Genomic DNA, 112855 nt, shown 5'->3' on the forward strand with positions numbered 1-112855 from the left:
GTACTTCGGCAAGCACGTGCTGCCGGTGATCCGCGAGAAGGAGAAGGACCTCGCCCGCGGGGCGGCCACTCCGGAGCCACTGGGAGTTTGACGGCCGGGCCCGGCCCGCGGGGGCGCCCCGCGGGCGGCCCGGAGTCGTCGATTAGCGTGGGTGCGTGAACTTCTGGGCTGGGGCGGGAAGCCTGGCGCTGCTGGCCGGTGTGCTCCTCTTCGCGATCGTGCGGCCGCGTGGCTGGCCGGAAGCCGTCGCCGCCGTTCCCGCTGCCGGAATCGCTCTGCTGCTCGGGCTCGTTTCGCCCGCCGCCGCCGGGCAGCGGGCTGTCGAGATCCTGCCCACTCTGGGCTTTCTGGCCGCCATTCTCCTCTTGTCCTTTTTGGCCAGTGTCGACGGCGTCTTCACCTGGCTCGGCAACCGGCTCGCCGAAGCCTGTCACGGCAGCCCGCGGCGGCTGCTCGTCCTCACCTTCGCCGCGGCCGCCGGGGTCACCGCGATCCTCAGCCTGGACGCCACCGTCGTCCTGCTCACCCCCGTCGTCCTCGCGACCGCGACCGGCCTCGAACTGCCCGCCCGGCCGCACGTCTACGCCTGCGCCCACCTGGCCAACTCCGCGTCGACGCTGCTGCCCGTCTCCAACCTGACCAACCTGCTCGCCTTCGCCGCGTCGGGGCTGACCTTCGCCGGGTTCACCGCCCTGATGGCCCTGCCGTGGCTGGTCACCCTGGCCATCGAGCTGGTCGTCTTCCTGCGCTTCTTCGCCGCCGACCTGAAACCGCGCGAAACCGCCGAGCCGCGGCAGCACCTCAAAACGCCGACGTTCTCGCTGGTCGTCCTCGGCCTGACGCTCGCCGGGTTCGCCGTCGGCCAGCTCGGCCACGTCGAGCCGGGCTGGATCGCCGCGCTGGCCGCGCTGATCCTCGGGGTCCGCGCCCTCGCGCAGGGGAAGATCAAGCCGTGGCAGCTGGTCAGCGAGGCCGCGCCGCAGCTGTGCCTGTTCGTGCTCGGGCTGGCCGTCGTGGTCGAGGCCGTGTCCGAGCACGTTCTCGGCGGCCTGCTGCGTGACATCCTGCCGTCGACGACGGGCCTGGTCGACCTGCTGGTCGCGGCCGGGGTGGCGGCGCTGCTGGCCAACCTGGTCAACAACCTGCCGGCGACGCTGATCCTGCTGTCCGTGCTGGGCCCGCACCCGGCGCCGGGCGTCCTGCTGGCGGTGCTGCTGGGCGTCAACATCGGCCCGAACGCGACCTACCTCGGCTCGCTGGCCACCCTGCTGTGGCGCCGGACGCTCCCGAAGCCGCCTTCGGCCCGGACGTTCCACGCGCTCGGCGCGCTCACGACGCCGCTGTGCCTGGCCGCGGCCACCGTCGCCCTCTGGCTGGGCCTCAGCTGGGCATCCTGAGCGTCTGGCCCGGCTTCATCGTCGGCCCGCAGTCGTCCAGCGGGCCGCCGAAGCGGTCGGCCGCCACCTCCGGGATCGTCTTCGCCGCGTAGTCCTGCGCCGCCTTCAGCTTCGCCGGGTCGGTCACCGCGTCCTTGCGGACCCAGTCGCCGTTGCGGAGGCCCTCGATCGGCGACGAGTAGATCAGCACGTAGTCGCGGTCGAGACGCGGGTCGAGCGCGATGCCGTTGCCCGCCGCCCAGGGACCCCACGAGTGGATGAACGTCGGCTTCACCGTGTCGAACACGTAGTTGCGCAGGCCGGCCAGGTCGTTGTCGTGCACGAGGTCCGCGATCGGCTTGTTGACCAGGCCCGCCATGTCGACCAGCTCGAGCCGGCTGGTCATCGACGAGCCGCCGAGGTCCGGCAGCAGCAGCGACGCCTTCTGGATGCCCAGGATGTCCGCGTACGTGTTGAACCCGCGGCCGAAGCGGTCCGCCACCAGGCACGCCGTGATGTTCGGGTTCTTCGCGAACTTGTCCGCAGCGGCCGCGAAGCCGACCGCCGACGGGACGAACGCCGCCACCAGCACGACCACGATCCCGGCCCGCAGCAGCGCCCGCCGGTGCCGCAGCAGCTCACCCGCCGACAACGTCCCCGCGATGACGGCCAGCGGCCACACCGGGCTGGCGAACCGGTGCTGGTACATCCAGTCGGCGACCATCACGCCGTACGCGGTGATCCCCAGCGCCAGCGGCACCAGCAACGCGACCAGCGACCGCCGCCACGGCGCCTTGACCAGCGCGAACCCGATGACCAAGGCGAGCACGACCACGCCGGCCCAGCCCGCGTAGCCGGCCAGCTCGAACGGCCGCTTCACGGCGTCGAAGCCGGGCAGGCCCTGCTGCTTGGCCACCGACGGGTTGGCCAGCAGCCGGCCGAACTCGGCGTGCCGCCAGACGACGTACGCGCCGAACGGCACGGCGAACGCCGCCACCGACAGCAGCGCCAGCCGGAAGCTCTTCCAGAACAGGCCCTTGCGCAGCAGGAACAGCGCGGCCAGCGGGTACGCGCCCGCGTAGATCAGGCCTTCCGGGCGGGTCAGCGCGGCGAACGCGACCAGCACGCCGGACCACAACGCGACCTTCGGGGTGAGCAGGCGCTCCCGGCGGACCGCCACGAACAGCGTCACGGCCAGCGTGACCACCGCGAACGCGAACAGCGAGTTCTCCAGGCCGGAGACGACCCAGATCACGAACGACGGGATCGTCGCCAGCGTCAGGCCGACGATCAGCGTCGCCAGCCACGCGAAGCGCGTGAAGATCTGCTTCGCCGCGATGTGGCACGCCGTCAGGATGCCCGCGGTGAACAGCAGGCCCAGCGCCTTCGGGAACAGGACGTAGTCCGGGATGCCGAAGAGCGTGCCGTGGTCGAAGAGGCCGACGAGCTTGCCGAGGCCGAGCAGCACCATCCACGTCGGGTCGGAGAAGCCCTCGACCGGCGGGGCGCCCGGCTGCAGCACCGGGCCGAGGCCGTCGGCGAAGCTGCGGGCGTAGGAGAAGGTGATGGCGGCGTCGTCGACGATCCAGTGGCCGTAGCGGGTCGCGTGGCCGGCCACGGCCGCGACGCCGGCGAGCACGGCCAGCACCGGAGCCAGCCGTGCGCCCCAGCCCCGCGCGGTCGTGGCGGGTGCCGGGTCCTCGGGGAGGTCGCTGGGGGAAGTCTCGGTGAGTGCGCTAGCCGTCATGTCCTCGTCACTGTTCCGCCCGCAGGCTTCTGCCGGTGGGATACGCGCGAGCTGGCGCCCCCTTGAGTGGACCCGATGGCGGATCCGCCGCCGCGGCGACGCGGTCGAGACACTGTAGCCAATACCCCATCAGGGGGCGGCCACGCGTCGGCATTGAGCGTGATCCACCCCACATTTCAGCCGGTCAGGACAGGTGCGAGGTGTCGTTGACCAACCGGACCGAAGCGTTCCCGTCCGGGTAGAACTCGACGATCGACAGCGACGCCAGGTCCAGGTGCAGCCGGAACAGCAGCTGCGGGCCGGCGTCGAGGCCCATCCGGAGCAGCGTCTTGATCGGCGTCACGTGGCTGACCAGGAGCAACGTCCGGCCGCCGTGCTCGGCGATCAGCTCGTCGCGGGCCTTGCGGACGCGCCGGTGGACGACGTCGAAGCTCTCCCCGCCGGGTGGCGGCACCGAGCTGTCGCCCAGCCACGCGCGGTGCAGCTCGGGGTCGCGCTCGGCCGCTTCGGCGAACGTCAGGCCCTCCCACTCGCCGAAGTCGGTCTCGATGAGGCCGGGGTGGGTCTCGACGCGGCCGCCGAGCGCGTCGGCGACGGCCTGGGCGGTCTGCATCGTGCGGGTCAGCGGCGAGGAGACGATCGGGACGGCCTCGCCGTCGACGACCAGGCCGTCCATCGCGGCCAGCCGCTTCGCCGCCGCGGCGGCCTGCGCGTGGCCGGTCTCGGTCAGCGGGACGTCGCCGCGGCCGGAGTAGCGGCGCAGCGCCGACATCTCCGTCTGGCCGTGGCGCAGCAGGAGCAGCCGGGTCGGGGTGCCCTGCGCGCCGGTCCACGCGGTCGTCGCGCGGTCCGGGCGCCGGGTCGGCAGCTTCGGCGTGGCGGCGGCACCGGTTTTCGCGGCGGTGCCGGGCCGGCCGGCGGCGGGCTTCCCGGTGGCGGCGTCCATGGCCTCGTTCGCCAGCCGGTCGGCGTGGGCGTTCTGCGCGCGCGGGATCCACTCGTACGCGACGCGCGAGAACCCGGCGGCCAGCTCCTTGGCCCGCTCGGCCAGCGGCTGCATGTCGGCGTGCTTGATCTTCCAGCGCCCGGACATCTGCTCGACCACGAGCTTCGAGTCCATCCGGACGTCCACAATGGACGCTCCGAGTTCGGCCGCGGCGGTCAGCCCGGCGATCAGGCCCTGGTATTCGGCGACGTTGTTGGTGACGACGCCGAGGCTTTCCTTGCGCTCGGCGAGGACGTCACCCGTGCCGGCGTCGCGCACCACGGCGCCGTAGCCGGCTGGGCCCGGGTTACCTCGGGAACCGCCGTCGGCTTCCACGATGACGTGCGAGGTCACAGACCCGACTCCAGGGTCCGGACCAGGATCGCGCCGCAGTTCTCGCACTGGATGACGTCGTCCTCCGGCGCGGCCTTGATCTCGTTGATCGTGTTGCGGTCCAGCTCCAGCTGGCAGGCGCCGCAGCGGCGGGCACGCAGCAGCGCGGCCCCGATGCCCTTGTGCTCGCGGACCCGCTCGTACAGCTTGAGCAGCGGTTCCGGGAAGCGCGGCAGCAGCTTCGCGCGGTCTTCGTCGCGGCGCGCGCGGGTGGTGTCGAGGTCCTTGAACGCCTCGTCGCGGCGGGCGATCGCGGCGGCGACCTCGGCCTCGGCCTTGTCGACCTCGGCGCCGGTGCGCTGGGCGTCCAGGCCGAGGGCCTCACGCTGTTCCATCAGCTCCAGCAGGTCGTCTTCGAGCGCGCTCTGGCGGCGTTCCAGCGACTGCAGCTCGTGCTCGATGTCGGTCATCTGCTTCGAGTTCACCGAGCCGGACGCCAGGAGCTTGCGGTCGCGGTCCTCGCGGGCGCGGACCGACTCGATCTCCTTCTCCTGCCGGGCGATCTCGCGGTCGAGATCGGACGCGGCGGTCTGGACCGACACGAGCGCGTCGCGGCGCTCGCGGACGGTCTTCTCCCCCGCGTCGATCTCGGCCAGCTCGGGCAGGGTGCGGCGGCGGTGCGCGGTGCGCGAGAGCTCGGCGTCCACCTTGGCGAGCTCGAGCAACTGGCGCTGCACGGCGGGTTCGGCCTTCACGGTGCTCCTCTAAATCGATGTGCGCTCGGCGCGGACGGTCCACGGGTCGGTGCACCGCGTGGACACGTGAACGTCGACGTTACCCGCAAACGCGTGCCCGATGACCGCCGAGGCCTGCGCGCACCACGGCCATTCGCTGGCCCAGTGGGTCAGCCCGACCAGCGCGGGCACCCGGCCGGGGTGCGCGAGGTGCTCACCGGCGGGGTGATGCCGCAGGTCGGCGGTGACGAAGGCGTCGACGCCGGCCGCGGTGGCCTGCGTGAGGTAGGAGTCGCCGGCGCCGCCGGACACGGCGACGGTGCGGATCGGGCGGTCCGGGTCGCCGGCCCCGAGCACGCCGGGCACGGTCGCGGGCAGGGCGTCGGCGACGCGCTGGACGAACGTCGCGAACGGCTCGGGCGCGGGCAGTTCACCGAGGCGGCCGATGCCGGTGACGCCGTCGGCGTGGGGTGCCAGCGGGCCGGTGACGCGCAGCCCGATGGCCTGCGCGAGGGCGTCCGAGACGCCGGGGTCGGCGGAGTCGGCGTTGGTGTGCGCGCAGTAGAGGGCGATGCCCGCGCGGATCATGCGGTGCACCAGCGCGCCCTTGGCGGTGTCGGCGGGCACGCCGTGCACGCCGCGCAGCAGCAGCGGGTGGTGCGCGACGATCAGCTGCGCGCCGAGCTGTTCGGCTTCCTCGACGGTCTCGGCGACCGGGTCGACGCAGCAGAGCACGCGCGTGACCGGCTCGGCGGGGTCGCCGCAGACGAGGCCGACGGCGTCCCACGACTCGGCGAGCGCGGGCGGGTAGGCCTGCTCCAGGGCGGTGATGATTTCGGAAAGGGCGGGCACCGGGGGATCTTCGCATGTACGGTGCCGGGCCATGCGGGTACTGGTGGTGCTCCTGGCGGTGGTCTCCGGTCTGGTCCTGGCCTCGGTCCCGGCTTCGGCTTCGGGGTCGTCGCTGTGGCGGCTGACGGACCTGGCGGCCCAGCGCGTCCGCATCGCGGACAAGGTGGCGGCGGCGAAGTACGGCACGCCGTCACCGATCGACGACCCGGCGCGCGAGCAGCAGATCTACGACTCGGTGGCCGCACGTGCCCCGGGTCTCGGCCTCGACCCGGCGGACGCGGTGCGCTTCTTCCGCGCCCAGATCGAGGCGAACAAGCTGGTCCAGCGCGGGCTGTACGCGCGGTGGGACGCGCACCCGTCCTCGGCGCCCAGGACGCGGCCGGACCTGGGCGAGATCCGCCCGGTGATCGACCGCCTCAACACGGACCTGCTGACGGAACTGGCGGCGACGCGGCCGGCCCGCACGGCCCGGTCGTGCCCGGCGCACGAGCTGGTGGCGGCGGGAGTGGCGGACGTGGTGCACCACTTCGACGCCCTGCACGCGCGGGCACTGACCGGAGCCGCCCGGGCGGCCTGCATCACCCGTTAAGGGCGCTCCGGCGGCGGGGGGCACCGCCGCCGCGAGCGCCGGTGGAGCGTCAGTTGCAGTTGCCGCAGCAGCCGCAGCCCTGACCAGTGCACTTCGAGCAGCATCCGTGCATGATCGCTCTCCTTCCGGTTCACGTCCTCGCGCGATCGACGCTAAGTGCCCGGCGCGGCCCCGGGGTACCGCCGAGCGAGCGGGTGACCGGGTGAACCCGGTGGTTACGCTGACGACGTGCCGCACATCGTCTTCGCCGTGGTGGCGACGGCGACCTGCCTGGTGCAGGCGTAGGCCGAGAGCAATTGCTTCGGCGTCACGCACAGGTCCGTTTCGGCCTGGCTGCCGTCGGAGTTCGGGATGCCCGCCTTCTCGCGGACCTTCTTGGCGATGTACGACGGCCGGGGCGAGAACAATGGTGCGCTTGACCATCTTGCCCCTCTTGCCGCGCCTGTGAGGTGGCCAAGCCGGCACAGTTACGCTCCGGAGCGTGAAGGACGAAAAGGTGCCGAAGCTGGTCTTCGTCTGCTCCGGCAACATCTGCCGCTCCCCGATGGCCGAGCTGGTGTTCCGTGCCCGGCTCGAAGACGCCGGGCTGGCCGACGCCGTTCGCGTCGCCAGCGCCGGCACCGGTCCGTGGCACGTCGGGGAGCCCGCCGACAAGCGCGCCCGGGCGACGTTGAAGGCGCACGGCTACCCCACCGCGCACGTCGCCTCCGAGGTGTCGGATGACGACCTCGCCGCCGACCTGCTGCTGGCCGCCGACTCGGGGCACGCCGAATTCCTGCGCTCGCGCGTCGACGACCCCGCGAAGGTGCGGCTGCTGCGGTCGTTCGACCCGTCGGCTCCCGAAGGCGCCGAGGTCCCGGACCCCTACTACGGCGGTGACGACGGCTTCGAGGACGTCCTCGCCATGATCGAACGCTCGGTGCCCGGCCTGCTCGAGTGGGTCCGTTCGCGCGGCTGAAAGTCACACCGGCGGGCGGCCCGGGCGGGGCACGGCCTACCGTGGTGGGGTGCGGTTGCGGTTCCTGCTCCGGCCCGGGTGGCTGGCTCTGACGGCGGTGGTGTTCACCTTCGCCATCTGCTGCTTCACGCTGCTTTCCCCCTGGCAGTTCAGCCGCAACGCCGAGCGCGAGCAGCAGAACGCCGCGCTGGAGGCGTCGTTCACCGCGCCGCCCGTGCCGCTCGCCCAGCTGCTGCCGCCCGGCTCCGCGCCCGATCAGCGGACCGAATGGCACCTCGTCTCGATCACCGGCCGGTACCTGCCGGACAAGGAGGTCGTCGCGCGGCTGCGAACCGTCCAGGGTGAGGGTGCCTTCGAGGTGCTGACGCCGATGCGGACCACCGACGGGACGGTCGTCCTGATCGACCGGGGGTACGTGCGGCTCGACAGCAAGTCCGGCGCGCTGCCGTTCGCGCCGCCGCCGCCGGGGACCGTGCAGGTCACCGCGCGGGTGCGCAGCGACGAGACCGACCCGAAGAACCGCGACGCCTTCGCCGACGCCTCGACCGGCGGGCAGCTGCAGAGCTACGTCGTCGACTCGCGGGTGGTCGCGCGGGCCGGGCACCTCGACATCCGGCCCGGGTACTTCCAGCTCGACACCGGCCAGCCCGGCGTGCTGGGCGCGCTGCCGCTGCCGCAGACCGACTCGGGGCCGTTCCTGTCGTACGCGCTGCAGTGGATCGCCTTCGGGGCGATGGCGCTGCTCGGCTGGCTGTACTTCACCGTGCGGGAGCTGAAGCCGGGCGGGGCGCTGGCGACGTCCGAGCCGACGCGCCGCAAGTCCGTCGCCGAGATCCTGGCCGAGGACGAACTGGCCGAAAGCGGCCGGCAGCAGTAGGCGCCCGGCGTGGCCGCGGCCACGCCGGGACGCCCGTCAGCCGCCGCAGGCCGCGACCGGTTGCACGTCCAAGAAGGCGTCGATGGTCTCCCCGGTGGTGTGGTTGACCGCGTGCGCGGTCATGTGCTGGACGGTGCCCGGCTGGTTGGCCGTCGGGTGCTGCTCCCGGATCCCGGTGGTGGCCGAGACGTCGTCGCCGGTGAAGAAGACCAGCCCGTTGTCGGCGAAGGTGATCGTCCAGACCTGACCGGCGACGTTCGTGTGGATCTCGAACTCCTCGCCGACGACGAACGAGCCGCCCGGGCCGTCGTCGTCGTGCTTGGACTTCAGCGTCCACGACGTGCCGAGGGTGCCGACGTCGTCCTTCTCGTAAGTGGGGCCGCAGCGCCGGCCCTGGGCTTCGGCGTTCCCGGTCACGCCGAGGGTGAGCAGGCTCGCGGCGACCACGCCGGCCGCAATGTGCTTGTACCGCACGGATTCCTCCCGTTTCGTTGTGAAGCGTCGCTACGCCCGTCGATACGGGGAGGAGTTACAGCGCTTCAGCGGAAGCGGCGCCGGAAACCGGTCAGCACGGCCAGCACCACCGAAGTCACCCCGGCCAGCCAGCCCACCACCCGGGACAGCTCGACCGCCCGCGTGACGTGGCCCGCGTCCGGGTTGCGGCCCACGCCCAGCACCGGCAGCTCCGCCACCCCGTGCGGGTACACCGTCCGGCCGCCGACGCGGATCTCCAGCGCGCCCGCGAACGCCGCCTCGACGCGGCCCGCGTTCGGGCTCGGGTGGGCGATCGTGTCGCGGCGCCACGCCCGCCACGCGCCGCCCGCCGAGCCGCCCACCACCGGGGCCGCCAGCACCGTCAGTGCCGCCGCCACGCGGGTCGGGACCAGGTGGACCAGCTCGTCGAGCCGGTCGATCGCCCAGTGGCCCCGGCCGCCCGCGCGGGCGCGGCGCAGCAGGCTCACCGCCCGCGCGCCCAGCAGCCCCGGCACGCCCGCCACCGCGCCCCACACCAGCGGGGCGACGACCGCGTCCGACGTGTTCTCCGCCAGCGTCTCCACCGAGGCGCGGGACAGCGCGATCGCGCCGAGCCCGTCGGCCACCCGGGGGTCCAGTTCGGACAGTGTCGAGCGCGCCGGTTCGAAGCGGCACTCCTCGAGGTCGCGGGCCAGTTCCGTGCCCTGCATCGCCAGCCCGGCCGCGCCGAGGACCGCCCACGTCGACACCGCCGTCGCCGACGCCTGCACCAGCGGGCGGCCGCGGCCGGCCCGTTCGAGCAGCACGCCGCCCGCGACCAGGGCGGCGGCCAGTGCCGCGCCCGAGCCCGGGCGGTGCGCCAGACGGCGGAACGCCGTCACCGGCAGCCGACGGCGCGGGTCGCCGAGAGCGCCGTCGGCCGCCACACCCAACACCAGTCCGATCGCGCGCGCCGCGCTCACCCATGCCCCCCGGCAGCAGAAAGTCCCGTCGCCGACGAGGCTACTCGACCAGTGCCGCGATCTCCTCGCGCGCCTGGACGACGATGTCCCGCATCGCCCGCTCCGCCCGGTCCGCGTCCCCCTCGGCCACCGCCGCGGCCACCTCGGCGTGCAGCGCCACGGCCTCCGGCTGCGGCTCCGGTGGCATCAGCCCGTGCCCGGTCCGCCCGGTCAGCACCTCCGCCACGACCTCGGACAGCTGGGCGAACATCGGGTTCCGCGACGCGGTCAGCAGCAGGTCGTGGAAGGCGATGTCGAAGCCGAGGAACGTGGTGAGGTCGCGGGCCTTCGCCGTCCGGGCCAGCCGCTCGCCCAGTGCGCCGAGCCGGCCACGCTCCTCCGGTGTCGCGCGCAGGGCGGCGTACCGCGCCGCGCACGGCTCGATCGCCGAGCGCAGCTCGTTGAGCGTCGCGAGTGCCGCCGGGCGCGCGGGCCCGTCGAGCTGCCAGCGGATCAGCCGCGGGTCGTAGTGGTTCCACTCGGCCGGTTCCCGGACGATCACGCCGACCCGCCGCTTGCTGCTGGTCAGCTGCATCGTCTCGAGCACGCGGACGACTTCGCGCGCGACCGTCCGCGAAGCGCCGAAGCGCTCCTGAAGCTCTTCGGAGCGCAAGACGGTGCCCGGCGCCAGGGAGCCGTTCGCGATCGCCGCGCCCAGCGCGTCCAGGACCTGCTCGTGCCTCACGAAGCCCAACCTAGCCGTCTGATTCGATTAAGTAGTACTTCATCTTGAATAAGTAGTACTTTTGAGCTTGACTCACCTGGGCACAACGAAGTGGGAGGTGCGGATGACCGTCATCGTGGTGATGGGGGTGTCAGGCTCCGGCAAGACGACGATCGGCACGGCGCTCGCGCGGGCACTGGACGTCGGCTACGCCGAGGCGGACACGTTCCATCCGAAGGCCAACATCGAGAAGATGACCGCCGGCCACCCGCTGACCGACGAAGACCGTGCCCCCTGGCTCGAAGCCATCGCCGGCTGGATCCGCGACCACCAGGCCGGCGGCGGCGTCGTGACGTCCTCGGCGCTCAAGCGCCGGTACCGCGACGTGCTGAGAAGCGGTGGCGACGTCTGGTTCGCCCACCTCCAGGTCGACCGCGCGCTCCTGGCCGAGCGCATGAAGACCCGCACCGGTCACTTCATGCCGGTGTCGCTGCTGGACTCGCAGCTCGCCGACCTGGAGCCCCTCCAGCCGGACGAGTCCGGCGCCGTCTTCGACAACACGGGCGGCACTCCCCAGGAGATCACCGAAGCCGTCCTGACCGCATTCCGGGAGCGCTCATGACCACCACCCTCGCCGCCGCCTGGACCGGCCACGACACGCGCCTGATCGTCGCGACGGTCGTCGCGATCGCCGTGATCGTCGTGCTGATCACGAAGGTGAAGCTGCACCCGTTCCTGTCGCTCGTCCTCGGCTCGCTCGTGCTCGGCCTGACCGCCGGGATGCCGGTCGACAAGCTGCTCAAGAGCTTCACGAACGGCGTCGGCAGCACGGTCGCGTCCGTCGGCATCCTGATCGCCCTCGGCGCGATGCTCGGCAAGCTGCTGGCCGACTCCGGTGGCGCCGACCAGATCGTCGACACCGTGCTCGGCAAGGCCCGCGGCGGCGCGCTGCCCTGGGCGATGGCGCTCGTGGCGGCGCTGATCGGGCTGCCGATGTTCTTCGAGATCGGGCTCGTCATGCTCATCCCGGTGGTGCTGCTGGCGGCCAAGCGCACCGGGAAACCGTTGCTGCTGCTGGGGATTCCGGCCGTCGCCGGGCTCTCGGTGCTGCACGGCCTCGTCCCGCCGCACCCCGGCCCGCTCGCCGCGGCGGGCGCGCTCAACGCGAACGTCGGGGTGACGCTAGCGTTCGGCCTGCTCGTCGGCATCCCGACGCTGGTCGTCGCCGGCCCGCTGTTCGCCCGCGTCGCGGCCCGGCTGGTGCCGGACGCGCAGCCGCCCGAGCGGCTCATCCCCGAGCGCGCCGACACGGACAAGCCGCGGCCCAGCTTCGCCGCCACGCTCACGACGGTCCTGCTGCCGGTCGTGCTCATGCTCGCGAAGGCGCTTTCCGACATCCTGCTGGGCAAGGGAGCCCAGGCCCGCAAGGTCCTCGACTTCGTCGGCGACCCGCTGATCGCGCTGCTGGCCGCCGTGCTGGTCGGCATGGTGCTGCTCGGCCGGCCGGCCGGGCTGGGCCGCGCGCGGCTGTCCACCGTGGTCGCCGACTCGCTGGGCCCGATCGCCGGGATCATCCTGATCGTCGGCGCGGGCGGCGGGTTCAAGCAGACGCTGGTCGACGCGGGCGTGGGCGACGTCATCACGGGCCTGGCCAAGGACGCGGACCTGTCGCCGCTGCTGCTCGGCTGGCTGGTCGCGGTGGCGATCCGGCTGGCCACCGGCTCGGCCACGGTGGCGACGGTCTCCGCGGCGGGCATCGTGGCCCCGCTGGCCGCGGGGATGGACCCGTCGCACAGCGCGCTGCTGGTGCTCGCGATCGGCGCCGGGTCGCTGTTCTTCTCGCACGTCAACGACGCCGGGTTCTGGCTGGTCAAGGAGTACTTCGGCCTGTCGGTCGGCCAGACACTGAAGAGCTGGTCGGTGATGGAGACGCTGATCTCCGTGGTCGCGATCGCGCTGATCCTGCCGCTGTCGCTGATCGTTTAGCCGCGAACGAAGGCCGTCACCCCACCGCGGGTGGCGGCCTTCTTCACGGGTTGACATGTGACCTTTTGGTCACCTATTCTTCCTTCGTGCCCGACGACGACCTGGTGTTCAAGGCGCTGGCGGATCCGACCCGCCGGTTCCTGCTCGACCTGCTCTTCGAGCGTGACGGCCGCACGCTCACCGAGCTGGAGACCCAGGTGGACATGACCCGCTTCGGCGTCATGAAGCACCTGAAGCTGCTGGAGGAAGCCGGACTCGTCGTGGCGCGGAAGGAGGGCCGCGAGAAGCGGCACTTCCTCAACCCCGTCCCGATCCGGCAGATCCACGACCGGTGGATCGACAAGTACACCGAGCGCCAGGTCACCGCGCTGCTCGACCTCAAGAACGAACTGGAAGGCGAAGAACCATGACGAAGACCGTGCAGGTCCACCGCGTTTACATCAAGGCGACCCCGGAGCGCATCTGGGAGGCCATCACCAAGCCCGAGTGGACGCAGAAGTACGGCTACACCGGCCTCGCCGACTTCGACCTCAAGCCCGGCGGCAAGCACCGCACCCGCCCGACGCAGGCGTTCATCGACGCGGGCATCACCGGCGACCTCGTCGACGGCGAAGTGCTCGAAGTGGATCCGCCGCGCAAGCTCGTCATCACCTGGAAGCTGCTGATGGGCCTCGAAGGCATGGCCGCCGAGCCGTACACGACGGTCACCTACGACATCGAAGAGACCAAGACCGCCGGCACCAGACTGACCGTCACCCACGACGTCACCGGTGCGCCGCTCACCGCCGAGATGGTCGGCGGGGTGCACGAAGACGTCAACGCCGGCCCGGGTGAAAACGCCGGTGGCGGCTGGGACTGGGTGCTCTCGGACCTCAAGTCCCTGCTGGAGACCGGCGAAGTCCTGGTGCCGTAACGGGTCTGGTGGCCTGCCTCGCGCCGCTTCGAGGCAGGCCACCAGGTCTAGGTGCGCTGGGTCGCCGCCTTCAGCGAGGCCTTCGCGGCCTCCGGCGCGCCCAGCGTGTCCAATCCGAACAACGCCGCTCCCACCACGGGGTTCACGTCGACGACCCGGACCACCGCGCGCGGCGCCACCTTCAGGCACCGCTTCTCGATCTCCGCGATCACCGGCGCGCCTACCCCGGTCAGCACTCCGCCGCCGAGGATGATCTCCGGGTCGTCCTCGGTGAGGTCCAGCTTCCGGAGAATCACCGCCGCGAAGACGCTGACCTCCTCGACGAACCGCGTCACGACGTCCGCCGCGACCTCGTCGCCCGCCGCCGCCACCTCGAACAGCAGCGGGCACAGCCCGTGGATCGAGGCCGGGTCGATCTCCTCGAAGTGCAGGCCCTGCACGACGTCCAGCAGCGTCGGCTTCCCGAAGTAGCGGGCCACCGCCGGCATCAGCGCCGTCCGCGGGCCGCGGCCGTCTTCCGCGCGCACGGCCCACCACAGCGCTTCCTCGCCGAGCCGGTAGCCGCCACCCCAGTCACCGGAGATCTTGCCCAGCGCGGGAAAGCGGTGGACGCGGCCGTCGGGCCCGACACCGGCGCCGTTGATCCCGGCGCCGCACACCACCGCCACGCCCACGCCCGCGCTGCCCGCCCGGAGCAGCGCGAGCGTGTCGTTGCCGACGGTCAGGGTGTCGCTCCACCCGCGCGCGGCCAGCGCCGCGTGCAGCGCTTCCTCCTCGCGCGGGAAGTCGAGCCCGGCCAGATACGCGGAGGTGTGGACCGCGTCCGGCCGCGTCCCGAAGGTGGGGTACGCCTCCAAAACGAGGTCTTCCAGCGCCGCGACGCAGCCCGCGACGCCGATGTTCTGCGGCGACGCGCCGGGGCCGCGGGACTGCCCCAGAACGACGCCGTCTTCCGAGACCACGAGGACCTCGGTCTTGCTGTTGCCGCCGTCGATCGCGATGATGGCAGGCTTCATCCGCGGGCCCAGGGCAGGTACTCGCGGTTGATCTGCACCAGCGAATCGGCGAGCGTGTCGGCCTTGCTGTACTGGCCGACCAGCGGGTGCGCGAGCAGGGCGTCGGCCACGCGGTCGCGGCCGCCCTTCAGCGCCGCCTCGAGCGCGAGGAACTCGTACGCCGTGGTCGCCGCGATGAGCCCCGAGAACCGCGGCTCCACCGGCGGCTGCGGGATCGGCTTCGCCCCCTTCAAGTCCACAGTGGATCGCGCTTCGATGACGGCGTCGTCCGGCAGGAACGGGAAAGTGCCGTCGTTGCGCACGTTCACCACGTGCTCCTCGGCCGGGCCGCCCGCGGTCAGCGCGTGCACGAGCTGCACCGCTGCCTCGGAGTAGTACGCCCCGCCGCGCTTCTCCAGCGACTCCGGCTTGGTGTTCCGCTCCGGGTCGAGGTAGATCTTCAGCAGCTCTTCCTCGACGTCGGAGACGACGTCCGCGCGCGGCCGTTCGGTGCGCTGCTTGGTGACCTGCTCGTCGTGCGCGTAGAAGTACTTCAGGTAGTACGACGGCACGACGTTCATCCGCCGCAGCCACTCTTCCGGCACGCTGACCTCGTTCGACAGGTAGCCGAGGTGCTGGTCGAGCAGCTCCGGCAGCCGGTCGACGCCGTCGACGAGCGCGCCGCGCTCCCAGCTCAGGTGGTTCAGCCCGGTGTGGACGAGCTTGACGTCGTCCGCACCGACCTGGAGGAGCTTCCCGAACTGGCGCTGCAGGTTGATCGCGACGTTGCACAGCCCGACCGCGCGGTGGCCCTCGTTGAGCAGGGCCCGCGTGACGATGCCGACCGGGTTGGTGAAGTTGACGATCCACGTGTCGTCGCCGGCGATCTTGCGGACGCGGTCGGCGATGTCCAGGACCACCGGCACGGTTCGCAGGGCCTTGGCGAGGCCGCCCGCGCCGGTCGTCTCCTGCCCGACGCACCCGCAGGCGTGCGGGAACGTCTCGTCCGAGCGCCGCGCCCGCTGCCCGCCGACCCGCAGCTGGATCAGGACCGCCGAAGCGCCGTCGACGCCCTCTTCCAGCGACTGCGTAGTCTTGACCCGTGCCGGGTGGCCCGCGTGGTCGAGCAGCCGCTGGCTGAATCCGCCGACGGCCTCGACGCGGTAGGCGTCCGGGTCGACCAGCACGATCTCGTCGACGTCCAAAGTGGACCGGCGCCCGGCGATCCCGTCGATCAGCTCCGGCGTGTAGGTGGACCCGCCACCGACGACTGCCAGCTTCATCCCTTGACTCCCGTGAATGTGATGCCCTTGACGAACGACTTCTGCGCGAACACGAACAGCACGATCACCGGCGCCATGATCAGCGCGGTCGCGGCCATCGTCATGTTCCATTCGACGTGGTGCATGCCGCGGAAGGACGCGATGGCCAGCGAAAGCGGCCAGTGGTCCTGGTTCTCGCCGGTGTAGAGCAGCGGCCCGAAGTAGTCGTTCCAGGTGAACAGGAAACAGAACATCGCGGTGGCGGCGATACCCGGCTTGGCCATCGGGATCAGCACCCGGTACATCGCCTGGAACTCGTTGCAGCCGTCGATCTTCGCCGCTTCGATGTAGTCCTTCGGAATGGTGAGGAAGAACTGCCGGAGCAGGAAGATCGAGAACGCGTCGAAGAAGAAGTACGGCACGATCAGCGGAACCAGCGTGCCGGTCAGGCCCATCCGGACCCACAGGTCGTACAGCGGCACGACGGTGACCTGCGGCGGCAGCAGCATCGCGGCCACGGTCAGCATGAAGAACAGGTTCTGCCCGCGCCACCGCAGTTTCGCCAGCCCGTAGGCCGCCGGAATCGCCGAAAGCAGCGCACCCGCCGTGGCGCACGCCGAATACAGCAGGCTGTTGCCGAAGTACTCCAGCAGCGGCGCCTTCTTGAACACCGTCACGAAGTTCTCGAAGTGCCATTCGCTCGGCCACAGGCTCGCCGTCATCGCCTGGTCGCTCTTCATCACCGCGGTGAGGAAGACGAACAGGATGGGCAGCATGAAGATCACGCCCATGGCGATGCCGACCGAATGCAGCGCGATGAACGACAGCCGCTTGTCCCAGTTCCGCTTGAACCGCACCTTCGGCGGTACGCCCGCTTCGCGCTGCGGCGCTTCGGCCACGGCGGTCATGCGCCCTCCTCCTGGTGCTGGGACTTCCGCAGCTGCCGTACGAGAATCCACGTGAAGGCCGCGGACACGATGAACAGCAGGACGGCCATCGCCGCCGCGTAGCCCATGTTGAAGTAGCGGAAACCCTGGACGTACAGCCAGATCGGGTACGTCAGCGTCGAGTTCTGCGGTGCCCCGATGAGCTTGGAGTTGCCCGCGACATCCGCGGTTCCGGCCGAAGCCGACGCCGCCACGATCGCCTGGGTGAAGAACTGCAGCGCGTAGATGATCGAGTTGACCACGCCGAACAGCAGCACCGGCGAGATCGACGGCAGCGTGACGTGCCAGAACCGGCGGATCGGGCCGGCGCCGTCGAGTTCCGCAGCCTCGTACTGCTCGGTCGGGACGTCCAGCAGCGCGGCCAGGATGATGATCATCAGCTCGCCGGAGCCCCACAGTGCCAGCAGCGTCAACGCCGGCTTCGACATCGCCGGGCTGTTGAACCAGAGCCCGCCGTCGATGCCGACGAGCCGCAGGAACCGGTTGACCGGGCCGAACTCCGGGTTGAACACGAAGACGAACGCCAGGGTCGCCGCCGCGGGCGGGGCGAGCGTCGGCAGGTAGCAGAGCGTCCGGACCAGCCCGACGCCCGACTTCAGCCGCGAGATCACCGACGCGACGCCGAGGGAGAACACCACCCGGCAGACCGTGAGGACGACCACCAGCCACAGCGTGTTGTAGGCGGCCGTGCCGACCAGCGGCTCGCTGGTGAACATCCGGACGTAGTTGTCGAAGCCGACGAACACCGGCGCGTTGATCAGGTCGTACCGGGTGAAGGAGTAGTAGACCGTGGCGATCAGCGGGTAGCCGAAGAAGATCAGGAACCCGAGGAACGCCGGGGCCATGAAGAAGACGACGGTCCGGCGGCGCTTGGCCCGGCGGGCCCCCGTCCGCACCTTCGCAGGTGCGGACGGGGATGCCTTTTCGGCGAGCGTGGACGTCATCCGCCCGCGCCCTTCTGCTTCAGCTCGTCGTTGACCTGCGCGTCGACCTTGGCCAGGCCCGCGGTCAGGTCGGGGATCGACCCGGCCTGCCACTTCTCGGCGAAGTCGTTGACCGCCTTGAGGTGCGCGTCGCCGATCGGGGTGGTCTGGTTGGCGACCAGCTTGCCGCTGTCGTAGATGTCGAGGAACGTCTTGAACTGCGGCTGCAGGTCCAGCTTCGGCGAGGTGAGCGACGCCTTGGTGCTGGGCACGTTCTTCAGGCCGTTGGCCATCTCCACCAGCGTGTCGGTGTCGAGGGTGACCTGCTTGATAAGCTCCCACGCGGCGCCGGGGTTCTTGGCGCCCTTCGGGATGGCGATGATCGTGCCGGTGGTGAAGCCGCCGCCGTAGTGGTCAGCCATGCTGTCGAGCACCGGGAACGGCGCGGTTTGGTACTTGACGTCCGGTGCCTGGTCCTTGAGGAACGCGGTGCGGAACTCGCCGTCGATGATCATGGCGAGCTTGCCCTTGTGGAAGCCGTGGTCGGCGGAGTACTCGTCACCGAGGCCCGCCTTGAACTTCTCGACCTTTTCGTGGCCGCCGTAGAAGTCGATGAGCTGCTTCTGGAACTCGAACATCGCCTTCCAGCCGGGGTTGGTGGCGAGGTCGGACTTGCCGTCCGGGCCGAGGAAGGGCGCGCCGAAGTACTGCGCCCAGTACTGGGCCTGGTTGGCGTAGAACGGCATCGAGGGCAGGAAGCCGGCGACCTTGATCGAGCCGTCCGGGTTGAACTCGGTGAGCTTCTTGGTGTCCTCGAACAGCTCGGACATCGTCTTCGGCGGCGAGGTGATGCCCTTCGCGGCGAACATGTCGGTGTTGTAGTACATCCCGTAGACGTCGGCGAGCATCGGCATCGCGCACCGCTTGCCCTGGTACTCGGTGTAGTTGCGGACGGCGTCCGGGATCTGGTTCAGGTCGATCTTGTCGCGCTCGATGTAGGGCTTGAGGTCCTGGAAGCTGCCCGTCGAGCACCACGCGCCGAGGTTGTCGGTGTAGAAGGAGATCGCGACGTCCGGTGGATTGCCACCGCGGATCGACTGGGTCAGCTTGTCGTCGTCCTGGTTGCCCTCGTGCTTGATCTCGATGTTCGGGAACTTGGCCTTGAGCTTGTTGAGCCCCGCGGTGACCACGCCGTACTCGCGGTCGGTGAACTTGGAGTACACGGTGAGCGTGAGCTTGTCGTCCTTGCCGGGCGCGGCCGCCGCGTCACCCCCGCTCGGCGCGGCGGCGCCGGAGCAGGCGCTGGTCAGCAGGACGGACGCCGCGGCGGCGACGACTAACAGCGAGCCGCGGCGGGTCCGGGTGGTAGGGGGCATGGCCCTCCTCCTCATCGGTTGGGCTACTCGGTCGGGGACGGGTGCTTTCGTCCTCGGGCCTGCGACCCGAGGAGCGTGGGGGTGACGACGCCGAAGACGTCCTCACGGGTGGTGGCCAGCGCGGACTGCAGCGCGCCGGCGCGCACGGCGTTGCCCTGCACCGACGCACAGCCGACGGGCGTGCGCGGCAGGACCAGTTCGTGCAGCTTCTCCTGGACGAGGGCGGCGAAGTTCTCGCCGCCGGCGCGGCTGGTGTCGCCGCAGAGGAGCACGAGCTGCGGGTCGGCGACCGCGACGAGGTTGGCCACTCCCCCGGCCACGCGCTTCGCGAGGTCGTCCAGGAACGAGTGCTGTTTCCCCGCCTTCGCCACGGCGTCCCACGCGGTCTCGGCTTCGATGCCGTGCGCGGCGGCGAGCCGGCAGATGGCGGGCGAGTCGACGAGGTTGCCGAACCGGGCGCCGGCCGCAGGCCAGACGTCCCCGGTGTCCACTGTGGCCGGATCGGGCACGCGCATCCAGTCGATCTCGCCGCCCCCGCCGGTGGCCCCGCGCAGCAGCCGGCGTCCGATGACGACGGCACCGCCGACGCCTTCGGACAGCCACACCATGACGAAGTCGTCGACGTCCTGCGCCTTGCCGACGGTCATCTCCTCGACGGCGACGAGGTTGACGTCGTTTTCGATGTGGACGTCGACGCCGAGCTCGTCGGACAGCTTCTGCGGGACGTCGAAGCCGAGCCAGCCGGGGATGTGCGGAGCGGAGGAGAGCAGGCCGGTCCGCGGATCGAACGCCCCCTGCGCGCCGATCACGACGTGGGCCAGGTCTTCTCTTTTGATTCCGGCTGCTTCGGCGACCTGGCTCAGGGCTTCGCCGAAGGTCCCGACGACGTCGGCGCCTTCGTGCACGGGCAGCGGAGTCCGGTATTCGGCGAGCACGACCCCGGCGACATCGGCGACGACGAAGTCGGCGACGTGCGGGGTCAGGTCGACGGCGGCGACGAAGGCGAGGGCGCCGTTCGCGGCCCAGAGCTGGGCGCGGGGGCCGCGTCCGCCACCGCGGACACCGGCCTTGACCACCAGGTTGTCCTGTTCGAGCCGAGTGAGCAGCTGCGCGGTGGCGGGTTTGGACAGTCCGATGGCGAGCTCCAGCTCGGCGCGGGTCAGCGGGCCTTCCCGGAGGAGGACCTCGATGGCCGCGCGATCGTTGATCTCGCGCAGCATCCGCGGGCTACCGGCTCGCACTTCGTTCGACTCCCGACTTAATTAGGATACTTTACAGACGGTTTCCGGGGACTGTAGTGAGCCGGAGCACAGCCGTCAACGGTCTCTTGAAACGGCCGGGTAACGCTTGCCGGCCGCTGCGCCACTCGGCCCCGACGTGCACACGGCGCAACGAGAACGGCCCCGGCGGGTAGCCGGGGCCGGTTGGTCACGTCTCGTGGCAGGTCGCTTACGCAGACGTCTCGCGTGCCACCCGGACCTCGCGGCCAGGCAGGCCGAACTGCTTCGTCAGCCACTCCTTGGCCTGGTCCGACACATAGCCCTGAACATCGTCGGCCAGCGGTTCAACGGCGTGCTCCCGGACTTCCTCGTGCTTCTCCGGCGCCGGGCAGGTGAAGACGGCAAGCATGCGGATGTTCCGTAGAAGCTCTTCGCTGGTCAGCACGGCAAGCAGCGGCGAGTGGGCGACGGTGGCAGCCTTGAACGCCGCCCATGCCTTGTCCACGATGATGCCCACCACGTACTTGGTGAGCAGGGGCCGTTTTCCGCTCCGGCTCGATCGGTGGATCGTCTTGACGATGATCTTCTTGGCCCGGTCGGGGATCTCGTCGAATGCCTTGCCGAACTTCTCCAAGACCCGCACGAAACCGATGAACAGGTCGCACCAGCCGTGATCGGCGAGTTCCAACCGGATCTCCCGGACTTCCGCCGGGCTGCCCGGAAGGTCCTCGACGACGTCCTGCCAGATTCCTTCCGTCATCGCACTCGCGAAGGCGTTCACTTGAGCCAGCGCAGCCGGTCTGTCCGGTTGTTCTCCGTGTGCCGCCGATGGCCCAGCGTCCACCGACGCCACTTCGGGGGCCGGAGCACCAGAAGTGCTTTCCTCCGTCATGGACTGCGAATCATCGGACGAAGCTCCCGGCGCGGCTTCGGGTCCGCGGCGCTGCCTCGGCAGCTCCACCGATCCGTCCTTCTCGCGGGCCAGCCACACGGCGCAGTCGATCCGCACCAGATCCATGACCACTTCACCGGCTCGGCTACCGAGCCTCGTCCCGCGTTTCGCGGACCACCATTCCGTCAACTTCCCGAGAATGGAGCTCCGTCTCTCGACGCGGACCTGTTCCGGCTCGCGAGCGAACTCGACCCAGCCTTTCCAGCCGTGCTGGGAACCCCCGCAATTGCCACACCTGCAGACGTGCCCCTTGGCTTTCTCACAACTCGCCGGATGCTTACCGGTCGACACCATCGACTGGCCCCTCGTTCGACAACCCGCCCAGCTCGATCTTCCGAGCCGGCGCGCAGGCGACATACCGCCACGCTGGTAGTCGACTGATTGCCGTAAGTGAGGAGGTTTGGCCTCAGGAATCCCTGATGTCACTCCAGCCGCAAGCGTTCCGATCGACCGCGAACGTTCGGGTGAAGCGGGGGCGCACCATCCGATGCGTACCCCCGCCACTCACTCCTCCGCGTCCGCCCAGGCTTTGAGCATCACGCGGGCGATGGACGAGTTCCCCGGCAGGATGATCTCCGCCTTGCCGTCCGCGATCGGTGTCGGGCGGGCGCCTGACCGGGACGAGCTGTTCTCGAACGCCTGCCGCACCTCTGCCCGCGAAACCCACAGCGCCTCTTCGATCTCGCCGTCCGCCGGGATCAGGGGCAACGATCGGTCCGCGCGGGCCGTGAACCCCAGCATGATCGACCGCGGGAACGGCCACGGCTGGCTGCCCAGGTACCGCACGTCCGACACCGCCGCGCCCACCTCTTCGCGGATCTCGCGGACCACGCAGGCCTCCAGGGACTCGCCCGCCTCCACGAAGCCCGCCAGTACCGAATACCGGCCCGCCGGCCAGATCGGCTGGCGGGCCAGCAGCACGTGCGACCCGTTGGTGCCCTCCAGCGAGTGGACCAGGCAGATCACCGCCGGGTCCGTCCGCGGGTACTCCTCGCGGCCGCAGCCCGTGCACTTGCTCGCCCAGCCGAACTGGATCAGCTCCGTCGGGTTTCCGCAGCGCGTGCAGAACTTGGCCTGACGCCGCCAGAACCGCAGCGCTTGTGCCGTCGTGAACAGCCCCGCCGACGTGTCGTCCAGCAGGTCGCCGTACCCGCGCAGCTCGACCCAGACCTCGCCGCCGGCGCGCGGGACCTCCTCGACGAAGCCCCAGCTGCCCGCCATCTGCACCGTGTCGGCTTCGCCGGACGGCCCGCCCGGCAGCGACCAGTAGTCGACGTCCTGCCACTCGCCCAGGAACACCGCGTCCGACGGCGGCGCGGTGCCGAAGTCGACGGCCTTGCGGAACGCCAGCACGGCCGAACCCTCGACGACCGGCGTGCGGCCCTGGTCGTCGAGCAGCACGACCCGGGCGTCGGCCCAGCGCGACATCAGGCGGGACGGGTTGGTGCGCAAGCCTTCCTGACGGTCCACTGTGGACCGAGACAGCGTCGGCAGGGCACCGAGGGTGAACGGGACGGACATCAGGCCGGCTCGCCCACGACGACGTCGCCGAGCGCCAGGAGCTTGCGCTCCAGGACCGCCGCGTCGCCGACCACCACGCCCGTGAACCGCTTGGGGGCGAAGAACTTCAGCGCCGCTTCAGCCACCTCGTCGGCCGTCACCGCCGCCACCCGCGCCGGGTGCTCGTTCAGCCACTCCAGACCCAGCCCGGTCGAGGCCAGCGCCAGCACCTGACCGGCCAGCCCGGACTGCGACGACGTCGAGGTCAGCAGCGAGCCGATCGCGTACTGCCGCACCGACTCCAGCTCGTCGCCGGACGGCGGGACCTGGCCGAGGCGGCCCAGCTCGTAGCGCGTCTCCAGCAGCGCCGGCGCGGTCGCCTCCGTCGCGGTGTCCGCGTCCACGTTCACCACCGCGGTGCCGTCGGTGAACTCGAACCCGGAGTGCGCGGAGTACGTGTACCCCTTGTTCTCGCGGATGTTCTCCACCAGCCGCGACGAGAAGTACCCGCCGAAGGCCAGGTTCGCCAGCTGCAGCGCCGCGTAACCCGGGTCGGTGCGCGGCACGGTCTGCGCCGAGAGCCGGATCTGCGACTGCACCGCGCCCGCCCGCGGCACCAGCCGCACGCTCGGCCCGGTCAGCTCCGGCAACGGCGGCAGCCGCACGGCGGAGCGGTCCGACGCCCAGCCGCCGAGCACCTTCTCCAGGTCGCCGACGACGCCGTCGGGGTCGATGTCACCGACCAGCACCAGCACCGAACCGCGCGGCAGCACCGACGCCCGGTGCAGCGCGCGGACCTGCTCGGGTGTCACGACCGCGACGTCTTCGGCACGCGGCACCTCGCGGGTGGCGGGGTGGTCGCCGTAGCGGTGCTTCTGCAGGGCCTCCCGGGCGATCGTGCGCGGCTGGGTGCGCGAGACGGCGATGCGCTCGACCAGCCTCTCCTTCTCGCGCGCGATCTCGTCGTCGGCGTACGTCGCCCCGGTGAGGACGTCGCCGAGGACGTCGAGGAACGTCGGCAGCTTCTCGGCGAGCGCGGACCCGGTCAGCACCAGGCGTTCCGGGTCGACGCCGGCGCCGATGTCGCCGCCGATGAGCGCCAGCTCGGCGTCGATCTCGATGCGGTCGCGCCGGGCCGTGCCGGTCATGAGCGTCTCGGCGAGCACCTCGGCCGTCGCCGGGTGGAGCGCGTCTTCGCCCGCGAACGGGATCCACAGCCGGGCCTCGACCATCGGCACCGTCGCCTTGCGCACGGCCAGCACGCGCAGGCCGTTCGCCAGCTCGGTGTCCACATGGGACAGGTCGGCGGCGGCCCGCTGCTCGCCGAGCGGCGGCAGCGGCCGCGGCCCCCGCGTGGTGCGGCCGATCTCCTCGGCGCTGCGGTGCGTTGCAGAAGTCACTGCTCGTTGGTCCCTTCCGAAGCGGGCTTGACCACCAGGACGGCGCGCGCGTCGGGGCGCAGCGCCTTCGCCGCCGCCGAGACGGCTTCCGCGGTGACGGCGGACATCCGGTCCGCGAGCTTGTAGACCAGCGACGCGTCGCCGTAGAGCAGCTCGAACGAGCCGAGGGCCAGCGTCCGGGACACCAGCCTGTCGTGCTCGGAGTGCAGGCTCGCGGTCCAGCGCGCGGTGACCTTGCGCAGCTCTTCCTCGCTCGGCGGGGTCTCGGCGAGCTTCTCCAGCTCGTCGTCCAGCGCGGCGAGCACGCGCTCGCGCGGCACCTCGTGCGGGTGGATCAGGGTGATGGTGAACGTGTCGGGGTCGCGCGCCTCGAACGGGCCGAACAACCCGGCGCCGGCGCCGATGTCGACGACCAGTGGCTCGCGGTGCACCAGCCGCTGCTGCAGGCGGGAGCCGTCGCCGTCGGTCAGGACGCCGGCCAGCACGAGGTAGGCCAGGTAACCGTCGACGTCGTTGATCGGGTCGGGCATCCGGTAGCCGATGCCGAGCGCGGGCAGCGGCGCGTGCGGGTCTTCGACCTCGCCGTGCAGCTCGCTGGTGGGCAGCGGCTCGGCGAACGACGGCCGCCGCGGCGCGGGCCGGTGCGGGACGTCGCCGAAGTGGTCCTCGATCAGCTTCTTGGCGTTCCCGACCTCGAAGTCGCCCGCCACCGTGAGCACGGCATTGGCCGGCGAGTAGTAGGTGTCGAAGAACGCGGCGCAGTCGTCCACCGTGGCGCTTTCGAGGTCCTCGAAGCCGCCGTAGCCGTTGTGCGCGTTGGGGAACGTCGAGTAGAGCACCGGCGGCAGGGTGATCCACGGGAACCCGCCGTAGGGCCGGTTCAGCACGTTCAGCCGGATCTCTTCCTTGACGACGTCGATCTGGTTCGCCAGGTTCTCGGCGGTCAGCTTCGGCGCGCGCATCCGGTCGGCCTCGAGGAACAGCGCGCGCTCCAGCGCGGCGCTCGGCAGGACCTCGAAGTAGTCGGTGTAGTCCGGGTGGGTGGACCCGTTGAAGGTGCCGCCGCTGGACTGGACGTGCCGGAAGTGCGCGAGTTTCTCCAGGCTTTCCGAGCCCTGGAACATCAGGTGCTCGAAGAGGTGCGCGAAACCGGTGCGCCCCTCCGGCTCGGAGCGGAAACCCACGTCGTAGTGCACGCTGACGCCGACCACCGGCGCGGTCGCGTCGGGTGCCAGTACCACGCGCAGACCGTTGTCGAGGGTGTATCGGACGAGCTCGGGATCGGCCATGGCCCCACCCTACGACGCCCCCGCGGTTCCCGGCGTCCCGGCTCGTGAGTGAGAAACAGTGTGCTGACCCTGTTTCTCACGCACGAGGTCGCGGAGGTGGCCGCGGCGGGTCGTGGCCAGGGCTCCGGTCAGCTGGATCGCGAAGGATCCGGCCTGGTCAGGGGTGGTGTCGCCGTCGTGCCAGTAGATCGGCGGCGGGTGCCGGACGGCGTCGAACGCGGCGACCCACGGGCCCAGTTCACCCAGAGCGAGCGCGTACGGCAGACCCCGCGAGAAGACCAGCTCACGCTGCGGCTTCGTCAGGTCCTTGGGCCTGGCGGACGCCAGCCCGGCCGCGACGCCGCGGAGGCGCCGCGCCACGCCCGTGCCCGCCCGCCGCCGCTCGGGCAGCAGCGCCGAGCCCGCTGAGACGGCGACCCCGGCCAGCGTCAGGATGACGCCGAGCTGGGCGTACCCGGCGGTCAGCGCCAGCAGGACGGTGAGGAACACCCCGTAGCAGGCGACCCGGATCCCGGCGCGACGCAGCCGTCCCGGACGGCGCAGCCAGCCACGGCCCACGAGGTCGGCGGTCAGTTCGGCCCGGGGCACCTCGACGTGCCGCTGCCGCAGTTCGGCGAGGGTCACCGAGTCCTCCGGCAGGACGGCGTCGAAGACGGCACGCTCGAAGGCCGTGAGGTGCTCGTCGGGCGGGTTGCGGCGGGTCAGCCGGGTGCCCTCGCTCACCCAGACGTAGTTGCGGACGGCGAGGTCCAGCACGGTAGCGGCGAGGTCGGCGGGACCGGCGCGCCCGTGCAGCAGGACTCCGGCGTGCCCCGGCAGCACGCCGTCCGGGGACGCGAACTCGCCGTTGCCGGCGAGCAGGCCGGCCTTCGGCGGGTCGCCGGTGTCACGGCGGCGGGCGAACCCGGCGAACGCGGCCGCGGCCAGCAGGAACGCGCCGAAGGCCGCCCAGGCCCAGGCAACCGGGGCGGTGAGGACGAACGCGCCGGCGAGGGTCTTCGCCGGGACCAGCACCGCGTTCGCGGGGACCGTGCCGCCGGGCAGCTCGACGGTCGCGGTCATCCGGTCGCCTGCGGCGAGGTTCTGCTGGCTGAACCGGGTCAGGCCGGCGTGGTCGACCTGGGCGGCGCCGCACGGGAAGTCCGAGTCCGGCGGCCCGGCGAGGCAGTCGACGGCGGCCGGGATCCGCGGCGAGGCGAAGGAGGCCCGGATGAACTTGAGGTCGGTGCTCCAGCCGCCCGCCAGCTCCCACGTGACGCGGTTCCCGGCGACCGCACCGTCCACTGTGTACCGGACGATCGACGTCCCGGACGTGAGGCGGACGGTGAACGCGTCCGGCCCGACCTGGGCGTTGCCGCTGCCTTCGACGACGACGTCGCGGATCGTGAAGAGCCGGTCGCGGTGGTGCGGCGCGGGGACCCGCAGCTGGACGCGGCGGTCCATCGTGACGCCCTCGGGGACCGAGACCGCTTCGACGACCGACAGCGAGCCGTCGCGTTCGAGCTTGAGCTGGATCTCCGCGCTCTGCGGCACGGCCGGCAGCGGCGGCTGGTCCACGGGCGCCGCGGCCAGGAAGAGCGCCACTGCGGCGACCGCGAGCACGTCAGCGGGCGGTGCGGCCGGCCGCGGTGAGCAGCCCGTCGAGCGCGGTCAGGAACGAGGGGAAGCGCGCGCCGAACCGGCGCAGGTCGTGGTCGGTCTCCATCCCGCCGTACCAGTAGAGCCCGGCCGAGCCGTCGGACGCCGGGTTCAGCCCGGCGAAGGCGCCGAGCCAGCGTTCGGTGTCGCCGAGCACCACCGCGTACGGCAGCGACCGCGAGAACACCAGCTCGCGATCGGCCGGCGGGATGTCCTCGGCCCTGGCGGTGTGCAGGTAGTCGAGCAGGCCGCGGACCTGGCCGGCGAGCGCCCGGCCCCGCGCGGTCCGGGACGGCAGCAGCGCGGCCGCCGCGGCGACGGCGAGCCCGGCCAGCGCGACCGCGACGCCGAGCAGCGCTTCGCCGACGGTGAACGTGAGCACGGCGGTGGCGGCGAGGCCGAACGCGAAGATCCCGGCGCCGAGCCAGGTCAGCCGGCCGCGCGCGGTGTCCGGGCGGCGGGAGAACCAGCGCTTGGCGACGACGTCGGCGTACATCGCGTCGCTGATCCTGCGCAGGTCGAGGCCGCCGCGGGCGCGCAGCTGCGAGACGAGGACGGCGTCGGTGCCCGGTGGCAGCAGCGTCTCGTAGACGGCGCGCTCGAAGTCGTGCAGGTGCTCGTCGGGCGGGTTGCGGCGGGTGATCTGCCAGTCCGGGCCGGGTACTTCGGCCAGCCAGAGGTAGTTGCGGACCGCCAGGTCGACGACCGTGGCACTGATGTCGACGACGTCGACGGTCTCGTCGACGACGGTGCCGACCTGGCCCGGCAGGACGCCGTCGGGACTGGCGAAGTGGACGCGGTCGCCGTCGCGCAGCAGGACCTCGACCGGGCCGGTGGCGGCGGCGAGCGCGCCGGCGTCGGCCTTGCGGCGCCGCCGGACGAAGAGGCCGCCGGCGACGAGGAAGACGAGCAGGAGGGCGAAGCCCGCCCCGGTGAGCGGGGTCAGCGCGAAGGCGGTGGCGAAGAGGCCGACGTCGGCGAACCGCGCGTTCGCCGGGACGGTGTTCGCGGGAAGGCCGACGAGGAGGTCGACGCGCTCGCCGGGCTGGACCCCGTCCTGCTCGAGGCGGACGACACCGGTGTGGTCCAGCTCGGCGAGGGTGCAGCGGCGGCTGGAGCCGATCGGGCCGGCGAAGCAGTCCACAGGGGACAGTTGCGTCGACGGCGCGAGGAAGGAGGCGGTGAGCTTGGCGAGCGGGGTGTCGAAGCCACTGCCGACCTGCCAGCGCACCTGCTGGCGGCCGCCCTGGTCGGCGACGGCGCCGTCGACCCGGTAGGTGACGGTGCTCGCGCCGCCGGTGAAGGCGAGGACGAGCTGGTCGCCGGTGGGCCGGCTGGTGGCGGCGCCTTCGGTCTTGACGTCCGTGACGGCGAAGACGCGGTCCTGGTCGTCACCGGCCGAGACGCGGAGGGGAACGCGCGAGGTGAGCTGCTTGCCGCCGGGAACGGTGACGTGCTCGGTCACCTCGAGGCCACCGTCGCGGAGGACCTTGAGGGCGACGTCGGCGGTGACGCCTTCGGGCGGCTGGACGTCGTTGCCGCTGAGCAGCTGGGGTTTCTTGACCTGGTCATCGGGCAGGTTGGGCAGCACGGGCCCGGCGGAAGGACCCCCCTGGGCGGCAGCGGGCCCGGCGGCGACCGAGAGAGCCGCGACAGCGACCGCGGCCGCCGTCCCCCATTTCCTCAACACAGCACCACACCCTAGAGCACCCGATCTATGCTGACGCCCGGAACGGCGAGATCACCGCAGGTGACGCGGTTCCGACGGGGAAATCGCACGGGGGGTTCCAGCTTCATGACGCAAGACCCGCACGACCCGCGCCGCCCACCACCGGGGGCGCGGCCGTTGCCACCGCCCGGGGTGCGGCCGTTGCCGCCGGGCAGGCCGGGTGGTGCGCCTGGGCAGTTGCCGAGTGGAGGACCCCGCGCGACCGGGCCCACGCCGGGGCAGCCCGGCGGCGCCGGGCCGGGCCGCGGCGGCACGACGCCGAGCGGGACCCCCGGCGGCGCCCGGGCCACGCCGGGGCAGTCCGGCGGAGCGCCGCACGGACCCCACCGCACACCAGGGCAGAGCCCCGGCGGCACGACGCCGAGCGGAACCGGCGCCACGGCAGGCCAAGCGCCTGGCTTCGCCGGGCCCACGCCGGGGCAGCCCGGCGGCGCCGGGCCCGGCGGAGCGCCTGGCAGCACACCGCAACCCGGATCACCCCACGGGCCTGGCGGTATGCCGAGGCAGCCCGGCGGGGCGCCGAACCAAGGACCCGGCGGAGCACCCGGCCCAGCCTCTCGCCAAGGCCCGCAAGGCCGGCCGCCCCAGCCGAACCGAGGCGGGTGGCCGTCACACCCCGGGCAGCCTCCGCGCGGACCGCAAGCCTTCCCCGCCCAGGGACCGGCCTTCCGGCCGCCCGCTCCCCCGCCGGCGCGGGCTCCGCTTCCGCCGCCTGCCGCCGTGGCGCCGGCTCCCGCCTTCTCCCGTCCGCCGGCGCCCAGCTACCTCGGGCCGCGGTTCGCCCCCGGCTACACCCCCTACGTCGCCAAGAAGTCGAATGCCGGGGTCGTCGTGGCCGTGGCCATCATCGGGATCGTCGCCGTTGTCGGAGGCCTCGTCGCCGGTGTCGCGCTGCTCGGGGGCAGCACCCGGCACGTCGCCGACGCCGGGTACTCCAGCACCTACCCCTCCGAAACTTCCGAAACCTCGGAAACTCCCAGCGAAACGACCGTCGAAACCACCGAGACCACCAGCACGACGCGCACGTCCGAACGCACCAGCGCCACCCCGACGTCCGAAACCCCGCGCGGCCCCCGCCCGGTCGCGGCCACCGGCGACAACCCGCTGTTCGCCAACCCCGACTACGGCTTGCAGAACATCCCCTGCTCGCTGAGCCGGTGGGCGACCGACCAGAACAGCGCCACCCGGTTCTTCCAGTCCGGCATCGGCTGCCTCGACGCGATGTGGTCCCGCATGCTCGGCGCGGTCAACCTGCCGTTCCGCACGCCGAACCTGTCGGTGCCGCGGTCGCTCTCCGAATCTTCGACGCCGTGCGGCAGCGGCGGGACGGCCACCGGTGTCACGCCGTTCTACTGCCCGTCCAACGACACGATCTACATGCCCATGGACCGCATCGAGATCGAGACGTGGGGCAACCACCCCGGCCCGTACCTGTCGATCCTCGCCCACGAGTACGGCCACCACGTGCAGAACCTGGCCGGCATCGACGACGCGTACAGCAGCCAGCGCTACGACGCGGGCGCCGACTCCGCGCTCGGCCTGGAACTTTCCCGCCGCATGGAACTCGAGGCGCAGTGCTTCTCCGGCATGTTCCTCGGCTCGGCGTCGGTCTCCGGCGGCTCGGTCGACAAGAACATCTACAACGAAGCCTGGAACGCCCAGGACCGCGGCGACGACTACGCCCGCAACGGCAAACGCGACCACGGCAGCGCCAAGCACAACATCGCCTGGTGGCAGCACGGCGCCACGAAGAACCGCAACCAGCAGTGCAACACGTGGCTCTCGGCCTCGGCGGACGTCTCCTAGCCGGGCTCAGCTGGGTGGAGTGAACGGGTTGCCGGACGGCGGAGTCGGCACATCCTGCGCCGCCTGCCCGGGAACGGGTGCCGCCTGCCCCGGGCTCGCCGCCGCCTGCCCCGGCCCCGGATAGTCCTGGGCCTGAGCGGCCTGCCCCGGGCCGGGCGCCGCATACCCCGGGCCCTGCGCCAGCCAGCCCTGCCCAGAACTCGCCACCGCGTGCCCAGGAACCGGTGCCGCCTGCCCCAGACCCGGCGCCGCATAACCCTGGCCCGGCGCCACCCAGCCCTGCCCAGGAACCGGCGCCGCATGGCCCTGAGTCTCAACTGCCTGCCCCAGACCCGGCGCCGCATAACGCTGGCCCGACGCCGCATAACTCGGGTCCTGCGCCGAAAACCCCTGCCCGCGCGCCGCATCCACCTTCGCCCGGTACGCCTCCACCGCTCGGGCCTGGTCCCGGTTCCTCCGCTCCGCCAGCACCGCCGCCAGGAACGCCCACGGCGGCACTCCCGGCGGCACCGGCGTGCCCAGCGCGTTGCCCACCTGCTGCGCCAGCCCCCAGCCCAGCGCGTGCGCCGCCTCGGGGGCGAGTTGGGTGTGGCGCGTCAGGAACTGGCGGCTCGCCAGCGCCAGGTCGTCCGGGAGCCGGGTCAGGTCGAGCTGTGCCGCCCAGCCCTCCAGGCCCGGGGGCATCGCGATCGCCGCCTGGCCCGCGCTCTCCGGGACCCGCTCGCGGATCACCAGCGTGCCCGCCAGGAAGTCCCCGACGCGGCGGCCGTCGGACGAGCACAGCGACACGATCACCGCGACCGCGCCGAACAGCCCCAGCGTCCAGAAGTCCACGACGAACCCGGCCAGCCCGCGCACCAGCGCGTGCCGGAACCGGATCGGGCCGCCGTCGACGCGGACCACGCGCAGCCCCACCGCCAGCTTGCCCAGCGACCGGCCGCGGGACAGCGTCTCGAACAGCACCGGGTAGCCGACCATGATCAGCACCAGGAACACCAGGACGAGCGTCAGCGCGAGGGCTTCGTCGCCGGCCGGGACCGCCAGCGTCAGCACGAAGATCGCGCCCAGCAGCAGCGCGAACTGCACGAGGACGTCCAGCGCCATCGCCAGCGCGCGGCTGGCGAGCTTCGCGACCCGCAGGTCCAGGACGACCGCTTCGCCGGTGACCAGCTCGGATTCCTCGCGCACGCGGCCCAGCGTAGCCACGGATAGGCTGGCCGGGTGGATGTGGACGTCTTCGTCGCGGCGCACTCGGCGGAGTGGCGCCGGCTCGGCGAGCTGACCCACCGCGGCGGCAAGCTGACCGGCGCGGAAGCCGACGAGCTGGTGACGCTCTACCAGCGGACCGCGACGCACCTGTCGATCGTCCGGTCGGTCGCGCCCGACCCGGCGCTGGTGAGCAGGCTCTCCGGGCTCGTCGCCCGGGGCCGCAGCGCGATCTCCGGGTCGCACAACCCGGCCTGGCGCGAAGTCGCCCTGTTCTTCACGCGCCGCTTCCCCGCCGCCGTCTACCTCTCGCGGCGCTGGTGGATCCCGGCGGCGCTGGTGTCGATCGCGGTGATGGCGGTGATCGCCGTCTGGGTCGCCGGCGACCCGCACGTCCGCGCGGCCATCGGGACGCCGGACGAGCTGAACCAGCTGACCCGGCCCGGCGGCGAGGCGGAAAGCTACTACTCGACCGGTCCGGCGACGTCGTTCGCGGCGCGCGTGTGGACGAACAACGCCTGGGTGGCCGCGACCTGCCTGTTCCTCGGCATCGCGCTCGGCCTGCCGGTGATCGGCGCGCTCTGGCTCAACTCCCTCAACGCGGGCCTGATCATCGGCGCGATGAGCGCGGCGGGCCGCGGCGACGTCATGATCGGCCTCCTGCTCCCGCACGGCCTCCTCGAGCTGACGGCGGTGTTCGTCGCGGCGGGCACCGGGCTGAAGCTCGGCTGGACGGTGGTCGACCCCGGCCGCCGGTCCCGCACGCAAGCCCTCGCCGAGCAGGGCCGGTCGGTCGTGGTGATGGCGCTCGGGCTGGCGTGCGTGCTGTTCGTGTCCGGGCTCATCGAAGCGTTCGTGACGCCGTCGGGCTGGCCGACGTGGGTCCGCGTCGGCATCGGCGTGGCGGTGGAGGTGCTGTTCCTGGTCTACGTCTTCACGCTCGGCCGCCGAGCGGCGAACGACGGCGAAGTCGGCGACCTCGACGCGCGCGACGCCGGCGACGCGCTGCCCGAGTCGGCCTAGAGCCGCCCGGCTGCCTTCAGCGCCAGGTACCGGTCCGCCAACGCCGGCGGCAGCTCCTCCGGCACCGCGTCCACGACACTCACGCCGTGCCGCCCGAGCCGCTCGGTCACGCGCGAACGCTCCGCCATCGTCCGCGAAGCCGCCGCCGCGTCGTACACCGCCTCGGCGTCACCGCGGCCCGCGAGCATCTCCGCCACCCGCGGGTCCGCGACCGACGCGACGATCAGCTCGTGCCGTGCGGTCAGCGAGCTCAGCACCGGGAACAGGCCCTCCTCCAGCGGCGCCGCGTCGAGCCCGGTCAGCAGCACGACCAGCGCGCGGCGGCGCGTCCGCCGGAGGACTTCCGCGACCATTCCCCGCGCGTCCGTCTCGACGAGCGACGGCTCGAGCGGCGCCATCGCGTTCACCAGGGACGTCAGCAGGGACGCCCCGGACGAGCCCTGGACCGCCGCCCGCAACCGCCGGTCGTACGCCAGGAGATCGACGCGGTCACCGGCCCGGGACGCCAGCGCCGCCAGCAGCAGCGCCGCGTCCATCGCCGCATCGAGCCGCGGGGCGTCGCCGACCCGGCCCGCCGACACGCGGCCGGTGTCCAGCACAACCACGACGTGGCGGTCCCGCTCGGGACGCCAGGTCCGGACCATCACGTCCGCCGCCCGCGCGGTCGCCCGCCAGTCGATCGACCGGACGTCGTCGCCGATCACGTACTCGCGCAGCGAGTCGAACTCCGTGCCCTGGCCGCGGATCAGCACCGCGTTGCGGCCGTCGAGCTGCTGCAGCCGCGCCAGCCGCGACGGCAGGTGCTTGCGGCTGTGGAACGGCGGCAGCACGCGCACGGTCCACGGCACCTCGTGCGAACCCTGCCGCGCCGCCAGGCCCAGCGGCCCGATCGAGCGGACCGTGACCCGCGCCGCCGTCCGGTCGCCCCGTCGCGACGGACGCAACGCCGTGACCAGCGCCCGCCGCTCCCCCGGCGGAACGCGCAACGCGTGCCGGTCTTCGGCGCCCGCGCTCGGCGGCCACGCGTCCCGCAGCAGGCCGCGCACGGCCCGCCGGCCGGGGTTGGCCACCACCAGTGTCACCTCGGCCGGTTCGCCGAGCCGGACGGACGTGTCGCCGGACCGCGAAAACGTCAGCGCGCGCACGCTTCCCGCCAGCACCAGGTCGACCACGACCAGTGCCAGCAGCACCGCGCCGGCCGCCAGCAGCCCGGTCTCCGACGGCAGCAGCAGGCCGACGACCAGCGCGCCGAACAGCGCCAGCAGCCCGAGCCTCCCGGTGACGGCCATGTCAGCGCGGCACGGGCACGGAGGCGAGCACGCGGTCGAGCACGCCGTCCGCGGTGACGCCCTCCAGCTCGGCTTCCGGCCGCACGTCCAGCCGGTGCCGCAACGCGGGCCGGGCCAGGGCTTTCACGTCGTCAGGGGTCGCGTAGTCGCGGCCGGCGAGCCACGCCCAGGCGCGGGTCACCGCGAGCAACGCCGTGGCACCACGGGGAGAAACGCCGAGGCGCACCGACGGCAGCTGCCGCGTCGCCCGGCACAGGTCGACGACGTACCCGATCACCTCGGGCCCGACCGTCACCCGCGCCACGGCCTCCCGCGCGGCGGCGAGTTCGGCGGCACCGGCGACCGCGCGAAGGCCCGCCGCGGCCAGGTTGCGCGGGTCGAAGCCCTGCGCGTGCCGCCACAGGATGCCGATTTCGTCCTCGCGCGAGGGCGCGGGCATGGTCAGCTTCAGCAGGAACCGGTCCAGCTGCGCCTCCGGCAGCGGGTAGGTGCCCTCGTACTCCACCGGGTTCTGCGTCGCGATGACGATGAACGGGTCCGGCAGCGGCCGCGACTTCCCGTCGATCGAGACCTGCCGCTCCTCCATCGCCTCCAGCAGCGACGACTGCGTCTTCGGCGGCGTCCGGTTGATCTCGTCGGCGAGCAGCAGGTTCGTGAACACCGGCCCTTCGCGGAAGGAGAATTCGCCGCTGTGCGCGTCGTAGACGATCGAACCGGTGACGTCGCCGGGCATCAGGTCCGGGGTGAACTGCACGCGCGTGGTCTCCAGGTCCAGTGCCGCCGCCAGCGCCCGCACCAGCAGCGTCTTCGCCACGCCGGGGACGCCTTCGAGCAGCACGTGCCCGCGGCAGAGCAGCGCCAGGATCAGCCCGGTGACCGCGGCGTCGTTGCCGACGACGGCCTTGCCGACCTCGGCGCGCAGCGCGATCAGCGCGTCGCGGGCCCCGGTCGCGTTTTCGGTACCGCTGCTCAACTTCGCCCTGCCTCTCGTTCCACCCTGTCCAGTTCGTCCGCCAGCCGGACCAGCGCCGGGTCGTCCGGCACCGGCGGGCCGTAGAGCACCGCGCCGACGTCGTTCGCCGGACGGCCGGTGCGCGCGCTCACCGAGTGCACCAGCGCCGCCGGGCCGGCGTCACGCGGCAGGCCGAGCGCGGACCGCAACCGCGCGCGGGCCGCCTCCCGCAGCGTTTCGCCCGCGTGTCCCGCGGCTTTCGCCCGCCGGTACAGCCGGGCGCGGCCCTCGGCCGTCTCGGCCGCGCGGACCACGATCGGCAGCGGCTCGGTGACCACCGGACCGAGCCGGCGGGCCCGCCACAGCGCCAGCAGCACCGCGGCGACGCCCACCTGGGCGGCACCGTAGTACCAGCCGTCCGGGATCAGCGCGGAGATCGGCTTCCGCGAGTCGTCGAGCCCGGGGTCCATTGTGGACGGCAGGTACCAGGCCAGCTTCGGGTGCGCGCCCAGCAGGTGCAGCGCCAGCGCCGCGTTGCCCTGCTCGGCGAGCCGCTCGTTGGTCAGCGGCGCCGGGTCGCCGAGCAGCGTCGTCGTGCCGCCCGAGTCGGCGAGCTGCAGCAGCGTGCCGCCGCCGTCCTCGCCCGGGTAGCACGAGCGCGCGCCGGGCGAGGTGTAGCCGATGCCGCCGAGCGTGACGTCGCCCGCCGCGACCGCCGCGGCGACCGTGCACTGCGGGCTCAGCGTGCCGATGTCGCTGCGGCCCGCGGCGTGCACCAGCGGCAGGGAGTCGTGCAGGGTCGGCGCTCCCGGCGTCACCAGGACGACGTCCGCGGCACGCTGCCGCAGCGCGTCGAGCCGCTTCGCCGGGACCAGGTCGGGCCGGGTGACCAGCAGCGTCGCGTCTTCGCCGACCGCGTCGTCCGCTTCGGCCATGGTGTGCGCCGTCCGGATGTCGACACCCTGGTCGCGCAGGAGCTTCGCGAGCGCGTGCGCGCCGCCGGGCTCGTAGGAGCCGGGTTCGAGGGCGCCGTGCGTCTGCTCGCCGCGGCCGAGCAGCAGCAGGGCACCGGCGAGGAAGATCAGGGCCACCAGCGCGAGCGGGACGCGCACCCCGCGCCAGATCCGGCGCGCGTCCGGAGAGACCGAGGTGCTCACGAGCCCGCCATGGCGACCGGCCGCGCACGACGGCAGCGTTCGTCCAGCTCGGTCAGCGTGCGGTAGGCCGCCTCGGTGCCTTCACGGCCGCCGTAGTGGACGTCGTCGAACAGCCGCGCCCCCTGCCGCAGGCCGGTGGCCAGGTCCGGCAGCAGCACCCCGGCCTCGGCGGCGGCCTCGTCCGCCGTCCGGCCGGACCGCGCGTCCAGCAGCGCGCGTTCCTCCAGGCCGCGGACGACGGCCCGGAACCGGTCGCGGACGGCGTCGCCGTACCGGCCGCCCGCGGCGGCTTCGGCGGCCGAGCGGCGGTAGTCGTCGGCGCTCTGCCGCTGCCCGCCGAAGACGGCGCGCTCGGCGCGCGCGGCGCGCGCGACCTTGCCGGTGCGCAGCCGGATCACCACGACGAGCACGATCAGCAGCACCACCACCAGCAGCAGGCCGAAGATCCCGCCCGGGACCACCGACGAGAGGCCGTTCAGCAGTTTTTCCAGCTGCTCGCCGAGCCACTGTCCGAGCTGCTGCAGGACGTTCGGCCGCGCGTCCCGGTACTTCGGGTCGCTCAGCTCGTGGGCGGCGGCGCGCCGGGCGTCGTCCCGGTCGATGCCGACCGGGATGTCTCGCGGGACCAGCGTCACCATGCCTGCGGCGGCTGCACGCCGGCCGCGCGGGCCAGCTCGATGTCCATGCCTTCGCGGCGCATCCGCTGGTCGAGGTAGACGATCACGGTGACCAGCGTGACGAACGGGATCGCGATGGTGCCGGAGACGATCTGCCCGGCCGAGGCCAGCAGCAGGTCGCCGGTGCTCGGCACGTACACCTTGCCCGGGTTCAGCACCTGGCTGAACACGCCGGTGCCGAGCGCGAACGGCAGCTGGATGATGTTCTCGAAGAACGACTCGATCACCTTCGCCAGCACCAGGATGCCGAGCACCCGCCAGAACGCGCCGCTGACGAGCTTGGCCGTGCGGGCGAAGGCTTCGCGGAACGTGCCGCGTTCGAGCACCAGCGCGGGCGCGGCCAGCGCCCAGAACACCCAGGCGACCACGCCGGGGATGATGCAGAGCATGAGCCCGACGGTGGTGACCAGCGCGTAGACGAACGCGACGCCGAGCAGCGGCAGCAACCGCGGCTGCACCTCGCGCCACACGAGGCCGAAGCTGACCTCGCGCCCGAGCGCGGCGCGGCCCATCACCGCGGCCATCAGCCCGGTCGTGACGGTCAGCAGCAGGGTCGAGATCAGCAGCGACGGGATCAGGGCGAGGAAGAGGTCGCCGAACGCGCCGAAGACGGCGTTCTGCAGCTCTTCTTCGGTCGCGCCGGGGCCGAGCCTGCTCGTCGCGGTGAGGTTCTCCAGGTCGGGGAGCACGAGCCGCTGGACGAGGAAGCCGATCGCGGCGTTCACGACGGCCATGACGGCACCGATGCCGAGGATCAGCAGCGGGTGCCGCCGGATGGCGGTGATGGCGCCGTCGAGGACGTCGCCGACGTTGAGCGGCCGGAGCGCGATGACACCGGGCTTGCCGAGGCCGTGCGGGTGCCAGCCGCGCCCCTGCGGCGGTGCGCCGGAGAAGGGCGGCGGTGTGCCGGGACCCCACCCACCGCCCGACGGCGGCTGCGGGCCAGGCTGCGGCGGACCGCCCACGGAAGCCCCCGGTGCATCCGGTGGCTGCCACCCGCCCGTCGATACCGGCGCACCGGCCCCCTGCGCGTCCCTCGGCTCCCACCCGGCCGCCTGCGACGCGCCCGCGGGCGTCGCCTGAGTGTCCGGCGGCTGCCACCCGCGCGGCGGCGTGGCCGGTGACTGCCCGTGGCCTTCCGGCGGCTTCGCTTCACCCGAACCGGGGACGGGTGCCTGGGGGACGCCCTGGCTGGGTGTCGGCGTGCCGGCGCCCTCGCCGCCGGGCGCGCCACCGGTGTCTGTCATCGAAGCCCCTCGCCTGCAGTGCCTGCTTGCCGACACTCTCTCAGAGCCGCTGACACCCGGCCAGACCTGGGGTGACGTCCGGGCGCGGTGACTGCGTGCGCACAGACGGGTGCGAGAGGCCCCGTTCCCCCGATATGCTGAACCGCGGGATCGGGTACCCCCGGTCCGTACCGAGACCCTTCGGGACTGCCCAGTGACGCAACCGCCCCCCGGCCGGGTACCGCCGCCTCGCGGAACCGTCCAGCCGCCGCCGGTGCCGGGTGTGCCGCCGGATCTGCCCTGGCTGGGCCGCCCGCACGCGGTGGCCGCGCCGCGGCGCCGCTCGCCGGCCGCCGTGATCGGGGTGTGCCTCGGCGCCATCGCCGTGCTGGTGCTCGGGCTGGTCGCGATCGTGGCCCTCAACCGCGACGAAACGCCGCTGGCCAACGCCAACTACCGCGACGCACCGCCGTCGCAGGACAGTCCTTCGCAGCTGCCGCCCGGTGGCGCCGGCGCGCCGGCTTCGGCGTCGAACCCGTCGACCGAGCCGTCGACCCCCAGCGCGACCGGCCCGCAGAAGATCCTCAAGCTCGCCGACCACCCGATCCTGCAGGACCCGAACGCGGGCCTGCAGAACCGCGTCTGCAACCTGCCGCCGTGGCAGAGCACGCAGGACGGCGCGGAAGCCTTCTTCACCGCCGCCAGCAAGTGCCTCGACGCCGCGTGGGGCCCGTTCCTCGAGGCCTACCACCTGCCGTTCACGCCGCCGGCGCTGCACTTCCCGACCGGCGCCAGCTTCGAGACCGAGTGCGGCACCATCCAGGTCGGCATCGCGACCGCCGCGTACTACTGCGAAAACAACCTGTACGTCCCGTTCCGCGGGCTGCAGACCGACCAGTACGGCAACAACCCCGGCGTCTACCTCGCCCTGTTCGCCCACGAGTACGGCCACCACGTCCAGGAGGTCGCCGGGCTGATGGACGCGGCCTGGCAGAAGATCTACGAGGCGGGCCAGAACAGCCCGGCCGGGCTGGAGATGTCGCGGCGCAAGGAGCTGCAGGCCCAGTGCTTCTCGGGCATGTTCCTCGGCGCGCACGTCGACCAGGGCGGCACGATCAGCCGCGACATGTACAACAAGGCCTGGAACGACCAGGAAACCCGCGGCGACAACACCTCCCGCAGCCACGACCACGGGACGAACGCGCACTACGCGTCCTGGTGGCGGGCGGGCGCGACGAGCAACCGGATCGCCGACTGCAACACGTTCGCGGCGCCGTCGTCCGAGGTCAGCTAGCCGGTTTCGGCCGCGGCTGCGTGCGAAGCACGAGGTAGACGTACATCCCGCCGGAGAAGCACGCGAACACCAGCAGCGCCAGCCCCAGCGGGCGGCGCGCGTCCGACGCGCCGGGCGAGGTGTCCGCGGCCTGGACGGTCACCGTGCCCTGGTCGGGCAGCTGGTCCGGCACGCTGACGTCGACGCGCTCGCCCTGGCCGTGCCCGCAGCCGTTGAAGGTGCCCACGTGGGTCTTGCCGGCGACGGTGAACTTCACGGTCTCGACGGCGTCCGGCTTGTCGCACGGCGCCGGCTTGGTCACCTCGGCGGCCACCGGCGCGCCGAGGGTGTCGCCGGTGATGCCGAGCAGCCCGGGCCCGGCGAGCCAGGCGAGCAGCACGACGAGCACGCCCGCCGCGGCGGGGATCGCCACCGTGGGCCACTTCAGGGCGAGGGATCGCGGAGGCACTTCGCCATGGTTCCAGATCCCGCGGCCAAAACCCAGGCGCCCTGGTCGAGCCCAGAGCGCCCCAAGGCGGCCTTGGTTGCGTTGAATCAGCACCGCGGCGCGAAGCGCCTCCGCTGAGGGCGGCGGCGGGGGCATGGGAGGAGCACCGAAGGCCACCTTGGGTGCGTCCCACGCACCCAAGGCCACCTTGGGTGCGTCCCACGCACCCAAGGCCCCCTTGGGTGCGTCCCACGCACCCAAGGCCCCCTTGGGTGCGTCCCACGCACCGAAGGCCACATTGGGGCGCTCGGCCGGGGCTATCGCTGCTCGATCTTCTCCGCCGGCGTCACCTTCTTGACGTACAGCAGCCGGTCGCCGGGCTCGATCGCGTCGGCCTGCGGGGCGTCCACGCGGTACAGCACGCCGTCGCGGACCACGCCCAGCACCAGGTCCGACAGGTGCCGTGGCGAGCCGCCCTCCTCCGACGGTTCCACCGGCCGCTCGGCGATCGCCAGCCCCGACTCCGGTGTCAGCAGGTCCTCCATGATGTCGACGACCAGCGGCGTCGACGTCGCCATGCCGAGCAGCCTGCCCGCCGTCTCGCTGGACACCACGACCTGGTTGGCGCCGGACTGCTTGAGCAGGTGGACGTTCTCCGCCTCCCGCACCGACGCCACGATGTGCGCCTTCGGTGCCAGCTCGCGGGCGGTGAGCGTGACGAGCACCGCCGTGTCGTCGCGGTTCGGCGCGACCACGACCGCGCGCGCGTGCTGCACCGCCGCGACGCGCAGGACGTCGGCCCGGGTGGCTGAGCCGTGCACGGCGACGAGGCCGAGCGCGCTGGCCTGGTCGAGGGCCTGCTGGTCGGTGTCGACGACGACGATCTGGCCCGGGGCGACGTTCTCGTCGCCGAGCAGCGCGTTGACGGCGGACCGGCCCTTGGTGCCGAACCCGACGACGACGGTGTGGTCGCGCACCTTCGTCCTCCACTTCTGGATCTTGAACGCCTGCCGGGAGCGCTCGGTGAGCACCTCCAGGGTGGTCCCGACCAGGACGATGAGGAAGAGCACCCGCAGCGGGGTGATCACCAGCACGTTCACCAGGCGGGCGGACGACGTCGCGGGCGCGATGTCGCCGTAGCCGGTCGTCGAAAGAGAGACGGTGGCGTAGTACAGGCTGTCGAGCAGGGACAGGCCGTCGCCGTTCGCGTCGCGGTAGCCGTCGCGGTCGAGGTACACGATGATCACCGTGGCCAGCAGCGCGAGCAGCGCGCCGATGATCCGCTTCACGATCGAGCGAAGCGGGCTGACCGTCAGCTCGGGCATCCGCAGGATGCCGACGAGCTCGTGGTCGGGCCGATCGGTGAGACTGCCCAGCGGCAACCGCTTCAGGGCTTTCATGCACCCGCTCCCGGAGGCAGGTGTCGAGCGTCACTCACGCCCGGAGGATAGCCGAACGGAGTACCCGGCCGCCGCGTGGAAGCATGAAGTCCATGGCGATTTCGCACCGGCCCGCGCGCGTCCTGGCCGCGGTACTGGGGTTCATGGGCGTCCTGCACTTCGCGGTGCCGAAGCCGTTCGACGGGCTGATCCCGCGGGCGTTGCCGGGGTCCCGGCGTGCGTGGACGTACGGGTCGGGCGGCGCGGAACTGGCCGTGGCGACCGCGGTGGCCGTGCCCCGGACGCGCCGCCTGGGCGGTCTCCTGGCGGCCCTGCTGTTCCTGGGGGTGTTCCCGGGGAACGTCAAGATGGCGATGGACGCGCGCACCGCCCCGCTCCCGCGCCGCGCGATCGCCTGGGCGCGGCTGCCGCTGCAGTGGCCGCTCATCGCCTGGGCGCTGAAGGTCCGCGACGACGCGCAACTCGCGCGAACTGCTCACGCCTCGGGGATCTCGCGCAGCAGCCGGCGGAGTCCTTCGGCGTCCAGCAGGTCGGCCGGGCGGATCGTGCGGTTCGCGCGGACGTAGTGGAACGCCGCGCGGACCTGCTCGACCGGGACGTTCTTCAGCGCCGCCCACGCCATGCGGTAGGCCGCCAGCTGGACCGCCAGCGCCGGCAGGCGGGACTCCGGCGGGACCGCGCCCGTCTTCCAGTCCACGACCTCCCAGTAGCCGTCCGGATGCCGGAACACGGCGTCCATGCGGCCGCGCAGGGTGATGCCCTCGACGTCCGCCGAGAACGCGACCTCCACCGCGTGCGGCACCCGGGACGCCCACTCGCTCTTCTCGAACTCCGCCCGCAGCTGCTCGAAGTCGGCGTCGGGTGCTTCGCCGAAGTCGGCGGCGCCGGGGAGGTCGTCGATCTCGATGAGCTGGTCACCGGCGAAGCGGCGTTCCAGCCAGCCGTGGAACTCCGTGCCGCGGCGGGCGAAGCTGTTGGGCTCCACCGGCAGCGGGCGGCGCAGGTCCGCCGCCAGCTTGCCGGCGTCCTCGGCCAGCGCGACCAGCTGGCTCACCGAAAGCCGCGACGGCAGCGGCACCCGCTTGACGTGGTCGTCCTTGCGCGCCCACTCCTCCAGCAGGACGTCGGTGTCGGTCGTCCAGCCGTCGGGATCGTCCTCTTCGGACTCTTCGTCGTCCGGAGTGGACAATGCTTCGAAAACGAGCTCCACGCCGGTCTGCACGCCGGTGCGGCGATCGGCCAGCGGGTCCACCGGCCACCTGGCCGCACGTGAGTCCGAGACGAGCGGGTTCTCCTCCTCGGCGGCCGGCTCCGGCGCCCACTCGGCGATCTCCCCGGCGCCCGTCTCGCGCAGGACGTCGCCGATCTCCGTGAGGAACTCCGACGGGCCCTTGAACCGGCTGCTGCTTTCGTTCCACCAGTGCCCGGACACGATCAGCGCGTGCTCGGACCGCGTCAGCGCGACGTAGCAGAGCCGGCGTTCCTCCGCCTGCTCCCGCTCGACGAACCCCGCTTCGTGCTGCTCCAGCCCGTCCTGGACTTCCTTGCGGTCGTAGCCCTCGGCGATCCGCAGCTCCGGCAGGTCTTCCGAGTCGCCGCGCAACGCCGCGGGCAGCGACGTCGCCGTCCGCAGCCACGAAGACGACCGCCGCCGTCCCGGGAACACCTCGTGCACGAGGTGCGGCACGGCGACGACCTCCCATTCGAGGCCCTTCGCCGAGTGCACGGTGAGCACCTGCACGCGGTCCGGCACGACCTCGACCTCGCCGGGGGTGAGCCCGTCTTCGGCGTGCGCGGCCGTGTTCAGGTAGTCCACAAAGGACAAGAGGGTGGCGGTCGGTGCCGTTTCGGCGTAGTCGGTGACGACTTCGGCGAACGCATCCAGGTGCGCCCGCCCGGCGGAGCCCGGCCGGGCCAGCGACTCCACGTCCAGCAGCATCGTCCGCTCGACGTCGGCGACGAGCTCCGGCAGCGACTGGTCGAGCCGCCGCCGCAGCGCCGCGAGCTCCCGGCCGATCCGCCGGATCCGCTGGTAGCCCTCGGCCGAGTAGCGCGACGGGTCGCCGGGCTCGTCGATGGCGTCGATCAGCCCGGCCTGCTCGACGCGTTCCACGACCAGCTCGGGCGTGTCGGAGGACTTCTCCGGGCTCGACAGCTCGCCGGCCCGCCGCCACAACGCGGCGACGTCGGCCGCCGCGAGCCGCCACCGCGCGCCGGTCAGCAGCCGGGCGGCCGCGCTGCCCGACAGCGGGTCGGCGAGCACCTTCAACGTCGAGACGAGGTCCGCGACCTCGGGCTCGTCGAGCAGCCCGCCGAGCCCGACGACCTCGACCGGCAGCCCGCGCGCCCGCAGTTCCGCGGCGATCGGCGCCATGTCGGCGCGGCGCCGCACGAGCACGGCGGCGGTCGGCGGCTTGCCGGTCTGCTCCTGGTGGGCGTACCAGCGCCGGGCGAGGGCGTCGGCGACCCACGCGCGTTCGGCGCGGATGTCCGGCAGGAGCGCGCACGCGATGTCGGCGGGCCCGGCGCCGTCGCGGGCCCGCAGTCGTTCGACGCCGAGGCCGCGGGCGCGCAGCGGTTCGGCGATGGCGTTGGCGAGGTCGAGGATCTCCGGCGGGTTGCGGAAGCTGGTCAGCAGCCCGAACTCGTGCGCGGGGACGAGCCGTTCGCCGTCGAAGCGCGGGAAGTCGGTGGTGAAGCGGGGCAGGTTGGCCGCGCTGGCCCCGCGCCAGCCGTAGATGGCCTGCGCGGGGTCGCCGACCGCGGTGACCGGCATGGGCGGGTTTTCGACGCCGCCGAACAGGGCCCGCAGCAGGACGCGCTGGGCGTGCCCGGTGTCCTGGTACTCGTCGAGCAGCACGGCGCCGAAGCGTTCGCGTTCACCGCGCACGACCGACGGGTAGCCGCTCGCCAGCTGCGCGGCCAGCGACATCTGGTCGGCGAAGTCGAGCGCGCCTTCGTTCCGCTTGCGCCGGTGGTATTCCTCGACGAGCGGCAGCAGCGCGAGCCGGAAGTGCTGCGCCGCCATGATTTCGGTGAGCTTCTGCGGCAGCGCGGCCCGCTGGCCCTTGGCGCGCGGGGCGTTCTCGATGACGCGGCACATCCACGTCGTGTATTCGGCGAGCTGCTCGGTCGAGATCAGGTGCTCGCCCAGCTCGCCGGCCAGCTGCAGCAGGTCGGCGGTGACGGTCGGCGGCACGCGGTCGGTGTCGAGCTCATTGTCCCAAGTGGACACGACGCGGTGCGCGATCTGCCACGACGACGTTTCCGACAGCAGCCGGACGCCGGGCTGGACGGGCAGCCGCAGGCCGTGTTCGGACAGCAGGCGGCCGGCGTAGGCGTGGTAGGTGAGGACGGTGGGTTCGCCGGCGACCACCGTGGCGCGCAGGCCGCCGGTGGGGTCGAGCCGGTCGAGCAGCCCGGAGCCGGCGAGCCGCCGCAGCCGCGCCCGGACGCGCTCGCCGAGCTGACGCGCGGCCTTGCGGGTGAAGGTGAGGCCGAGGACCCGATCGGGGCTGACGATGCCGTTGGCGACGAGCCAGACGACGCGCGCGGCCATCGTCTCGGTCTTCCCGGCCCCGGCCCCGGCGACGACCAGGGACGGCTCGACCGGCGCGGCGATGACGGTGGCCTGTTCGGGGGTCGGCCGGTGCAGCCCGAGCGCGTCGGCCAGCTCGGCGGGCTCGACGGGGTTGGCGACGACGAGCGGGCTCACCGGCGCCCCCCACCCGGTCGTGAGTGAGAAACAGGGTTAGAACACTGTTTCTCACTCACGACGTCTTTTGTGGTCACGGGCCTGGCACCTGCCGTCCCTCGGGCCGCAGGGGGCAGCAGCCCCGCGCCGGGCACCGGTCGCAGTCCGGGTTCTCCTGGGCTTGGTAGTCCGGCCCGGCCGCCGACGCCGCCGCGTCGCGGACCAGGTCCAGCCACTGCTTGCCGCCCACCTCGTCCAGCGGCGGCTGCGAGCGCTCCGTCGACCCCGTCTTGTTGTTCGCCTTCGCGACGTACACCAGCCGCGCGCCGCCCGGCTCGTTGCTGCCCTTGATCGCGCCCAGCAGCACCGCCAGCTGGTACGCCGCCAGCTGCGGGTGGGCCTCCGCGTCCGCGCCGGACACCGGGACCTTGCCCGTCTTGATGTCGACGATCACCGGCCGCCCGTCCGCGTCCAGCTCCACCCGGTCGACCCGGCCGCGCAGCAGCACCCGGACCTCGTCCGCGCCCCCGGCGGGCAGCTCGACCTCGATGTCCTGCTCGACCCCGGCTTCCTTCAGCTCGGCGCGGCTGCGCTCCAGCCACGTCACGAAGTTCTGCAGCATCTGCTCGACCCGCCGCCGCTCGCGCCGCGAGAACCACGGCGCGCCCGCGTCGACGCGGACCCACGCCTCGTCCAGCGCCGCCTGCAGCTCCGCGTCCGTCGACCCGGCCGCGACCGCCTGCGCCAGCCCGTGCACCAGCGTCCCGGTCACCGCGGCCAGCTGGGCCGGGTCCGAACCGCCGTGCCGCTCGATCATCCACCGCAGCGGGCACTTGGTCAGGATTTCCACCGTGGACGGTGAGATCCGGATCAGGTCGCCCGGCGGGTGCACCGGCTCGTCCGTCGACGCCGGGAGCAGGCCGTACCACGTCGACGGGTGCGCGCCCGGCACCTTCGCCTCCGCCAGCCGGGCCAGCTGCTTCGCCGCGCGACGGCGGCGGGCCGGGTCGGCTTTGTCGTCGCAGACGACCTCGCGCAGCTCGCCCACCAGCTCGGCGAGCACCAGCGACCGGCCCGGCGGCTTCATCCGCGAGTCCAGGCCACCGTCGTCGGCGCCGTTCTCCTCGAGGTCGTCGAGGAAGCGCGACGGCTGTTCGTCCTCTCCGGACACCGCCGTGACCAGCAGCGTCCGCTTCGCCCGGCTCATCGCGAGGTAGAACAGGCGCCGTTCCTCGGCGAGGATCGGCGCGGTCGCCGAGACGGCGTCGTCGTCCACACCGGACATCAGGTCCTTGAGCCGTTCCACGCCCAGCACCGATCCGCGCAGCCGCAGGTCCGGCCACGCGCCCTCCTGGACGCCGGCCACGGCCACGACCGTCCACTCGCGGCCGGCGGCCGCGTGCGCGGTGAGCAGCGAGACGCCGTCGGAAGGCACGGCCGCCGGGGCGAGCGTGTCGCCCGCGATCTGCTGCGCGCCCAGGTAGTCCGCGAACGACGCGACGCTCGCGCGCGGCAGCCGGTCGACGTACCGGCCGGCGGCGTCGAACAGCGCGACGACGGCGTCCAGGTCACGGTCGGCCTGCGCCCCGAGCGAGCCGCCGCGCTCGATCTGCTTCAGCAGCTTCTCTTCCAGGCCGCTTTCCCGCCACAGCTGCCACAGCACCTGCTCGACGCCGTCACCGCGTGCGACGGCCTGGTGCGTGACGCGCAACAGCCCGCCGACGCGCCGCACCGGCTCGGCCTCCGCGTCAGCCAACCCGGCGAGGATGTCCCCGCCGCGCAACGCTTCCACGAGCAGCTCGTCACTCGACCGCTGCCCGCCGCCGGCCAGTTCGAGCCGCCGCAGGCCACGGCGCAACCGCCGCAGCGCCAGCGGATCCGCGCCGCCGAGCGCCGACGACAGCAGCATCTCCGCGAGGTCGACGTCCAGCAGTTCCGGCGACGGCGCGAGCTTCAGCACGGCCAGCAACGGCCGTACCGCGGGCTGGCGAGCCAGCGGCAGCTCCTCGGTCGCCGACCCGATCGGGACGCCGGCCGCGCGCAGAGCCCGTTGCAACACCAGGAAAGTCCGCGCGGGTGAGCGGACGAGCACCGCGATCTCCGACCACGGCACGCCGTCGACGAGGTGCGCGCGGCGGAGCTGGTCGGCGATCCAGCTCGCCTCGGCGGCCGGGGTCGGCATCACCCGGACCCGCACGGTGCCCCCGGACGCCCCGGCGGGCGGGACGATCTTGCGGTGCGGTGACGCGCCCGGCAGCGTCGCGCCGATCTTCGCCACCGCCAGGCGGACGGCCGGGGCGAGCCGGTGGGCGGTGGTGAGCGTGACGGTCCGGCTGCCGTCCGGGTCGGCGTCGGCGAACAGGCTCGCGTCGGCGCCGCGGAAGGAGAACACGTTCTGGTCGGGGTCGCCGGCCACGACGAACTCGGCCGCGGTGTGCCCGATCATCCGGACCAGGCTGGTCTGCAGCGGGTCGAGGTGGTGGGCGTCGTCGACGAACAGGTGCCGGACGCGGGTGCGCTCGCGTTCGCGCAGCTCGTCGTCGTCCTCCAGGGCCAGCAGCGCCGAAGTGACCAGCTCGGCGGCGTCCAGCGCGGGCGCGCTCGCCACGCCCAGCGCGTTGCCGCCCGCGCCCTGCAGCTGCGTGACCTCTTCGTACTGCGCCCAGAACTGGCCGGCCGCGATCCACTCGTCGCGGCCGCGGCGGCGGCCCAGCTCGGCGAGGTCCTCCGGGCCGAGCCCGCGCTCGGCGGCGCGCATCAGCAGGTCACGCAGCTCCTCGGCGAAGCCGGGGACCATCAGCGCCGGCCGCAGCTGCTCGGGCCAGTACTCGGCCCCTTCGTCGAGGTCGCCGGCGAGCAGCTCGCGGACGACGACATCCTGCTCGGCACCGGCGAGCAGCCGCGGCGGCGGCAGTTCTTCGGCGATCGCTTCCAGCCGCAGCAGCGAGTAGGCGTACGAGTGGACGGTCCGGACCAGGGGCTCGCGGACGGTCCGGGGCAGCGGCCGCGCCTGGTCCGGGTCGGCGGTGAGGCGGCGGGTGATGTCGGCGCGCAGCGCGTCGGCCGCCTTGCGGGACGTCGTGAGCACCAGCACGCTCTCCGGGTCGGCGCCCTCGGCGATGCGGCGGGTGGCGGCCGTCGCGAGCAGCGACGTCTTGCCGGTGCCGGGGCCGCCGAGCACGCGGAGGAACCCGCCGGGCGCGGAGAGCACGCGCCGGGCGCCTTCGTCCCAGGTGAACGTGGGTGCGTCGGGGATCGGCGTGCGCACCAGCCGCGCGTCCGCCTGCGCCGTTCGCCTCCCGTTCACCCCGCGATGGAACCACGCCCGGTCCCCCGGGTGGTGCACCGGCACGCTCGAGAGCGACGAAGACCTCGCCCGCTGCGGCGGGCGGCGACGCAAAGTGTCGTACCCGTGCGGCACAGTGGGGACATGGACGACGTGCTGCACGAGCGGGTGCGGGAGATCATCGAGTCGGTGCCGGCCGGCACGGTGGCGACGTACGGCGACATCGCGGCGCTCGCCGGCGCGCCGTCGCCGCGGATGGTCGGCGCGATCCTGGCCGAAGACGGGCACGACCTGCCGTGGCACCGGATCCTGCGCGCGAACGGGACACCGGCGCCGCACCTGGTGCACGACCAGCTCGAACGGCTGCGGGCGGAGGGCGTGCTGGCCGACGGCCAGCGCGTCGACCTGCGCAGGTACCGCTGGAAACCGGAGGATGACAGCCTGGCCTGACGACGACACCGGTGGAGCGCCCGACCCTGACCTGCCACCGGGCCCTGGTGACGGCGGCCCGGCCCGTGACCTCGGGCACGGACGGGTGACCTTCGTGGCGCAGAGCTTCCGCGACGTGCCGTCCGGGCCGCCCGCCGAGGACTACCGCCCGAGCGTGGTGACCAGCAGCTTCACCAGCGCGCCCAGCCGCTGGCGCTCCGGCTGCAGCGTCGCGATGCCCGCCGCCTCCAGGGGCGCCGCCGTCACCGGGCCGACGCACGCGCACACCAGCCCGCCGCGCATCGCCGCCAGCAACGCGTCATATCGTCCGTGGGAGCGGGCCAGCGTCAGGAGATTCGCCGCCGCCGGGGCGCTCGTGAACGCCAACGCCGCCAGCTCCCCCGCGATGGCCGCGTCGATCAGGTCGTGCACCGGCCGCACGTCCGGCGGCGAGAACCACCGGTACGGCTGCACCTCGACCAGTGAAGCCCCGGCCGCGACCAGCGGGGACGTGTGCTCCGGCAGCGGCGTCCCGTGCAGCTGGACCGCCACCCGCGCACCGCCCACGCCGGCCGCGGCCAGCGCCCCGAACAGCTCGGCGTTCGACTCGGACTCCGCGGAAAACGACTCTCGCAGCCCGGCGCCGCGGACCGCACCCACGGCCTTCGGGCCGCGCGCGTAGATCCGGGACGCGCCGAGCGCCGTCACCAGCCGGTCGCGCAGGCCCCAGCCCTCGGCCGCGTCGAGCCAGCCGCGGAAGCCCGCCCCCGTCGTGACCACCGTGATGTCGACCGGTGACGTCACCAGCTTCAGGGTGGCGTCCTTCAGCTCCGGGTCGGCGTCCAGGGGCACGATGGTGATCGTCGGCGCGTGCCGGACCTCCGCGCCGTGGCGTTCCAGCGCGCCGATGAACTCGTCCGCCCGGCGTTCGGCCGTGACGCCGATGGCGATCCCGCTCAGCTCAGCCATAGAACGCGCCCATCTCCTCGATCGCTGCGGCCAGCTCCGCCCGCAGGTCCGCCGGTTCGAGGACCTCCAGGTGCGGCCCGAAGCGCAGCAGCTCCCCGATGGCCGGTTCGCCCGGCTCCACCGGCAGCTCCACGGTGAGCCAGCCGTCCGCGTCGGGCTCGTTGCGGCACTCGCGCAACGCGCGGGTGCCGACGGAACCTGCGTAGAACGGTACGAGAGCCTGCGCCCGCGGCGACAGCCGCACCACCGCGACGCGCGGGAACATCCGGCGTTCGAACTGTTCGGACCACTCCTGCCAGTACTTCGCGAGGTCGAACCCGGCCGGCCGCTCGAACTCCTCGCCCAGGTCGGTCAGCTCCAGCACGCGCGAGATCCGGTAGGTCCGGTCGGTGCCGTCGCAGCGGCCGGCGAGGTACCAGTTGCCCGCCTTGAGGACCAGCCCCAGCGGCTCGACGTCCCGCTCGACGACCCGCTGCCCCCACCGCTCGTAGCGGATCCGGATCCGGCGCGACGACCACACGGCGTCGGCGACGGCGGACAGCACCGGCAGGCTTTCGATGCCGCGGTGCCAGCCGGGAACGTCCAGGTAGAACCGCTCGGCGACGCGGCCCGCGCGATCACGCAGCTCCTGCGGCAGCGCCGCGTACAGCTTGAGCTGGGCCGCCGCGAGCACCGTGCCGAGGCCGAGCTCGGCGGCCGCCACCGGCAGCCCGGCCAGCGACAGCGACTGCGCCTCCTCCTCGGTCAGCCCGGTGAGCCGGGTGCGGTAGCCGTCGACGAGCCGGTAGCCGCCGGTCCGGCCGCGGTCGGCATACACCGGGACACCGGACGAGGACAGCGCGTCGATGTCCCGGTAGACCGTGCGCACCGAGACCTCCAGCTCTTCGGCCAGCTCCTCGGCCGTCATCCGGCCGCGGTTCTGCAGCAGCAGGAGGACGGACAGCAGACGGCTCGCGCGCATGGGCCGATTTTGGCAGAAAAACCTGACACAAGCTGACAGGTATGCCCGGCAGAGTGATCCGCATGAACGCTTTCACCACGAAGAACTGGGAAGAGAAGATCGTCAGCGGCACCGAGGGTGGCCCCCGGGTGGCGTACGCCCACGCCACGATGGCGTACAGCGGGGTCATCGAGGGTGAGTCGAGCTGCGACCTTCTGCTGTACTACGCCGGCGAAGGGTACGAAAGCGGCGACACGACGTCGCCGAGCTTCGAGCGCTTCGAGGGCAAGGTCGAGGGTCGCGAAGGGACGTTCATCATCCGCCACGAGTACACGTTCGACGCCAAGGGCATCGCTTCGACGTTCACCGTCGTCCCCGGCTCGGGCACCGGCGAGCTGGCCGGGCTCACCGGCAGCGGCACGTCCGGGGGCGCGATCGGCGAGGACAAGGTCGGCTACACGTTCGAGTACGCGTTCTAGGAGCCGCAAGTGGACCGCCGTCAGGTTCTCGCCTACCGCATCGCCGAGCACGGCCTGCACCGCACGGCGCGGGACGTCGCCGACCTCGCCGTCGTCCGGGCCGGGCTGCAGGACAGCATGCGCGACACCGCGCTGCTGGCCCTCGTGGCCCGGCTCGGCGGCGAGGTCACGCCGGCGTCCCTCGAGGACGACGAGCGGCTGGTCCTGGCCTGGACGTTGCGCGGCGCGCCGCACTACCACCTGCGGGCGGACCTGCCCGAGGCGATCCGGGCGCTGATCCCGCTCGACGACGCCGACGCGCTGGCGCGGATGCTGTGGCAGCGCAAGGAAATGGCGGCGACCGGGCTGGCCGCGACCGAGGTCCTCTTCACCGCGGCCGCCGCGCTCCGGAAGGTCGTCACGAAACCGATGACGAAGGGCGCGGTCAGCACGGCGGTGACGAAGGCGCTGCCGCCGTCGTTCTCGCGGTGGTGCCGCGGCTGCAACGCGACGCACATCCAGGAGCAGCTGATGCGCATCGCGACCCCGCACGGCGGGATCCGGCTGGTCGCGGGCGCGTCCCCGGCGACGCTGGCCCCGCTGGAAGGCCGCGGCAGGCTGCGGAAGACGCCGGACCCGGCCGCGGCGACCGCGGTGCTCGAGCGGTACCTGCGGCTGAACGGGCCGGCGTCCCCGGGCGACGCGGCGGAGTTCGCGGGCACGGCCCGTGCGGTGGTCGACCGGACATGGCCGGCGGACCTGGCCGAAGTACGGGTCGAAGGCAAGACCCGGTACCTGCCGTCGGACCGGCTCGCGGCGCTGGAGAACCCGCCGGAACCGGGCTTCGTCCGGCTGCTGCCGCCGCTGGACCCGTTCGTCCAGGCCCGCGACAAGGCCCTGCTCGTCCCGGAACCCGCGCGGCGCAAGGAAGTCTGGAAGATGCTGGGCAACCCGGGGGTGCTGCTCGCGGACGGCGACATCGCCGGGACGTGGCGCACGAAGGGCAGCGGAGCGAAGCTGGCGTTCACCGTGACGGCGTTCGACCCGCTGCCCCCGGCGGTACGTGAGGAGGCCGACGCCGAAGCGGCCCGCGTGGCGGCGGCACGCGGGTTCGAGCGGCACACGCTCACCTGGGCCGGCTGAGACCGGCGCCTCGATCCGCCGACGCCGGCGCGCCGGCCCGCGGGCTCAGGCTTCCACGGCCAGCCGGTAGCCCCGCTTCACCACCGTCTGGACGACCTTCCCGCCGCCGAGCGAGGTCCGCAGCCTGCCGATCGCCGTCTCCACCGCGTGTTCCTCGCCGCCGCCCGGCAACGCCGAAATCAGCTCGCGCCGGGACACGACCCGCCCCGGTGACGCGGCCAGCGCCCGCAGCAGCGCCATCGGCGCCGGGGCCACCTCGCGCCACTCGCCGTCCACCAGGGCCGCCTGCCCGCGCAGCTCGATGTGCCGTCCGCCCGCGGAAAACCGCGGCGAGCGCGCCACCAGCGTCTCCGCCACCGTCCGGGCCAGTGCCCCGATGCGTGCCCGGTGCGGCTGGACCGTCGGCACCCCCAGTGCCGCCAGCGGGCCGGCCGTGATCGGGCCGACGCACGCCGCCACCACCGGGCCCGACAGCGCCGACACCAGGCCCGGCAGCCGTCCGGTGCGGCGGGCCAGCGCCAGCAGCGAAGCCGCCGCCGGCGCGCTCGTGAACGGCAGCGCGTGGATCGAGCCGTCCAGGACCCCGTCGAGCAGCCGGTCCACCGGCCCGGGATCGACCGGGCCGACCCAGCGGTACACCGAGATCTCGATGACCTCCGCACCGGCCGCCCGGAGCGTGTCGACGAAGTACGGCAGCGGCTCCCCGTGCAGCTGCACCGCGATCCGCTTGCCCTCGACGCCGGCGGCCAGCAGGTGCTGCAGCAGCTCCGCGTTGCTCTCCGACGCCGGAGAGTACGCCTCCGACAACCCCGCCGCCCGGATCGCGCCGGTCACCTTCGGCCCCCGCGCCAGCAGTGCGGAGGCCGAGAGCCGGGACAGCAGGGCCTCCCCCAGTCCCCAGCCTTCGGCCGCTTCGAGCCAGCCGCGGAAGCCGATGCCCGTGGTCGCCACCACGGCGTCCACCGGCGACTCCAGCAACGCCGTCGTCGCCGCGTGCAGCTCGGTGTCGTCGGTCAGCGGCACGATCCGGATCGCCGGCCCGTAGCGGACGCTCGCCCCCTTGCGCACCAGCAGCGCGCCGAGCTCGTCGGCCCGGCGCGCCGCGGTGATGCCGATGACGAAACCGGCCAGCGGGAGCACATCGCTCACGGGCTCTCCACTTCGACCACGCCCTCTCGCACGCGCACCCGGTACACCGGGACCGAAACGCCGTCGGCGTCCAGGCACCGGCCGTCCTCGAGGGCGAACCGTTCCTTGTAGACCGGCGAGGCGACGACCGGTACCCCGCCCGCGTCGCCGACGATCCCGCGCGAGAGCACCGCCGCGCCGCTGCACGGGTCCCAGTTGGACAGGGCGTGGAAGCGGTCGCCGGGCAGCCGGAAGATCGCCACCTGCACGCCGCCGTCGAGCAGCGCCGCCACCCCGGCGTACTCGGGCACCGCGCCGACGGGGCAGACCGCCGTCCAGGTCCGTTCGATGGACGTCGTCATCGCCGCACCTCCGGAACTCCCAGCATCACGGGCACTTTCTGAGCGCGCTCCTCGCGGAACGAGATGGCCGGGTCGGGGGCGCCCGGCGCGTTGACGAAGGAGGTGAACCGGGCCAGCTTCTCCGGGTCCTCCAGCACGCCCTTCCACTCGTCGGCGTAGTTGTCGACGTGCTTGGCCATCGCCGCGTCGAGGTCCTCGCAGATGCCGAGCGAGTCGTCGACGATCACCGCGCGCAGGTGGTCGAGGCCGCCCTCCATCTCCTCGATCCACGGCGCGGTGCGCTGCAGCCGGTCGGCCGTGCGCACGTAGAACATGAGGAACCGGTCGATGGTCCGGATCAGCGTCTCGGTGTCCACATCGGACACGAGCAGCTCGGCGTGCCGCGGCGTGGTGCCGCCGTTGCCGCCGACGTAGAGGTTCCAGCCCTTCTCCGTGGCGATGACGCCGAAGTCCTTGCCGCGGGCCTCCGCGCACTCCCGCGCGCAACCCGAGACCGCGGACTTGAGCTTGTGCGGCGACCGCAGGCCGCGGTAGCGCAGCTCCAGCTCGATGGCCAGCCCGACGCTGTCCTGCACGCCGTAGCGGCACCAGGTCGACCCGACGCACGACTTCACCGTGCGCAGCGCCTTGCCGTAGGCGTGCCCGGACTCGAAGCCCGCGTCCACCAGCCGCCGCCAGATCAGCGGCAGCTGGTCCACGGTGGCGCCGAACAGGTCGATCCGCTGCCCGCCGGTGATCTTGGTGTAGAGCCCGAAGTCGCGGGCCACCTCGCCGATCACGATCAGCTTGTCCGGCGTGATCTCGCCGCCGGGGATGCGCGGCACGACCGAGTAGGTGCCGTTGCGCTGCAGGTTCGCCAGGTACCGGTCGTTGGTGTCCTGCAGCGTCAGCTGCTCGCCGCCGAGCACGTGGCCGTTGCCGAGGGTGGCCAGGATGGACGCCACCGCCGGCTTGCAGACCGCGCAGCCGCTGCCCGAGCCGTAGCGGGCGATCAGCTCGCTGAACGTGCCGATCCGGGTGGCCTGGACGATCTCGAACAGCTCCGCGCGCGACTGCGTGAAGTGCTCGCAGAGCGCCTTCGACTGCTCGACGCCGCACGCGGTGAGCAGCTTGCCCAGCAGCGGGACGCACGAGCCGCACGCCGTGCCGGCCCGCGTGCACGCCTTGAGCTTGGGGACGCTGTCGCAGCCGTCCTCGTGGATGGCACGCGTGATCGCGCCCTTGGACACCGCGTTGCACGAGCAGATCTGCGCCGCGTCCGGCAGCGCGTCGACGCCGACGGCCGCGCCGCCGCCGGCCGGGGCGAGGATGGCGCCCGGCTCGGCGGGCAGCGGACGGCCGACCAGCGCACGCAGCGTGTTGTACTCGGTGGCGTCGCCGACGAGCACCCCGCCGAGCAGCGTCTTGCCGTCGTCGGTGACCACGAGCTTCTTGTACGTCCCGGCGACCGCGTCGTTGACGGCGACCTCGAGCGCGCCTTCCGTCTGCGCGTGCGCGTCGCCGAAGGACGCGACGTCGACGCCCATCAGCTTCAGCTTCGTGGACGTGTCCGGCTCCGGGAACTCGCCGGCGCCGCCGGTGAGCTGGGCGGCGACGATCTCGGCCATCGCGTAGCCGGGCGCGACGATGCCGTAGACCTTGCCCTCGACCGCCGCGCACTCGCCGATCGCGTAGATCGACGGGTCGCTGGTCCGGCAGGAGACGTCGGTCAGCACACCGCCGCGCGGGCCCAGTTCGAGGCCGGACTGGCGGGCGAGGTCGTCGCGCGGCCGGACGCCCGCCGAGAACACGACCAGGTCGACGTCCAGCTCGGTGCCGTTGCCGAGGCGGGCCAGCAGGCGCGAGCCGTCGGCCTCGATGGCGTCGGTCGACGTTCCCGTGTGGACGGTGACGTCGAGGCCGGTGATCAGGCGGCGCAGCAGCGCCCCGCCGCCCTCGTCGACCTGCAGCGGCATCAGCCGCGGCGCCATCTCGACCACGTGCGGCGAAAGTCCCATGTCCCGCAACGCCTTCGCGGCCTCCAGGCCGAGCAGGCCACCGCCGATGACGACGGCGGATCGACGGCCGCGGCCCGGCTTGTCGAGCGCCGCCGCGCGGATGGCGTCGAGGTCCTCGATGGTCCGGTAGACGAAGCAGCCGGGCAGGTCGTGGCCGGGCACCGGCGGCACGAACGGCCGCGAGCCGGTGGCCAGCACCAGCGCGTCGTACGCCTGGGTGTGCCCGGCCGCGGTGGTGACCGTCTTGGCGGCGCGGTCCACGGTGGTGACCACGTCGCCAAGACGGAGTTCGACGTGCGGGTCGTCCGCGTAGTCCGCGCCCGGCAGGGCGAGCGACGCGGGATCCCAGGTGTCCACGTAGGACGTGAGCGCCACCCGGTCGTACGCCGGGCGCGGCTCCTCGGCCAGCACGACGACGCGCCAGGCGCCCTCCGGGTCTTCCGCGCGCACCGCCTCCACGAGCCGATGGGCGACCATGCCGTGTCCGGCGACGACCAAGGTGGGCATGTCAGACCTCCGCTCCCGCGAGCGCCAGGCCGCGCTCACTCGTCGGTTGTTCGGCGGGCTTGCGCAGGTACACCGCCCACGTGACGGCGAAGCACAGCCCGTAGAAGACCAGGAATCCGATGAAGGCGGGCACGCCGCTCTTCGTGTCGGCGAACGACTGCCGGAAGGCGAGGTTGATGAACAGGCCGCCCTCGGCGCCGATCGCGCCGGCCAGGCCAATCAGGGCGCCGGACAGCCGCCGCGCCTTGAGCAGCTCGGCGGCCTCCTCGCCGCCGTTCGCGATCGCCACCTTCGCCTTGGCGCGGAAGATCGCCGGGATCATCTTGTACGTCGATCCGTTGCCGATGCCGGTGAGCACGAACAGCACGATGAAGGCGATGGTGAACAGCGCCAGCGACTTCGACGTCGAGGCCAGGATCAGCACGACCGTGGCCAGCGCCATCCCGATGAACGTGAAGAAGGTGATCTTCCCGCCGCCGATCCGGTCGGCCAGCCAGCCGCCCGTCGGCCGCGAGAGCGAGCCGAGCAGCGGGCCGAGGAACGTCACCGCGGCCGCCTGCAGCGGGGTGCGGCCGAACTGGTTCTGCAGTACCAGGCCGAAAGCGAAGCTGTAGCCGATGAACGAGCCGAACGTGCCGACGTAGAGGAACGACATGACCCAGGTGTGCGGGTCCTTCACGACCTCGCGCATCGCCTTGGTGTCGCCCTTCACGGTGGCGAGGTTGTCCATGTAGAAGTACGCGCACACCGCGGCGACGACGATCAGCGGGATGTAGACGTAGAGCACGATCCGCGGCGCGGTCGCCCCCGCCGTGCCGATCACCAGCAGCCCGACGAGCTGGATCGCCGCGACACCGAGGTTGCCGCCGCCGGCGTTGAGGCCGAGCGCCCAGCCCTTGTGCTTCTCCGGGTAGAAGGTGTTGATGTTCGTCATCGACGACGCGAAGTTGCCGCCGCCGACCCCGCCGAGGGCCGCCACCAGCAGGAACGTCCCGAGCGACGTGCCGGGGTGCAGCACGGTCGCGGCCAGGATCGTCGGGATCAGCAGGAGCGCGGCGGACACGACCGTCCAGTTGCGGCCGCCGAACTTCGCCACGGCGAAGGTGTAGGGCAGCCGCATCAGGCCGCCGATCAGCGTCGGCGTCGAGACGAGCAGGAACTTGTCGGCGGCGGAGAAGCCGTAGTCCTTGCCCATGAACAGGACGATGACCGACCACAGGGTCCAGACCGAGAAGCCGACGTGCTCGGCCAAGACCGAGAACCACAGGTTGCGGCGGGCGATCTGCTTGCCCGTGGACTCCCAGAACTGCTCGTTCTCCGGTTCCCAGTGCTCGATCCAGTGTTTTCCTTGGTGGGCCATCGCGGTCTCCTCGTTCGAAGTCGGGGTGGTCATTGCGCCGCGAGCCAGTTCGCGATGCCGCCGACGGCGTCCGCACAGCCGCCGCAGCCCGTGGTGGCCCGCGTGGCCCGCGCCAGTGCGGGGGTGTCGGTGGCGCCGGCCTTCCACGCCTCGATCAGCCGGCCCTTGGTGACGTTGTTGCAGCGGCAGATCACCGCCGCCGCGGGCAGGTCGGCCGGGCCGGCCGCGGGCACGGCGGCCGTGGGCAGCGCGCGGCCGAGCAGCACCGCGAGCCGGTCGTCGGGCAGCGGCGTGCCGCGGTCGTGGAACTGGGTGATCGACGCGGCCGCGTCGGGCAGGCCGAGCAGGATCGCGCCGGTGACGCGGTTTTCGCGGACGACGAGCTTGCCGTACCGTCCGCCGGTGGGGTCGGTGAAGGTGAGCACCTCGGCGTCCGGGGTACCGGCGTCGAGCTGCGTCTCGCCCAGTGCGGCGAGGTCGATGCCCCGCGCCTTGAGCCGGGTGACCGCGGTGGTGCCGCGGTAGCGGGCGGCGGCGTTGGTGCCGGTCAGGACGTCGGCGAGCACCTCGGCCTGCTCCCACGCCGGCTGGATCAGCCCGGCCGGGGCGCCGGGGTGGCGGGCGCAGTCGCCGAGCGCGTGGATCCGGCCGTCGCTGGTGCGCAGGGTGTCGTCCACGACGATGGCGCCGTCGACGTCCAGGCCGGCTTCGGCGGCCAGGCGCGTCTCGGGCCGGACGCCGGCGGCGACGACGACCAGGTCGGCCGGGACGAGGCTGCCGTCGTCGAGCTTGAGCCCGTCGCCGGGCAGGTAGCGGGCGGCGGTGGCGCTGAACCGGAACGTCACGCCCATGTCGGTGAGCCTGCGGGCCAGCACCTGCCCGGCGGCCGGGTCGAGCTGCCGTTCCATGACGTGCCCGAGCGGGTGCACGACGGTCACCTGGTTGCCGCGCCCGGCCAGGCCGCGGGCGGCTTCGAGACCGAGCAGGCCACCGCCGAGGACGGCGACCGGCGCGCCGAAGCGGGCGGCGTCGAGGATCTTGGCGCAGTCGTCGAGGCTGCGGAAGGCGACCACGCCGGGCCCGGCTTCGAGACCTTCGACCGGCGGGATCCACGGGTTGGCGCCGGTCGCCAGCACGAGCGAGTCGTAGTCCACTGTGGACCCGTCAGCCAGCTCGACGCGGCGCGTCCCGCGGTCGATGCGGGTGACGTCGGCGCCCAGGCGCAGGTCGATGTTGTGGCGCGCGGCCCATTCGTCGTCGTGCAGGCGGACGCTCTCGGCACTCATGCCCCCGGCGACCACGGCCGAGAGCAGCACCCGGTTGTAGGCCGCGTGCTTTTCGGCGCCGAGGACGGTAAGCCGGACCCGTTCGGCGATCGGGTCGCGGCGGCGGATCTCGTCGGCCAGCCGGGCACCGGCCATGCCGTACCCGACGATGACGACTTCACGAGGCTTCACGCGGCACCATCCACTCCATCCATGCCCCCGTCAGGACCCTCGACGGAGGCGCTTCGCGCCACTGCCCTCGATTCCAAGGACACGGCACACACCTTGAACTCGGGCATCCGGGAGACCGGGTCGAGCGCCGGGTTGGTGAGCAGGTTGGCGCGCTGGTCACCGGGGAAGTGGAACGGCAGGAAGACCAGATCGGGCTTCAACGACTGAGCGAACCGCACCTTGGCGACGGTCTCGCCGCGGCGCGAGCGGACCAGTGCCCGGTCGCCTTCTTCGAGCCCCGCGCGCTTGGCCGTGTCCGGGTGGACCTCGACGAACGCCTCCGGCACGACCTCGTTCAGCTCGTCGACCAGCCGCGTCTGCGCGCCTGACTGGTAGTGCTGCAGCACGCGGCCGGTGGTGGCCTGCAGGGGGAACTCGTCGTCGGGCAGTTCGGCCGGGCCGGTGTGCTCGACCGGGACGAACCGCGCCCGGCCGTCCGGGTGCGCGAAGGCGTCGAGGAACATCCGCGGCGTGCCCGGGTGGTCCTCCGCCGGCACCGGCCAGTGCAGGGCCTCGCCGGCGCGCAACCGGTCGTAGCTGACGCCGGAGTAGTCGGCGATCCCGCCCTTGGACGCGATCCGCAGCTCCTCGAACACCCTCTCGGCGTCGGCCGGGAAGCGGTTTTCGGGCTGCCCCAGCCGCCGCGCGAGCCCGTTGAGGACGTCCAGGTCGGATCGGACACCCGGCGGCGCGTCGAGGGCCTTGCGGCGCAGCAGGATCCGGCCTTCGAGGTTGGTGAGCGTGCCGTCCTCCTCGGCCCACTGGGTGACCGGCAGGACGACGTCCGCGAGCGCCGCGGTCTCCGAGAGCACGAAGTCCGCGACGACCAGGAAGTCCAGCGCGGCCAGCCGGTCCTGGACGCGTCCCGACCGCGGCGCCGAGACGACCACGTTGCTGCCGAACACCATCAGGGCCTTGGGCCCGTCGTCGGTGCCGAGCGCGTCGAGGAGTTCGGTGGCCGAGCGCCCGGGCCCGGGCAGGCTGCCGGCGTCGACACCCCAGACGCCGGCGACGTATTCGCGCGCGGCCGGGTCGTCGAGCTTGCGGTAGCCGGGCAGCTGGTCGGCCTTCTGGCCGTGCTCGCGGCCGCCCTGGCCGTTGCCCTGGCCGGTGAGGCAGCCGTAGCCGGAGCCCGGGCGGCCGGGCAGGCCGAGCGCGAGGGCGAGGTTGATCCAGCCGCCGACGGTCGCGGTGCCGGTGGCGTGCTGCTCGGTGCCGCGGGCGGTGAGGATGTAGGCGTTGCGGGCCCTGGCGAGCTTTTCGGCGGCCAGCCGCATGTCGGCCGCCGAGACGCCGGTGACCCGCTCGGCGCGTTCCGGCCACCAGGTCGCGGCGATCCGCCACATCTCCGCGAACCCGCTGGTCCGTTCGTCCACATAGGACTGGTCGAGGTGACCGCCTTCGACGGCGGCGTGCAGGATGCCCAGCGCCAGCGCGAGATCGGTGCCCGGCGCGGGGCTCAGGTGCAGGCTCGCCAGCTCCGCGGTCGGCGTCCGCCGCGGGTCGACGACGATCAGGTCGGCCGCGCGCAGGTGCTGGGTGAACGGCGGCATGGTCTCGGCCGGGTTCGCCCCGGCGAGCAGCACGACGTCGGCGTCCTTGAGGTCGGTGACGGGGAACGGCATCCCCCGGTCCGCCCCGAAGGCCTTGATGCCCGCGGCGGCGGCCGAGGACATGCAGAAGCGGCCGTTGTAGTCGATCTGCGAGGTGCCGAGCGCGACCCGGGCGAACTTCCCGAGCAGGTAGGCCTTCTCGTTGGTCAGCCCGCCGCCGCCGAAGACCGCCACACCGTCTGGCCCGTGGGCTTCCCGGGCTTCGCGCAGCTTGCGGGCGACGAAGTCGAGGGCGAAGTCCCAGCTGACCGGCTCGAGCGCGCCGTCGACGCGGATCATCGGCGTGGTCAGCCGCCGCGGCGAGGTGAGGAGACTGCCGGAGGTCCAGCCCTTCTGGCACAGGCCGCCGGCGTTGACCGGGAAGTCCCGCGGGGTGACGCGGGCGCCGTCGAGGCGCATCCCGCACTGCAGCGCGCAGTACGGGCAGTGGGTGTCGACCTGCGGCACGGGCACCTCCTCGGCGTTCGGGATTGCCCTGACGCTAAGGAGGCCGTGTTACTCGGAATCGACCGAATGTTTCAGGCAGTTGACATTACGGCGGTGTGCCCGCCGCCCGGCCGGTGAGATCCGCGTCCACGAGCCGGGACACCGGAGGTCAGCGGCGCTTTACGCGAGGTGACACCGATCTTGCGAGGTGGGTCACAGGACCCCGGAGACCGCCGACGCGGCCGCGCGCAGGCCGTCCAGCGCGGCCTGCGTCGACCGCGGGTTCAGCGCGTTCGCCGCCAGCCGGAACAGCACCGCCCGCAGCAGCAGCTGCGGCCACTCCGGCAGGTGCGCCCACCGTTCCAGCAGCTCCCGCGAGGCCCCGCCCCACGCCAGCGCGTCCACCGCCACGATCGCCGCGCCGTACTCGCCCGGGCGGTAGTACGGCGCGAAGTCCACCAGTCCCGGTGCCGCGTCGCCGTCGAACAGCAGGCCGGCCAGCAGCTCGCCGTGCGCCACCTGGAGCGGCAGGCGGATCGGGCGGCGCGCACCAGCCAGCACCTCGAACCAGCGGCCGCCCTTGGTCTCCGCCAGCGGGACCTCCAGCTCCTCCCACGCGACGCGGTCGGCGATGGCGTCCACGTCCCGCCGCGCGGCCAGGAACTCCGGCCGCGGCAGGCCGATGGTGGCCCGGTGCAGCTTCACCGCCGCCAGCACCGACTCGTCGCCGCGGTGCTCCGGCGTGCCCGCGACGAACCGGGACGCCGTCCAGCCGCCGACGATCCAGCGGCCGTCGGTGGAGCGGACCGGCTTCGCGACGCGCAGACCCGGCTCGTCGACGTAGTCGAGCGCGCGGGCGGTCCACAGTGTCCTGGCCTTGTCGGTGACCGGCTTGAACACCAGGTCGCCGCAGCGCCACGCCGTCGAGTCCGGCAGCCGCTCGCCGCCGTCGGCAAGACCGCCGAAGGCCGCGCAGACGTGCGCCGGAGGGCGTTCGAGGGTTGACCGCACGAGCACTGACGTTACCCGCCCATGTACGCCACGATCGAGAAGACGCGCTGGTCACGTACGGTTTCCGGGGCTCAGCCCGACTCGGGCGAAACGCCGCGAAGGCCGCCTCCCAAGCCGGAGGCGGCCTTCGCGGACAACCACTGTCAGTAGGTCGGCAGGCTCGGGTCGATCTGCTTGGCCCAGGCGAGCACGCCGCCGCCGAGGTGCGTCGCGTCCTTGAAGCCGGCCGCGTGCAGCGCGGCGAGGGCCTCCGCGGACCGGGCGCCCGACTTGCAGTGCAGGACGATCGGCTTGTCCTGCGGCAGCTCGGCCAGCGCCTCGCCGGAGAGGATCCGGTCCTTCGGGATCAGCGTCGCGCCCTTGATGTTGACGATCTCGTACTCGTGCGGTTCGCGGACGTCGATCAGCGCGAAGTTGTCGCCGTTGTCGAACTTGGCCTTCAGCTCGGCGGGCGTGATCGTGCTGCCCGACGCGGCCTGCGCGGCCTCGTCCGAGACGACACCGCAGAACGCCTCGTAGTCGATCAGCTCGGTGATCTTCGGCGTGTCCGGGTCCTTGCGGATCTTGACCTCGCGGTACTTCATCTCCAGCGCGTCGTAACTGATCAGGCGGCCGAGCAGCGGCTCGCCGATGCCGGTGATGAGCTTGATCGCCTCGGTCACCATGATCGAGCCGATGGACGCGCACAGCACGCCCAGCACGCCACCCTCGGCGCAGGAGGGGACCATGCCGGGGGGCGGCGGCTCCGGGTAGAGGTCCCGGTAGTTGAGGCCCTTGCCGTTCGGCGCGTCCTCCCAGAAGACGCTGACCTGGCCCTCGAACCGGAAGATCGAGCCCCAGACGTACGGCTTGCCGAGGATCACCGCGGCGTCGTTGACCAGGTAGCGCGTGGCGAAGTTGTCGGTGCCGTCGACGATCAGGTCGTACTGCTCGAAGATCTCCAGCGCGTTCGACGAGTCCAGCCGGTCGGTGTGCAGGTGCACCTTGACGAACGGGTTGACGTCGGCGATCGACTCCTGCGCCGAAGCGGCCTTGAGCTTGCCGACGTCGGACTGGCCGTGGATGACCTGACGCTGCAGGTTCGACTCGTCCACGACGTCGAAGTCGACGATGCCGAGCGTGCCGACCCCGGCGGCGGCCAGGTACAGCAGCGCCGGGCTGCCGAGCCCGCCGGCGCCGATCACCAGGACCTTCGCGTTCTTCAGCCGCTTCTGCCCGGTCACCCCGACGTCCGGGATGATCAGGTGACGGCTGTACCGGGCCACCTCTTCCTTGGTGAGCTCGGCAGCCGGCTCGACGAGCGGCGGCAGTGCTGACATGGGTCCTCCATCTCGCGCGCGGATCGCGTCCATCCCACTATGCACAACGCGCGCAGGCAAATAAGCCTTCCCCGGTCCAGATACTGGGACGCGCTACTGCTTCGGCGTCGGGTTCGGCCAGGCGTTGGGCACACAGACGCGGCCGTCCTTGGCCACCTTGCCCTTGTCGCCGCCGGGGATGTCGTTGAGCATCGAGACGTAGTCGTCGGCGACGCCGAAGGACTGCTGCATCATCACCGGCGCGGGCTGGCCGTTGCCGCCGCAACCGACGTGCTGGTTGCCCAGCGCGTGCCCGACCTCGTGGTTGATGGCGTACTGGCGGTAGCCGGTCATGTCGGCGTTGAACGCCTTCGCGCCGCGCACCCAGCGGGCCAGGTTGATCAGCACCCGCCCGAGGCTCTTGCGGTAGCAGGAGGCCTCGAACTTGATCTGGAAGCCGCAGGCGTCGGGCCGGTGCGTGGTCTCCGGCGTGGTCAAGCTCACCCGGAACGACGGGTTCGGGAAGTTGGCGTCGACGCGCTGCAGGGCGATCTTGCCGTCCCAGGTCCAGCCCTTCTTGGGGTCGGACAGGGTGCCCTCGACGGCGGCCGCGAACGCGTCGTCGCCGGCGTAGCTCGACGGGTCGATGCCGTCCTCGACCTCGATCGTGTACGTGTACAGCCGCCCGGTGCCGACCTGGGGGCCGCTGCCCGGCACGACGTGCCACTTCCCGGCGCCGGCCTGCGTGAACGGGCTGCCCTCGGGCAGGTCGGCGGTCGGCACGTTGAGGTCGACGGGGGTGGCCGGGTTCTCCGGGATGGCCTGCTCGCCGTTGCCGTCGATGGCGCCGCCGGAGCTGTCGCCGCCCGCCGACTCGACACCGGCCCCGGCGGCCTGCTCGGCGATCGGCTGGGCCGGGCTGTTGGCGGTGTTGACCACGACGAGCACGGTCAGCACCACGAGGATCGGCAGGGCGTAGACGCGCCAGCCGTAGGTCTTGGTCAGCTTCTTGATGCCGGCCTTCGGTGGCTCCGGCTTCTCCCGCGCGGTTTCGACCTTCGGCTTCCAGGAAGCGCTGAGCGGCTCGGCGCTGGTCCGCCGCCCGCCCGGGCGGTAGCGGTCCTCGCCGGTGCGCAGCGCCGGGCGGTACTGCCCGGTCCGCGGCGCGTCACCGGGCTCCGGGGCACGGCGCGGCGACGCGCGGTGGGGAGCCCGCCGATCTTCGCCTCGCGCGTCCTGCTTCACCCGGTCCACCGCACCAGGGTGCCACAGCGCCACCGAACCGTTATCGGCGACTGGCGGGCCATGGAGTGGTTTGTCGTCACTCGATCGGACTACCAGGTGCCCGCGTCGACGTGCTCCCACATGCCCAGGACCGCCTTCGCGACGACGACCGGACGCTCCATCTGCGCCACGTGGCCGGTGCGCGGCAGCACCAGCAGCCGGGCGTTCGGGATGGCCTTCGCGGTGCGCACGGCCCGGCGCACGGAGATGACCCGGTCGTCCCGGCCCCACACGACCAGCGTCGGCGCCCGCACCCGCGGCGCGGCCGACCACAGCGACGCCTTCCCGAGCGTCGACCACGCCCGGAAGATCGCGAACGTGCTGCGCGCCATCGCCGGCGCGGCCCACGCGAAGCCGGCACGGGCGCCGTGCTCCTCGGCCAGCTCGTCGAGCCGTTCCTCGGGGAAGCGCGACGGGTCGGCGAAGCAGAGCTTGATCACCTGCGCGGCACGTTCCCGCGGTCCGAGCGCGGCGAGCTGGGCCCGCACCCGCGCGCCGACCAGCGGCAGGTAGGCCAGCGCCATCCGCGGGTCGGACAGCCGGCGCGGGTCGAGCCGGCGGTCCGGCACGGCGGGCGAGATCAACGTCAGCGTCTTCACCAGCTCCGGGCGCTGCGCGGCGACGAGCAGGGCGATCGCGCCTCCCATCGAGTTGCCGAGCAGGTGCACCGGCGCGCCGACATCCTCGATGTGCCGCGCCACGACGTCGGCATGCGCCTGGAGGGTGAAGTCGAAGCCCTGCTCGGGCTCGGACTGGCCGAAGCCGGGCAGGTCCGGCGCCGTGCCGGAAGCGACCGGCGCGAGCAGCGCGGCCAGGTCCGTCCAGTTCGTCGAGGAGCCGCCGAGGCCGTGCACGTACACCGCCCGCACGCCGTCCGGGCCCGGCGTGCGGCGGACGTGCAGCCGGGCGGTGCCGACTTCTTCGAAGCCGGCGGGCCACGGCGGGAGTATCGGCTCGAGGGACGGCAACTCCCTGGTCGAAAGGGGCACGTGGGTCAGCGGCGCCCGCGCCTTCACGGGGGTGTTCACAGGTCCAGAATGCCCGACCCTTGGCACGGCGCACGTACCGGCGAGTAATCTTCAGGGCGACTTCACGCGGTGGCGACCCCGCCCGTCGAAGGTGCGAAGACGGGAGGAAGAGCATGACGGAGATGACGCGGCTGCAGCAACGAGGGGTGCGGCTGCCCCGGACCGAGCGCCGGGCCCAGCTCCTCGCCGCGGCGCAGCGGGTCTTCGCCGAGAACGGCTACCACGCCGCCGCGATGGACGAGATCGCCGAAGTCGCCGGCGTCTCGAAGCCGGTGCTGTACCAGCACTTCCCCGGCAAGCTCGACCTCTACATCGCGCTGCTGGAAAGCCACGTCGACGAGCTGGTCAAGCGCGTGCAGAACGCACTGGACTCGACGACGGAGAACAAGCAGCGCGTCCCGGCGACGGTCGGCGCGTTCTTCGACTTCGTCAGCAACGACGCGGGCGCGTTCCGCATGGTGTTCGAGTCCGACCTGCGCGGCGAGCCGGCGGTCCAGGAAGCGGTGGACCGCGCGACGTCGGCGAGCGTGGACGCGATCACGGAGACGATCACGGCGGACGCGGGCCTCGACGAGGACAAGGCACGCCTGCTGGCGGTCGGGCTGGTCGGGATGAGCCAGGTCAGCGCCCGGTTCTGGCTGCAGCACCACCAGTCGATGAGCCGCGAGGAAGCAGTGGCCCTGACGGCCAACCTGGCCTGGCGAGGGATCGGCGGCGGCTTCCCCCTCAAGGACGCCTGACCCAAGCGCCCCAAGGCGGCCTTGGTTGCGTCAGACGCACCGAAGGCCGCCTTGGGTGCGTCAGACGCACCGAAGGCCACATTGGGGCGCTCGGGTCAGCGGACTGCCGTGCGGACCAGGGCCGAGATGCGGCGGGCCACTTCGTACGGCCGTTCCTGCGGCAGCATGTGCCCCGCGCCCGGGAACCGCACGAACTCCGCGTGCGGCAGCTCGTCCGCGATCACCTTCGCGTGGTCGAGCGGGCACAGCCGGTCCTTCTCCCCCGCCAGCACCACCGACGGCACGTCGCACAACGCGCCGAGCCCGCCGACCCCGCGGTGGGACGCGATCGCGTCCAGGAACAGTCCCGCGCTGGCCGGGTGCGCGCACAGCAGCTGTTCCACGACGCTGTCCACCTGCTCGCGTCCCGGCCGGTCGCCGAACACCAGCCGCCGGGCGCCCGAGCGGACCATCGCCGGCCGCAGGCGCAGCGTGTCCGACCGGAGTCCCGCCAGCAGCTTGGCCAGCCGCGGTTCGAAGCGCGTCACGCTCCGGCCCACCAGGCCGGGGAACCCCAGCGTCAGCTGGTCCATGTCGCCCGACGACGTCGCCACGAACGCCGCACCCGCGAGCCGCGAAGCGACCAGCGACGGATGCCGTTCGGCGAGCACCATCAGCGTCATGCCGCCCATCGAGTGCCCGGCCAGCACCAGCGGCCCCGCCGGGACGCGGTCGGCGACCAGCTCGGCGAGGTCGTCGGCCAGCCGCGCGATCGTCGCCGAGCCCGGGCGGGCGTGCGCCGAACGGCCGTGGCCGCGCAGGTCGTAACGCACCACCCGGACGCCCGGATCCAGGTGCGGCAGCACGAAGTCCCACGTCCGGTGGTCCTGTGTCCAGCCGTGCACCAGCACCAGCGTCACGGCGGAGTCGGCGGGCCCGGACGGCACGACGTGCAGCGCGGCGCCGTCGCTCGCGACGAACCGGTACCCGGGCGAGACGACGGCCGTCATCGGCCCGCCGGCAGCAGGAACGACTTGCGCCAGAAGTACCGTCCCGGCAGCCCGACCAGGCCGGACTCCTGCAGGAACGGCATGATCTTCTCGCCGGCCCACGCGATCGTCGCCTGCCAGTGCGGGTTGGTCAGCGCGGCCTGGACGCCGTCGCGCGGCCGGATGCCGACGGCCTTGTAGACGTTCGGGTTGATGAACGCCCGCGTCACGAAGTACGAGACGAGCGCGATGATGAACTGCTGGTAGGCGATCTCGGCCTTCGACAGCTTCGCCATGCCGCGGGTGACCTCTTCGCGGGCGAAGGTGACGTGCCGGGCCTCTTCGAGCACGTGGATCCGGTTGACCATCCGGACCAGCGGCTGGACGCCTTCGTCGTTCATCTGCTCGCGCTGCAGCCGATCGAGCACTTCCTCCGCGACCAGGATCGCGCCGTAGCGCGCGGGGCCGTAGGAGATCGTCGGCATCAGCTTCGCGAGGCGCCGCAGCCACGGCACCGGGCCGTACGCCGGGCAGCCGATCCGCGACGCCATGCGCGCGAACATCGTCGAGTGGCGGCATTCGTCGGCGATCTCGGTGAGCGCGAACTGGGCGTGGGCGGACGTCGGGTCCTCTTCGTAGACCTCCTTGAGCAGCATCTGCATCAGCAGGATCTCGAACCACAGCCCGGTGGTCGCGACGCTGGCGACCTCGTGCTTGCCCAGCTCGATGCGCTGCTCTGGGGTCAGCTTCTCCCACAGCTCGGTGCCGTAGAGGGAGGACCGCTCGTCGAGGATGTAGCGCTTGCCCTCGACCAGCGGCGCGGTCCAGTCGATGTCCACGTCGGGGTCGTAGAACTTGTTCGCCGACGACTTCAGCAGGCGATCCGCGGTCTTTTCGCGGTCCGGTTCCTTCAGCGTCCGCGTCATTGCCGACACCCCTTCCGCCATCTGTAACTTGAGGTAACAGTTACCTGTGCGTAGCATGACCTCCGTGATCGAACGTGTCAAGCGCGCAAAGCAGGCAGGCAAGTCCTCGTCGCGTGACGAGGAGGCGACCGGCGACGCCCGCCGCGACCGCTGGCGCAAGCACCGGATCGCGCGGCGCAAGGAGTTCGTCGAGGCGGCCCTGCGTGCGCTGGACAAGCACGGCCCCGACCTGGGCATGGAGGACGTCGCCGCCGAAGCCGGCGTCACGAAGCCGGTGCTGTACCGGCACTTCGACGACAAGGCCGACCTGTACGTGGCGCTCGGCCAGCGCGGCACCGAGATCCTCTTCGAGCGGCTGATCCCGGCGATCAACGCCGAACTGGCGCCGGTGCCGCGGATCCGGATGGCGCTCGACGCCTTCTTCACGGTCATCGAGGAGCACCCGAACCTGTACCGGCTGCTGGCGCACGGCCGTCCGGAGCGGCCGGTGTCGTCGGACGTCGTGGCCGAGGACAAGGAACTGATCGCCACGGCGCTGACCGCGCTGCTCGGCGACTACATGCGGATGTTCAACATGGACTCCGGCGCGGCCGAGCCGTGGGCGCACGGCATCGTCGGCATGGTCCAGAACACCGGCGAGTGGTGGCTGGACCGCCGCTCGATGAGCCGCGACGCGGTGGTCGAGTACCTGACCCAGATCATCTGGGCCGCGATCGACGGCCTGACCAGGCAGAACGGCGTCGTCATCGACCCGAACCTGCCCCTGGAAGCCAACAAGGTGGTCCAGCTGGGCCGCGCTTCGGAGTCGTTGGAGGAAACCTCATGAGCGAGCACGACGAAGACGGCTACAGCGGTGAAGCGACGCTGGTGGTCGACGGCGTCTCACTGACGGCGAAGGTGGAGCTGCGCGGCTACTTCCAGCCGATCGACGGCTATTACCGCTGGTACGGCCGGGTGGCGGTGAACGAGGAGCTGACCCGGCTGGCGGGCGGAAAGAAGACGGCCGTGACGATCCAGGCGGGCGAGTACGCGGCGACGGGCGAGCTGTCGGACCCGGACCCGTGGGGCCGCTACCGGATCACGGGCACGAGCACCCCGCCGTTCCACGTCCCGACGAGCCTCGAAGAGCTCAACGCCTGACCCGAGCGCCCCAATGTGGCCTTCGGTGCGTGAGACGCAACCAAGGCGGCCTTCGGTGCGTCTGACGCAACCAAGGCCGCCTTGGGGCGCTTGCCGGGAGCCGTCAGCCGCCGACGCCGAAGCCCACCTTGCGGACGTCGGACGGGGCGATCTCGACGTACGCGATGCGGTCGGACGGGACGATGTACTTGCGCCCCTTCTCGTCGCTGATGCGGAAGAGCCCGTCACCGGCCGTCAGGGCCTCGGCGACCAGCTTCTCCACCTCGTCGGGAGACTGGCCACTGGACACCACCAGCTCGCGCGGCGTGTCCTTGATGCCGATCTTGACCTCCACGTGGGACCTCCGCTGGAAATTCGTAAGGGATGTGCCCGGCAAGGCTAACCGAACCGGTTCGTTCCGGTGGCGCATGTCCGCGCCCGACCGCGTCGTCACGTCCAGGTGCTCCATCGGGGTCAGCCCAGGCCGAGCGCCTGCATGCGCTTGGTGTGCCCCTGTTGCAACCGCCGGAACAGCGCGGCGATTCCGGAGAGGTCGCCCGAACCGGAGACGATCAGCTCGGCCAGCCCGTCCCGCTCGGCGACGACGTACTGGGCCTGGGTGAGCGCCTCGCCGAGCAGGCGGCGGCCCCACAGGGCGAGCTTGTCGCGGGTCTTCGGGTCGGCTTCGATGCCGGCCGCGACTTCGCGTTCGGCGAACGCGGAGTGGCCGGTGTCGGCGAGCACGGTGAGCACGAGGTCCTTGGTCTCCGGGTCGAGCCAGCTGGCGATCTCGCGGTAGAGGTCGGCGGCCAGCCCGTCGCCGACGTAGGCCTTGACCAGCGACTCCAGCCACGACTTCGGCGGCGTCGAGGCGTGCCAGGCGTCGACCTGGGCGACGAATGGCGCCATGGCGTCCTCGACCTTGACGCCGTGCGCGGCCAGGTGCTGGTCGAGCAGTCCGTAGTGACCGATTTCCGCGGCGGCCATCTGCGCCAGCGCGGCCCGCCCGGCCAGGGTCGGGGCGCTGCGCGCGTCTTCGGCCATCCGGTCGAACGCGGACAGTTCGAGATAGGCGATCACACCCAGCAGGTCGACGACGCCTTCGCTGATCTCTTTCGGCTCGGTCACGGCGGCCAGGGTATCGCCGAAGCACCCGGACGTGACGCGACGAGACCGATCACACTGGTTCCGGCGCGCCGGGTACTGTCGAAAAACTGCTGACCAGGTACACTGGCGTTCGACATCAAGCTTCCGTACGCCATACCGGCGTCGGGAACAGGCAGGTCACGTGGCTTGCCGACGTACTGCAATGTGCGTGCACGCCTCTTCCGGCAATCCCGGGGCGGACCGGTTCCGCGCTTCCAGATCAGCGCCAGGGACCAGGGTTTACTCCCGGTCGAGTGTCGAGCGGACCCACGGCTGTGCGCGCTGGTCACGAGAGAGGCGATCACCCTGACCGCAGAAATTCCCACAACCGAACAGACCCCCGCCGTCGCGCTGGAGCACAGCGAGACCGGCCCGGCCGCGCTCGACATGTCGCACCCGCTGCAGGCGGGCGTCGAGGTCGAGCCCGAGGCCCCGACCTTCGCGTCCTTCGGCGTCAAGCCGGAGATCGTCAAGGCACTCGGCGACGCCGGCATCGAGCGGACGTTCGCGATCCAGGCGCTCACGCTGCCGCTGGCCATGGCCGGCGACGACCTCATCGGCCAGGCCCGCACCGGCATGGGCAAGACGCTGGGCTTCGGCGTCCCGCTGCTGCACCGCGTGCAGGTGCCCGGCGACGGCACCCCGCAGGTGCTGGTCGTGGTGCCGACCCGCGAGCTGTGTATCCAGGTCGCCAACGACCTCAAGGGCGCGGGCAAGTACCTCGGCATCCGCACGCTGGCCATCTACGGCGGCCGCCCGTACGAGCCGCAGATCGAGGCGCTGCGCAAGGGCGTCGACGTCGTGATCGGCACCCCGGGCCGCCTGCTCGACCTGGCCGAGCAGCAGCACCTGGTGCTCGGCAAGGTCCGCGGCCTGGTCCTCGACGAGGCCGACGAGATGCTGGACCTGGGCTTCCTGCCCGACATCGAGCGCATCCTGCGGATGGTGCCGGACGAGCGGCAGACGATGCTGTTCTCGGCCACCATGCCCGGCCCGATCATCACGCTGGCCCGCACGTTCCTGCGCCAGCCGACGCACATCCGCGCCGAAGAGAACGACGCGAGCGCGATCCACGAGCGCACCACCCAGTTCGTCTACCGGGCGCACTCGATGGACAAGCCCGAGGTCATCGCCCGCGTGCTGCAGGCCGAAGGCCGCGGCCTCACGATGATCTTCAGCCGCACCAAGCGCACCGCGCAGAAGGTGGCCGACGACCTGGTCGAGCGCGGCTTCGCGGCCGCCGCCGTGCACGGCGACCTGGGCCAAGGCGCGCGGGAGCAGGCGCTGCGCGCGTTCCGCTCGGGCAAGGTCGACGTGCTGGTCGCGACCGACGTCGCCGCTCGCGGCATCGACATCGACGACGTCACGCACGTCATCAACTACCAGTGCCCGGACGACGAGAAGACCTACGTCCACCGCATCGGCCGCACCGGCCGCGCGGGCCGCACCGGCGTCGCCGTCACGCTGGTCGACTGGGACGAAGAGCCGCGCTGGAAGCTGATCTCCGACACCCTCGGGCTGGACAAGCCGGAGCCGGTGGAGACGTACTCGTCGTCGAAGCACCTGTACGAGGACCTGGGCATCCCGGAGGGCACCACCGGGCGGCTGCCGCTGGCCAACCGCACCCGCGCGGGCCTGGCCGCCGAGGAGGAAGAGGACCTGGGCGGCAAGAAGCGCGGCCGTGGCCGGGGCCGGTCGGGCGAGCCGGCGTCGGAAGACACGCCGCGGAAGCGCACCCGGGCCCCGCGCAAGCGGACCCGCGGTGGCGCGCGGGCGGCCGAGGCCGTCGAGGCGGCGGACAACGCCGCCGCTTCCTCGGAAGAGGCTCCCGCGGCCGAGGCACGCACCCGGACGCGCCGCCGCACCCGCAGCGGCAGCGCCCCGGAGGCGACCGGCCCGGCGGCCGAAAAGGAAGCCGGCGAGAACGCCGAGCGTCCGGCTCGGCGACGCCGCCGTCGCCGCCCGGCCGCGACGTCTGATACACCTGCGTCGGCAGACTGAGGCCTACGCAGCGGGGGTCGGGTACGTGAGCGACGTCGAGAAGGCGCCTGAAGAGTCTTCCGAGTACGGCTCCGAAGACGTCCTCGAGGACGTCGAGGCCGCTCCGCCCGCCCCGCGGGTCAAGGCGCGCCGGTCGCCGTGGAACCGCGGGCGGGACCGGGTGATCGCCGCGCTCATCGCGGTGGTCGTGGTCGCCGTCGCGCTGGTCATCGGCGTGACGAGCGACAGCGCGGCCACCGACCGGACCGAGGCGGCACCGCCCCCGCCGCTGCCCGCGGCACCCGACAAGGTGCCCGGGTCGCTGGCGGAGATCTGGAGCGCCCGCAGCGGGGTGACGCCGGTCCCGGTGGTGGCCGGGGACACGGTGGCCACCGCGGACGGCGGCGAGGTCGCCGCCCGCGACCCGCTGACCGGGCAGATCCGCTGGCACTACACGCGCGACCTGCCGCTGTGCACGCTGAACGACACGTGGGGGCGGCTGAACGCCGTGTACCACAAGTCGCGCAACTGCAGCGAGGTCACGCAGCTCGACCCGGGAACCGGCCGGATCACGGCACAGCGCAACGGCAACGCGGAACTGGGCACCCGGCTGGTCAGCGACGGCTCGCACGTGACGACGACGGGCAAGAAGCTCCTCACCACCTGGCGCGACGACCTGGTGCAGAGCGCCGAGTACGGCCAGGTCCCGGCGCTGGTCAACGCGGGCAAGCAGCCCCGCACGGGCTGCACGTACGGCACGGTGGCGGCGGCGTCGGGCAAGATCGGCGTGATCGAGCGGTGCCCGGGTGACCCGGCGGACCGCCTGACGGTGTACAAGGCGGCGCCGGAGAAGGACGACGAGCCGCAGGTGGCGTTCAGCAGCGTGCTGGCGGGCAAGCGGGCCAGGGTGATCGCGATGTCGGGCGACCTGGCCGCGGTGGTGTTGCCGGACCAGAAGCTCATGGTGATCTACAACGGCGACGGTTCCCAGCGGGCGGCGTACCCGCTGGACGTGCCGTCGGGCGACCTGGCGCAGGACCCGCCGTCAGGCACCGAAGCGACAACCCAGACAACGCAGAACGTGTACTGGTTCAGCGGTTCGAAGGTCGTGGCGCTGTCGCGCGACGACCTGTCGCCGCGCTGGACGTTGAGCAGTGCGGTGGGCCCGGGCATCACGTTCGCGCAGCAGCTGGTGGTCCCGATCAAGGGCGGCCTGGCGGTGCTGAACGAGAACGACGGATCGACGATCCGCACGGTGGGCGTGGACCGGCGGGGTTACACGGGAGTCGTCCGCCTGGCGGCGGCAGGCCCGGTACTGCTGGAAGAACGCGGCGACACGCTGACGGCCCTGAAGTAGCGGACCGTCGGGCTAGGTGAGCCAGAAGAGGGTCAGCGCCGAGGCCGTGAACAGAACGACTGCGGCACCTGCCCCGGCGGCCGGAAGGCCGTTCCGGCGGTCGGCGACCCGCTGAGCCAGCAGCGCCAGCACCGCCGCCAGCGGATGGCCGATCAGCAGCACCGCGCCCGGGCCCGGCGCTCCCGTGTACAGGTCGATTCCCGCCACCACCAGGACTCCGGCCGCCAGGACCGCGAGACCGGCCGCCAACGAGCCCGTGAATCCGCGCCACCACCGCCCGCGTTTCTTCGCCGGCGCGTCGGGTTCGGGGGTGTCCGGGGTGATGTGCTCCGGTTCGGCCCGTTCCTGCGGCACCGTCGGCAGTTCGTCGGTGTCCGGTGAAGCCACGTTCCCTCCCTGTCAGGGCGCGAGCAGGTCCCATGGTTGCGCCGCCGGGGCCGCTTCCTGCCCCGCCGCGCAGCTCGGCCTGAAGTCGCACCAGGCGCAACGGCGGTCCGGGCGCGCCGGGAACAGCACGTCCCCGTCGCCGCCCGCCTCCAGGGTATCCGTGGCCAGCCTCAGGTCCCCGGCGGTCTCTTCGGCGCGTTGCAGGTGCCGCCGCAGGCTCTCCGGCGTGTGCTCGGCGGCGGCGATCGTGCCGCTCGGCAGGTGGTGCAGCTCGACCGTGGTGCACGGCATCCGCAACGTGCGCGCCGCGGCCACCGCGTACAGCGCCAGCGCCTGCGACGCCCTGGCCTCGTACTCGTCCGGCGGACGGCGGCCCGTCTTGTAGTCGACGATCACCAGCTCGCCCGCGCGCGCGTCGATCCGGTCGGCCCGGCCCTCGATGATCATCGACGGCCGCTCCCCCGGCGCCGGGTTCACCGGCGCCGATACCCACCGCTCGAGCCCCACCGGGTCGTGGCTGACGTCGTTGTCCTCGACGTACTCCGCCACCCAGCCCTTGGCCCGCGCCCGGTACCGCGCCGCCTGCTCGTCGTTCTGGAAGCCCGCGTCCTTCCAGAACTCGGCCACCAGCGCCACCGCCCGCTGGGGCACGCGCTTGAGCACCGGCAGGTCGAACAGCGCCCGCAACGCGTTGTGCACCACCGCGCCGAGGGTGCTGTGCGCCCACGGCCCGGTGCGCTGCGGCGTCGGCCGGTCGAGGTACGCGAGCCGGTACCGGCGCGGGCAGTCGTCGAAGGTCGCCAGCCGCGCCGGCGAGACCTTCGTGAGCCGCACCGGCTGCGCGACGCCGAAGTCGAACCCCATTTGCTCCTTCACGGGTGCCACGCTACGCATCGCCACCGACAGTTTTTGCGGGGGTTCGGGTGGCGAAGCCCCCGACCTGGGGCGAAGCCCCAAATGTCACCGACAATTTTTTCGGGGGTTCGGGTGGCGAAGCCCCCGACCTGGGGCGAAGCCCGAGATATCACCGACAGCTTTCCGCGCGGGGCGAGCCGCCCCGCGCGGAAAGCCCGGCTAGCGCACCACAAGCACGGTGTGCGTCCCGCCGCCGACCGCGAGCGAGTCGCCCCGGACCGCGCGGCCGTCCAGCAGGACCAGCCGTCCGGGCGGGACCACCAGTGACCCGGAAGTTCCTTGCGGCGCGGAAACCGTCAACGAGAACACCGAGCCGTGCTGAGACCACGAAGCCGACAACGCGCCCTTCGGCGTCGGGACGGCTCCGCGTGCCCACGCCACGGAACCCGGGTGCGGCGAAACCGTCCACGTCGCGAAGCCCGGCGAAGCCGGTGAGACGCCCAGCAACTCGTTCGTCAGCGCCGGCACGACACCGGTCGACCAGCCGTGCGCCGCCGACGTGTATCCCTGCTCGTAGTGCGATCCGCCCGCGCCGATGCCTTCCCACGCCGTGATGCCCGGGTCGTGCGTGGTCATCCAGCCGTACATCCGCTTGATCTGGTCGATCGCCGACTCCGCCTGCCCGGTCCGGAACCGCGCTTGCAGCTCAGGGAACGACGTGAACGCGTACACGCGCTTCGTCCCGTCGGACACGAGAGTGTCGTTGTCCATGAAGGGGTTGCCGTACGGCAACGCACCCGCCGCGAGCCGCGCCAACGCCGACGAAGCCTGCGAAGGCGACGCGATGCCGGCCAGGATCGCGTGGCTGTTGCCGTCCTGGCCGTGGCGCACCGCGCCGGTCGCCGAGTCCAGGTACGCGCCCGCTGCCGGATCCCACAGGTACTGGTTCACGGCCGCCGCGACGCCGGACGCGCGCGCGAGCCACCGGTCGGCGTCCGAGGGGTGCCCTGTCGCGCGAGCGAGCCCTGCCGCACCCTGAAGCGCCCGGACGTACAACGCGTTGTAGTACGTCACTTCGCCCGTACGCGGCAGGAACGCGTAGTCGCCGTAGCCGCCTGTGCCGTTGAGGCCCTTCGCGAGCAGCCCGCGCGAATCGGTGACCGACGGATACCACGTGTCGAGAGCCTTCACGAGGTGCGAGTAATACGAAGCCGCGTACGCGGTGTCGCCCGTGTAGAGCACGTAGTCCCAGCTCGACGTCACCCACCAGAGCGGATAGTCGAACAACGGCAGCGTGTAGTCGTTGATCGAGGCGGGCGGGATCCAGCCGTCAGCCCGCTGGTGGTCGGCCAAGTCGGCCAGGACGTTCCGCGCGGCCGTGCCGTCCTGGTGCGTCAGGTACTCGGTCAGCCCGGACACCGCGACGTCGCCGACGTACGGGTCCCGGTCCCGCTTCGCGCCGTCGTGCAGCACGAGCTTTCCGTCCAGCGACGGCGAGAACGCGCCGCGCGGGTCCACATCGGACTCGCGGAAGGTGTCCATGCCCAGTTCGTTGGTGTACGACGCGGCGTACCAGTACTTGTTCAGGTTTTCGTCGGACGACTCGAACCAGCCGCGGTAGCTGGACGGCGCGCCGAGGAACGGCGTGAAGTCGAGCGAGACGCCGCTGATCCGGACTTCGCCGGAAGGCTGGGCAGCCGGCGCGTCCGAGGCCAGCGCGTCCAGGCTGATCCGCAGGTAGCGGAAGCCGTGCAGCCCGTCCGCGCACACCTGCGTTCCGGTGGCGCAGCCCTTCGTGTCCCGCCAGACGGCCGGCGCCGCCGGCACGGCGTACTGGTCGGTGCCGGGGCCGCCCGAGAAGTCAGAGCGCGTGAAGTCGGAGCGTTCGCCCAGGTACTGCAGGGTTTCCGAGAAGGCCAGCCGCACACCAGGCCGGTTCGCCGACGCGCCCGCGAACGCGATCTCCGGGTACCCGGCGACGACCTTGCCGAAGTCGATCACGGCCGTGGGCACCGGCGGATCGGCGACCAGGCCGGGCCAGACCTCGGCAATCCGGCTGAACTCACCCGAAGGTGTGTTCTGGTCCTTGGTCACGGTGATCCGGACCTGCGTGGTCGTCACCGGCCGGTCGAAGGCGACGGCGCGCTGCACGGCCGTGTTGCCGGTGACCGACGCCGCGACGCGCCACGCGCCCGCGTCCAGCACCTCGACGGTGAAGTCCTGCGGCACGCCGTCCACATTGGACAGCAGGGTGACACCGGGCAGCGCGACCGGCGCCGCCGAGGTGATCGTCAGGACGTCCGGATACGCCCCGATCGTGTCGTCGTTCCAGAACGTCGCGGTGTCGCCGTCGACGGCATTGCCGGGGGCGTAGGTCCGCGGCCGGCCGTTGCCGCCGTTGTTCGGCGCGTGGAACGACGACGCGGCCGCCGTGGTCCCCGCGGGCCAAGCGGGCTTCGGCGGCGACGCCTGCCGCCGGAACGTCGCGACACCCCGGCCGAGCAGGCCGTCCGGGTTGGTGACGTCCCCGGTCGTGGACAGGACCTTGACGGGCCGGACGTCCCGGCTCGACGGTGCGACGACGTACTTCTGCCAGCCGGGCACGGCCCCGGCGGGAGCGGCGAGCACCCCGCTCGCCACCAGCACCGTCACCGGCAGAACTGCTCCGAGCCACTTCATCGAGGCCTCCGCAAGGGCGATTGAATCGTTTCAAGTGCTGCGCTGAGGTTCAGGCTGCGGGAGGCCTGCCAACGATGTCAACGAACCGGGCGGATCCTGTCCGGCAGGACAACCCGGGTGGCGGGTCAGTTCCCGCCGGCGATGAAGCCGCGAACGGAGTTCGCGACCAGCTCCACGGCGATGGCCGCGAGCAGCAGACCAGCCACCTTCGCCAGCAGCGTGATGCCGCTTTCCTTGATCAGCCGGATCACAACGCCGGAGTAGCGCATGCAGAGGTAGATCACGAAGTGCGTCGTGACGATCGCCAGCGCCAGCGCGATGTACGCGCCGATGTGCCCGTCGGCCTGCCGGACGAACACGATGGTCGCGGCGATCGCGCCGGGTCCGGCCAGCAGCGGCGTGCCGAGCGGCACGAGGGCTACGTTGACGTCCTCGGCCGCCGCCTCGGGCTCGTGGCCGTTGCTGGTGAGCAGCTGCAGCGCGATCAGCAGGAGCAGCAGCCCGCCCGCGCCCTGCAGCGCCGGGATGCCGATGCCGAGGTAGGCGAGGATCGCCTGGCCTGCGACCGCGAACAGGCTGATGACCAGCAGCGACACCAGGACGGCCTGCCGGGCGGCGCGCGCCCGCGTCGCCATCGGCTTGCGGCCGACCAGGCTGAGGAACACCGGCACGGTGCCGGGCGGGTCCATGATGACGATCAGGGTGATCGTCGCGCTCATGAAGAGCTTCGCGTCGAAGACGTCGGCGATCGCCATCTCAGCCCTTCACGACCTGGAACCCGGTCGCGCGCGCCACCAGCTCCTCGAGCTGCCCCGGATCGGTGGTGCACTCGCCGAGCGGGATCGTCTTGTTCGTGCCGTGGTAGTCGCTGGACCCGGTGACGAGCAGCCCCAGCTCGCCGGCCAGCTCACGGGTGCGGGCCCGCGTCGCCGCGTCGTGGTTCGGGTGGTCGGCCTCGACACCGGTGAGCCCGCGCCCGGCCAGCTCGGCGAGGGTGTCCTCGCTGATCGTGGCGCCGCGGCTGAAGGCGAACGGGTGCGCGATGACCGTGACGCCGCCGGCCGCCGCGATCATGTCGATGGCCTCCTCGACCGGCGTGTCGCGGCGGGCGACGTAGTAGCCGCGGCGCGGGCTGAGGTAGTCGGCGAACGCCTCGTCGACGGACGTGACCAGCCCGGCGCGGACCAGCGCCTGCGCGAGGTGCGGGCGGCCGGGCGGCGAGTCCTCGGGCAGCAGGCCGAAGATCTCGTCGATGTCGATCGGCAGGCCGTCGGCGGCCATCCGCTCGGCCATCCGGCGCAGCCGGGTGCGGCGCTCGGCGCGCAGCCGGGTCTGTTCGGTGACCACGGCTTCGGCCGTCGGGTCGAAGAGGTAGGCGAGCAGGTGGACGCTGATCTGGCGGCCGGTCTCGGGGTCGATCGACACGGTGGAGAGCTCGGCGCCGGGGACGAGCGTCAGGCCCGGCGGCACCGCTTCGGCGGCGGGCGCCCAGCCGGCGGTCGTGTCGTGGTCGGTGATCGCGACGACGTCGAGCCCGGCGTTCGCGGCCGCGGCGACGAGCCCGGCCGGCGTGTCGGTGCCGTCGGAGGCGGTGGAATGGGCGTGCAGGTCGATGCGCATCGTGTCCATTGTCGACGATGCGCTGCGTCACAGGCGGGACGGGTCAGCCGACGGGCTTCTTGCCCCGGGCGGCCCGCTGGGCCTTGATCATCGAGAAGCGCTCAGCCTGCTTCTGCTTGTCGCCGAACACGAGCTCGGAAATCGTGTCGTAGAACTCTTCGGGCCGCGGGAGGTAGTCGATCCGGTTGAGGGCCTGGATCTGGCCGGCGGACTCGACGACCATCGTGCCGTAGCCCATCATGCGGCCGGTCGCGGTGCGCACGTAGCTGAGGTCGGTGACCTTGCTGATCGGCATCATCAGCACCTTGGTGGTGAACACCCCGGTCGTCATCACGAACCGCTTGTCGGTCACCACCAGGCGCTCGACCCACCACTCCATCACCTGGTAGGCGAACCGCAGGACGACGAGCAGCGCGACGTACCAGAGGATGTTCTGGCCGATGTACAGCGCCGGTGGCAGCAGGTAGGACACCAGGACGCAGACGGCCAGCAGCGCGGCCGCCTCGAAGGTGTCCCACAGCAGCACCGCCCAGTGGCGGCGGATCCGGATGACCCGCCGCTCGGTGTCGAGGAGGTACTCGTCGGGGTCGCGAGGCGCGAACATGGTTCGAGGGTAGCCCCGGATCAGGCCTTGAACACGTTGCTGACGAAAGTGATGACCGATTCGGCCGAGTCGCGCAGGAACTGGATGATGTTGCCGACGAGGCCCGCCGCCTGGCCCGGCTGGGCAATGACGAAGAACAGCACCAACGCGATACCGGCGAGGCCCGCAATCTTCTTCACGTTCACCGCGATCAAATCCCGTCTCTTACGGTGACAACCGGACAAGTGCACTTAACTTGTACCGCACTGGACAGGCGCAGGGGAGGTAAGTCCCGCGCTTGGGTCAGCACGCCGTCCGAAGTGTACCGTACGGCTACTCTCCGTGTACAGGACATCGGTTTTCAGTTCGGCGCCGTCTACCCTTCGGGACATGGACGTCCCCACCCGCGCCACGATCCGCTGTGTCGGCGGCATCGTGTTCGACCCGCAGGGCCGCTTGCTGCTCATCCGGCGTGCGCACGACCCCGGATCGGGGCAGTGGTCGCTGCCGGGTGGCCGCGTCGAACCAGGCGAATCGGACGAAGCGGCCGTGGTCCGCGAACTGCGGGAGGAAACCGGGCTGGACGTGATTCCGGGCACACTGGTCGGCACGGTGACCCGCGGCCGGTTCGAGATCCACGACTACGCCTGCGCGGCGACGGGCGGCGTCCTCACGGCCGGTGACGACGCCACGGAGGCACGTTGGTCCGATGCGGCAGACCTGTCGGCCCTGGAGGCGGCCGGGGAGCTGGTGGACCTCCTGTACGTGACGCTGCGTGACTGGAACGTCCTGCCGCGGGCCTGATCCGCCGCTACAGCGGCAGCCAGGTCATCCGCTGCCCGTGCGGGGCGGTCCGCGCCAGGGCGTGGGCCTCCGGCCTCCCGTTCTCCCAGCGCACCACGCCGAGCGTCGCCAGCCCGCCGCCGACCAGGTCCGACCGGCCCGGCAGCACCACGTCCAGGCCCGCGCCGTAGAACTCCTCCGACACCCACCACAGCGGCCGGGACTCCGCCAGCGAAGCCAGCGCCGCGACGAACGCCGCGCGGCGCTCCGGTGGGAAGTACGCCAGCGCGTGGCTCGTCACCACCACCAGCGGCCCGTCCAGCGACGCGGCCGCCGACGGCAGGTCGTCCACGCCGTCCCCGGCGATGAGCCGGGGCCGGTGCTTCGCCTGCTCGGCCGCGGCCGTGCGCAGCAGCCGGATGCGGTCCGGCTGGTCCGCCCAGACGCACGCCTCCAGCCAGGCCAGCTCGTCCTCGTCCGACAGGTCCACCGGCGCGCGGTCGAGGCCCGCCCGGTCGAGCACCGCCAGCTTCTTCGGCAGCTTCGGCGCCACCGCGCCCGGCGCCAGGTCCAGCGCGCAGTGCAGCCCGACCGCGGCCTTCGCGGGACCCGCCGTCAGCTGCTCGCCGCCGTCGCACTGGTAGCGGTAGCCGAACCGGTCCAGGCCCAGCAACAGCCCCGCGCTGCAGCCGACCTCCAGCACGGCGACCTTGCCGCCCGCCTCCTTCGCCGCCCGCGCGACGCCCGGGTACAGCAGCGCCGCCCGGCGGACCTCGTTGGTCTGCGTGTAGCGCGACGCGATCAGTGCCCGCGCCTTGTCCGCCCGCTCCAGCAGGAACGACCGGAACAGCGGCCAGGTCTCGGAGTCGACCCCGTCGAAGCCGCCGAGCGACGGGTAGTACCGCGACAGCGGGTGGATCGGGTCGGCCTGCACCAGCCGGTGCGCGGCGGCCATCAGCAGCGTGCCGCGCGCCTCGCCGTCGCGGGCCACCGACAGCAACCCGGCGACGTCGTCGTCCTCCGCGGCCTGAGACGCCAGGTGCTCGTACAGCGGGGAGACGCCGCGCGCCTCCACTTCCGCGAACTTGCGCAGGATCCCCTTGATCCGGTCCAGGTCCATCAGAGCCTCATTCGTGCGGCACCGGCCGGCCCGGCTGCTCCCCGCCCCGAGTCTCCCCGTACGAGCGCTTCGGCACCATCACCTTCCGCCGGAACGTGCACACGATCGTGCCGTCCTGCTTGTAGCCGCGCGTCTCGACGTACACGACGCCCCGGTCGTCCTTGGACTTCGACGGCGTCTTGTCCAGCACCTCGGTCTCGCCGTAGATGGTGTCGCCGTGGAAGGTCGGCTTCACGTGCTTGAGCGACTCGACCTCGAGGTTCGCGATGGCCTTGCCGGAGACGTCGGGCACGGACATGCCCAGCAGCAGCGAGTAGACGTAGTTGCCGACCACGACGTTCTTGCCGAAGTCGGTCGTCTCCTCCGCGTAGTGCGCGTCGAGGTGCAGCGGGTGGTGGTTCATGGTGAGCAGGCAGAACAGGTGGTCGTCGTATTCGGTGACCGTTTTGCCCGGCCAGTGCTTGTAGACCGCACCGACCTCGAACTCCTCGTAGTACCGACCGAACTGCACTCGTCATCTCCCGTCGCGTAACACCGCGTGAGGCTGGTACGACACGCATCCGTAGTGAGGAGTACCCTCAACCATTGGTTCTCGCGCGTCAACGCGAGCCCCACCACTCTCCACCCGGCCCGAAGGAGGTGAGGAACCCCGATGAGTAGTGGCGATAGTCCGCTCCCTAGTAGTCCCAGCGTTCCCACCTCACGGGTCTTCTCCAGGTAGGCCTTTCCTTCCCGGGAACGCTGGTGTCGCCGGGCGGACGCGGTTCCGCCCCTGGTCAGTCGTCTCGCACGACCAACGCACGACGCCCAGGAGATCCCATGCCTGCCATTCCCTCGCTCGGCGGCCTGCGCGGCCGCGGCAACAAGGGCACCGTCCCCGTGCGGCCGGTCCCGGTGCCGCTGTCCGCGTACGTCGTCGACTGCGCGGTGTACGTCGGCGGCGAGCGCCTGCCCGGCCGCTGGACCCACACCGAAGCGATCAAAGAGGTCCGCAAGCGGCACGAGGGGTTCGTCTGGATCGGGCTGCACGAGCCCGACGCCGACCAGATCCAGGGCATCGCCGAGACGTTCGGGCTGCACGAGCTGGCGGTCGAGGACGCGCTCGAAGCGCACCAGCGGCCGAAGCTGGAGCGCTACGACGACACGCTGTTCCTCGTGGTCAAGACCGTCCGGTACGTCGAACACGAGTCCCCCACCACGGCGAACGAGATCGTCGAGACCGGCGAGCTGATGGTGTTCCTCGGCCGGGACTTCGTCATCACCGTCCGGCACGGGAACCACTCCGGGCTGGCGCGGCTGCGCCGCGAGCTCGACGAGGACCCCGAGCGGCTGCAGCTGGGGCCGGCCGCGGTCGTGCACGCGATCGCCGACCACGTCGTCGACCACTACCTCGACGTCACCGGCCGGATCGAGAACGACATCGACGTGATGGAGGCGCAGGTCTTCGCGCCGCGCTCGCAGATCAGCGCCGAGCAGATCTACCTGATGAAACGGGAGGTCCTCGAGCTGCGCCGCGCGGTGATGCCGCTCGCGACGCCGGTCCAGCGGCTGGCCGAGGGCTACACGCGCCTGGTGCCGGACGAGGTCCGCTCCTACTTCCGCGACGTCGCCGACCACCTCACGACCGTGTCCGAGCGGGTGGCGGCGTTCGACGAGCTGCTGTCCACACTGGTCGACGCGACCGTCGCGAAGATCTCGCTGCAGCAGAACACCGACATGCGCAAGATCACGTCGTGGGCGGCGATCATCACCGTGCCGACGATGATCGCCGGCATCTACGGGATGAACTTCGACTACCTGCCCGAGCTGCACTGGAAGTTCGGGTACCCGCTGGTGATCACCGTGATCCTGGCGATCTGCCTGTTGCTGTACCGAATATTCCGGAAGAACGGCTGGCTATAGGTCCCCTCTCTTCCCCCACTGGAGTGTTCGTGATGCCTCGCATGCTGTCCAACCTCAAGTTCTGGGCGCTCGCGCTCAGCGTGCTGTGGATCTTCGTCATCACTTTCGTCATCGTCGCCGACCCCGGGTTCGCGCACGGCATGAAGTGACGCCGGGGCGTCGTACCCTGGGGGCGTGCCGAAAGCGCTGGTGGTCTCCGACGAGGTCGACGAGCGGCTGTGGACCGACGCGGTCCGCGCCGTCGCCGTCGACCTCGTCATCGGCGCCGGCGACCTCCCCTACGACTACCTCGCCTTCCTGGCCGGCGCGCTCGACGTGCCGTGCGTGTTCGTGCCGGGCAACCACGACCCGGACCTGAGCGGATACACGCGCTACGGCGGGCTGTCCATGAAGGACGGTTTCCCGGCGGCTTGGCCGGGCCCGGCGGGCGGCATCAACGCCGACGGCCGGGTCGTCGACGTCGCCGGGCTCCGGTTCGCCGGGCTCGGCGGCTCGGTCCGCTACAACGACGGGCCGAACCAGTGGACGCAGCGCCAGCAGGCCCGCCGCGCCCGCGGCCTGGTGCGCCGGGCCCGGCTGCGGCGCTGGCGGGACGGCCGCGACGTCGACGTCCTGCTGACGCACTCGCCGCCGCTGAACCTGGGTGACCGGGACGACCCGCCGCACCGCGGGTTCGCGTGCCTGCACCGGACGATCGAGGTGCTGCGGCCGAAGTGGCTGCTGCACGGGCACATCCACCCCCACGGCGAGCCGGTGCCGGACCGCGTCGTCGGCGAAACCCGGATCCGCAACGTGGTGGGCCACCGGATCATGGAGTTCTCATGAAAGAGACGGGGTTTCCCCGCGCCGACGCGGAGAACGACTTCCTCCGCGCGCGCCGGGGCCAGGTGCTCTCGCGGCTTTCCACGTGGCTGCGCCGCGAGCCCGACGACGTCAACATCATGCTGCCGTTCCACGAGGTGGTGGAGGCGCTCGGCTACCAGGGCGAGCACCGGATCGGGCTGCGGGTGATCAAGCTGGACTCGATCGTCGGCACGGTCGACCGCAGCCGCGACTTCGACCGCCGCTTCCGCCCGACGTCGGGCCGGGTCCGCGAGCGCTGGGAGCGCCTGGCGCTGGCCGCCCGCCGCGGCGAGGAGATCCCGCCGATCGAGGTCTACCGGATCGGCGAGCTGCACTTCATCATCGACGGCCACCACCGCGTCTCGGTGGCGCTCGCCCAGGGACTGTCCACAATAGAGGCATACGTGACGGTGGTCCGGACCAAGCTGGACCCGAGCGGCATCCGGCACCGCGGCGACCTGATCGTCAAGGACTACCGGCGGCTGTTCCTGGAGCGCGTGCCGCTGACCGGCCACGCGCGGGCGTCGGTGATCGTGACGGACCCGTGGGACTACGCGAAGCTGGGCGAGCACGTGGAGGCGTGGGGCTTCCGGCTGATGCAGGACGAGGGCAGGTTCTGCGACCGGGCGAGCGTGGCCCAGCGCTGGTTCGACGAGGAGTTCGTCCCGGTGGTGGGCATGCTGCGGCAGGCGGGCATGATCGGCGACCGGACGGACGCGGAGGCGTACATGTGGGTGGCCGCCGAGCGGTACCGGCTGATCCGCACCCACCGCTGGGACGACGAGGTCATCGAGACGCTGCGGGCGCGCAGCCGCTAGAAGTCCAGGCCCGGGGTCAGGGCCAGCTGCCGCACCTGGTCCAGCGTCAGGACCGGCTCCGGGCGCTGCCGCGGCAGCCGCACGTCCTTCTGCTCCAGCACGCCGCTGTTGGTGGACCAGAACTGGACGAACACGGCCGGCGCGGCCAGCGCCACGCGGTGGGTCACGACGTCGCCGGAGACCAGCGTCGAGAGCCAGAGGTGGCCCTGGTCCGCCTGCTCCGAGCGGCACACGACCTCCTCCGGTGACCCGCACGGCGGGCCGCCCGAGTTGCCGGTCGGCAGGATCAGGGCGTAGACCGAGCCGGTCCCGCGCGCGTCGGTCACCCGGACGCCCATGTGGAACAACGCCTCGCGAGGCGCGTCGCCCGCCGGGTCGGCGATCAGGCGGAACGGGTCCGGCGGCGGGGTCTCGCCCGGGATGGTCAGCCGCGAGATCCGCACGCCCGGGTCGAGCAGCGACCGGACGGCGTTGCCGACGAGACAGCTGAGCCGTTCGGTGATCTGCGCACGCGTGGCCGTTTCCGCGGGGCACGGCGAGCTGGCGACGTCGCCGCGGCGCGGCAGCACGACCACGGCCAGCCCGAGCGCGAGCACGACCACGGCCAGCGCGACCGCGCTCGTGAGCAGGTACCGCCGGCGCGACGAGCGGGCCGCGGCCAGCACCGCTTCGCCGGACAGGCCGATCGGGGGTTCGCCTTCGGTCACGTACGTCGTCAAGGCAGCCCGGACGTCTTCCATCACCACTCCTCCGTCGTCGGCGCGGGCAGGACGGCGCGCAGGGCTTCGACCCCGCGGGCCGTCTGGGACTTGACCGTGCCTTCGGCGACGCCGAGCAGCGACGCCACCTCCGCCACCGGGAGGTCTTCGAGGAACCGCAGCACGACCATCGCGCGCTGCCTCGGCGTCAAGTCCGAAAGGGCGCGCTCCACGTCGAGCCGGACGTGACTGTCGCGGCCCGGGGGTGACTCCGTTTCCGGCGGCGAAGACGTCACGTATTCGCGGGCCGCGGTGCGTCGCCCGGCCAGGAACAGGTTCAGGAGGATGCGCCGCGCGTACGCGTCGGCCGTGTCCGGCCGGACGCGCCGCCAGCGCCGGTACAGCTGCACGAACATGGCCTGGACCAGGTCCTCGGCCGCGTGCCAGTCCCCGCACAGGGCGAACGCCACCCGGCGGAACCGCTGTACTCGCGCGGCGAAGTACTCGCTGAAGTCGAGATCTCGCGAAGCCCCCACCGGCCCTCCTTCGCACGTTGTCACTCTTACTAGTGCGCGGAGGGCCGGGGAGGTTCAACTACAGGTGCACCGCGCCCGGCGCCGCCTCGCCCTTCGGGACGCCCGGGCGCAGCAGCAGGCCGCTGAGCACCGCGCCCGCCAGGAAGATCGCCGCCGCCCAGGAGAACGCCGTCGTGTAGCTCTCGATCGCCGCTTCGGCCGCCAGCCGCGGCGTCGGGACCTTGCCCGCAAGGTACGACGTCGCCGCGTTGCCGGCCAGTGTCGACAGCAGCGCCGTGCCGATCGAGCCGCCGACCTGCTGCATCGTGTTGACCGCCGCCGACGCGACCCCCGCGTCGTGCGCCTCGACGCCGAACGTCGCGACGCTCATCGCCGGCGCCATCGCCAGGCCGATGCCGAAGCCCATCACCAGCAGCGGACCAAGCACGCCGGAGGCGTACGTGCTCTCGAGACCGATGCCGCTCAGCCAGAACAGGCCGACGGCCGCGATCGCCATGCCGGTCGGGACCAGCGGCCGCGGGCCGAACCGCGGCAGCAGCACGGCCGTGGCCGTGGTCGCCGACAGCATCAGCGTCGCGACCATCGGCAGGAACCCGATGCCGCTTTCGATCGGCGTGAACTTCAGGTTCTGCTGCACGTAGAACGTCAGGAACAGGAAGATCGCGAACATCCCGATCGCGAGCAGGAACATCGCCAGGTAGGAGCCGCCGCGGTTGCGGTCGAGGAGCACGCGCAGCGGCAGCAGCGGGTGCGAGACGCGCTGCTGCAGCCACGCGAACACGCCCAGCAGCACGACGCCGGCGGCGAGGAAGCCCCACACCGACACCGCCGACCACGAGTCCGACTCGGCGTTCGCGAAGCCGTAGACCAGCGCGAACAGGCCGGCTGACGCGGTGACCGTGCCCGGCAGGTCGAGCTTCGGGCGCGGGCCGCCGTCCTTCTGGTTGCGCAGCAGGATCGAGCTGCCGGCGAACGCGACGACGGCGAAGATGATGTTGACGAACATGCACCAGCGCCAGTCGAGGTACTCGGTGAGCACGCCGCCGAGCAGCAGGCCGACCGCCGCGCCGCCACCACCGATGGCCCCGAACACGCCGAACGCGCGGCCGCGTTCCTTCGGGTCGGTGAAGGTGGTGGTGAGCAGCGAAAGCGCGGCCGGCGCGAGCAGCGCGCCGAACACGCCCTGGGCCGCGCGGGCGACCAGCAGCATCTCGATGTTGCTCGCCGCGCCGCCGAGCGCGGAGACCGCGGCGAACCCGGCCAGGCCGACGAGCAGGGCGTTCTTGCGGCCGAAGACGTCCGCGAGGCGGCCGCCGAGCAGCAGCAGGCTGCCGAACGCCAGCGCGTACGCCGTGACGACCCATTGCCGGGCGTCGTTGGAAAAGCCCAGGTCGACCTGGGCCGAGGGCAGCGCGATGTTCACGACGGTCGCGTCCAGCACGACCATCAGCTGCGCGATGCCGATCATCACCAGGATGAGCCAGCGTCTGGCGTGGTGGGGGTTTTCGCCGGCGCGCGCGTCCCCCGGCGGCGCGACGGCGAGCGTGGACTCGGTCATGGAGGTCCTCACAGAAAGTGATCAAGACACTATGTGGAGTAGGTATCTCCCCTTACGCGACCCAAGGTACACAAGAACCGGAGATAGTGCCTCTACTTCAAGCGGTAGACTGGAGGACATGGCACGGGACGCTGGTCCCGCCGCACCGGCGCGGCCGCTGCGGCGTGACGCTGAACTCAACCGCCGTCGCATCCTCGCGTCGGCCCGCGAGGTGTTCGGCCGCCGCGGGCTCGAAGCCACGCTGGACGACATCGCGCACCACGCCGGCCTCGGCGTCGGCACGGTCTACCGCCGGTTCCCCAGCAAGGAACACCTGGTCGAGGCCATGTTCGCGGAGCGGATGGCGGAAATCGGCGAGCTCGCCGAAGAAGCGCTGAAGGCCGAGGACCCGTGGCAGGCGTTCGTCGACTTCACGTGGAAGTCGATCGAGCTGCACTCCGGCGACCGCGGGCTGCGCGAGATCATGCTGTCGAACAGGTTCGGCCACGAGCACGTCGCGGAAGCGAAAGCCCGCATGGTGCCGTTGATCACAAAGCTGGTGGAGCGCGCCAAGGCGGCGGGCGGCCTGCGCGCCGACTTCGCCCCGACGGACACCCCGCTGCTGCACATGATGATCGGCTCGGTGATCGAGTTCACGTCGGCGGTGGAGCCGGACCTGTGGCGCCGCTGCCTGGGCATGCTCCTCGACGGACTGCGCGCGAAGCCGGGCAAGCCGTCGGAGCTGGCCCACCCGCCCCTGGACATGAACGAGGTCGACGAGGCGATGTCCTGCTGGCGCCCCTGACGGGCAGCCACCAGGGGCGGGCGCGGCGCCAGGCCCCGCCGGCCCAGCCCCTGCGCGGTCACCTTCCCGCCGCGCGCCAAGCCGTTCACTCCGACGGGATGACCGCCCACAGGATCAGGTACGCCACGAACTGCGGCCCGGGCAGCAGGCAGGACAGCACGGCCAGCAGCCGTACCGTGTTCGGCTTCATGCCGAACCGCTGCGCGAGACCCGCGCAGACGCCGCCGATCATGCGGCCGTGGCGCGGGCGGGACAGTGCCCTCCTGGTGACCGGTGCGCTCATCGTCTTTTCCCTTTCCTCGAAGTTCCGATATCCCCACTTCACCACCGGAGTACCCGCTTCCGCATCGCTCCCGGGACGGATCGCTCCCTTAGGGGACGGTAAAAGCGAAAACCGTTCGAAACCTCAGGCGAAACTCAGGAAAACGGACCGCGCCGCGCTGACCTGCACATTCCGCCGCGGCCAGCGGGAAAATAATGAGAGATCTCCCCGTCAGGGCTGGTTTTTCCCGCCGATGTGGTGATACTTGCTCCCCGTGTACCCGCGTCTGAAGGCATTGGCCGTCGCGATGCTCTGCGCCCTGCTCGCCGCCTGCGCGAACACCCAGGCCGCGCCCGAGCCGTCGTCCGGGCCCACGCCGCTGACCTCGTCCGCCGCGCTGGGCGACTTCGCGACCGTCGACTACTGCAGCCTGCTCGACGTGCCCGCGGTCGCTCCCGGCGCCGTCGCCAGCCCGACGTTCGAGACCTGCCAGGCCCGGCTCGGCGCGCGCACGATCCTCGTCGGGCCGCTGGCCTTCGACTCCGATCCGAACATCAGGCCCTACGCCTACCCCGGGCCGGTGCCCGACGGCGTCGCGGTCCAGCAGTCGATGTTCAACGACCGCACCGCCTGCACCCGCGCGATCACCTTCGCCGACGGCAACCGGCTCGACCTGTCGGTCAGCGACACCAGCGACGACCAGGCCGCACGCTGTGGCGTCGCCGACGCGGCCGTCGGCTCGGTCCTGGGCGTCGTCACGGCGAACAAGGTCGGCCGGCTGAAGTTCCCGGAACGCTCGTGGGGCCTCGTCGCGCCGTGCGCGCTGCTGGACACCCACGACCTCGACGACGCGGCGGGCGCCGACAGCCGGCCGGCGACCGGGCTGTCCGGGCACAGCTGCATCCGCGGCAAGGTGAGCTTCAAGCTGACCGTCGAGACCGACGAGGACGCACGCCCGGCCGAGACGGTGGGCGGCCGCGAAGCCCGGCTCCGGACGGCGGGCGCGTTCTGCCTGATCGACACGACGCAACCGGCGCCGGGACTGCCGGGCCGCCGCGAGCTGGCCGAGATCAGCGTCGTCGAGACCGCCGGCACCGCGAACGACGCCACGTGCGCCCACGCCCGCGCCGCGGCCGCGTCGATCTTCCCGCGCCTGCCCCACGCCTGAACCGGTCGTGAGTGGGAAACAGCGTCCTAACCCCGTTTCCCACTCACGACCGGACGCGCGGGTCAGTCCTCGTAGGTGAGGTTCTTGCCGTTCGACGGGTCGAACAGCTTGATCTTGTCCGCGTCGTACCAGACTTCGAGGTCCGCGTTCTCCTTCGCCGACGACTCCGCCGACAGCCGCGCGACGATCTGGGACTCGGCGCCCGGCACGTCCGCGGACCCGCTGTCCGCGGCCAGTTCGGCCAGCTCCTCGGCGGTGGCGGCCTCGCCCTCCACCGTGAAGTGCGCGAACTTCTCCGAACCCATCGACTCCAGGACGTCGATGTGCGCGGTGAACGTCGCCCCGCCCGCCTTCTGGCCGGCTTCGACCAGCGCCGCGTCCTCGAAGTGCTCCGGCCGGATGCCGACGATCACGTCGCGGGGCGCGTTCGCCTTCTCCACCAGCTGCCGGACGCGGTCGGTCAGCGGAGTCGTGCCGAGCGCACTCCTCAGCTCGTTGTTCTCCAGCGTCGCCGGGACGAAGTTCATCGACGGCGAGCCGATGAACCCGGCCACGAACAGGTTCGCCGGGTTGTCGTACAGGAACTGCGGCGAGCCGATCTGCTGCACGTACCCGGCCCGCAGCACCACGACCCGGTCGCCCAGCGTCATGGCCTCGGTCTGGTCGTGCGTCACGTACAGCGTCGTCGTGCCGAGCTGCTTCTGGATCTTCGACACCGACGTCCGCATCTGGCCACGCAGCTTGGCGTCCAGGTTGGACAGCGGCTCGTCCATCAGGAACGCCTTCGGGCTGCGGACGATCGCCCGGCCCATCGCGACGCGCTGCCGCTGGCCACCGGAGAGGTTGGCCGGCTTGCGGTCCAGGTGCTGGGTCAGGTCGAGGATCTTCGCCGCCTCCTCGACCTTCGCCCGCACGGTCTTGTCGTCGACCTTCGCCAGCCGCAGCGGGAAGGCCATGTTCTCCCGGACGCTCATGTGCGGGTAGAGCGCGTAGGACTGGAACACCATCGCGATGTCCCGGTCCTTCGGCGCCTTCTCGTTGACGCGCTGGCCGTCGATGCGCAGCTCACCGGAGGAGATGTCCTCCAGGCCCGCCACCATGTTCAGCGTGGTCGACTTCCCGCAGCCGGACGGGCCGACCAGGATGATGAACTCGCCGTCGGCGATGGTGATGTCCACTTCGGACACCGCGAGCGCGCCGTCGGGGTACTTCTTCGACACCTTGTCGAGCACGATCTCTGCCATAGCGCTACCCCTTCACCGCACCGGAGGTCAGCCCCGCCACGATGCGACGCTGGAAGAACAACACGAACACAATGATCGGGATGGTGATCACGACCGCGGCCGCGCACACCTGCCCGGTCGGGTCCTCGAACTGCGAGGACCCGGTGAAGAACGACAGCGCCGCCGGCACCGTGCGCGACGCCGTGGTCGACGTCAGCGAGATGGCGAACAGGAAGTCGTTCCAGCAGAAGATGAACACCAGGATCGCGGTGGTGAACACGCCCGGCGCGGCCAGCGGCGCGATCACCCGCCGGAACGCCTGGGCCGGCGTGGCGCCGTCCATCTTCGCCGCCTTCTCCAGCTCCCACGGGATCTCGCGGAAGAACGCCGAGAGCGTGTAGATCGACAGCGGCAGGGCGAACGTGATGTACGGCAGGATCAGGCCCGGCCACGTGTCGAACAGGCTCAGGTTCCGCTCGATGTTGAACAGCGGCGTCACCAGCGACACCTGCGGGAACATCGCGATCAGCAGCGAGAGCCCGACGAGCAGTTGCTTGCCGGGGAAGTCCAGCCGCGCGATCGCGTACGCGGCCATCGTGCCGAGCACCACCGCGATCACGGTGGAGATCAGCGCGATGCCGATCGAGTTGACCAGCGCCCGCACGAACTCCGACGTCTCGAAGATGTCCGCGTAGTTCTGCCAGGTCCACGACTGCGGGATGAAGCTGCCGTCGGCCAGGGTGTCCTTGGTCTTGAACGACAGCGAGAGCACCCACAGCACGGGCACCAGCGCGAACACGAGCACGAGGATGTCGACCAGGCCCCAGCGCAGCTTGCGGCCCGTCGTCACGGTTCCCATCACCATCAGCGCTTACCCCCGTTGTCCGAGCCCGGTGCCGCGGTGCCGAACACCTTGATGAAGATGAACGCGATCAGCGCCACCGTGATGAAGATGAGCACGGCCATCGTCGACCCGATCCCGAGGTTGAGCCCCTTGACCAGGTTGTCGTAGGTCTGCATGGACACCGACCCGGTGTCCTGCGCGCCCCCGGTGAGCACGTAGATGTTGTCGAAGATCCGGAACGCGTCGAGCGTGCGGAACAGCAGCGCCACCAGGATCGCCGGCTTCATCACCGGCAGCATCACCTTCGTGAACCGCTGCCACGCGCTCGCGCCGTCCATCGCCGCGGCCTTGAGCAGGTCATCCGGCACCAGCGCCAGGCCGGCCATCAGCAGCAGCGCCATGAACGGCGTGGTCTTCCACACCTCGGCGAGGATGATGATGAACAGCGATGGCCACTGGTCGGTCAGCGGCGCCGCGCCGTCCGAAAGCGCGTTCGCCAGGTAGCCGTACTTCGGCGTCCACGCGTAGTACCACGAGAACGCCGCGACGACCGTGACGATGCCGTACGGGATCAGCGCGACGGTGCGCACCAGCCCGCGGCCGACGAGCGTCCGGTGCATGATCAGCGCCAGCGCCATGCCGAGCACGAACTCGATGGCCACCGACACGACGGTCAGGAACATCGTGGTGCCGAACGCGGTCCACCAGTACGAATTGGACAGCACGGCCGCGTAGTTGTCGAAGCCGACGAACTTCTGCTGCGACGGGAACCGCAGGTCGTACCGCTGCAGCGAAAGCCAGATCGAGTAGAGGATCGGGTAGCCGGTGACCGCGATCATCACGATGAACGCGGGCGCGCACAGCCACAGCCCGAGCCGCCGCTCGGCCTTCTTGCCTTCGGAGAGCGCGGGCTTGCCCTTCTTGTGCGACGTCGCCTCCTTGGCGACCGTGGCCCCGGCGGTGTCGGCCGGGGTCGAGTCCTGAACGGTCACGGGATCACTCCCTTCGACTGGAGCGCGTCGTTGAGCTGCTCGCGCAGCCGGTCCGCGGTGGCCTTCGGGTCGATGCCGGCCGGCGGTGAAAGCACCTTCGACATCACCGTCGACATGTTCTGGTACGCCGGGGTCAGCGGGCGCACGGCGGCGTCCTTGATGGCGTCGATGATCGAGTCGCGCATCGGGTACTTCAGCGCCATGTTCGGGTTGTCGGCGCTCGCCGGCTTCGACGGGTCGAGCGGCGTGTCGTTGTGGTACACCGATTCGATGGTCGGCGGCACGCCGTCGTTGATCGCCGAGAACTTCTGGTTGTCGGCGTTGCGCAGGCACAGCGCCGCCTCGAACGCCTCGGGCTTGTGCTGCGACAGCGAGCTGACCGCGAGGTCGTAGCCGCCGATGGTGGTCTTGGCCGGCGTGCCCGGCTTCGCCTCCGGGTAGACGGCCCACTTGAAGTGCGAGACGTCCTGCGGCTTTTCCTTGGCGTAGGAGGCGTAGACGAACGGCCAGTTCAGCTCGAACGCGGCGTCACCGCGCTGGAACGTCTGCCGGACGTCGTCCTCCTTCGAGTTGGTCAGCGACGGGTCGGTGATCCCCGACGACGCGATGGTCTTCAGCAGCGCCAGCGCCTTGACCGCGCCGTCGTCGAGCACCACGGACTTGCCGTCGTCGGACAGGATGTGCCCGCCCATCGAGTTCACGAGCGTGTTGTAGAAGACGACGAGGCCTTCGTACTGCGCGCCGGTGAACACGATGCTGTAGGGCTTGCCCTGCGCCTTGAGCTCCTTGGCCTTGGCGATCATCTCGTCCCAGGTCTTCGGCGGCGTCGGCGTGATGCGGTCGTCGTACCAGAGCAGCTGGACGTTGGTGTTCTTCGTGGCCGCGTAGAGCTTCCCGTTGTAGGTCGCCGTGTCCAGCGGCCCCTGCAGGACGCCCTGCGTCGCCTCGGCCTTGTGCTCGCCCGTCCATTCCTCGACCCAGCCGGCTTCGGCGAACTCCGAAACCCAGGTCACGTCGAGGCCGAGGACGTCCATCGCGGTGTCGCCCGCGGCGAGCCGCCGGGCCATCTGCAGGCGCTGGTCGTCCGCGCCGCGCTGCAGCTTGTTGTAGACGATCTCGTAGCGGCCGTTCGCCGCCTTGTTGCAGTTGTCCACGACTTTCTGGAAGCTGTCTTCGGGCGCGTAGTAGACGTTGATCTTCATTCCGCCACCCGAGCCGCAACCGGCGAGCATGCCGGTCACCAGTGCCCCTGCCCCCAGCAGGACCGCGGTACGGCCGGGCGAGCGTCCCCGTTTGCCCGCACCGATCCTCTTCCCCATAAGGCCTCCTCACCCGCGTGCACGCCGGATACCGCGGCGCCCGGAGGCACCACGACGCGATGAGGCGAACCGCGCCAGCACCCCGACGTGCTAGTGCTCGGGCCGCCGCGCTGGTTGGGCGAGGCCGCCCGACTGGTGTCGGACAACTTATGCCGGGCGATCACACCCCGCAAGCAGTATCGGTAACGATTCAGCCCACTGCAGACTGAACTGTGATTTTCCCCTGATAAAGGCGGCGTTTTCAGGAGTGCGCGGGCGGCGGTTTGAGGGCGAGCTTCGCGAGCAGCTCCCGGCCCCGTTCGGCGGAGCGCGGCTGGCACAGGACGTCGTAGCGGCCGGCCACCAGCTGGCTCGCCGAGGAGAAGTCCCGCCGCCCGCGCGACATGCTGTAGCCGATGGCGGCGAACATCAGCCCGGACAGCACGCCCAGCACGAGCCCGGTGAGCAGCTGCAGCGCGAAGCCCTGGTTGACGAACAGCCCCAGCAGCAGCCCCGCGAAGAGGCCGAACCAGGCGCCGGACACCGCGCCGGTGCCGAGCACGCGTCCCCAGGACAGCTTCCCGATGACGCGCTCGACGAGCATCAGGTCGACACCGACGATCGTGACGTCGCCGACCGAGAACTCGCTGTCGGCGAGGAAGTCGACGGCCTGCTGCGCCTCCTCGTAGGTCGCGTACGACCCGATCGGCCAGCCGGTCGGCGGCGTCGGCAGCCGCGGCAGGCCTTGGGGCGCCCGGCTGCCGCCGAAGGGACTACTCACCATCATCACCTGCGCACTCGTGGGTCTGGGCGTCCATCTTGTCAAGAACGACCGGACCGTGCGAGCCGCTTACCCCGAAAGCCCGAGCCGCTTTGTCGCCGTATCGACAATCGACCGCCCGGACCCGAGCGACCCAAGGCGGCCTTCGGTGCGTCAGACGCACCGAAGGCCGCCTTGGGTGCTCCATCCATGCCCCCGCCACCACCCTCAACGCAACCAAGGCCGCATTGGGGCGCCGTGGTGGCTCAGGAGCGGGACTTGTATTCGCGCAGCAGGCCACGGCTGATGATCGTCTTCTGGATCTCGCTCGTGCCCTCGCCGATGAGCAGGAACGGCGCCTCGCGCATGAGCCGCTCGATCTCGTACTCCTTCGAGTAGCCGTAGCCGCCGTGGATCCGGAACGCGTCCTGCGTGACCTCGGCGCAGTACTCCGACGCGATCAGCTTCGCCATGCCGGCCTCGACGTCGTTGCGCTCGCCCGAGTCCTTGAGCCGCGCCGCGTTCACCATCATCAGGTGCGCCGCCTCGACCTTCGTCGCCATCTCGGCCAGCTTGAACGCCACCGCCTGGTGCTCGGCGATCGCCTTGCCGAACGTCTTGCGCTGCTGCGCGTACTCGATCGCCAGCTCGAACGCCCGGATGGCGATGCCGCACGCCCGCGCCGCGACGTTCACCCGGCCGACCTCGACACCGTCCATCATGTACGCGAAGCCCTTGCCGGGCGCCTCGCCGAGCACCTTGTCCGCGCCGATCTCGAAGCCGCCGAAGACCGCTTCGGTCGTGTCGACGCCCTTGTAGCCCATCTTGTCGATCTTGCCGGGGATGGTCAGCCCGGGCGCCACCTCGCCGAAGCCCTCCGGCTTCTCGACCAGGAACGTCGTCAGGTTCTGGTGCGCCTTCTCGGCGCCTTCGTCGGTCTTGACCAGCAGCGCGATCAGGTTCGACGAGCCGCCGTTGGTCAGCCACATCTTCGAGCCGTCGATGACGTAGCCGTCGCCATCGCGGCGGGCGCGGGTCTTGATCGCGGCGACGTCCGACCCGAGGTCCGGCTCCGACATCGAGAACGAGCCGCGCACCTCGCCGGTGGCCATCCGGGGCAGGAAGTGCTGCTTCTGCGCTTCCGTGCCGTGGCGGGAGATCATGTGCGCCACGATGAAGTGGGTGTTGATCACGCCGGACACGCTCATCCAGCCGCGCGCGATCTCCTCGACGACCAGCGCGTAGGTCAGCAGCGACTCGCCGAGCCCGCCGTACTCCTCGGGGATGGTGATCCCGAACAGGCCCATCTCCTTCATACCCTCGACGATGTCGGCGGGGTAGGTGTCGGCGTGCTCGAGCTCCTGGGCGTGCGGGATGACCTCCTTGTCCACGAACTGGCGGACGGTGGCGAGGATCTCCTGCTGCACGTCGGTCAGGCCGGCGGTCTGGGCGAGACGGGCCATCACGGCTCCCTTTCCGGATTCGACGCCGGCTCCCGGCGCTGGGTTACCGGTGAGTATGACCGCAATCCGGCAACCCTGCTATGAGGGCGCTCACGCTCCGCGCCGTAGAGTGCGGGGCGGAGGGGAGGGGGATCATGAGCCGACCTCGGGGGCACCCCGGCGGCCCGGCGCGCCCCACCCGCAGCGCGGGGCTCGCGTTCGGGGCGCTCATGTGCTCGCTCTTCGGTCTCTTCGTGAGCTTCTTCGCGGCCGTCGTGGTCATCGCCCCGGGCCACTTCGCCGCGATGTTCGTCCTCTTCCCGGACCTCATCGTGGCCGTGGCGGCCGTCGTCGTCGGCCACGTCGCCCGCAACAAGGCGAAGCGCGGCGAAGCGGTGGGGCAGGGTGTCGCGCTGCAGGCGATCATCCTGGGATACCTGGTGATCGCGCTGGACGTCCTGCTGATCGTCGTCGCGAACGGCGCCTTCCGCTGACCGGCTAACGTTGACGCCCTGCACGCACCGAGGGGACCCGCCATGACCGACCCGTCCGGGGACAAGGACCGTCCGGCCACCGATCCGACCGTGTCGTACGACCCGCCGCCGTCCGCGGAACCGGCGCCGTACACGCCGGAGAACTACGACCCGCCGGCCGCCGACGCCACGATCGCGGACACGACCGTCGCGGGCGCCGCGGACACCAGCGCCGCCGACACGGGCACCCCCGGCACGACCGGCGCCGACACCACCACCGCCGCCGCGAGCACGAGCACCACCGACACGACCGGCGCCGGCACCACCGTCGCCGACACGGGCACCACCGGCCCCGCCTTCGCCGACACCACCACCGCGAGCACGACCGGCCCGGCCGTCGCCGACACCCCGGGCGTGCCGCAGCCGGGCGCGCTGCCGCCGGGCGCGTTCGAAACCCCGGCCGCGCACATCCCCGGCACCCCGTACGCTCCGCCGGGCCAGCCGACCTACCAGCCCGCCTACCAGTACCCGCCCGCGTACGGCCGGCCGTACACCGCGCCCTACGTCCAGCCGTACCCGCCCGTGCCGCCACCGCAGCGGCAGGACAACGCGCTCGCGATCGGCGCGCTGGTCTGCTCCATCCTCGGCTTCTGCTCCGGTATCACGGCGGTCGCCGGACTCGTCATGGGCCACATCGCGCTGAGCAAGACCAACCGCGGCGAAGCGGGCGGCCGCGGGATGGCCACGGCCGCCGTCATCGTCGGTTACGTCGTCGTCGCGTTGTGGGCCGGCTTCTTCACCACCCTGATCATCCTGGGCGTCAACGGCCAGCTCGACTAGTCGGCGGGCAGGACCGCGTCACCGGGGCTGCGCGGCGACGGCGTCGCGTGGCCGTTGACCTCCGGCTTCGGCTCCTCCGCGGCGACCGGCTCCGGCGGCGCGGGTTTCGGCGTCTGCGCGTCGAGGAACCGCAGCAGCTCCACCGGGAACGGCAGCACCAGCGTCGAGTTCTTCTCCGACGACACCTGCACGACGGTCTCCAGCAGCCGCAGCTGCAGCGCCGAGGGGGTGTCGGCCATGGTCGCCGCGGCCTGCGCGAGCTTGTGCGACGCCTGCAGCTCACCGTCGGCGGAGATGACGCGCGCGCGTCGTTCCCGCTCCGCCTCGGCCTGCCGCGACATCGAGCGCTTCATCGCCTCCGGCAGCGCGACGTCCTTGATCTCGACGCGGTCGATGTGGATGCCCCAGTCCAGCGCCGGGCTGTCGATCATCAGCTCCAGGCCTTCGTTGAGGCGCTCGCGGTTGGAGAGCAGGTCGTCGAGGTCGCTCTTGCCGATGATCGAGCGCAGCGACGTCTGGGCCACCTGGCCGACGGCCGAGCGGTAGTCCTGGACGTTGACCGCCGCGACGACCGGGTCGATGACCTTGAAGTACACGACCGCGTCGACCCGGACGGTGACGTTGTCGCGGGTGATGCCGTCCTGGGCGGGCACCGGCATGGTGACGATCTGCATGTTGACCTTCTGGAGCCGGTCCACGAACGGCACGAGCACCGCCAGCCCGGGCTCCCGCACCCGCGACCGCACCCGCCCGAACCGGAAGATCAGCCCGCGTTCGTACTGCTTCACGACGCGCACGCTGGACGCGAGCCAGGCTCCACCCGCGACGACGACGGCGCTGAGGATCTCCACCAGCATGGCAGCTCCCCGGGTTGGTGTTTCCCGTGAAATCCCAGCGTACGCCCGCGTGGACCAGCGGGAAAAGCGCTGGACGCCGTCGCCATGCTGGGGTGGTGAACGACCTCCGCGTGCCGGCGCTGTTCGCCGAACGAGCCCCGCGCGTGCTCGGGCCGGCGGCCGTCCCGTGGCTGGCCCTCCTGCCGGAGCTCGCCGCCGGGTACGCCCGGAAGTGGGACCTGACGTTCGAGGGCGAGGCCATGCACGGCTACGTCGGCGTGGTGCAGCCCGCCCGGCTCGCCGACGGCACGCCGGTGGTGCTGAAGCTCGGCTGGCGCGACGAAGAGTCCGCCGACGAGCCGCTCGCACTGTCCACATGGGCCGGTCGCGGTGCGGTGCTGCTGCTGGAGTCCGCGCCGGACGACGGCGTCCTGCTGCTCGAACGCCTCGACCCTGGCCGCACGCTCGACGACCTCCCGCTGCGCTCGGCGATACCGCTCATCGGCGAGCTGGCGCGACGGCTGGCCGTTCCCGCACCGGCGTCGATGCGGCGACGGCTGCGCACCGAAGCGGCGCGGCTGACCGAGGAACTCCCCCGCCGCTGGGCCGAGCTCGGCGGGCCGTTCGACCGGCGGCTGGTCGACGACGCCGTCGCGATCTGCCGCGAGCTGGGGCCGTCCGCGGATGAACTGCTGGTGAACGAGGACCTGCACTTCGAGAACGTCCTGGCGGGCACGCGCGAGCCGTGGCTGGTCATCGACCCGAAGCCACTGGCCGGAGACCTCGAGTGGGGCGTCATCCCGTTGTTCTGGAACCGCTTCACGGAGTCCACACTGGACGAACGGTTCGCGCTGGTCGTCGCGGCACAGGAGCTGGACGCCGAAAAGGCGCGGGCCTGGACCCTCGTGCGCGCCGTGCAGAACTGGATCTGGATGCTCGAAGAACAGGTGGCGGCCGGCGCGGACAGCGACGACCCGGCCTTCCTCACGGTGGCGGACATCGCCCCCTGGGCGGCCAGCCGATAGTGTCAGCGGCATGGCCGCGGTCAACAGGGTTTTCGCAGCTCAGCTGTCCGGGTTGCCGGTTTTCGGCCCGGACGGCGAGTCCATCGGCCGGGTCCGCGACCTGGTCGCCGGGCTGCGTCTCGACGCGCAGCCGCCACGGATCCTCGGCCTGGTCGTCGAGCTGTCCACGCGGCGGCGGGTGTTCGTGCCGATGTTGCGCGTCACCTCCATCGAGCCGACCGCCGTGACCCTCGCGACCGGCTCGGTCAACATGCGCCAGTTCAACCAGCGCCCCAACGAGGTCCTGGTGCTCGGCCAGCTGCTCGACGCGCACGCCACGCTGGCCGGCACGGGGACCCGGATCACCGTCGTCGACGCCGGGATGGAGCCGACCCGCACCCGGGACTGGGTGCTGGCCAAGCTCGCCATCCGCGAGCGGCGGCTCGGGCTGGGCCGCCGTCGCTCGGCGATGCAGGTGCTGCCGTGGTCCGACGTGGCCGGGCTGGGCCTGACCGACCTCACCGGCCAGCCCCAGGGCGCCGGGCAGCTGCTGATGCTGTTCGACACGATGCGCCCGGCCGACATCGCCGCGACCGTGCGCGACCTGCCGCTCAAGCGGCGGCACGAGGTCGCCGACGCGATGGACGACGAGCGCCTCGCCGACGTCATCGAAGAGCTGCCCGACGACGACCAGAAGGAGCTGCTCGCCTACCTGGCCGAGGAGCGCGCGGCCGACGTCCTCGAGGCGATGAACCCCGACGACGCGGCCGACCTGCTGGCCGAGCTGGCCCCGGCCGACCAGAGCCGTCTGCTGGAGCTGATGGAGCCGGAGGAGTCGGCGCCGGTGAAGCGGCTGCTGGAGTACTCCTCCGACACCGCGGGCGGCCTGATGACGCCGGAGCCGGTGGTGCTCACGCCGGACACGACGATCGCCGAGGCGCTGGCCCACATCCGCAACGCCGAGCTGCCGCCGGCGCTGGCCAGCATGGTGTTCGTCTGCCGGCCCCCGACCGCGACGCCGACCGGGCGCTACGTCGGTGTCGTCCACTTCCAGCGGCTGCTGCGGGAGCCGCCGGCGGAGCTGGTGGCCGGCGCGGTGGACACCGGGCTGCCGCCGCTGAAACCGGGCGCCTCGCTGGCCGAGGTCACGCGGTACTTCGCGGCCTACAACCTGACCTGCGGGCCGGTCGTCGACACCGAGGACCACCTGATCGGCGCGGTGACCGTCGACGACGTCCTCGACCACCTGCTGCCGGAGGACTGGCGCGAAACCGGGCTGCACGACACCTTGGAGGAAGACCGTGCCTGAGCTGACTTCGGGACGGCGGCTCGACCAGCCCCGCGGCCAGAACCGGTTCAGGCTGAACATCGACCCGGACACGTTCGGCCGGCTGTCCGAGCGGCTGGCGCGGTTCCTCGGCACGGGCAAGTACCTGTTCTGGCAGACGCTGATCGTCGTCGTGTGGATCGTGCTGAACCTCACGGCGGTGTCGCTGCGCTGGGACCCGTACCCGTTCATCCTGCTCAACCTGGCTTTTTCGACGCAGGCGGCGTACGCGGCGCCGCTGATCCTGCTGGCGCAGAACCGGCAGGACGACCGCGACCGCGTCTCCCTGGACGAGGACCGCAACCGGGCGGCGCAGACGAAGGCCGACACGGAGTACCTGGCCAGGGAGCTGGCGGCGCTGCGGCTGGCGATCGGCGAGGTGGCGACGCGCGACTACCTGCGCAGCGAGCTGGACCGGCTGCGGGAGGACCTGGACGTGAAGCCCAGGAAGCCACGCACTCCTACCGGCTCGTAACATGGACGGGGTGACCAGTACGCAGCAGCTCCCCAGCGTCGACGACGTCCGCAGCGCGCTGAAGAGCGTGCAAGATCCGGAGATCCGGAAACCCATCACGGACCTGGGCATGGTCAAGGACGTGGCGGTGGCGCCGGACGGCGTGGTCACGGTCGGGATCTACCTGACGGTGGCGGGCTGCCCGCTGAAGGCGACGCTGACGTCGGACACGCAGGCGGCGGTTTCGAAGCTGCCGGGTGTGACGGACGTGCGGGTCGAGCTGGACGTGATGAGCGACGAGCAGCGCACGGAGCTGCGGAAGTCCCTGCGCGGCGACGCGGCGGAGCCGGTGATCCCGTTCGCGCAGCCGGGCTCGATGACGCGGGTGTACTGCGTGGCGTCGGGCAAGGGCGGCGTGGGCAAGTCGTCGGTGACGGTGAACCTGGCGGCGGCGATGGCGGCGCGCGGGCTGTCGGTGGGGGTCGTGGACGCGGACATCTACGGCCACTCGATCCCCCGCATGCTGGGCGCGCGCGAGAAGCCGACGAAGGTCGACACGATGATCATGCCGCCGCAGGCGCACGGCGTGAAGGTGATCTCGATCGGCATGTTCACCCCGGGCAACACCCCGGTGGTGTGGCGCGGCCCGATGCTGCACCGGGCGCTGCAGCAGTTCCTGGCGGACGTGTTCTGGGGCGACCTGGACATCCTGCTGCTGGACCTGCCCCCGGGCACGGGCGACATCGCGATTTCGGTGGCCCAGCTGATCCCGAACGCGGAGATCCTGGTGGTGACAACGCCTCAGCAGGCAGCGGCAGAGGTGGCCGAGCGAGCGGGCGCGATCGCGCTGCAGACGCGCCAGCGGGTGGCGGGCGTCATCGAGAACATGTCGTGGCTGGAGCAGCCGGACGGATCGCGTCTGGAGCTGTTCGGATCGGGCGGCGGCCAGACGGTGGCTTCGTCGCTGTCGAAGTCGATCGGGTCCGAGGTGCCGCTGCTGGGCCAGGTCCCGATGGACCCGCGGGTGGTGTCCCAGGGTGACGCGGGCACACCGATCGTGCTGTCGGACCCGGAGGCACCGGCTTCACTGGTGCTGAAGGAGGCAGCGAAGAAGCTGTCGGTCCGGGCGCGCGGCCTGGCCGGGATGATGCTGAACGTGACGCCGGCGGGCCGCTGAGGCTGGACTGGGCCGGTGAGCCCGGTTGGCCGCTGGACGCGAGTTGACCGGTGAGCCCGGTTGGCCGCTGGGCGCGGGTTGGCCGGTGAGGCTGGCGGGCCGCTGAGGCCAGGTTGACCGGTCAGGCTGGCGGCCCTCGTCGCCGGGTTGGCCGGTGAACCCGGTTGACCGCTGGACGCGAGTTGACCGGTGAGGCTGGCGGGCCGCTGAGGCCAGGTTGACCGGTCAGACCAGCGGCCCTCGTCGCCGGGTTGGCCGATGAACCCGGTTGACCGCTGGACGCAAGTTGGCCAGTGAGGCTGACGGGCCGCCGAGGCCAGGTTGACCGGTCAGGCCAGCGGCCCTCGTCGCCGGGTTGGCCAGTGAGCCGGGCTGATCTGCCGAAGGCCACGGTGTGGAGCCGCCGACAGGATTGACCGCTGTTCACCGGCTGCCGCGCGTCATACCCCGTCAGTCCCCGGCCCGCATGTGCCGCCGCGGGCCGGTGAGCGGCCCAATCCCCCACCCGAAAACACCCCCACCCTCCCTGGGGGGCGTGCCCTTGTCCAGTCTATCGGCGCCCACCGAGGAAAAGTCCGGGAAGCGCGCAGCCCGGCCGACTTGTCCACATCACGGCCGGGCTGTGGGTAACCGGCTGAGCTACGTGGCGTCCGGGTCGATGGGCGGGCGCTCGCCCGGCTTGAGCGGTTCCGGCGCCGAGTTCGGCTGGGCGACCGTGTAGCCGTTCGAACCATTGGTCCCGTTGGTGCCGGACAGGTTCGGGGTGCCGTTCGTGATGCCCTTCAGGCCGAGCGGGTCCGGATCGCCGTCGAACAGGTGCTGCGTCACCACCCGCTTCGGGTCGAAGTTGCGCAGCCCGCGCAGGTCCTCCAGTGGCTTGCGGAGCTGCTCGAACTCCGGGCCCATCTCCTCGCGCAGCTGTTCCCGCGCGCCGGTCGCGAACTCGCGGACCTTGCGCACCGTCTTCGCTAACCAGGATGCCGCCTCCGGCAGGCGTTCCGGGCCGAGGATGAAGAGACCGGCGATGATGAGGACGAGGATTTCCCCCCATCCGACACTGTCGAACACCGTCTACCTCCGCTCGGAACCTACCCGGCCAGGGTACCCGCCCGCCCCCGCGCTCCGGCAGGCCGAACGCGGGAACTCAGTCGGAAGCCAGGGTTACGTCGACGACGAAGCTGGCGCCGTCGCGGACCAGCTGCACGGGGACGACCTCGCCGACGTCGTGCGCGCGCACCGCGACCGTCATCTCGGCCGAGTCGCGCACCAGGCGGCCGCCGATCTTCGTGATGACGTCGCCTTCCTTGATGCCCGCGTTCGCGGCCGGCCCGCCGGGGGCGACGTTCTTCACCTGGGCGCCCATCGTGGTCGAGCCGGCGACCGTCGACGACGCGTTGATGCCGATGTCGGCGTGCTGGACCTTGCCGTCCTTGATCAGCGCCTTCGCGATCTTGACCGCGTAATCGCTGGGGATGGCGAAGCCGATGCCGATGCTGCCGCCGTCCGCGCCCGACGAGCGGATCGAGGAGTTGATCCCGACCAGCGCGCCGGTGGAGTCGACGAGCGCGCCGCCCGAGTTGCCGTGGTTGATCGCGGCGTCGGTCTGGATCGCCTCGTAGGTGACGGGCGGTGCCCCATTGTCGCCGCCCGCGGTGATCGGGCGGTTCAGCGCGCTGACGATGCCGGCGGTCACGGAGTTCTGCAGCGCGAGCGGCGAGCCGATGGCCATCACGGTGTCGCCGACCTGCAGGTCCGAGGACTTGCCGACCTGCAGGACGGTCGGGTTGGTGACGTTGACCTTCACGACGGCGAGGTCGGTCTTCTGGTCGGCGCCGACGAGCTTGGCCTCGGTGCGGGTGCCGTCGATGAAGATGGCGGTGATCTTGACGCCCGGGTCGGCGCTGGCGGAGGAGATGACGTGCTCGTTGGTGAGGATGTAGCCCTGCGGGTCGATCATGACGCCGGAGCCCTGCTCGCCGGAGTCGGCGCCGGGCTTGAAGACCTCGAGCGAGACGACGGCGGGCGCGACGCGCTTGGCGATGTCGGCGACGGAGCCGGCGGGCCGTTCCTTGCCGGCCTCGGCTTCGGAGATGGTGGCGGAGCCGGTGAGCGCGCCGCCGGTGTCGGCCATCCACCAGCCGACGAGCCCACCGGCGGCGCCGATGAGCAGCGCAACGACGCCGAGAAGCACGAGAGCCTTCGGCTGCACGCGGCGGCCGAAGAGGACTTCGGGCAGGCTGAGCAGCGCGCCGGGTGGGCGTTGGGCGGGCTTTTCCTCGTCTTCGGGGGGTACGGCGGGCCCGGCGAGGACGGCGCCGGCGCCCGGGTCGCGCCAGGGATCGCTGGTGCTGTGCCACAGCGGCGGATCGGGTTCTTTCGGGTCGCCGGTGGCCTCGCGAGGCCGTTCGAGCAGGACACCCTCGGCGCCCGGCGGCCGCCGGAAGGCTTCGGCGAGCGACTCGGGCGCGGGCGGGGCGAGGCTGACGCCGTTGGACTTCTGCGGGGTGTAGAGCTTGTCGAACGCCCCGTCGACGCCCTGCGGCCTGCCGAACACGGCGGCCTGGGCGGGATCGACGGCCGGCCGCGCGAGCGGCCGCGGACCCAGCCGGTCGGCATCACGCGCGCCGGGCTGCTCGGGATTCACGTTCGGCTCGGTCATCATTCCCCGGTGCAGAAGATCAGGTGGCTGGGCGTGACGATACCCAAGCCCAGTGCTCCGAGTCTGCCGGTCCACTGGTGAAATGGCTGTTGCTTGGGTACTTGTGCACAGGCACGGGGCAATGTGGACAAACCGCCGGGTCCGGGCCGCTTCCGGCGAGTTTCGTCGGTGGCTGCCGATAAGCTGGACAAGGGCACGCCCCCCAGGGAGGGCGGGGGCTGGATCCGGGCAGGGCTGGATCCGGGCAGGGCTGGATCCGGGCAGGGCTGGATCCGGGCAGGGCTGGATCCGGGCTGGATCCGGGACACGGCTGGATCCGGGACACGGCTGGATCCGGGACACGGCTGGATCCGGGACACGGCAGCATCCGGGACACGGCAGCATCCGGGACACGGCAGCATCCGGGACACGGCAGCATCCGGGACACGGCAGCATCCGGGACACGGCAGCATCCGGGACACGGCAGCATCCGGGACACGGCTGGATCCCAGGTAGAGCCGCTCCGGACCGCGCGGGAGCCAGGTGATCCGGTCCCGGCAGACCGCTTCCCACCACACGGGCGCTAGGCAAACGGGACAGGCACCGCTCCCAGCCACCGGAGCCAGCCGGACCAGGCCCGGCAGAGTGCTCCCGGCCAAACCGGAGCCAAGCAAACGCGCCAGGCGCACCGCTCCTGATCAGCCTCGAGCCACCCGGCGGTCCCCTTCCAGGCCAGCCCGGGCAAGGCGCAAGTCACATCGAAGCGCCCGCGCAGACCTCGCGCGGGAGCCACACCGCGCGACGAGACCGGGCGACCTCAGCCTTCACCGCGCCACCCGCCGAAAGGCCGCCACGAGGCACCCTCGCGGCGGCTCACAAAAAGCCCTCAGCGGATAGCCACCGGAACGGCCGCCTCGGCCTTGGTCGTCGTCGGCAGCGTTGTCGTCGGTGCCTGCTGCTGGGGTACCGCCATCTGGGCCGGCAGCAGGTTCGCCGGCTGCGGGGCTCCTCCGCCCGTTTCCGGGGAACCGTCGCCGCTGTCCGCGCTCGTTCCCACCAGTGCCAGCGCGCTCAGCACCAGGCCCGAGACCACCACACCCGCGCCCTGGGCCGCTCGGCGCTTGAAGCGGCCGCCGCCCAGGAGGTTTTCCGACTGGCCCAGCGGGGCCGCTGATCCCAACGGGGCCACGCCGCCCAGCAGGCCCGCCACCCGCTCCGGGCGCTGGATCGCCACCAGCTGGCCGTCGGCCGTCACCGCCAGGTTGTCCGGGGCGCTCGGGAGCTCCGTGTGCTCCGGGATCGACTGCAGGCTCGCCAGGAACCCCGCCGACATCGAGGGCGCCGCCGCGCGGCGGATCGCCTCCATCGCCTGGCGCTGCGCGCGCACCTCCGCCGCGCACGCCTGGCAACGCGTGATGTGCGACGCCGCGCGCTCGCGGGCGCCGTGTGACAGCTCCCCGTCGACGAACGCCACCACGGCGTCCGGCAGCAAGTGCGACTCGGGGAGTCCCCAGCCTCGCGGTGCGGTCATACCGACACCTTCACAGACTCCGGTGCGTAGGCGCGCCGGCGCTCCAGCGAAGCGCGCAGCGCCTGACGCCCACGGTGGATCCGGCTGCGCACCGTGCCCAGCTTGACCCCGAGCGTCGCGCCGATCTCCTCGTACGAGAGCCCTTCCACGTCGCACAGCACCACCGCGGCGCGGAACTCCGGGGGCAGCTCGTCGAGCGCCGCCTGCAGGTCCGGGTCCAGGTGGGTGTCCGAGTAGACCTGCTCGGGGCTCGGGTCGTCGCCCACGATCCGGTCGGTGTCCTCCGGCAGGCCTTCCATCCGCACTCGCGAGCGGCGGCGGGCCATGTCCAGGAACAGGTTGGTGGTGATCCGGTGCAGCCAGCCCTCGAACGTGCCCGGCTTGTACGACGCCAGCGAGCGGAAGACCCGGATGAAGGTCTCCTGCGTCAGGTCCTCGGCGTCGTGCGTGTTGCCGGTCAGGCGGTAGGCGAGCCGGTACACGCGGTCGCCGTGCTCGCGCACGACCTCGTCCCAGGACGGCGGCGTCCAGGCCGCCTCGTCCAGGGTCACGGGCTGAGCCACGACGGCGTCGTCGGCAACGGCGTTCTGCATCGCGGGAGCAGGCACCTCCATCTGCGTTTCTCCTGTCTGCTCCACCCAACGCGGGTCGTCGGCACGGTGTTCCCGTGTTCGCGATCGAGTCTGTCCTGGCTCCTTATGGTTCTAGTGAGACTGGACTGAGAACTGCCTGAGAACATCTCGCCGGGTGCTTACCAGGGAGCCTGCGCGGATTTATCGACAACCAACGCTAACCTCCGTGCGTGAACACGCCCACCCCTGCGGCCGCACCGGCCGATTCCGGGTTCGTCGACGGGTACCTGCCCGACGACGAGGTGCTGGCCGCGGCCCGGGCACGGGCCGAGGACCTGGGCTGCCACCCGCTGAGCGCCGGGGCGGGCGCCACCCTGCGCTTCCTGGCCGCGACGCTGTGCGCGAAGGCCGTCGTCGAGGTCGGCACGGGCGCGGGGGTGAGCGGGCTGTGCCTGCTGCGCGGCATGGCCCCCGACGGCGTCCTGACCTCGATCGACGTCGAGCCGGAGTACCAGCGGGCGGCGCGCGCGACGTTCCGCGAGGCCGGCTACCCGCCCGGCCGGACGCGGCTGATCATCGGCCGCGCGCTGGACGTGCTGCAGCGGCTCACCCCGGGCGGCTACGACCTGGTGTTCGTCGACTCCGCGCACATCGAGTACCCCGGCTGCTACGAGCTGGGCGTGTCGCTGCTGCGGCGCGGCGGGATCATCGCGTTCCACAACGTGCTGGCCGGCGGGCGGGTGATCGACCCGTCCCACCGTGACCCGGAGACGCTGGCGCTGCGCGAGGTGGCGCGCGCGTTCCGCGAGGACGACCGGCTGGTCCCGGCCCTGCTCCCGGTCGGCGGCGGGCTGCTGGTGGCCGCCGCCATCTGAGTCAGCCGGCGACGAGCTCCCGGCGCCGCACCCGCGTCGTCGTCGCGGCGCCGACCGCCGCCGCCGCGAGCAGCAGCCAGACCGCGACCACCGCGATCAGCCACGGCCAGCCCGCGTGCCCGTAGACCCACGCGCCCGCCGCGCCGCCGACGCTGCTGCCCAGGTAGTACGTCGCCGTGTACGTGCCGCCGACCTGGCCGCGCGCGTCCTCCGGCGCGTCCGCGGCCGCCCAGCCGTTCGCGACCGCGTGGGCCGCGAAGAACGCGCAGGTCAGTACCAGGAAACCGGCGATCACCGCGGGCAGCGAGTCCGGCAGCGTCAGCGCCGCGCCGACCGCCGTCAGCAGCAGGGCGCCGATCAGCGCACGGCGGCGGCCGACCCGCGCGACCAGCCGTCCGGCCGCGGCCGACGACACCGAGCCCGTCGCGTAGGCGAGGAACACCAGCGACGCGACCGCCGGGGAAAGGTCCAGCGGGTCGCCGGTCAGGCGGAAGCCGGCGGCGTTGTAGAGCGCGACGAACGAGCCCATCGCGAGCAGCGCGACGGCGTACTGGGCCAGCAGCACCGGCTTGCTCACCGCGGTGACGAGCCCACGGGCCACGGCGCGCAGCCGGGCGTCACCGCGCGGCCGCGGGCTCGGCGGCAGCGTCACGACGGTGATCGCCGAGCACACCGCGCCCACGCCCGCGACGACGAACAGCGCGCCGCGCCAGCCGAGCGGCCCCGCGGTGAACCCGCTGGCCAGCCGGCCGAGCATGCCACCGATCGTGTTGCCCGCGATCATCGCGCCGACGGCGGCCGCGACCCCCGCGCGCCCGAGCCGTTCGGCCAGGTAGGCGGCCGCGACGCCCGGGAAGCCGGCGATCGCGGCCCCCTGCAGCGCACGCAGGACGAGCAGCGCCGGGTACGTCGGCATCAGCGGCAGGAGCAGGCCGAAAACGACCGACGCGATCACCGACGTGAGGATCACCGGGCGGCGTCCGACGACTTCGGACAGGGCGGCGATCGGCAGGACGGCGACGGCGAGCGCGCCGGTCGCGACGCTGACGGCGAGCGCGGCCCCGCCGGGGTCGAGGTGGTACTGCGCGGCGAGCTGCGGCAGCACCGGCTGCGGCGCGTAGAGCAGGGCGAAGGAGGAGATCCCGGCCGCGGCGACGGCGGTCTTGACTCGGCGCGTGGAGGTCACGTCCTGAAAGTAAGTAGGGCTAACCAATACGTCCAATGCGTTGACTTGACATGATTCATGCCGTGACGTATGACTCGCTGTCGGCGCAGGTCGCGCCACACCTGCCGCTGCTGGCGGCGCTGCGGAAGACGAGGAACATCACACGCGCGGCCGAGCTGCTGGGCGTCCCGCAGCCGACGGTGAGCCGGCGGCTGGCGGCGCTGGCGGACGCGCTGGGCGCGCCACTGACGGTGCCGGACGGCCGCGGCATCCGCCTGACCCGGGCGGCGGAGCTGCTGGCGGAGGCGGCCGAACGCGGTCTGGCGGCGCTCGAGACGGGCGTCCGGCTGGCGCGGGAGGAGGTGGCGCCCGAGTCGGGGCACGTGGTGCTGGGATTCCTGCACCTGCTCGGGCGGTCACTGGTGCCGTCGCTGCTGGCGGGGTACCGGGCGCGGTACCCACGGGTGCGGTTCACGCTGGTCCAGGGGTCGCGGCAGGAGATGGTCGACCGGCTGACGGACGGCGAGCTGGACCTGGCCTTGCTGGCCCCGCTGCCGTCGGTGCCGTCGCTGGTCTCGGCGGGCCTGGTGGACGAGGAGATCCTGCTGTCGGTCCCGGCCGGCCACCACTTGGCGGGACGGCGCTCGGTACGGGTGGCGGAGCTGGCGTCGGAGGAGTTCGTGCTGCTGGAGCAGGGCTACGGAGTCCGGACGCTGACGGACGAACTCTGCGCGGCGGCGGGTTTCACGCCGAAAATCGCGTTCGAGGGACAGGAATCGGACACGGTACGGGGCTTGGTGGCGGCGGGGCTCGGGGTGGCGTTGCTGCCGCGGTTCGGCCCCGGCAGCCCGGCGGGAGTGGCGGAGGTGCCGCTCTCGCCGCGGCCGTACCGGACGATCGGGCTGGTCTGGCGGGCGGACGAGCCGATGACCCCGGCGGTGACGGGCTTCCGCGACCACGTCCTGGCCACGACCGGCCGAAGTCAGGCCAGGGAGGCCGCCAGCTCCACCAAGGTGCGGGCCGCGAAGCCCGTCGCCCCGGGGACCACCTCGTCGTAGATCTTCTCCGACCGCGCCGGGCCGGCGATGTCCAGGTGGGCCCACGGCAGGCCCGACGTGAACTCCCGCAGGAACAACGCCGCCGTGATGCCGCCCGGGCCGCCCGGGGTCTGGCGGACGTCGCCGAACTCGCCGCGGACGTTCTCCGCGTAGTCCTCCACCAGCGGCATCCGCCACCACTTCTCGCCCACCCGGGCGCCCGCCTCGATCACCGACGCCGCCAGCGACGAGTCCGAGGCGAACAGGCCGCCCGTGCGCAGCCCCAGCGAGACCTTCATCGCGCCCGTCAGCGTTGCCGCGTCGACCACGTAGTCCGGGGAAAACCGGCGGATTCCGTACGCCAGTGCGTCCGCCAGGACCATCCGGCCCTCGGCGTCGGTGTTGCCGACCTCGGTCGTCTTGCCGCCGTAGTGGCGGACGATGTCGCCCGGCCGGTACGACGATCCCGAGACGTGGTTCTCCGCGCACGGCACCAGCGCCGTCACCCGCACCGGCAGGCCCAGCGACGCGATCGCGCGGATCGCCGCGATCACCGCCGCGCCGCCCGCCATGTCCGTGCGCATCAGGTGCATGCCGTCGGCCGGCTTGATCGACAGGCCGCCCGTGTCGAACGTGATGCCCTTGCCCACCAGCAGCAGATGCCGGGAAGCGCCCTGGGGCCGGTACGCCAGCTCGACCAGCCGCGGCGGCCGCGCCGAGCCGCCGCCGACCGCCAGCACGCCGCCGAAACCCTGTGCCGCCAGCCACTTCTCGTCCCGGACCGTCACCTCGACGCGCGGACCGGCCACCCGGGCGGCGGTGTCCGCCAGCCACGCCGGCGTCTTCACGTTGGACGGCATGTTCGCCAGGTCGCGGGTCAGCGCGGTCGCGGCGGCCAGCGCGGAAGCACGCGAGACGACGTCGCCGAACGCCGTGTCGCCGGTCACCAGCCGGACCGTCCGCACGGACGGCGAAGGATCCTCGCCGGTCACCTTGAACCGGTACCCGCCCAGGAGCAGTCCCAGCGCCAGCTCCGTCACGTGCTCGGCGGCCGCCTCCTCGGGCAGCACCAGCTGCACCGCGCGGAACGCCTTCCCGCCGTGGTCGACGTCATCGGCCAGCGCCGCGTTCACCGCCCGGACCAGCGCCGCGCCCGCCTTGCGGTACTGCTTCGGCTCGCCGTCGCCGAGACCCGCGACCCAGCGGGCGCCGTCGTCCGGGACCGTCTGCACGTCGCCCGCCTTGCCGGTGATCCGGACACCGCCGATCTCCAGCGGCTCGGACTCGACGTCGTCGGCCGGCGCGGTCACCAGCCGGGCCGTCGGGGCGCCGCGGCGGAGGTCGCCCGCGACCTCGATGTCGAGCAGGCTCGTCGGAACGGGGGGTAGCGGATTACGCACAGTGAGCAACCTTCGGGCGCAGAGGAACCGCGACCCCGGCCTCCGAAGGGAGACCGGGGTGCGACGGAAGGACGGATCGAGGGGGTTCGGCTAGCCGGTGACCTCCGCCAGTGCGGCGCCGAGGTCCTTCGCTTCTTCCGCGGAGAGCTCGACGACGAGTCGCCCACCACCCTCGAGCGGTACGCGCATCACGAGGCCCCGCCCCTCCTTAGTCACTTCGAGGGGACCATCTCCGGTCCGGGGCTTCATGGCCGCCATAGCGTGCTCCCTCCGTCTCAACCGGCGCGCCCGGGTCGCGCTCGCGTGAAAGCCAGCCGGGTCTGGTGTCCATTGTCCCTCATCAGCGGCCGGGCGCATCAGCGGAGGGGATCTTTTGCCGCCGTATCGGTGCTGGTATGCGGCTCGCGCGAAGTGAAAGACTGGCGGGCGACCGATGGATCCGCGCAAGGAGAAGACGTGACCACATCCGACGTCCTGCTGGCCGCCGACGCCGACGGGGTGCGCACCCTCACCCTCAACCGGCCGCAGG

Annotated in this window: 107 protein-coding genes and 2 pseudogenes (2 of these 109 cut by a window edge); 36 read left to right on the forward strand and 73 right to left on the reverse strand. The window is 72.0% G+C overall.

What is annotated here, in order from left to right; all coding sequences use genetic code 11:
* Together sfnG and BT341_RS42740 are read left to right on the forward strand one after the other, a co-directional pair.
* Positions 1–91: the 3' end of a dimethylsulfone monooxygenase SfnG gene (sfnG, locus tag BT341_RS42735; protein ID WP_072481619.1), read on the forward strand. 1022 nt of this gene lie to the left of the window's left edge; 91 of the gene's 1113 nt are visible here — the last part of the coding sequence; its start codon lies off the left edge, out of view; its stop codon occupies positions 89–91.
* Between the two features lie 64 nt (positions 92–155).
* Complete coding sequence (locus BT341_RS42740) at positions 156–1397, forward strand: SLC13 family permease (RefSeq protein ID WP_072481620.1); 1242 nt, start codon at positions 156–158, stop codon at positions 1395–1397.
* Here BT341_RS42740 and BT341_RS42745 read toward each other — a convergent pair.
* The 4 genes from BT341_RS42745 to BT341_RS42760 form a co-directional block, all read right to left on the reverse strand.
* The gene (locus BT341_RS42745) at positions 1381–3123 is read right to left on the reverse strand and encodes a hypothetical protein (protein WP_072481621.1); all 1743 of its coding nucleotides are present in this window, start codon (positions 3121–3123) and stop codon (positions 1381–1383) included. The genes BT341_RS42740 and BT341_RS42745 overlap by 17 nt on opposite strands.
* Before the next feature lie 184 nt (positions 3124–3307).
* Entirely contained in the window at positions 3308–4462 is a 1155-nt protein-coding gene (locus tag BT341_RS42750; RefSeq protein WP_072481622.1) for a bifunctional RNase H/acid phosphatase, read from the reverse strand.
* Positions 4459–5196, reverse strand: a complete 738-nt coding sequence (locus BT341_RS42755; RefSeq protein ID WP_072481623.1) for a zinc ribbon domain-containing protein — start codon at positions 5194–5196, stop codon at positions 4459–4461. Before BT341_RS42755 ends, BT341_RS42750 begins: the two co-directional genes overlap by 4 nt.
* 9 nt (positions 5197–5205) lie before the next feature.
* Positions 5206–6027, reverse strand: a complete 822-nt coding sequence (locus tag BT341_RS42760) for a Nif3-like dinuclear metal center hexameric protein (protein WP_072481624.1) — start codon at positions 6025–6027, stop codon at positions 5206–5208.
* A 31-nt stretch (positions 6028–6058) separates the two neighbouring features.
* Here BT341_RS42760 and BT341_RS42765 point away from each other — a divergent pair, with 31 nt between their 5' ends.
* Positions 6059–6616, forward strand: coding sequence for a chorismate mutase (locus tag BT341_RS42765; RefSeq protein WP_072481625.1), 558 nt, complete (start codon positions 6059–6061; stop codon positions 6614–6616).
* 215 nt (positions 6617–6831) lie between these two features.
* Here the strand turns inward: BT341_RS42765 and BT341_RS42770 are convergent, their stop codons facing one another.
* On the reverse strand, positions 6832–7023 hold the full coding sequence (locus BT341_RS42770; protein ID WP_072481626.1) for a hypothetical protein: 192 nt from the start codon (positions 7021–7023) through the stop codon (positions 6832–6834).
* A gap of 89 nt (positions 7024–7112) precedes the next feature.
* On the opposite strand from BT341_RS42770, the gene BT341_RS42775 reads away from it, so the two are divergent.
* Entirely contained in the window at positions 7113–7574 is a 462-nt protein-coding gene (locus BT341_RS42775) for a low molecular weight protein-tyrosine-phosphatase (RefSeq protein ID WP_072482492.1), read from the forward strand.
* A 49-nt stretch (positions 7575–7623) separates the two neighbouring features.
* A complete protein-coding gene (locus BT341_RS42780; protein ID WP_072481627.1) occupies positions 7624–8451 on the forward strand; it encodes an SURF1 family cytochrome oxidase biogenesis protein in 828 nt (275 codons plus the stop codon).
* 36 nt (positions 8452–8487) lie between these two features.
* On the opposite strand, the gene BT341_RS42785 is transcribed toward BT341_RS42780, so the two are convergent.
* From BT341_RS42785 to BT341_RS42795, 3 genes are all read right to left on the reverse strand, one after another.
* Entirely contained in the window at positions 8488–8925 is a 438-nt protein-coding gene (locus BT341_RS42785) for a hypothetical protein (RefSeq protein WP_072481628.1), read from the reverse strand.
* Between the two features lie 65 nt (positions 8926–8990).
* A complete protein-coding gene (locus tag BT341_RS42790) occupies positions 8991–9887 on the reverse strand; it encodes a cobalamin biosynthesis protein CobD/CbiB (protein ID WP_072481629.1) in 897 nt (298 codons plus the stop codon).
* Between the two features lie 40 nt (positions 9888–9927).
* Entirely contained in the window at positions 9928–10611 is a 684-nt protein-coding gene (locus tag BT341_RS42795) for a FadR/GntR family transcriptional regulator (protein WP_072482493.1), read from the reverse strand.
* A gap of 103 nt (positions 10612–10714) precedes the next feature.
* Here BT341_RS42795 and BT341_RS42800 point away from each other — a divergent pair, with 103 nt between their 5' ends.
* The 4 genes from BT341_RS42800 to BT341_RS42815 all read left to right on the forward strand — a co-directional run bounded on the left by BT341_RS42800 (position 10715) and on the right by BT341_RS42815 (position 13489).
* On the forward strand, positions 10715–11212 hold the full coding sequence (locus tag BT341_RS42800) for a gluconokinase (protein WP_072481630.1): 498 nt from the start codon (positions 10715–10717) through the stop codon (positions 11210–11212).
* A complete protein-coding gene (locus BT341_RS42805) occupies positions 11209–12576 on the forward strand; it encodes a GntT/GntP/DsdX family permease (protein ID WP_072481631.1) in 1368 nt (455 codons plus the stop codon). The genes BT341_RS42800 and BT341_RS42805 overlap by 4 nt, the downstream gene beginning before the upstream one ends.
* Positions 12577–12662: 86 nt before the next feature.
* Positions 12663–12986, forward strand: a complete 324-nt coding sequence (locus BT341_RS42810; protein ID WP_072482494.1) for an ArsR/SmtB family transcription factor — start codon at positions 12663–12665, stop codon at positions 12984–12986.
* Complete coding sequence (locus BT341_RS42815; protein WP_072481632.1) at positions 12983–13489, forward strand: SRPBCC domain-containing protein; 507 nt, start codon at positions 12983–12985, stop codon at positions 13487–13489. Before BT341_RS42810 ends, BT341_RS42815 begins: the two co-directional genes overlap by 4 nt.
* 47 nt (positions 13490–13536) lie before the next feature.
* On the opposite strand, the gene BT341_RS42820 is transcribed toward BT341_RS42815, so the two are convergent.
* The 12 genes from BT341_RS42820 to BT341_RS42875 all read right to left on the reverse strand — a co-directional run bounded on the left by BT341_RS42820 (position 13537) and on the right by BT341_RS42875 (position 28681).
* Positions 13537–14505 (reverse strand): N-acetylglucosamine kinase, encoded by a 969-nt coding sequence (locus BT341_RS42820; protein WP_072481633.1) that lies wholly within the window; start codon positions 14503–14505, stop codon positions 13537–13539.
* The gene (locus tag BT341_RS42825) at positions 14502–15767 is read right to left on the reverse strand and encodes a 6-phospho-beta-glucosidase (RefSeq protein ID WP_072481634.1); all 1266 of its coding nucleotides are present in this window, start codon (positions 15765–15767) and stop codon (positions 14502–14504) included. Before BT341_RS42825 ends, BT341_RS42820 begins: the two co-directional genes overlap by 4 nt.
* Complete coding sequence (locus tag BT341_RS42830) at positions 15764–16654, reverse strand: carbohydrate ABC transporter permease (RefSeq protein ID WP_072481635.1); 891 nt, start codon at positions 16652–16654, stop codon at positions 15764–15766. Before BT341_RS42830 ends, BT341_RS42825 begins: the two co-directional genes overlap by 4 nt.
* Entirely contained in the window at positions 16651–17637 is a 987-nt protein-coding gene (locus tag BT341_RS42835) for a carbohydrate ABC transporter permease (RefSeq protein ID WP_072481636.1), read from the reverse strand. Before BT341_RS42835 ends, BT341_RS42830 begins: the two co-directional genes overlap by 4 nt.
* A complete protein-coding gene (locus BT341_RS42840; protein ID WP_072481637.1) occupies positions 17634–18992 on the reverse strand; it encodes an extracellular solute-binding protein in 1359 nt (452 codons plus the stop codon). The genes BT341_RS42835 and BT341_RS42840 overlap by 4 nt, the downstream gene beginning before the upstream one ends.
* Before the next feature lie 23 nt (positions 18993–19015).
* Entirely contained in the window at positions 19016–20212 is a 1197-nt protein-coding gene (locus BT341_RS42845; protein WP_072481638.1) for an ROK family transcriptional regulator, read from the reverse strand.
* A gap of 229 nt (positions 20213–20441) precedes the next feature.
* Entirely contained in the window at positions 20442–21230 is a 789-nt protein-coding gene (locus BT341_RS42850; protein ID WP_143168820.1) for a hypothetical protein, read from the reverse strand.
* 438 nt (positions 21231–21668) lie between these two features.
* Entirely contained in the window at positions 21669–22685 is a 1017-nt protein-coding gene (gene nudC / locus BT341_RS42855; RefSeq protein ID WP_072481640.1) for an NAD(+) diphosphatase, read from the reverse strand.
* Positions 22685–24064, reverse strand: coding sequence for a M16 family metallopeptidase (locus BT341_RS42860; RefSeq protein WP_072481641.1), 1380 nt, complete (start codon positions 24062–24064; stop codon positions 22685–22687). The genes nudC and BT341_RS42860 overlap by 1 nt, the downstream gene beginning before the upstream one ends.
* The gene (locus tag BT341_RS42865) at positions 24061–25353 is read right to left on the reverse strand and encodes a M16 family metallopeptidase (protein WP_072481642.1); all 1293 of its coding nucleotides are present in this window, start codon (positions 25351–25353) and stop codon (positions 24061–24063) included. Before BT341_RS42865 ends, BT341_RS42860 begins: the two co-directional genes overlap by 4 nt.
* Positions 25354–25362: 9 nt before the next feature.
* Positions 25363–26937, reverse strand: a complete 1575-nt coding sequence (locus tag BT341_RS42870) for a DUF2207 family protein (RefSeq protein WP_245805285.1) — start codon at positions 26935–26937, stop codon at positions 25363–25365.
* Between the two features lie 19 nt (positions 26938–26956).
* A complete protein-coding gene (locus tag BT341_RS42875; protein ID WP_072481644.1) occupies positions 26957–28681 on the reverse strand; it encodes a DUF2207 domain-containing protein in 1725 nt (574 codons plus the stop codon).
* Between the two features lie 759 nt (positions 28682–29440).
* Here BT341_RS42875 and BT341_RS42880 point away from each other — a divergent pair.
* Positions 29441–30526: a neutral zinc metallopeptidase gene (locus tag BT341_RS42880; protein WP_245805286.1), complete on the forward strand. Its 1086-nt coding sequence runs from the start codon at positions 29441–29443 to the stop codon at positions 30524–30526.
* A 243-nt stretch (positions 30527–30769) separates the two neighbouring features.
* Here the strand turns inward: BT341_RS42880 and BT341_RS42885 are convergent.
* Positions 30770–31714, reverse strand: a pseudogene (locus BT341_RS42885) (RDD family protein); the annotation flags it as partial.
* A gap of 33 nt (positions 31715–31747) precedes the next feature.
* On the opposite strand from BT341_RS42885, the gene BT341_RS42890 reads away from it, so the two are divergent.
* Positions 31748–32755, forward strand: coding sequence for a stage II sporulation protein M (locus tag BT341_RS42890; RefSeq protein WP_072481645.1), 1008 nt, complete (start codon positions 31748–31750; stop codon positions 32753–32755).
* Here BT341_RS42890 and BT341_RS42895 read toward each other — a convergent pair.
* Genes BT341_RS42895 through BT341_RS42915 form a run of 5 tightly spaced genes read right to left on the reverse strand, consistent with a single transcriptional unit; the run spans position 32752 to position 37795 of the window.
* Entirely contained in the window at positions 32752–34044 is a 1293-nt protein-coding gene (locus tag BT341_RS42895; RefSeq protein WP_072481646.1) for a DUF58 domain-containing protein, read from the reverse strand. The genes BT341_RS42890 and BT341_RS42895 overlap by 4 nt on opposite strands.
* 1 nt (position 34045) lies before the next feature.
* Positions 34046–35017, reverse strand: a complete 972-nt coding sequence (locus BT341_RS42900) for an AAA family ATPase (protein WP_072481647.1) — start codon at positions 35015–35017, stop codon at positions 34046–34048.
* A complete protein-coding gene (locus BT341_RS42905) occupies positions 35014–36153 on the reverse strand; it encodes a DUF4350 domain-containing protein (protein ID WP_072481648.1) in 1140 nt (379 codons plus the stop codon). Before BT341_RS42905 ends, BT341_RS42900 begins: the two co-directional genes overlap by 4 nt.
* A complete protein-coding gene (locus BT341_RS42910) occupies positions 36150–36791 on the reverse strand; it encodes a DUF4129 domain-containing protein (protein WP_072481649.1) in 642 nt (213 codons plus the stop codon). Before BT341_RS42910 ends, BT341_RS42905 begins: the two co-directional genes overlap by 4 nt.
* Positions 36785–37795 carry a hypothetical protein gene (locus BT341_RS42915; RefSeq protein WP_245805287.1) on the reverse strand — a complete coding sequence of 337 codons (1011 nt, stop codon included), beginning with the start codon at positions 37793–37795 and terminating at the stop codon, positions 36785–36787. The genes BT341_RS42910 and BT341_RS42915 overlap by 7 nt, the downstream gene beginning before the upstream one ends.
* Before the next feature lie 535 nt (positions 37796–38330).
* On the opposite strand from BT341_RS42915, the gene BT341_RS42920 reads away from it, so the two are divergent.
* Positions 38331–39350 carry a neutral zinc metallopeptidase gene (locus BT341_RS42920; RefSeq protein WP_084743166.1) on the forward strand — a complete coding sequence of 340 codons (1020 nt, stop codon included), beginning with the start codon at positions 38331–38333 and terminating at the stop codon, positions 39348–39350.
* Here the strand turns inward: BT341_RS42920 and BT341_RS42925 are convergent.
* A complete protein-coding gene (locus tag BT341_RS42925) occupies positions 39343–39762 on the reverse strand; it encodes a hypothetical protein (RefSeq protein ID WP_072481651.1) in 420 nt (139 codons plus the stop codon). The two genes, BT341_RS42920 and BT341_RS42925, sit on opposite strands and share 8 nt — an antisense overlap.
* A gap of 332 nt (positions 39763–40094) precedes the next feature.
* On the reverse strand, positions 40095–41177 hold the full coding sequence (locus BT341_RS42930) for a potassium channel family protein (protein WP_072481652.1): 1083 nt from the start codon (positions 41175–41177) through the stop codon (positions 40095–40097).
* Positions 41178–41269: 92 nt separating this feature from the next.
* On the opposite strand from BT341_RS42930, the pseudogene BT341_RS42935 reads away from it, so the two are divergent.
* A pseudogene (locus BT341_RS42935) lies at positions 41270–41635 on the forward strand (DoxX family protein); the annotation flags it as partial.
* Positions 41636–41652: 17 nt separating this feature from the next.
* Here BT341_RS42935 and BT341_RS42940 read toward each other — a convergent pair.
* Both BT341_RS42940 and BT341_RS42945 read right to left on the reverse strand, forming a co-directional pair.
* Positions 41653–44892, reverse strand: coding sequence for an ATP-dependent helicase (locus tag BT341_RS42940; protein WP_072481653.1), 3240 nt, complete (start codon positions 44890–44892; stop codon positions 41653–41655).
* A 73-nt stretch (positions 44893–44965) separates the two neighbouring features.
* Positions 44966–48139, reverse strand: coding sequence for an ATP-dependent helicase (locus BT341_RS42945; RefSeq protein WP_072482497.1), 3174 nt, complete (start codon positions 48137–48139; stop codon positions 44966–44968).
* Between the two features lie 162 nt (positions 48140–48301).
* Here BT341_RS42945 and BT341_RS42950 point away from each other — a divergent pair, with 162 nt between their 5' ends.
* A complete protein-coding gene (locus BT341_RS42950; RefSeq protein WP_072481654.1) occupies positions 48302–48607 on the forward strand; it encodes an MGMT family protein in 306 nt (101 codons plus the stop codon).
* A 141-nt stretch (positions 48608–48748) separates the two neighbouring features.
* On the opposite strand, the gene BT341_RS42955 is transcribed toward BT341_RS42950, so the two are convergent.
* Positions 48749–49555 (reverse strand): uroporphyrinogen-III synthase, encoded by an 807-nt coding sequence (locus BT341_RS42955; protein WP_072481655.1) that lies wholly within the window; start codon positions 49553–49555, stop codon positions 48749–48751.
* Entirely contained in the window at positions 49548–50516 is a 969-nt protein-coding gene (locus BT341_RS42960) for a helix-turn-helix transcriptional regulator (RefSeq protein WP_072481656.1), read from the reverse strand. Before BT341_RS42960 ends, BT341_RS42955 begins: the two co-directional genes overlap by 8 nt.
* A 62-nt stretch (positions 50517–50578) precedes the next feature.
* Here BT341_RS42960 and BT341_RS42965 point away from each other — a divergent pair, with 62 nt between their 5' ends.
* Both BT341_RS42965 and BT341_RS42970 read left to right on the forward strand, forming a co-directional pair.
* Positions 50579–50974, forward strand: coding sequence for a DUF3224 domain-containing protein (locus tag BT341_RS42965; RefSeq protein ID WP_072481657.1), 396 nt, complete (start codon positions 50579–50581; stop codon positions 50972–50974).
* 9 nt (positions 50975–50983) lie between these two features.
* On the forward strand, positions 50984–52096 hold the full coding sequence (locus tag BT341_RS42970; protein WP_072481658.1) for a DNA glycosylase AlkZ-like family protein: 1113 nt from the start codon (positions 50984–50986) through the stop codon (positions 52094–52096).
* A gap of 45 nt (positions 52097–52141) precedes the next feature.
* Here BT341_RS42970 and BT341_RS42975 read toward each other — a convergent pair whose 3' ends face one another.
* From BT341_RS42975 to BT341_RS43020, 10 genes are all read right to left on the reverse strand, one after another.
* Entirely contained in the window at positions 52142–53245 is a 1104-nt protein-coding gene (locus BT341_RS42975) for a uroporphyrinogen-III synthase (RefSeq protein ID WP_072481659.1), read from the reverse strand.
* Positions 53242–53586, reverse strand: a complete 345-nt coding sequence (nirD, locus tag BT341_RS42980) for a nitrite reductase small subunit NirD (RefSeq protein ID WP_072481660.1) — start codon at positions 53584–53586, stop codon at positions 53242–53244. The genes BT341_RS42975 and nirD overlap by 4 nt, the downstream gene beginning before the upstream one ends.
* Positions 53583–56090 carry a nitrite reductase large subunit NirB gene (gene nirB, locus BT341_RS42985; protein WP_072481661.1) on the reverse strand — a complete coding sequence of 836 codons (2508 nt, stop codon included), beginning with the start codon at positions 56088–56090 and terminating at the stop codon, positions 53583–53585. The genes nirD and nirB overlap by 4 nt, the downstream gene beginning before the upstream one ends.
* A gap of 1 nt (position 56091) precedes the next feature.
* Positions 56092–57450: a nitrate/nitrite transporter gene (locus tag BT341_RS42990; RefSeq protein ID WP_177329031.1), complete on the reverse strand. Its 1359-nt coding sequence runs from the start codon at positions 57448–57450 to the stop codon at positions 56092–56094.
* Between the two features lie 29 nt (positions 57451–57479).
* On the reverse strand, positions 57480–58907 hold the full coding sequence (locus BT341_RS42995) for an FAD-dependent oxidoreductase (protein WP_072481663.1): 1428 nt from the start codon (positions 58905–58907) through the stop codon (positions 57480–57482).
* The gene (locus BT341_RS43000; protein WP_072481664.1) at positions 58904–61006 is read right to left on the reverse strand and encodes a molybdopterin oxidoreductase family protein; all 2103 of its coding nucleotides are present in this window, start codon (positions 61004–61006) and stop codon (positions 58904–58906) included. Before BT341_RS43000 ends, BT341_RS42995 begins: the two co-directional genes overlap by 4 nt.
* A 192-nt stretch (positions 61007–61198) precedes the next feature.
* Positions 61199–61996, reverse strand: a complete 798-nt coding sequence (locus BT341_RS43005; RefSeq protein WP_072482498.1) for a TIGR02569 family protein — start codon at positions 61994–61996, stop codon at positions 61199–61201.
* A gap of 143 nt (positions 61997–62139) precedes the next feature.
* The gene (moeZ, locus tag BT341_RS43010; RefSeq protein WP_072481665.1) at positions 62140–63315 is read right to left on the reverse strand and encodes an adenylyltransferase/sulfurtransferase MoeZ; all 1176 of its coding nucleotides are present in this window, start codon (positions 63313–63315) and stop codon (positions 62140–62142) included.
* 93 nt (positions 63316–63408) lie between these two features.
* Positions 63409–64548, reverse strand: coding sequence for a DUF3152 domain-containing protein (locus BT341_RS43015; protein WP_072481666.1), 1140 nt, complete (start codon positions 64546–64548; stop codon positions 63409–63411).
* Between the two features lie 80 nt (positions 64549–64628).
* Positions 64629–65606 (reverse strand): alpha/beta fold hydrolase, encoded by a 978-nt coding sequence (locus tag BT341_RS43020; protein ID WP_072481667.1) that lies wholly within the window; start codon positions 65604–65606, stop codon positions 64629–64631.
* A 113-nt stretch (positions 65607–65719) separates the two neighbouring features.
* Here BT341_RS43020 and BT341_RS43025 point away from each other — a divergent pair, with 113 nt between their 5' ends.
* On the forward strand, positions 65720–66346 hold the full coding sequence (locus BT341_RS43025) for a TetR/AcrR family transcriptional regulator (protein ID WP_072481668.1): 627 nt from the start codon (positions 65720–65722) through the stop codon (positions 66344–66346).
* A 95-nt stretch (positions 66347–66441) separates the two neighbouring features.
* Here BT341_RS43025 and BT341_RS43030 read toward each other — a convergent pair whose 3' ends face one another.
* On the reverse strand, positions 66442–67335 hold the full coding sequence (locus BT341_RS43030; RefSeq protein ID WP_072481669.1) for an alpha/beta fold hydrolase: 894 nt from the start codon (positions 67333–67335) through the stop codon (positions 66442–66444).
* On the reverse strand, positions 67332–68240 hold the full coding sequence (locus BT341_RS43035; protein WP_072481670.1) for an AurF N-oxygenase family protein: 909 nt from the start codon (positions 68238–68240) through the stop codon (positions 67332–67334). The genes BT341_RS43030 and BT341_RS43035 overlap by 4 nt, the downstream gene beginning before the upstream one ends.
* A gap of 55 nt (positions 68241–68295) precedes the next feature.
* On the opposite strand from BT341_RS43035, the gene BT341_RS43040 reads away from it, so the two are divergent.
* Both BT341_RS43040 and BT341_RS43045 read left to right on the forward strand, forming a co-directional pair.
* Positions 68296–69066 (forward strand): TetR/AcrR family transcriptional regulator, encoded by a 771-nt coding sequence (locus BT341_RS43040; protein WP_072481671.1) that lies wholly within the window; start codon positions 68296–68298, stop codon positions 69064–69066.
* Positions 69063–69380, forward strand: a complete 318-nt coding sequence (locus BT341_RS43045; protein WP_072481672.1) for a DUF4873 domain-containing protein — start codon at positions 69063–69065, stop codon at positions 69378–69380. Before BT341_RS43040 ends, BT341_RS43045 begins: the two co-directional genes overlap by 4 nt.
* A gap of 103 nt (positions 69381–69483) precedes the next feature.
* Here the strand turns inward: BT341_RS43045 and BT341_RS43050 are convergent, their stop codons facing one another.
* Positions 69484–69714, reverse strand: coding sequence for a DUF3107 domain-containing protein (locus BT341_RS43050; RefSeq protein WP_072481673.1), 231 nt, complete (start codon positions 69712–69714; stop codon positions 69484–69486).
* 119 nt (positions 69715–69833) lie between these two features.
* Complete coding sequence (locus BT341_RS43055) at positions 69834–70487, reverse strand: ferritin-like fold-containing protein (protein ID WP_072481674.1); 654 nt, start codon at positions 70485–70487, stop codon at positions 69834–69836.
* 405 nt (positions 70488–70892) lie between these two features.
* On the opposite strand from BT341_RS43055, the gene BT341_RS43060 reads away from it, so the two are divergent.
* Both BT341_RS43060 and BT341_RS43065 read left to right on the forward strand, forming a co-directional pair.
* Entirely contained in the window at positions 70893–72506 is a 1614-nt protein-coding gene (locus BT341_RS43060; RefSeq protein WP_177329032.1) for a DEAD/DEAH box helicase, read from the forward strand.
* A 25-nt stretch (positions 72507–72531) separates the two neighbouring features.
* A complete protein-coding gene (locus BT341_RS43065; protein WP_218177827.1) occupies positions 72532–73842 on the forward strand; it encodes an Rv3212 family protein in 1311 nt (436 codons plus the stop codon).
* A 12-nt stretch (positions 73843–73854) separates the two neighbouring features.
* On the opposite strand, the gene BT341_RS43070 is transcribed toward BT341_RS43065, so the two are convergent.
* The 7 genes from BT341_RS43070 to BT341_RS45040 form a co-directional block, all read right to left on the reverse strand.
* Complete coding sequence (locus BT341_RS43070) at positions 73855–74229, reverse strand: hypothetical protein (protein WP_072481676.1); 375 nt, start codon at positions 74227–74229, stop codon at positions 73855–73857.
* Positions 74230–74241: 12 nt separating this feature from the next.
* A complete protein-coding gene (locus BT341_RS43075; RefSeq protein ID WP_072481677.1) occupies positions 74242–75093 on the reverse strand; it encodes a RecB family exonuclease in 852 nt (283 codons plus the stop codon).
* Positions 75094–75303: 210 nt separating this feature from the next.
* Positions 75304–77763 carry an alpha-L-rhamnosidase-related protein gene (locus BT341_RS43080; RefSeq protein WP_072481678.1) on the reverse strand — a complete coding sequence of 820 codons (2460 nt, stop codon included), beginning with the start codon at positions 77761–77763 and terminating at the stop codon, positions 75304–75306.
* A 125-nt stretch (positions 77764–77888) separates the two neighbouring features.
* A complete protein-coding gene (locus BT341_RS43085) occupies positions 77889–78518 on the reverse strand; it encodes a MarC family protein (RefSeq protein WP_072481679.1) in 630 nt (209 codons plus the stop codon).
* Position 78519: 1 nt separating this feature from the next.
* Positions 78520–79383, reverse strand: a complete 864-nt coding sequence (locus BT341_RS43090; RefSeq protein ID WP_425426458.1) for a PHP domain-containing protein — start codon at positions 79381–79383, stop codon at positions 78520–78522.
* Positions 79384–79426: 43 nt separating this feature from the next.
* Positions 79427–79987 (reverse strand): PH domain-containing protein, encoded by a 561-nt coding sequence (locus BT341_RS43095; RefSeq protein WP_072481681.1) that lies wholly within the window; start codon positions 79985–79987, stop codon positions 79427–79429.
* A gap of 20 nt (positions 79988–80007) precedes the next feature.
* Complete coding sequence (locus tag BT341_RS45040) at positions 80008–80172, reverse strand: hypothetical protein (RefSeq protein ID WP_177328713.1); 165 nt, start codon at positions 80170–80172, stop codon at positions 80008–80010.
* A gap of 184 nt (positions 80173–80356) precedes the next feature.
* On the opposite strand from BT341_RS45040, the gene BT341_RS43100 reads away from it, so the two are divergent.
* Positions 80357–80770, forward strand: a complete 414-nt coding sequence (locus BT341_RS43100) for an NUDIX hydrolase (RefSeq protein ID WP_072481682.1) — start codon at positions 80357–80359, stop codon at positions 80768–80770.
* A 7-nt stretch (positions 80771–80777) separates the two neighbouring features.
* Here the strand turns inward: BT341_RS43100 and BT341_RS43105 are convergent, their stop codons facing one another.
* The gene (locus BT341_RS43105; protein WP_072481683.1) at positions 80778–81869 is read right to left on the reverse strand and encodes a DUF2332 domain-containing protein; all 1092 of its coding nucleotides are present in this window, start codon (positions 81867–81869) and stop codon (positions 80778–80780) included.
* Between the two features lie 7 nt (positions 81870–81876).
* The gene (locus BT341_RS43110) at positions 81877–82380 is read right to left on the reverse strand and encodes a MaoC family dehydratase (RefSeq protein ID WP_072481684.1); all 504 of its coding nucleotides are present in this window, start codon (positions 82378–82380) and stop codon (positions 81877–81879) included.
* 308 nt (positions 82381–82688) lie between these two features.
* Between BT341_RS43110 and corA the strand changes: the two genes are divergently transcribed.
* The 3 genes from corA to BT341_RS43125 all read left to right on the forward strand — a co-directional run bounded on the left by corA (position 82689) and on the right by BT341_RS43125 (position 85432).
* The gene (gene corA, locus BT341_RS43115) at positions 82689–83771 is read left to right on the forward strand and encodes a magnesium/cobalt transporter CorA (protein ID WP_072481685.1); all 1083 of its coding nucleotides are present in this window, start codon (positions 82689–82691) and stop codon (positions 83769–83771) included.
* Positions 83772–83945: 174 nt separating this feature from the next.
* The gene (locus BT341_RS43120; protein WP_072481686.1) at positions 83946–84596 is read left to right on the forward strand and encodes a metallophosphoesterase family protein; all 651 of its coding nucleotides are present in this window, start codon (positions 83946–83948) and stop codon (positions 84594–84596) included.
* Positions 84593–85432 (forward strand): chromosome partitioning protein ParB, encoded by an 840-nt coding sequence (locus tag BT341_RS43125; protein ID WP_072481687.1) that lies wholly within the window; start codon positions 84593–84595, stop codon positions 85430–85432. The genes BT341_RS43120 and BT341_RS43125 overlap by 4 nt, the downstream gene beginning before the upstream one ends.
* On the opposite strand, the gene BT341_RS43130 is transcribed toward BT341_RS43125, so the two are convergent.
* Genes BT341_RS43130 through BT341_RS43140 form a run of 3 tightly spaced genes read right to left on the reverse strand, consistent with a single transcriptional unit; the run spans position 85429 to position 88224 of the window.
* The gene (locus BT341_RS43130) at positions 85429–86172 is read right to left on the reverse strand and encodes a hypothetical protein (protein WP_072481688.1); all 744 of its coding nucleotides are present in this window, start codon (positions 86170–86172) and stop codon (positions 85429–85431) included. The two genes, BT341_RS43125 and BT341_RS43130, sit on opposite strands and share 4 nt — an antisense overlap.
* On the reverse strand, positions 86172–86666 hold the full coding sequence (locus tag BT341_RS43135) for a SigE family RNA polymerase sigma factor (protein WP_072481689.1): 495 nt from the start codon (positions 86664–86666) through the stop codon (positions 86172–86174). Before BT341_RS43135 ends, BT341_RS43130 begins: the two co-directional genes overlap by 1 nt.
* Before the next feature lie 58 nt (positions 86667–86724).
* The gene (locus BT341_RS43140; RefSeq protein ID WP_072481690.1) at positions 86725–88224 is read right to left on the reverse strand and encodes an MFS transporter; all 1500 of its coding nucleotides are present in this window, start codon (positions 88222–88224) and stop codon (positions 86725–86727) included.
* Positions 88225–88342: 118 nt separating this feature from the next.
* On the opposite strand from BT341_RS43140, the gene BT341_RS43145 reads away from it, so the two are divergent.
* Complete coding sequence (locus BT341_RS43145; protein WP_072481691.1) at positions 88343–89008, forward strand: TetR/AcrR family transcriptional regulator; 666 nt, start codon at positions 88343–88345, stop codon at positions 89006–89008.
* 85 nt (positions 89009–89093) lie between these two features.
* Here the strand turns inward: BT341_RS43145 and BT341_RS43150 are convergent, their stop codons facing one another.
* Positions 89094–89291 carry a PspC domain-containing protein gene (locus tag BT341_RS43150; protein ID WP_072481692.1) on the reverse strand — a complete coding sequence of 66 codons (198 nt, stop codon included), beginning with the start codon at positions 89289–89291 and terminating at the stop codon, positions 89094–89096.
* 253 nt (positions 89292–89544) lie between these two features.
* Here BT341_RS43150 and BT341_RS43155 point away from each other — a divergent pair, with 253 nt between their 5' ends.
* On the forward strand, positions 89545–90438 hold the full coding sequence (locus BT341_RS43155; RefSeq protein ID WP_245805288.1) for a hypothetical protein: 894 nt from the start codon (positions 89545–89547) through the stop codon (positions 90436–90438).
* 62 nt (positions 90439–90500) lie between these two features.
* On the opposite strand, the gene BT341_RS43160 is transcribed toward BT341_RS43155, so the two are convergent.
* From BT341_RS43160 to BT341_RS43185, 6 genes are all read right to left on the reverse strand, one after another.
* Complete coding sequence (locus BT341_RS43160; RefSeq protein WP_072481693.1) at positions 90501–91682, reverse strand: ABC transporter ATP-binding protein; 1182 nt, start codon at positions 91680–91682, stop codon at positions 90501–90503.
* A 4-nt stretch (positions 91683–91686) separates the two neighbouring features.
* Positions 91687–92526 (reverse strand): carbohydrate ABC transporter permease, encoded by an 840-nt coding sequence (locus BT341_RS43165; RefSeq protein ID WP_072481694.1) that lies wholly within the window; start codon positions 92524–92526, stop codon positions 91687–91689.
* Positions 92526–93497 (reverse strand): carbohydrate ABC transporter permease, encoded by a 972-nt coding sequence (locus BT341_RS43170; RefSeq protein ID WP_072481695.1) that lies wholly within the window; start codon positions 93495–93497, stop codon positions 92526–92528. The genes BT341_RS43165 and BT341_RS43170 overlap by 1 nt, the downstream gene beginning before the upstream one ends.
* Positions 93494–94816 carry an ABC transporter substrate-binding protein gene (locus BT341_RS43175; protein WP_072481696.1) on the reverse strand — a complete coding sequence of 441 codons (1323 nt, stop codon included), beginning with the start codon at positions 94814–94816 and terminating at the stop codon, positions 93494–93496. The genes BT341_RS43170 and BT341_RS43175 overlap by 4 nt, the downstream gene beginning before the upstream one ends.
* Positions 94817–95057: 241 nt before the next feature.
* Positions 95058–95582 (reverse strand): YflT domain-containing protein, encoded by a 525-nt coding sequence (locus BT341_RS43180; RefSeq protein WP_072481697.1) that lies wholly within the window; start codon positions 95580–95582, stop codon positions 95058–95060.
* A gap of 239 nt (positions 95583–95821) precedes the next feature.
* On the reverse strand, positions 95822–97018 hold the full coding sequence (locus BT341_RS43185) for an acyl-CoA dehydrogenase family protein (RefSeq protein ID WP_072481698.1): 1197 nt from the start codon (positions 97016–97018) through the stop codon (positions 95822–95824).
* A gap of 134 nt (positions 97019–97152) precedes the next feature.
* Here BT341_RS43185 and BT341_RS43190 point away from each other — a divergent pair, with 134 nt between their 5' ends.
* Both BT341_RS43190 and BT341_RS47590 read left to right on the forward strand, forming a co-directional pair.
* Complete coding sequence (locus tag BT341_RS43190) at positions 97153–97491, forward strand: DUF4190 domain-containing protein (protein ID WP_245805289.1); 339 nt, start codon at positions 97153–97155, stop codon at positions 97489–97491.
* Positions 97492–97533: 42 nt separating this feature from the next.
* Positions 97534–98310 (forward strand): DUF4190 domain-containing protein, encoded by a 777-nt coding sequence (locus tag BT341_RS47590; RefSeq protein WP_072481700.1) that lies wholly within the window; start codon positions 97534–97536, stop codon positions 98308–98310.
* Here BT341_RS47590 and BT341_RS43200 read toward each other — a convergent pair.
* Complete coding sequence (locus tag BT341_RS43200) at positions 98307–99167, reverse strand: slipin family protein (RefSeq protein WP_072481701.1); 861 nt, start codon at positions 99165–99167, stop codon at positions 98307–98309. The two genes, BT341_RS47590 and BT341_RS43200, sit on opposite strands and share 4 nt — an antisense overlap.
* 92 nt (positions 99168–99259) lie before the next feature.
* Between BT341_RS43200 and BT341_RS43205 the strand changes: the two genes are divergently transcribed.
* The 4 genes from BT341_RS43205 to BT341_RS43220 are packed head-to-tail and all read left to right on the forward strand — an operon-like array spanning position 99260 to position 103108.
* Positions 99260–100171 carry an aminoglycoside phosphotransferase family protein gene (locus tag BT341_RS43205; RefSeq protein ID WP_072481702.1) on the forward strand — a complete coding sequence of 304 codons (912 nt, stop codon included), beginning with the start codon at positions 99260–99262 and terminating at the stop codon, positions 100169–100171.
* Between the two features lie 10 nt (positions 100172–100181).
* Entirely contained in the window at positions 100182–101459 is a 1278-nt protein-coding gene (locus BT341_RS43210; protein ID WP_072481703.1) for a magnesium transporter MgtE N-terminal domain-containing protein, read from the forward strand.
* On the forward strand, positions 101452–101952 hold the full coding sequence (locus BT341_RS43215) for a DUF1003 domain-containing protein (RefSeq protein ID WP_072481704.1): 501 nt from the start codon (positions 101452–101454) through the stop codon (positions 101950–101952). Before BT341_RS43210 ends, BT341_RS43215 begins: the two co-directional genes overlap by 8 nt.
* 10 nt (positions 101953–101962) lie before the next feature.
* Positions 101963–103108, forward strand: coding sequence for an Mrp/NBP35 family ATP-binding protein (locus BT341_RS43220; RefSeq protein WP_072482501.1), 1146 nt, complete (start codon positions 101963–101965; stop codon positions 103106–103108).
* Positions 103109–103747: 639 nt separating this feature from the next.
* On the opposite strand, the gene tatB is transcribed toward BT341_RS43220, so the two are convergent.
* From tatB to sigE, 4 genes are all read right to left on the reverse strand, one after another.
* Positions 103748–104176, reverse strand: coding sequence for a Sec-independent protein translocase protein TatB (gene tatB / locus BT341_RS43225; protein ID WP_072481705.1), 429 nt, complete (start codon positions 104174–104176; stop codon positions 103748–103750).
* A gap of 76 nt (positions 104177–104252) precedes the next feature.
* A complete protein-coding gene (locus tag BT341_RS43230; protein WP_072481706.1) occupies positions 104253–105770 on the reverse strand; it encodes a trypsin-like peptidase domain-containing protein in 1518 nt (505 codons plus the stop codon).
* Between the two features lie 862 nt (positions 105771–106632).
* Entirely contained in the window at positions 106633–107277 is a 645-nt protein-coding gene (locus tag BT341_RS43235; RefSeq protein ID WP_072481707.1) for an anti-sigma factor family protein, read from the reverse strand.
* Positions 107274–107891, reverse strand: coding sequence for an RNA polymerase sigma factor SigE (sigE, locus tag BT341_RS43240; RefSeq protein ID WP_072481708.1), 618 nt, complete (start codon positions 107889–107891; stop codon positions 107274–107276). Before sigE ends, BT341_RS43235 begins: the two co-directional genes overlap by 4 nt.
* Before the next feature lie 188 nt (positions 107892–108079).
* Here sigE and BT341_RS43245 point away from each other — a divergent pair, with 188 nt between their 5' ends.
* Positions 108080–108724, forward strand: a complete 645-nt coding sequence (locus BT341_RS43245; RefSeq protein WP_072481709.1) for an O-methyltransferase — start codon at positions 108080–108082, stop codon at positions 108722–108724.
* A 1-nt stretch (position 108725) separates the two neighbouring features.
* Here BT341_RS43245 and BT341_RS43250 read toward each other — a convergent pair whose 3' ends face one another.
* On the reverse strand, positions 108726–109910 hold the full coding sequence (locus BT341_RS43250) for an MFS transporter (protein ID WP_072481710.1): 1185 nt from the start codon (positions 109908–109910) through the stop codon (positions 108726–108728).
* A 50-nt stretch (positions 109911–109960) separates the two neighbouring features.
* Here BT341_RS43250 and BT341_RS43255 point away from each other — a divergent pair, with 50 nt between their 5' ends.
* Entirely contained in the window at positions 109961–110947 is a 987-nt protein-coding gene (locus BT341_RS43255; protein ID WP_425426460.1) for a LysR family transcriptional regulator, read from the forward strand.
* Here BT341_RS43255 and BT341_RS43260 read toward each other — a convergent pair.
* Both BT341_RS43260 and BT341_RS43265 read right to left on the reverse strand, forming a co-directional pair.
* Positions 110872–112326: a leucyl aminopeptidase family protein gene (locus BT341_RS43260; RefSeq protein WP_072481712.1), complete on the reverse strand. Its 1455-nt coding sequence runs from the start codon at positions 112324–112326 to the stop codon at positions 110872–110874. The two genes, BT341_RS43255 and BT341_RS43260, sit on opposite strands and share 76 nt — an antisense overlap.
* 90 nt (positions 112327–112416) lie before the next feature.
* Positions 112417–112584 carry a DUF3117 domain-containing protein gene (locus tag BT341_RS43265; RefSeq protein ID WP_013222969.1) on the reverse strand — a complete coding sequence of 56 codons (168 nt, stop codon included), beginning with the start codon at positions 112582–112584 and terminating at the stop codon, positions 112417–112419.
* Between the two features lie 198 nt (positions 112585–112782).
* Between BT341_RS43265 and BT341_RS43270 the strand changes: the two genes are divergently transcribed.
* Positions 112783–112855: the beginning of an enoyl-CoA hydratase-related protein gene (locus BT341_RS43270; RefSeq protein WP_072481713.1), read on the forward strand. 722 nt of this gene lie beyond the right edge of the window; only the first 73 of its 795 coding nucleotides appear in the window; the start codon lies at positions 112783–112785; its stop codon lies off the right edge, out of view.

The sequence above is a fragment of the Amycolatopsis australiensis genome (assembly GCF_900119165.1).
GTDB classification, from domain to species: Bacteria; Actinomycetota; Actinomycetes; order Mycobacteriales; family Pseudonocardiaceae; genus Amycolatopsis; species Amycolatopsis australiensis.

Excerpts from the sequence above, each read along its gene's own strand:
- BT341_RS42745 (WP_072481621.1), bottom strand. The coding sequence starts at position 3,123 with ATGACGGCTAGCGCACTCACCGAGACTTCCCCCAGCGACCTCCCCGAG.
- BT341_RS42765 (WP_072481625.1), top strand. The coding sequence starts at position 6,059 with ATGCGGGTACTGGTGGTGCTCCTGGCGGTGGTCTCCGGTCTGGTCCTG.
- BT341_RS42800 (WP_072481630.1), top strand. The coding sequence starts at position 10,715 with ATGACCGTCATCGTGGTGATGGGGGTGTCAGGCTCCGGCAAGACGACG.
- BT341_RS42805 (WP_072481631.1), top strand. The coding sequence starts at position 11,209 with ATGACCACCACCCTCGCCGCCGCCTGGACCGGCCACGACACGCGCCTG.
- BT341_RS42815 (WP_072481632.1), top strand. The coding sequence starts at position 12,983 with ATGACGAAGACCGTGCAGGTCCACCGCGTTTACATCAAGGCGACCCCG.
- BT341_RS42820 (WP_072481633.1), bottom strand. The coding sequence starts at position 14,505 with ATGAAGCCTGCCATCATCGCGATCGACGGCGGCAACAGCAAGACCGAG.
- BT341_RS42825 (WP_072481634.1), bottom strand. The coding sequence starts at position 15,767 with ATGAAGCTGGCAGTCGTCGGTGGCGGGTCCACCTACACGCCGGAGCTG.
- BT341_RS42830 (WP_072481635.1), bottom strand. The coding sequence starts at position 16,654 with ATGACCGCCGTGGCCGAAGCGCCGCAGCGCGAAGCGGGCGTACCGCCG.
- BT341_RS42835 (WP_072481636.1), bottom strand. The coding sequence starts at position 17,637 with ATGACGTCCACGCTCGCCGAAAAGGCATCCCCGTCCGCACCTGCGAAG.
- BT341_RS42840 (WP_072481637.1), bottom strand. The coding sequence starts at position 18,992 with ATGCCCCCTACCACCCGGACCCGCCGCGGCTCGCTGTTAGTCGTCGCC.
- BT341_RS42845 (WP_072481638.1), bottom strand. The coding sequence starts at position 20,212 with ATGCTGCGCGAGATCAACGATCGCGCGGCCATCGAGGTCCTCCTCCGG.
- BT341_RS42850 (WP_143168820.1), bottom strand. The coding sequence starts at position 21,230 with ATGGATCTGGTGCGGATCGACTGCGCCGTGTGGCTGGCCCGCGAGAAG.
- nudC (WP_072481640.1), bottom strand. The coding sequence starts at position 22,685 with ATGTCCGTCCCGTTCACCCTCGGTGCCCTGCCGACGCTGTCTCGGTCC.
- BT341_RS42865 (WP_072481642.1), bottom strand. The coding sequence starts at position 25,353 with ATGGCCGATCCCGAGCTCGTCCGATACACCCTCGACAACGGTCTGCGC.
- BT341_RS42895 (WP_072481646.1), bottom strand. The coding sequence starts at position 34,044 with ATGGCCGTCACCGGGAGGCTCGGGCTGCTGGCGCTGTTCGGCGCGCTG.
- BT341_RS42910 (WP_072481649.1), bottom strand. The coding sequence starts at position 36,791 with ATGGTGACGCTGGTCCCGCGAGACATCCCGGTCGGCATCGACCGGGAC.
- BT341_RS42930 (WP_072481652.1), bottom strand. The coding sequence starts at position 41,177 with ATGAAAGCCCTGAAGCGGTTGCCGCTGGGCAGTCTCACCGATCGGCCC.
- BT341_RS42950 (WP_072481654.1), top strand. The coding sequence starts at position 48,302 with ATGGACGACGTGCTGCACGAGCGGGTGCGGGAGATCATCGAGTCGGTG.
- BT341_RS42955 (WP_072481655.1), bottom strand. The coding sequence starts at position 49,555 with ATGGCTGAGCTGAGCGGGATCGCCATCGGCGTCACGGCCGAACGCCGG.
- BT341_RS42960 (WP_072481656.1), bottom strand. The coding sequence starts at position 50,516 with ATGCGCGCGAGCCGTCTGCTGTCCGTCCTCCTGCTGCTGCAGAACCGC.
- BT341_RS42965 (WP_072481657.1), top strand. The coding sequence starts at position 50,579 with ATGAACGCTTTCACCACGAAGAACTGGGAAGAGAAGATCGTCAGCGGC.
- nirD (WP_072481660.1), bottom strand. The coding sequence starts at position 53,586 with ATGACGACGTCCATCGAACGGACCTGGACGGCGGTCTGCCCCGTCGGC.
- nirB (WP_072481661.1), bottom strand. The coding sequence starts at position 56,090 with ATGCCCACCTTGGTCGTCGCCGGACACGGCATGGTCGCCCATCGGCTC.
- BT341_RS42990 (WP_177329031.1), bottom strand. The coding sequence starts at position 57,450 with ATGGCCCACCAAGGAAAACACTGGATCGAGCACTGGGAACCGGAGAAC.
- moeZ (WP_072481665.1), bottom strand. The coding sequence starts at position 63,315 with ATGTCAGCACTGCCGCCGCTCGTCGAGCCGGCTGCCGAGCTCACCAAG.
- BT341_RS43025 (WP_072481668.1), top strand. The coding sequence starts at position 65,720 with ATGACGGAGATGACGCGGCTGCAGCAACGAGGGGTGCGGCTGCCCCGG.
- BT341_RS43030 (WP_072481669.1), bottom strand. The coding sequence starts at position 67,335 with ATGACGGCCGTCGTCTCGCCCGGGTACCGGTTCGTCGCGAGCGACGGC.
- BT341_RS43035 (WP_072481670.1), bottom strand. The coding sequence starts at position 68,240 with ATGACGCGGACGCTGAAGGAACCGGACCGCGAAAAGACCGCGGATCGC.
- BT341_RS43040 (WP_072481671.1), top strand. The coding sequence starts at position 68,296 with ATGACCTCCGTGATCGAACGTGTCAAGCGCGCAAAGCAGGCAGGCAAG.
- BT341_RS43045 (WP_072481672.1), top strand. The coding sequence starts at position 69,063 with ATGAGCGAGCACGACGAAGACGGCTACAGCGGTGAAGCGACGCTGGTG.
- BT341_RS43060 (WP_177329032.1), top strand. The coding sequence starts at position 70,893 with ATGTCGCACCCGCTGCAGGCGGGCGTCGAGGTCGAGCCCGAGGCCCCG.
- BT341_RS43075 (WP_072481677.1), bottom strand. The coding sequence starts at position 75,093 with ATGGGGTTCGACTTCGGCGTCGCGCAGCCGGTGCGGCTCACGAAGGTC.
- BT341_RS43080 (WP_072481678.1), bottom strand. The coding sequence starts at position 77,763 with ATGAAGTGGCTCGGAGCAGTTCTGCCGGTGACGGTGCTGGTGGCGAGC.
- BT341_RS43085 (WP_072481679.1), bottom strand. The coding sequence starts at position 78,518 with ATGGCGATCGCCGACGTCTTCGACGCGAAGCTCTTCATGAGCGCGACG.
- BT341_RS43090 (WP_425426458.1), bottom strand. The coding sequence starts at position 79,383 with ATGCGCATCGACCTGCACGCCCATTCCACCGCCTCCGACGGCACCGAC.
- BT341_RS43095 (WP_072481681.1), bottom strand. The coding sequence starts at position 79,987 with ATGTTCGCGCCTCGCGACCCCGACGAGTACCTCCTCGACACCGAGCGG.
- BT341_RS43100 (WP_072481682.1), top strand. The coding sequence starts at position 80,357 with ATGGACGTCCCCACCCGCGCCACGATCCGCTGTGTCGGCGGCATCGTG.
- BT341_RS43105 (WP_072481683.1), bottom strand. The coding sequence starts at position 81,869 with ATGGACCTGGACCGGATCAAGGGGATCCTGCGCAAGTTCGCGGAAGTG.
- corA (WP_072481685.1), top strand. The coding sequence starts at position 82,689 with ATGCCTGCCATTCCCTCGCTCGGCGGCCTGCGCGGCCGCGGCAACAAG.
- BT341_RS43125 (WP_072481687.1), top strand. The coding sequence starts at position 84,593 with ATGAAAGAGACGGGGTTTCCCCGCGCCGACGCGGAGAACGACTTCCTC.
- BT341_RS43130 (WP_072481688.1), bottom strand. The coding sequence starts at position 86,172 with ATGGAAGACGTCCGGGCTGCCTTGACGACGTACGTGACCGAAGGCGAA.
- BT341_RS43140 (WP_072481690.1), bottom strand. The coding sequence starts at position 88,224 with ATGACCGAGTCCACGCTCGCCGTCGCGCCGCCGGGGGACGCGCGCGCC.
- BT341_RS43145 (WP_072481691.1), top strand. The coding sequence starts at position 88,343 with ATGGCACGGGACGCTGGTCCCGCCGCACCGGCGCGGCCGCTGCGGCGT.
- BT341_RS43150 (WP_072481692.1), bottom strand. The coding sequence starts at position 89,291 with ATGAGCGCACCGGTCACCAGGAGGGCACTGTCCCGCCCGCGCCACGGC.
- BT341_RS43160 (WP_072481693.1), bottom strand. The coding sequence starts at position 91,682 with ATGGCAGAGATCGTGCTCGACAAGGTGTCGAAGAAGTACCCCGACGGC.
- BT341_RS43165 (WP_072481694.1), bottom strand. The coding sequence starts at position 92,526 with ATGGTGATGGGAACCGTGACGACGGGCCGCAAGCTGCGCTGGGGCCTG.
- BT341_RS43175 (WP_072481696.1), bottom strand. The coding sequence starts at position 94,816 with ATGGGGAAGAGGATCGGTGCGGGCAAACGGGGACGCTCGCCCGGCCGT.
- BT341_RS43180 (WP_072481697.1), bottom strand. The coding sequence starts at position 95,582 with ATGATGGTGAGTAGTCCCTTCGGCGGCAGCCGGGCGCCCCAAGGCCTG.
- BT341_RS43185 (WP_072481698.1), bottom strand. The coding sequence starts at position 97,018 with ATGGCCCGTCTCGCCCAGACCGCCGGCCTGACCGACGTGCAGCAGGAG.
- BT341_RS43190 (WP_245805289.1), top strand. The coding sequence starts at position 97,153 with ATGAGCCGACCTCGGGGGCACCCCGGCGGCCCGGCGCGCCCCACCCGC.
- BT341_RS47590 (WP_072481700.1), top strand. The coding sequence starts at position 97,534 with ATGACCGACCCGTCCGGGGACAAGGACCGTCCGGCCACCGATCCGACC.
- BT341_RS43200 (WP_072481701.1), bottom strand. The coding sequence starts at position 99,167 with ATGCTGGTGGAGATCCTCAGCGCCGTCGTCGTCGCGGGTGGAGCCTGG.
- BT341_RS43210 (WP_072481703.1), top strand. The coding sequence starts at position 100,182 with ATGGCCGCGGTCAACAGGGTTTTCGCAGCTCAGCTGTCCGGGTTGCCG.
- BT341_RS43230 (WP_072481706.1), bottom strand. The coding sequence starts at position 105,770 with ATGATGACCGAGCCGAACGTGAATCCCGAGCAGCCCGGCGCGCGTGAT.
- BT341_RS43235 (WP_072481707.1), bottom strand. The coding sequence starts at position 107,277 with ATGACCGCACCGCGAGGCTGGGGACTCCCCGAGTCGCACTTGCTGCCG.
- sigE (WP_072481708.1), bottom strand. The coding sequence starts at position 107,891 with ATGGAGGTGCCTGCTCCCGCGATGCAGAACGCCGTTGCCGACGACGCC.
- BT341_RS43255 (WP_425426460.1), top strand. The coding sequence starts at position 109,961 with ATGATTCATGCCGTGACGTATGACTCGCTGTCGGCGCAGGTCGCGCCA.
- BT341_RS43265 (WP_013222969.1), bottom strand. The coding sequence starts at position 112,584 with ATGGCGGCCATGAAGCCCCGGACCGGAGATGGTCCCCTCGAAGTGACT.